Annotated in this window: 114 protein-coding genes and 1 tRNA gene (2 of these 115 only partly in view); 59 read left to right on the top strand and 56 right to left on the bottom strand. The window is 71.9% G+C overall.

The features are described 5' to 3' along the window. Positions 1-45, top strand: the final stretch of a protein-coding gene (locus tag C4T42_RS15515) for a DUF4142 domain-containing protein (protein ID WP_042669273.1). 681 nt of this gene lie to the left of the window's left edge; the window shows 45 of its 726 coding nt (coding positions 682-726); its start codon lies beyond the left edge, outside the window; the stop codon is at positions 43-45. 90 nt (positions 46-135) lie between these two features. Further along, entirely contained in the window at positions 136-588 is a 453-nt protein-coding gene (ybgC, locus tag C4T42_RS15510; protein ID WP_042669272.1) for a tol-pal system-associated acyl-CoA thioesterase, read from the top strand. 3 nt (positions 589-591) lie between these two features. Here ybgC and C4T42_RS15505 read toward each other — a convergent pair whose 3' ends face one another. Beyond that, positions 592-1,380, bottom strand: a complete 789-nt coding sequence (locus C4T42_RS15505; RefSeq protein WP_042669271.1) for an aldolase/citrate lyase family protein — start codon at positions 1,378-1,380, stop codon at positions 592-594. A gap of 308 nt (positions 1,381-1,688) precedes the next feature. Between C4T42_RS15505 and tolQ the strand changes: the two genes are divergently transcribed. The 4 genes from tolQ (at position 1,689) to tolB (ending at position 5,621) form a co-directional block, all read left to right on the top strand. Further along, positions 1,689-2,405, top strand: a complete 717-nt coding sequence (gene tolQ / locus C4T42_RS15500; RefSeq protein ID WP_012317751.1) for a protein TolQ — start codon at positions 1,689-1,691, stop codon at positions 2,403-2,405. 27 nt (positions 2,406-2,432) lie between these two features. Continuing rightward, entirely contained in the window at positions 2,433-2,879 is a 447-nt protein-coding gene (locus C4T42_RS15495; RefSeq protein WP_020093363.1) for an ExbD/TolR family protein, read from the top strand. 9 nt (positions 2,880-2,888) lie between these two features. Further along, a complete protein-coding gene (gene tolA, locus C4T42_RS15490; protein WP_103985367.1) occupies positions 2,889-4,217 on the top strand; it encodes a cell envelope integrity protein TolA in 1,329 nt (442 codons plus the stop codon). Positions 4,218-4,283: 66 nt separating this feature from the next. Then, positions 4,284-5,621, top strand: a complete 1,338-nt coding sequence (gene tolB / locus C4T42_RS15485; protein WP_103985366.1) for a Tol-Pal system beta propeller repeat protein TolB — start codon at positions 4,284-4,286, stop codon at positions 5,619-5,621. Positions 5,622-5,840: 219 nt separating this feature from the next. Here tolB and C4T42_RS15480 read toward each other — a convergent pair whose 3' ends face one another. The 7 genes from C4T42_RS15480 to secA all read right to left on the bottom strand — a co-directional run bounded on the left by C4T42_RS15480 (position 5,841) and on the right by secA (position 18,003). Beyond that, the gene (locus C4T42_RS15480; protein WP_042673822.1) at positions 5,841-7,073 is read right to left on the bottom strand and encodes an MFS transporter; all 1,233 of its coding nucleotides are present in this window, start codon (positions 7,071-7,073) and stop codon (positions 5,841-5,843) included. 37 nt (positions 7,074-7,110) lie between these two features. After that, positions 7,111-9,732 carry a PAS domain-containing sensor histidine kinase gene (locus tag C4T42_RS15475; RefSeq protein ID WP_042673821.1) on the bottom strand — a complete coding sequence of 874 codons (2,622 nt, stop codon included), beginning with the start codon at positions 9,730-9,732 and terminating at the stop codon, positions 7,111-7,113. 371 nt (positions 9,733-10,103) lie between these two features. Then, positions 10,104-11,504, bottom strand: a complete 1,401-nt coding sequence (gene ahcY / locus C4T42_RS15470) for an adenosylhomocysteinase (protein ID WP_012317745.1) — start codon at positions 11,502-11,504, stop codon at positions 10,104-10,106. A 158-nt stretch (positions 11,505-11,662) separates the two neighbouring features. Beyond that, positions 11,663-12,067 carry a hypothetical protein gene (locus C4T42_RS15465; protein WP_020093368.1) on the bottom strand — a complete coding sequence of 135 codons (405 nt, stop codon included), beginning with the start codon at positions 12,065-12,067 and terminating at the stop codon, positions 11,663-11,665. Positions 12,068-12,374: 307 nt separating this feature from the next. Continuing rightward, positions 12,375-14,318, bottom strand: coding sequence for a KUP/HAK/KT family potassium transporter (locus tag C4T42_RS15460; RefSeq protein ID WP_103985365.1), 1,944 nt, complete (start codon positions 14,316-14,318; stop codon positions 12,375-12,377). Between the two features lie 114 nt (positions 14,319-14,432). Further along, entirely contained in the window at positions 14,433-15,104 is a 672-nt protein-coding gene (bioD, locus tag C4T42_RS15455; protein ID WP_103985364.1) for a dethiobiotin synthase, read from the bottom strand. Between the two features lie 7 nt (positions 15,105-15,111). After that, complete coding sequence (gene secA, locus C4T42_RS15450; RefSeq protein ID WP_026604963.1) at positions 15,112-18,003, bottom strand: preprotein translocase subunit SecA; 2,892 nt, start codon at positions 18,001-18,003, stop codon at positions 15,112-15,114. A gap of 261 nt (positions 18,004-18,264) precedes the next feature. On the opposite strand from secA, the gene C4T42_RS15445 reads away from it, so the two are divergent. Continuing rightward, entirely contained in the window at positions 18,265-19,188 is a 924-nt protein-coding gene (locus C4T42_RS15445) for a peptidylprolyl isomerase (protein ID WP_042673808.1), read from the top strand. A 46-nt stretch (positions 19,189-19,234) separates the two neighbouring features. Here the strand turns inward: C4T42_RS15445 and C4T42_RS31965 are convergent, their stop codons facing one another. Beyond that, entirely contained in the window at positions 19,235-19,393 is a 159-nt protein-coding gene (locus C4T42_RS31965; RefSeq protein ID WP_020093373.1) for a hypothetical protein, read from the bottom strand. Between the two features lie 93 nt (positions 19,394-19,486). Beyond that, positions 19,487-20,569 (bottom strand): ferrochelatase, encoded by a 1,083-nt coding sequence (gene hemH / locus C4T42_RS15440; protein ID WP_042673806.1) that lies wholly within the window; start codon positions 20,567-20,569, stop codon positions 19,487-19,489. A 292-nt stretch (positions 20,570-20,861) separates the two neighbouring features. Here hemH and C4T42_RS15435 point away from each other — a divergent pair, with 292 nt between their 5' ends. Beyond that, a complete protein-coding gene (locus C4T42_RS15435) occupies positions 20,862-21,551 on the top strand; it encodes a uracil-DNA glycosylase (protein ID WP_042673803.1) in 690 nt (229 codons plus the stop codon). Positions 21,552-21,576: 25 nt separating this feature from the next. Here the strand turns inward: C4T42_RS15435 and C4T42_RS15430 are convergent, their stop codons facing one another. Next, positions 21,577-21,990 (bottom strand): hypothetical protein, encoded by a 414-nt coding sequence (locus C4T42_RS15430; RefSeq protein WP_020093376.1) that lies wholly within the window; start codon positions 21,988-21,990, stop codon positions 21,577-21,579. A gap of 285 nt (positions 21,991-22,275) precedes the next feature. Here C4T42_RS15430 and C4T42_RS15425 point away from each other — a divergent pair, with 285 nt between their 5' ends. From C4T42_RS15425 to C4T42_RS15410, 4 genes are all read left to right on the top strand, one after another. Continuing rightward, positions 22,276-22,746, top strand: a complete 471-nt coding sequence (locus C4T42_RS15425; RefSeq protein WP_042673801.1) for an AMP-dependent synthetase — start codon at positions 22,276-22,278, stop codon at positions 22,744-22,746. 125 nt (positions 22,747-22,871) lie between these two features. Beyond that, positions 22,872-23,684, top strand: a complete 813-nt coding sequence (locus tag C4T42_RS15420; RefSeq protein ID WP_103985363.1) for an enoyl-CoA hydratase — start codon at positions 22,872-22,874, stop codon at positions 23,682-23,684. A gap of 140 nt (positions 23,685-23,824) precedes the next feature. Further along, a complete protein-coding gene (locus C4T42_RS15415) occupies positions 23,825-24,145 on the top strand; it encodes a hypothetical protein (RefSeq protein WP_020093379.1) in 321 nt (106 codons plus the stop codon). A gap of 65 nt (positions 24,146-24,210) precedes the next feature. Continuing rightward, positions 24,211-25,647, top strand: a complete 1,437-nt coding sequence (locus C4T42_RS15410; protein WP_103985362.1) for a phospholipase D-like domain-containing protein — start codon at positions 24,211-24,213, stop codon at positions 25,645-25,647. Here C4T42_RS15410 and C4T42_RS15405 read toward each other — a convergent pair. After that, positions 25,565-26,350: an endonuclease/exonuclease/phosphatase family protein gene (locus tag C4T42_RS15405; protein ID WP_170862974.1), complete on the bottom strand. Its 786-nt coding sequence runs from the start codon at positions 26,348-26,350 to the stop codon at positions 25,565-25,567. The genes C4T42_RS15410 and C4T42_RS15405 overlap by 83 nt on opposite strands. A gap of 263 nt (positions 26,351-26,613) precedes the next feature. On the opposite strand from C4T42_RS15405, the gene C4T42_RS15400 reads away from it, so the two are divergent. Then, positions 26,614-27,852: a DNA repair exonuclease gene (locus C4T42_RS15400; RefSeq protein ID WP_042673791.1), complete on the top strand. Its 1,239-nt coding sequence runs from the start codon at positions 26,614-26,616 to the stop codon at positions 27,850-27,852. Between the two features lie 22 nt (positions 27,853-27,874). Then, positions 27,875-31,351: a YhaN family protein gene (locus C4T42_RS15395; RefSeq protein WP_103985361.1), complete on the top strand. Its 3,477-nt coding sequence runs from the start codon at positions 27,875-27,877 to the stop codon at positions 31,349-31,351. Between the two features lie 47 nt (positions 31,352-31,398). Here C4T42_RS15395 and C4T42_RS15390 read toward each other — a convergent pair whose 3' ends face one another. From C4T42_RS15390 to C4T42_RS15370, 5 genes are all read right to left on the bottom strand, one after another. Next, the gene (locus C4T42_RS15390; RefSeq protein WP_020093384.1) at positions 31,399-32,898 is read right to left on the bottom strand and encodes a carboxypeptidase M32; all 1,500 of its coding nucleotides are present in this window, start codon (positions 32,896-32,898) and stop codon (positions 31,399-31,401) included. A 44-nt stretch (positions 32,899-32,942) separates the two neighbouring features. Beyond that, a complete protein-coding gene (locus tag C4T42_RS15385) occupies positions 32,943-34,745 on the bottom strand; it encodes an ATP-binding cassette domain-containing protein (protein WP_056525268.1) in 1,803 nt (600 codons plus the stop codon). Between the two features lie 66 nt (positions 34,746-34,811). Further along, positions 34,812-35,048, bottom strand: coding sequence for a hypothetical protein (locus C4T42_RS15380; RefSeq protein WP_026604965.1), 237 nt, complete (start codon positions 35,046-35,048; stop codon positions 34,812-34,814). 80 nt (positions 35,049-35,128) lie between these two features. Further along, a complete protein-coding gene (locus tag C4T42_RS15375; RefSeq protein ID WP_020093387.1) occupies positions 35,129-35,443 on the bottom strand; it encodes a polyhydroxyalkanoic acid system family protein in 315 nt (104 codons plus the stop codon). A 124-nt stretch (positions 35,444-35,567) separates the two neighbouring features. Beyond that, a complete protein-coding gene (locus C4T42_RS15370) occupies positions 35,568-35,918 on the bottom strand; it encodes a septal ring lytic transglycosylase RlpA family protein (RefSeq protein WP_020093388.1) in 351 nt (116 codons plus the stop codon). A 586-nt stretch (positions 35,919-36,504) separates the two neighbouring features. On the opposite strand from C4T42_RS15370, the gene C4T42_RS15365 reads away from it, so the two are divergent. Continuing rightward, positions 36,505-37,695 carry a site-specific DNA-methyltransferase gene (locus C4T42_RS15365; RefSeq protein WP_280177390.1) on the top strand — a complete coding sequence of 397 codons (1,191 nt, stop codon included), beginning with the start codon at positions 36,505-36,507 and terminating at the stop codon, positions 37,693-37,695. A 105-nt stretch (positions 37,696-37,800) separates the two neighbouring features. Here the strand turns inward: C4T42_RS15365 and mutY are convergent, their stop codons facing one another. Continuing rightward, positions 37,801-39,144: an A/G-specific adenine glycosylase gene (gene mutY, locus C4T42_RS15360; RefSeq protein WP_042673787.1), complete on the bottom strand. Its 1,344-nt coding sequence runs from the start codon at positions 39,142-39,144 to the stop codon at positions 37,801-37,803. A gap of 133 nt (positions 39,145-39,277) precedes the next feature. Here mutY and C4T42_RS15355 point away from each other — a divergent pair, with 133 nt between their 5' ends. The 8 genes from C4T42_RS15355 (at position 39,278) to C4T42_RS15320 (ending at position 44,910) form a co-directional block, all read left to right on the top strand. Further along, positions 39,278-39,760 carry a DciA family protein gene (locus C4T42_RS15355; RefSeq protein ID WP_103985359.1) on the top strand — a complete coding sequence of 161 codons (483 nt, stop codon included), beginning with the start codon at positions 39,278-39,280 and terminating at the stop codon, positions 39,758-39,760. 89 nt (positions 39,761-39,849) lie between these two features. Further along, the gene (locus tag C4T42_RS15350) at positions 39,850-40,494 is read left to right on the top strand and encodes a DsbA family protein (protein WP_020093392.1); all 645 of its coding nucleotides are present in this window, start codon (positions 39,850-39,852) and stop codon (positions 40,492-40,494) included. Positions 40,495-40,685: 191 nt separating this feature from the next. Next, positions 40,686-41,060, top strand: coding sequence for an AtpZ/AtpI family protein (locus C4T42_RS15345; RefSeq protein WP_042673780.1), 375 nt, complete (start codon positions 40,686-40,688; stop codon positions 41,058-41,060). Positions 41,061-41,134: 74 nt separating this feature from the next. Next, complete coding sequence (locus C4T42_RS15340) at positions 41,135-41,890, top strand: F0F1 ATP synthase subunit A (RefSeq protein WP_020093394.1); 756 nt, start codon at positions 41,135-41,137, stop codon at positions 41,888-41,890. 66 nt (positions 41,891-41,956) lie between these two features. After that, entirely contained in the window at positions 41,957-42,184 is a 228-nt protein-coding gene (locus C4T42_RS15335) for a F0F1 ATP synthase subunit C (RefSeq protein WP_007566773.1), read from the top strand. Positions 42,185-42,328: 144 nt separating this feature from the next. Then, entirely contained in the window at positions 42,329-42,907 is a 579-nt protein-coding gene (locus C4T42_RS15330) for an ATP synthase subunit b 2 (protein ID WP_020093395.1), read from the top strand. 15 nt (positions 42,908-42,922) lie between these two features. Further along, positions 42,923-43,408, top strand: coding sequence for an ATP F0F1 synthase subunit B (locus C4T42_RS15325; RefSeq protein WP_170855147.1), 486 nt, complete (start codon positions 42,923-42,925; stop codon positions 43,406-43,408). 221 nt (positions 43,409-43,629) lie between these two features. Beyond that, positions 43,630-44,910, top strand: a complete 1,281-nt coding sequence (locus tag C4T42_RS15320; RefSeq protein WP_042673778.1) for an NAD(P)/FAD-dependent oxidoreductase — start codon at positions 43,630-43,632, stop codon at positions 44,908-44,910. A gap of 79 nt (positions 44,911-44,989) precedes the next feature. Here the strand turns inward: C4T42_RS15320 and C4T42_RS15315 are convergent, their stop codons facing one another. Then, positions 44,990-45,859: a formate/nitrite transporter family protein gene (locus tag C4T42_RS15315; protein WP_103985358.1), complete on the bottom strand. Its 870-nt coding sequence runs from the start codon at positions 45,857-45,859 to the stop codon at positions 44,990-44,992. 43 nt (positions 45,860-45,902) lie between these two features. Continuing rightward, complete coding sequence (locus C4T42_RS15310) at positions 45,903-46,643, bottom strand: molybdopterin-binding protein (RefSeq protein ID WP_042673776.1); 741 nt, start codon at positions 46,641-46,643, stop codon at positions 45,903-45,905. A 77-nt stretch (positions 46,644-46,720) separates the two neighbouring features. Between C4T42_RS15310 and sfsA the strand changes: the two genes are divergently transcribed. Beyond that, entirely contained in the window at positions 46,721-47,434 is a 714-nt protein-coding gene (gene sfsA, locus C4T42_RS15305; protein ID WP_103985357.1) for a DNA/RNA nuclease SfsA, read from the top strand. Here sfsA and C4T42_RS15300 read toward each other — a convergent pair. Further along, positions 47,421-48,263, bottom strand: coding sequence for an FkbM family methyltransferase (locus C4T42_RS15300; RefSeq protein WP_103985356.1), 843 nt, complete (start codon positions 48,261-48,263; stop codon positions 47,421-47,423). The genes sfsA and C4T42_RS15300 overlap by 14 nt on opposite strands. A 116-nt stretch (positions 48,264-48,379) precedes the next feature. Here C4T42_RS15300 and C4T42_RS15295 point away from each other — a divergent pair, with 116 nt between their 5' ends. Then, on the top strand, positions 48,380-49,144 hold the full coding sequence (locus tag C4T42_RS15295; RefSeq protein WP_042673772.1) for an alpha/beta hydrolase: 765 nt from the start codon (positions 48,380-48,382) through the stop codon (positions 49,142-49,144). A gap of 4 nt (positions 49,145-49,148) precedes the next feature. On the opposite strand, the gene C4T42_RS15290 is transcribed toward C4T42_RS15295, so the two are convergent. From C4T42_RS15290 to C4T42_RS15235, 12 genes are all read right to left on the bottom strand, one after another. Then, on the bottom strand, positions 49,149-49,910 hold the full coding sequence (locus C4T42_RS15290) for an ABC transporter permease (protein ID WP_103985374.1): 762 nt from the start codon (positions 49,908-49,910) through the stop codon (positions 49,149-49,151). 14 nt (positions 49,911-49,924) lie between these two features. Further along, on the bottom strand, positions 49,925-50,860 hold the full coding sequence (locus C4T42_RS15285; protein WP_042673784.1) for an ABC transporter ATP-binding protein: 936 nt from the start codon (positions 50,858-50,860) through the stop codon (positions 49,925-49,927). Between the two features lie 171 nt (positions 50,861-51,031). Then, positions 51,032-51,283 (bottom strand): hypothetical protein, encoded by a 252-nt coding sequence (locus tag C4T42_RS15280; protein WP_020093405.1) that lies wholly within the window; start codon positions 51,281-51,283, stop codon positions 51,032-51,034. Positions 51,284-51,556: 273 nt separating this feature from the next. Further along, positions 51,557-51,883 carry a hypothetical protein gene (locus C4T42_RS15275; protein ID WP_042673770.1) on the bottom strand — a complete coding sequence of 109 codons (327 nt, stop codon included), beginning with the start codon at positions 51,881-51,883 and terminating at the stop codon, positions 51,557-51,559. Between the two features lie 300 nt (positions 51,884-52,183). After that, complete coding sequence (locus C4T42_RS15270; protein ID WP_244603208.1) at positions 52,184-52,501, bottom strand: hypothetical protein; 318 nt, start codon at positions 52,499-52,501, stop codon at positions 52,184-52,186. A gap of 261 nt (positions 52,502-52,762) precedes the next feature. Further along, positions 52,763-53,146 carry an SUF system Fe-S cluster assembly protein gene (locus C4T42_RS15265; RefSeq protein ID WP_020093409.1) on the bottom strand — a complete coding sequence of 128 codons (384 nt, stop codon included), beginning with the start codon at positions 53,144-53,146 and terminating at the stop codon, positions 52,763-52,765. A gap of 50 nt (positions 53,147-53,196) precedes the next feature. Further along, a complete protein-coding gene (locus C4T42_RS15260) occupies positions 53,197-54,441 on the bottom strand; it encodes a cysteine desulfurase (RefSeq protein ID WP_103985355.1) in 1,245 nt (414 codons plus the stop codon). 199 nt (positions 54,442-54,640) lie between these two features. Then, entirely contained in the window at positions 54,641-55,963 is a 1,323-nt protein-coding gene (locus C4T42_RS15255; RefSeq protein ID WP_103985354.1) for a SufD family Fe-S cluster assembly protein, read from the bottom strand. Positions 55,964-55,966: 3 nt separating this feature from the next. After that, complete coding sequence (gene sufC, locus C4T42_RS15250; RefSeq protein ID WP_020093412.1) at positions 55,967-56,719, bottom strand: Fe-S cluster assembly ATPase SufC; 753 nt, start codon at positions 56,717-56,719, stop codon at positions 55,967-55,969. A 15-nt stretch (positions 56,720-56,734) separates the two neighbouring features. Then, the gene (locus C4T42_RS15245; protein WP_020093413.1) at positions 56,735-56,974 is read right to left on the bottom strand and encodes a hypothetical protein; all 240 of its coding nucleotides are present in this window, start codon (positions 56,972-56,974) and stop codon (positions 56,735-56,737) included. Between the two features lie 25 nt (positions 56,975-56,999). Then, the gene (gene sufB, locus C4T42_RS15240; RefSeq protein WP_103985353.1) at positions 57,000-58,469 is read right to left on the bottom strand and encodes a Fe-S cluster assembly protein SufB; all 1,470 of its coding nucleotides are present in this window, start codon (positions 58,467-58,469) and stop codon (positions 57,000-57,002) included. 68 nt (positions 58,470-58,537) lie between these two features. Then, complete coding sequence (locus C4T42_RS15235; protein WP_103985352.1) at positions 58,538-59,707, bottom strand: cysteine desulfurase family protein; 1,170 nt, start codon at positions 59,705-59,707, stop codon at positions 58,538-58,540. Positions 59,708-59,980: 273 nt separating this feature from the next. Here C4T42_RS15235 and C4T42_RS15230 point away from each other — a divergent pair, with 273 nt between their 5' ends. The 3 genes from C4T42_RS15230 to C4T42_RS15220 all read left to right on the top strand — a co-directional run bounded on the left by C4T42_RS15230 (position 59,981) and on the right by C4T42_RS15220 (position 62,460). Next, positions 59,981-60,637: an alpha/beta hydrolase gene (locus C4T42_RS15230; protein ID WP_010686946.1), complete on the top strand. Its 657-nt coding sequence runs from the start codon at positions 59,981-59,983 to the stop codon at positions 60,635-60,637. A gap of 85 nt (positions 60,638-60,722) precedes the next feature. Beyond that, positions 60,723-61,109 carry a response regulator gene (locus tag C4T42_RS15225; protein WP_026604970.1) on the top strand — a complete coding sequence of 129 codons (387 nt, stop codon included), beginning with the start codon at positions 60,723-60,725 and terminating at the stop codon, positions 61,107-61,109. Between the two features lie 58 nt (positions 61,110-61,167). Next, entirely contained in the window at positions 61,168-62,460 is a 1,293-nt protein-coding gene (locus C4T42_RS15220; RefSeq protein WP_103985351.1) for an O-acetylhomoserine aminocarboxypropyltransferase/cysteine synthase family protein, read from the top strand. Between the two features lie 130 nt (positions 62,461-62,590). On the opposite strand, the gene C4T42_RS15215 is transcribed toward C4T42_RS15220, so the two are convergent. Beyond that, on the bottom strand, positions 62,591-63,760 hold the full coding sequence (locus C4T42_RS15215; RefSeq protein WP_103985350.1) for an acetyl-CoA acetyltransferase: 1,170 nt from the start codon (positions 63,758-63,760) through the stop codon (positions 62,591-62,593). 198 nt (positions 63,761-63,958) lie between these two features. Further along, positions 63,959-64,528, bottom strand: coding sequence for an NUDIX hydrolase (locus tag C4T42_RS15210; RefSeq protein WP_103985349.1), 570 nt, complete (start codon positions 64,526-64,528; stop codon positions 63,959-63,961). A gap of 144 nt (positions 64,529-64,672) precedes the next feature. Between C4T42_RS15210 and C4T42_RS15205 the strand changes: the two genes are divergently transcribed. The 7 genes from C4T42_RS15205 to C4T42_RS15175 are packed head-to-tail and all read left to right on the top strand — an operon-like array spanning position 64,673 to position 68,875. Further along, positions 64,673-65,158, top strand: a complete 486-nt coding sequence (locus C4T42_RS15205; RefSeq protein WP_181049172.1) for a hypothetical protein — start codon at positions 64,673-64,675, stop codon at positions 65,156-65,158. Next, positions 65,155-65,406, top strand: a complete 252-nt coding sequence (locus C4T42_RS15200) for a monovalent cation/H+ antiporter complex subunit F (RefSeq protein WP_020093421.1) — start codon at positions 65,155-65,157, stop codon at positions 65,404-65,406. The genes C4T42_RS15205 and C4T42_RS15200 overlap by 4 nt, the downstream gene beginning before the upstream one ends. Next, positions 65,403-65,687, top strand: a complete 285-nt coding sequence (locus C4T42_RS15195; protein ID WP_103985347.1) for a monovalent cation/H(+) antiporter subunit G — start codon at positions 65,403-65,405, stop codon at positions 65,685-65,687. The genes C4T42_RS15200 and C4T42_RS15195 overlap by 4 nt, the downstream gene beginning before the upstream one ends. Beyond that, entirely contained in the window at positions 65,684-65,935 is a 252-nt protein-coding gene (locus C4T42_RS15190) for a DUF4040 domain-containing protein (protein WP_020093423.1), read from the top strand. The genes C4T42_RS15195 and C4T42_RS15190 overlap by 4 nt, the downstream gene beginning before the upstream one ends. Then, positions 65,932-66,708, top strand: a complete 777-nt coding sequence (locus tag C4T42_RS15185) for an MnhB domain-containing protein (RefSeq protein WP_042673142.1) — start codon at positions 65,932-65,934, stop codon at positions 66,706-66,708. Before C4T42_RS15190 ends, C4T42_RS15185 begins: the two co-directional genes overlap by 4 nt. Beyond that, the gene (locus tag C4T42_RS15180) at positions 66,705-67,124 is read left to right on the top strand and encodes a cation:proton antiporter subunit C (protein ID WP_042673141.1); all 420 of its coding nucleotides are present in this window, start codon (positions 66,705-66,707) and stop codon (positions 67,122-67,124) included. Before C4T42_RS15185 ends, C4T42_RS15180 begins: the two co-directional genes overlap by 4 nt. Beyond that, positions 67,121-68,875: a proton-conducting transporter membrane subunit gene (locus C4T42_RS15175; protein WP_103985346.1), complete on the top strand. Its 1,755-nt coding sequence runs from the start codon at positions 67,121-67,123 to the stop codon at positions 68,873-68,875. The genes C4T42_RS15180 and C4T42_RS15175 overlap by 4 nt, the downstream gene beginning before the upstream one ends. Before the next feature lie 111 nt (positions 68,876-68,986). Here C4T42_RS15175 and C4T42_RS15170 read toward each other — a convergent pair. The 3 genes from C4T42_RS15170 to C4T42_RS15160 all read right to left on the bottom strand — a co-directional run bounded on the left by C4T42_RS15170 (position 68,987) and on the right by C4T42_RS15160 (position 70,954). Further along, positions 68,987-69,062, bottom strand: a tRNA-Thr gene (locus C4T42_RS15170). A gap of 109 nt (positions 69,063-69,171) precedes the next feature. Beyond that, complete coding sequence (aroB, locus tag C4T42_RS15165) at positions 69,172-70,311, bottom strand: 3-dehydroquinate synthase (RefSeq protein ID WP_042673139.1); 1,140 nt, start codon at positions 70,309-70,311, stop codon at positions 69,172-69,174. A 19-nt stretch (positions 70,312-70,330) separates the two neighbouring features. Continuing rightward, positions 70,331-70,954 carry a shikimate kinase gene (locus tag C4T42_RS15160; RefSeq protein WP_020093428.1) on the bottom strand — a complete coding sequence of 208 codons (624 nt, stop codon included), beginning with the start codon at positions 70,952-70,954 and terminating at the stop codon, positions 70,331-70,333. Between the two features lie 244 nt (positions 70,955-71,198). Here C4T42_RS15160 and C4T42_RS15155 point away from each other — a divergent pair, with 244 nt between their 5' ends. The 3 genes from C4T42_RS15155 to C4T42_RS15145 all read left to right on the top strand — a co-directional run bounded on the left by C4T42_RS15155 (position 71,199) and on the right by C4T42_RS15145 (position 72,940). After that, positions 71,199-71,351 (top strand): hypothetical protein, encoded by a 153-nt coding sequence (locus C4T42_RS15155; protein WP_012317685.1) that lies wholly within the window; start codon positions 71,199-71,201, stop codon positions 71,349-71,351. Further along, the gene (locus tag C4T42_RS15150; RefSeq protein WP_042673137.1) at positions 71,348-72,292 is read left to right on the top strand and encodes a site-specific tyrosine recombinase XerD; all 945 of its coding nucleotides are present in this window, start codon (positions 71,348-71,350) and stop codon (positions 72,290-72,292) included. The genes C4T42_RS15155 and C4T42_RS15150 overlap by 4 nt, the downstream gene beginning before the upstream one ends. A 129-nt stretch (positions 72,293-72,421) precedes the next feature. Beyond that, positions 72,422-72,940: a MarR family transcriptional regulator gene (locus C4T42_RS15145; RefSeq protein WP_170862975.1), complete on the top strand. Its 519-nt coding sequence runs from the start codon at positions 72,422-72,424 to the stop codon at positions 72,938-72,940. 63 nt (positions 72,941-73,003) lie between these two features. On the opposite strand, the gene C4T42_RS15140 is transcribed toward C4T42_RS15145, so the two are convergent. Both C4T42_RS15140 and C4T42_RS15135 read right to left on the bottom strand, forming a co-directional pair. Continuing rightward, positions 73,004-73,369 carry a cytochrome c family protein gene (locus C4T42_RS15140; protein ID WP_042673136.1) on the bottom strand — a complete coding sequence of 122 codons (366 nt, stop codon included), beginning with the start codon at positions 73,367-73,369 and terminating at the stop codon, positions 73,004-73,006. Positions 73,370-73,579: 210 nt separating this feature from the next. After that, positions 73,580-74,596 (bottom strand): NAD-dependent epimerase, encoded by a 1,017-nt coding sequence (locus C4T42_RS15135; RefSeq protein ID WP_103985345.1) that lies wholly within the window; start codon positions 74,594-74,596, stop codon positions 73,580-73,582. Positions 74,597-74,762: 166 nt separating this feature from the next. Here C4T42_RS15135 and C4T42_RS15130 point away from each other — a divergent pair, with 166 nt between their 5' ends. The 7 genes from C4T42_RS15130 to xseA all read left to right on the top strand — a co-directional run bounded on the left by C4T42_RS15130 (position 74,763) and on the right by xseA (position 80,833). Beyond that, the gene (locus tag C4T42_RS15130) at positions 74,763-75,002 is read left to right on the top strand and encodes a hypothetical protein (protein ID WP_244603207.1); all 240 of its coding nucleotides are present in this window, start codon (positions 74,763-74,765) and stop codon (positions 75,000-75,002) included. 148 nt (positions 75,003-75,150) lie between these two features. Next, entirely contained in the window at positions 75,151-75,414 is a 264-nt protein-coding gene (locus C4T42_RS15125; protein ID WP_042673132.1) for a hypothetical protein, read from the top strand. Between the two features lie 104 nt (positions 75,415-75,518). Then, positions 75,519-75,776 (top strand): catalase, encoded by a 258-nt coding sequence (locus C4T42_RS15120; RefSeq protein ID WP_020093435.1) that lies wholly within the window; start codon positions 75,519-75,521, stop codon positions 75,774-75,776. Positions 75,777-75,843: 67 nt separating this feature from the next. Beyond that, positions 75,844-76,050 (top strand): Rmf/CrpP family protein, encoded by a 207-nt coding sequence (locus tag C4T42_RS15115; protein ID WP_103985344.1) that lies wholly within the window; start codon positions 75,844-75,846, stop codon positions 76,048-76,050. Beyond that, positions 76,050-77,366 carry an MFS transporter gene (locus C4T42_RS15110; RefSeq protein ID WP_103985343.1) on the top strand — a complete coding sequence of 439 codons (1,317 nt, stop codon included), beginning with the start codon at positions 76,050-76,052 and terminating at the stop codon, positions 77,364-77,366. The genes C4T42_RS15115 and C4T42_RS15110 overlap by 1 nt, the downstream gene beginning before the upstream one ends. Positions 77,367-77,548: 182 nt before the next feature. Continuing rightward, positions 77,549-79,021: an MDR family MFS transporter gene (locus C4T42_RS15105; protein ID WP_020093438.1), complete on the top strand. Its 1,473-nt coding sequence runs from the start codon at positions 77,549-77,551 to the stop codon at positions 79,019-79,021. 111 nt (positions 79,022-79,132) lie between these two features. After that, entirely contained in the window at positions 79,133-80,833 is a 1,701-nt protein-coding gene (xseA, locus tag C4T42_RS15100; RefSeq protein ID WP_103985342.1) for an exodeoxyribonuclease VII large subunit, read from the top strand. Between the two features lie 49 nt (positions 80,834-80,882). Here the strand turns inward: xseA and C4T42_RS15095 are convergent, their stop codons facing one another. Then, entirely contained in the window at positions 80,883-81,635 is a 753-nt protein-coding gene (locus tag C4T42_RS15095) for a GNAT family N-acetyltransferase (protein ID WP_103985341.1), read from the bottom strand. A gap of 125 nt (positions 81,636-81,760) precedes the next feature. Between C4T42_RS15095 and C4T42_RS15090 the strand changes: the two genes are divergently transcribed. Both C4T42_RS15090 and C4T42_RS15085 read left to right on the top strand, forming a co-directional pair. Then, positions 81,761-83,188, top strand: a complete 1,428-nt coding sequence (locus tag C4T42_RS15090) for an alpha/beta hydrolase (protein ID WP_103985340.1) — start codon at positions 81,761-81,763, stop codon at positions 83,186-83,188. Beyond that, a complete protein-coding gene (locus C4T42_RS15085) occupies positions 83,185-84,732 on the top strand; it encodes a GMC family oxidoreductase (RefSeq protein ID WP_103985339.1) in 1,548 nt (515 codons plus the stop codon). The genes C4T42_RS15090 and C4T42_RS15085 overlap by 4 nt, the downstream gene beginning before the upstream one ends. A 6-nt stretch (positions 84,733-84,738) precedes the next feature. Here the strand turns inward: C4T42_RS15085 and C4T42_RS15080 are convergent, their stop codons facing one another. Further along, a complete protein-coding gene (locus C4T42_RS15080; protein WP_103985338.1) occupies positions 84,739-85,455 on the bottom strand; it encodes a GNAT family protein in 717 nt (238 codons plus the stop codon). Further along, positions 85,452-86,078: an FMN-binding negative transcriptional regulator gene (locus C4T42_RS15075; protein WP_103985337.1), complete on the bottom strand. Its 627-nt coding sequence runs from the start codon at positions 86,076-86,078 to the stop codon at positions 85,452-85,454. The genes C4T42_RS15080 and C4T42_RS15075 overlap by 4 nt, the downstream gene beginning before the upstream one ends. 98 nt (positions 86,079-86,176) lie before the next feature. On the opposite strand from C4T42_RS15075, the gene C4T42_RS15070 reads away from it, so the two are divergent. After that, positions 86,177-87,682, top strand: coding sequence for a PLP-dependent aminotransferase family protein (locus C4T42_RS15070; RefSeq protein ID WP_103985336.1), 1,506 nt, complete (start codon positions 86,177-86,179; stop codon positions 87,680-87,682). On the opposite strand, the gene C4T42_RS31495 is transcribed toward C4T42_RS15070, so the two are convergent. The 9 genes from C4T42_RS31495 to C4T42_RS15020 all read right to left on the bottom strand — a co-directional run bounded on the left by C4T42_RS31495 (position 87,654) and on the right by C4T42_RS15020 (position 96,868). After that, positions 87,654-88,928 carry a hypothetical protein gene (locus C4T42_RS31495; protein ID WP_146074002.1) on the bottom strand — a complete coding sequence of 425 codons (1,275 nt, stop codon included), beginning with the start codon at positions 88,926-88,928 and terminating at the stop codon, positions 87,654-87,656. The two genes, C4T42_RS15070 and C4T42_RS31495, sit on opposite strands and share 29 nt — an antisense overlap. Positions 88,929-89,016: 88 nt before the next feature. Continuing rightward, a complete protein-coding gene (locus tag C4T42_RS15060; RefSeq protein ID WP_091679999.1) occupies positions 89,017-90,042 on the bottom strand; it encodes an ABC transporter ATP-binding protein in 1,026 nt (341 codons plus the stop codon). 8 nt (positions 90,043-90,050) lie between these two features. Then, positions 90,051-91,106 carry an ABC transporter ATP-binding protein gene (locus C4T42_RS15055; protein WP_103985335.1) on the bottom strand — a complete coding sequence of 352 codons (1,056 nt, stop codon included), beginning with the start codon at positions 91,104-91,106 and terminating at the stop codon, positions 90,051-90,053. Continuing rightward, positions 91,103-92,038 carry an ABC transporter permease gene (locus C4T42_RS15050; RefSeq protein ID WP_020093449.1) on the bottom strand — a complete coding sequence of 312 codons (936 nt, stop codon included), beginning with the start codon at positions 92,036-92,038 and terminating at the stop codon, positions 91,103-91,105. The genes C4T42_RS15055 and C4T42_RS15050 overlap by 4 nt, the downstream gene beginning before the upstream one ends. A gap of 14 nt (positions 92,039-92,052) precedes the next feature. Beyond that, positions 92,053-93,006 carry an ABC transporter permease gene (locus tag C4T42_RS15045; protein ID WP_020093450.1) on the bottom strand — a complete coding sequence of 318 codons (954 nt, stop codon included), beginning with the start codon at positions 93,004-93,006 and terminating at the stop codon, positions 92,053-92,055. A 160-nt stretch (positions 93,007-93,166) separates the two neighbouring features. Beyond that, positions 93,167-94,789 (bottom strand): ABC transporter substrate-binding protein, encoded by a 1,623-nt coding sequence (locus tag C4T42_RS15035; RefSeq protein WP_103985334.1) that lies wholly within the window; start codon positions 94,787-94,789, stop codon positions 93,167-93,169. Between the two features lie 107 nt (positions 94,790-94,896). Further along, entirely contained in the window at positions 94,897-95,280 is a 384-nt protein-coding gene (hpxZ, locus tag C4T42_RS15030) for an oxalurate catabolism protein HpxZ (protein ID WP_056522594.1), read from the bottom strand. Next, positions 95,277-96,677, bottom strand: a complete 1,401-nt coding sequence (locus tag C4T42_RS15025; RefSeq protein WP_103985333.1) for an AtzE family amidohydrolase — start codon at positions 96,675-96,677, stop codon at positions 95,277-95,279. The genes hpxZ and C4T42_RS15025 overlap by 4 nt, the downstream gene beginning before the upstream one ends. Further along, positions 96,674-96,868, bottom strand: a complete 195-nt coding sequence (locus C4T42_RS15020; RefSeq protein WP_103985332.1) for an AtzG-like protein — start codon at positions 96,866-96,868, stop codon at positions 96,674-96,676. The genes C4T42_RS15025 and C4T42_RS15020 overlap by 4 nt, the downstream gene beginning before the upstream one ends. A 767-nt stretch (positions 96,869-97,635) precedes the next feature. Between C4T42_RS15020 and C4T42_RS15015 the strand changes: the two genes are divergently transcribed. The 3 genes from C4T42_RS15015 to C4T42_RS15005 all read left to right on the top strand — a co-directional run bounded on the left by C4T42_RS15015 (position 97,636) and on the right by C4T42_RS15005 (position 98,885). Then, positions 97,636-98,016, top strand: coding sequence for a DUF6481 family protein (locus C4T42_RS15015; protein ID WP_020093455.1), 381 nt, complete (start codon positions 97,636-97,638; stop codon positions 98,014-98,016). A gap of 171 nt (positions 98,017-98,187) precedes the next feature. Further along, the gene (locus C4T42_RS15010) at positions 98,188-98,493 is read left to right on the top strand and encodes a hypothetical protein (protein WP_103985331.1); all 306 of its coding nucleotides are present in this window, start codon (positions 98,188-98,190) and stop codon (positions 98,491-98,493) included. A 104-nt stretch (positions 98,494-98,597) separates the two neighbouring features. Continuing rightward, positions 98,598-98,885, top strand: a complete 288-nt coding sequence (locus C4T42_RS15005; protein WP_020093457.1) for a hypothetical protein — start codon at positions 98,598-98,600, stop codon at positions 98,883-98,885. A 15-nt stretch (positions 98,886-98,900) separates the two neighbouring features. Here the strand turns inward: C4T42_RS15005 and C4T42_RS15000 are convergent, their stop codons facing one another. The 4 genes from C4T42_RS15000 to C4T42_RS14985 form a co-directional block, all read right to left on the bottom strand. Continuing rightward, positions 98,901-99,107: a hypothetical protein gene (locus C4T42_RS15000; RefSeq protein WP_103985330.1), complete on the bottom strand. Its 207-nt coding sequence runs from the start codon at positions 99,105-99,107 to the stop codon at positions 98,901-98,903. Positions 99,108-99,296: 189 nt separating this feature from the next. Continuing rightward, a complete protein-coding gene (locus C4T42_RS14995) occupies positions 99,297-99,962 on the bottom strand; it encodes an HAD family hydrolase (RefSeq protein WP_103985329.1) in 666 nt (221 codons plus the stop codon). 154 nt (positions 99,963-100,116) lie between these two features. Next, a complete protein-coding gene (locus C4T42_RS14990; protein WP_103985328.1) occupies positions 100,117-100,542 on the bottom strand; it encodes a DUF2934 domain-containing protein in 426 nt (141 codons plus the stop codon). 109 nt (positions 100,543-100,651) lie between these two features. Continuing rightward, positions 100,652-101,119 carry an atp-dependent helicase gene (locus C4T42_RS14985; protein ID WP_091680183.1) on the bottom strand — a complete coding sequence of 156 codons (468 nt, stop codon included), beginning with the start codon at positions 101,117-101,119 and terminating at the stop codon, positions 100,652-100,654. A gap of 190 nt (positions 101,120-101,309) precedes the next feature. Here C4T42_RS14985 and C4T42_RS14980 point away from each other — a divergent pair, with 190 nt between their 5' ends. The 8 genes from C4T42_RS14980 to ybeY form a co-directional block, all read left to right on the top strand. Then, positions 101,310-101,876, top strand: a complete 567-nt coding sequence (locus tag C4T42_RS14980) for a NifU family protein (RefSeq protein WP_103985327.1) — start codon at positions 101,310-101,312, stop codon at positions 101,874-101,876. A gap of 289 nt (positions 101,877-102,165) precedes the next feature. After that, positions 102,166-102,840, top strand: a complete 675-nt coding sequence (gene tsaB / locus C4T42_RS14975; protein ID WP_103985372.1) for a tRNA (adenosine(37)-N6)-threonylcarbamoyltransferase complex dimerization subunit type 1 TsaB — start codon at positions 102,166-102,168, stop codon at positions 102,838-102,840. Further along, positions 102,837-103,352, top strand: a complete 516-nt coding sequence (locus tag C4T42_RS14970) for a GNAT family N-acetyltransferase (RefSeq protein ID WP_012317649.1) — start codon at positions 102,837-102,839, stop codon at positions 103,350-103,352. Before tsaB ends, C4T42_RS14970 begins: the two co-directional genes overlap by 4 nt. A 4-nt stretch (positions 103,353-103,356) precedes the next feature. Continuing rightward, complete coding sequence (locus tag C4T42_RS14965; RefSeq protein WP_091977043.1) at positions 103,357-104,223, top strand: lysophospholipid acyltransferase family protein; 867 nt, start codon at positions 103,357-103,359, stop codon at positions 104,221-104,223. Positions 104,224-104,566: 343 nt separating this feature from the next. Further along, a complete protein-coding gene (locus tag C4T42_RS14960) occupies positions 104,567-106,303 on the top strand; it encodes an L-lactate permease (RefSeq protein ID WP_056522564.1) in 1,737 nt (578 codons plus the stop codon). A 155-nt stretch (positions 106,304-106,458) separates the two neighbouring features. Further along, on the top strand, positions 106,459-107,796 hold the full coding sequence (gene miaB, locus C4T42_RS14955; RefSeq protein WP_020093466.1) for a tRNA (N6-isopentenyl adenosine(37)-C2)-methylthiotransferase MiaB: 1,338 nt from the start codon (positions 106,459-106,461) through the stop codon (positions 107,794-107,796). Positions 107,797-107,923: 127 nt separating this feature from the next. Further along, entirely contained in the window at positions 107,924-108,940 is a 1,017-nt protein-coding gene (locus tag C4T42_RS14950; protein WP_244603212.1) for a PhoH family protein, read from the top strand. 2 nt (positions 108,941-108,942) lie between these two features. Next, positions 108,943-109,151 carry the beginning of an rRNA maturation RNase YbeY gene (ybeY, locus tag C4T42_RS14945; protein WP_026604977.1) on the top strand. It continues 271 nt past the right edge of the window, so 209 of the gene's 480 nt are visible here — the first part of the coding sequence; it begins with the start codon at positions 108,943-108,945; its stop codon lies off the right edge, out of view.

The raw sequence follows: 109,151 nt of genomic DNA, 5'->3' as shown, positions 1-109,151 counted from the left end.
GAGCACGCCCACTCGGCGAGCCTCGCGGCCCGCATCGGCGGCTGAGCGCCGCGCATGGCGTGATCTGCGCGAGGGCCGCCCCAGGGCGGCCCTCGTCGTGTTGCGCCGTCGCACCGCCCGTCGCTAAAGGGGCGCATGAGCGCGATCGAGCCCGCCAGTGACGGACCCGCGGAGGACGGTGCCCCGCCCCACCGGATGGGCGTGCGCGTCTACTACGAGGACACAGACTTCTCCGGCTTCGTCTACCACGCCAGCTACCTGCGCTTCCTCGAGCGCGGCCGCACCGAATTGCTGCGGGAACTCGCCGGCGACCAGTCGGACCTGCACCGCGACGCACGCGGCCTCGTCTTCGTGGTGCGGCGCATGAGCCTCGATTTCCTCCGGCCGGCCCGGATGGACGACCTGCTCACCGTCGTGACCCGCACGCGCGCCCTGCGCGGCGCGTCGATGCAGCTCGCCCAGGACGTCCGACGGGGCGACGAAGTGCTGGTCTCCGCGGAGGTCACGGTTGCCTGCGTGCGGGACGGCCGCGCCGTCCGCCTCCCGGACGCGCTGCGGCGGCGGCTCGCGCCCGGCGAGGCCGCCTAGACCTCAGCCGGCCCGCGCCGGGTCAGCCTCGCAGAGCACCCGCGCGAAGGCGTTGACGATGGTCAGCGCGTCGTACTCGACCGAGACCAGCTGGTAGCCCATCCCGACCATCTCCTGGGCGCGCGCCGGCGACGGCGCGAAGGCGCAGGGAATCTTGCCCGCCGCCCGGGTCTTGCGCGCGATCTCCCCGAGGGCCGCCGTGACCGCCGATCCCAGCGGGTCGATGGCCGCCCCCTTGGACAGGGCGATCGACAGGTCGGCGGGGCCGACCAGGACGCCGTCGATGCCCGGCACGGCGAGGATCGCCTCCAGGTCGGCGATCCCCGCCTCGGTCTCGCACATGGCGATCGTGAGCGCCCGATCGTTGGCGCCCGCGAGGTAGTCCGCGCCGTTCCGGAGCCCCGAGAGCCACATGGCCCGGTCCGGTCCCCAGCTCCGCTGCCCGACCGGCGGGAATTTCGCGGCCGCGGCCAGGGCCTCGGCATCCGCGACGGTGTTGATCATCGGCGCCACGACGCCGGCGGCGCCCGCGTCGAGCATCCGCGAGACCATGGCGAAGTCGCCCACCGGCACGCGCACCAGGGTCGATTTGCCGGCCAGGGCGACCTCGGTGATCGCCGCACACGACGTCTTGTAGTCGTAGGTGCCGTGCTGCTGATCCAGCAGGACGGCGTCGAATCCGGCGCGCGCCAGGAAGCCGGCCAACATCGGGTCGGCGATCATGGACCAGCCCAGGAACCGGGCCGGGCCGGTGGGCAGCAGATCGGGCAGGCTGGGAACGGGGAGGGTCATGCGCGTCCTGCGTATCTCAGGGCTGTCGACTCGGCGCCGTGGGCCGCGACCATACGGGAGGCGCTTTCGGCAGGTCCAGCCCGGACGGCCCGTCGGACGGCGGCACATGCCTCAGGATCGCCCGGATCGAAACCGATCCTTAACCCTGCCGCGCCCTTAACGGAGGCGATGCCACGGCGTGGCGCGGGGGCCGTCGACGGCCCTTACTTTCGACAGATTCGCGGGCGACAGCGTTGATATCGCTCACGGATCCGGCGGACGCGGGCCTCGCCCGGCGCATCGCGATCCGGAGCAGGAGACCTCGACGGATGAACCCAGCCGACGCGATGCAGGCCGCGCCTGTCGCCGACATGACGCTGCTCGGCCTGTTCCTGCAGGCCCACTTCGTCGTGAAGATCGTGATGATCGGGCTGCTCAGCGCCTCCATCTGGTGCTGGTCGATCATCGTCGACAAGACGCTGCTGTTCCGCCGGACCAAGGCCGAGATGGACGCGTTCGAGGACGCGTTCTGGTCCGGCCGCTCCCTGGAGGAGCTGTTCCGCTCGTTCAACGACCGGCCGGCCACGGGCCTCGCCGCCGTCTTCGTCGCCGCCATGCGCGAGTGGAAGCGCAGCTTCGAGGGCTCCGGTCGGCAGATCCAGTCGCTGTCGCAGCGCATCGAGAAGCAGCTCGACGTCACCATCCACCGCGAGGTCGAGCGGCTCGAGTCGCGCCTGCTGTTCCTCGCCTCGATCGGCTCGGCCGGCCCGTATATCGGCCTGTTCGGCACCGTTTGGGGCATCATGACCGCGTTCACCTCGATCGCGGCCTCGAAGAACACCTCGCTCGCGGTCGTCGCCCCCGGCATCGCCGAGGCGCTGTTCGCCACCGCGATCGGCCTGTTCGCCGCGATCCCGGCGGTGCTCGCCTACAACAAGCTCCAGGCCGAGGTTTCCAAGGCGCAGTCGCGGCTGGAGAGCTTCGCCGACGAGTTCTCCGCCATCCTCTCCCGCCAGATCGACGAGCGCCTGCCGCTCGCCGCCTGAACCGGCTGATCCAGAGGAGACCGATCCATGGGCATGGCAGCGGGCGCATCGCAGGGCGGCAAGCGCCGCCGGCGCCGGGGCCGCCGCGGCGGACCCATCAACGAGATCAACATGACGCCGTTCATCGACGTCGTGCTCGTGCTCCTGATCATCTTCATGGTCGCGGCGCCGATGATGACCGTGGGCGTGCCTCTCGACCTGCCGCAATCCAAGGCCTCGCCGCTCAATTCCGACGTGAAGCCGATCACCCTGTCGATCCGCCAGACCGGCCAGGTCTTCCTCGGCGAGGACGAGCTCACAGACGACTCGATCGTGCCGAAGCTCATGGAGACCGCCAAGACCGGGACCGAGGAGCGCGTCTTCGTGCGCGGCGACAAGCGGGTCGATTACGGCCGCGTGGCGCAGGTGATGGCGATCGTGACCGGCGGCGGCTTCAAGAAGGTCGCCCTCGTCACCGAGCCTGAGCATCAGTAGGGCCGTCCCGTGGAGTTCCGCTTCGACCGCAAGGAACCGGGTGTCTGGATCTCCGCCGGCACCCACGTCGCGCTCCTCGCGCTGGCGCTGGTCAGCGTCGCGGCCCCGGCCCTGCCGGAGGCGCAGGAGGGCGTGCCCGTTGAGGTGATCACCGAGAACCAGTTCTCCGAGATCACCAAGGGCGAGCGTCAGGCCGACAAGCCGATGCCGAACGCCACCTCGCGGGCCGACCGCAAGGCCGAGAAGTTCGAGGACCGCGAGCCCGAGAATTCCAAGCAGGACGCGCCGACCGCGCCGACCCGCACGGCCGAGATGAAGCTCGCCAACGCGGACGAGATGCCGCTGCGCGCCGAGCCCGATCCGCAGGAGGCGGCCCAGGCCGCCAAGGCGGCGGAGAAGGCGGCGCAGGAGAAGCGCGACGCCGAGAAGGCTGCCGCCAAGGCGGCCGAGAAAGCGGCCGAGAAGGCCGCCGCGGAGAAGGCTGCCGCCGCCAAGGCCGAGGCGAAGGCCAAGGCCGAGGCGGTCGCGAAGGCCGAGGCCGAGAAGCGCGAGCAGCTCGAGAAGCTGATCGAGAAGCAGGAAGCCGAGGCCGCGGCGGCCGCCCAGAAGGCCGCCGCCGCGAAGAAGGCCGAAGCGGCCAAGGAAGCGGCCAAGAAGGCCGCTGACGCGAAGGCCAAGGCCGAAGCGGAAGCCGAGCGCCAGAAGGAGATCGCGGAGGCCAAGGCCGAAGCCGAGCGCGAGAAGGCCGAGGCCGCCGCCAAGGCGAGAGCCGAGGCCGCGAAGGCGGAGGCCGCCGCCAAAGCCGAGGCCGCCGCGAAGGCCAAGGCCAAGGCCATGGCGGACGCGAAGGCCAAGGCCGACGCCGAGGCCAAGGCGCGCAAGCAGGCCGAACTCGCCGACAAGTTCAACGCCGGCGACATCCGCTCGATGCTCGCCTCGAAGGCGCCGTCACAGTCGACCGGCGCCACCGGCCACGCGGTGCAGAAGGTGGCGGCGCTCGGCGCGGCGACCGGCAACGCGCAGCGCCTCTCGCCGTCGCTGCGCGACGCCCTGGTCGGCCTGCTCCAGCAGCAGATCGAGCGCTGCTACTCGGCGCCGCCCGGCGCGGCCCAGGGCGTGGTCCTGCCGGTGCTCGACATCCGCCTGAACCCGAACGGCTCGCTCAGCACGGAGCCGCGGATCATGCGCGGCGGATCCAGCTCGGTCGACCAGTCGATCGCGCAGGCCGCGCTCCGGGCGGTCCGCCGCTGCGCGCCGTACAACATTCCGGCCACCTACGCGCCGTACTACAACGACTGGAAGGCCATCAACGCGGAGTTCGAGTTCACGGCGACCTGAGGTCTTCCAGCCAGTGTCCCGCCGTCCCCGCGTTCCCGTCTGATCGTCACTCGGATCCGACCCACCATGCTGCACCTCCCCTCCGTCGGGCGCCTCCCGACGTCCTTCGCCGCGCGCCTGATCGCGGTCTTCACCCTGCTGACGGCCGTCCTGGCGGGGCCGGCCCAGGCGCAGCTGCAGCTGCGCATCGGCGGCGGCAACTTCCAGCCGATGCCCATCGCCATCGCGGATTTCGGCGGCGACCCGAGCCTCGCGGGCCTCGTCTCCGGCGTGGTCACCAACGACCTGCGCCGCTCCGGCTACTTCACGCCGCTCGACCACGCCCGCTTCCCCGAGCAGCCGAACTTCGACGCCGCGCCGAACTTCGAGAAGTGGCGCGCCACCGGCGTGCAGGGCCTCGTCACCGGCCGGGTCGTCCGCGAGGGCGGCCGGGTCAAGGTCGAGTTCCGGCTCTGGGACGTGACCAACGGGCAGCAGATGACCGGCCAGCAATACGGCACCGACGCCGCCAACGTCCGGCGCACCGGCCACCTGATCGCCGACGGGGTCTACACCAAGATCACCGGCCTCGGACCCTGGTTCGACAGCCGCATCGCCTTCGTGGACGAGACCGGCCCCAAGGAGAACCGCCGCAAGCGCCTGATGGTCATGGACCAGGACGGCGCCAATGTCCGGGCGATCACCACCGGCGAGATGTCGATCGTGGCGCCGCGCTACTCGCCGGCCACGCAGGACATCGCCTTCATGGCCCAGGCCACCGGCCACCAGCCGCGGGTGCAGATGATCAACCTGGAGACCGGCTCCCGCCAGGCGCTCGGCAACGTCGATTCGATGAGCGCGAGCCCGCGCTTCTCGCCGGACGGCCGCAAGATCGTGATGAGCGTCCAGCAGGGCGGCAACGCCGACATCGTCACGATGGACCTCGCCTCGAAGGCCCAGCGCTCGATCACCAACGGCATGGCGATCGACACCTCGCCGACCTACTCGCCGGACGGGTCGCAGATCGCCTTCGAGTCCGACCGCGGCGGCTCCCAGCAGGTCTACGTGATGGGGGCGGACGGCTCGAACCCGCACCGGATCACCTTCGGCCCTGGCTCGGCCTCGCAGCCGGCCTTCTCGCCCCGGGGCGACCTGATCGCCTACACCCGCCAGCGCAACGGCGGCTTCGCCATCTGCGTCTCGAAGCCCGACGGCTCCGGCGAGCGCGTGCTCACCGAGGGCTTCCACAACGAGGGCCCGACCTTCGCGCCGAACGGCCAGTACGTGCTGTTCTTCCGCGATCCGGGCGGCCAGGGCGGCGGCAAGCTGTTCATGGTCGACATCACCGGCAAGGTGGAGCAGCCGGTCCCGACGCCCGCCTACGCGTCCGACCCGACCTGGTCGCCGCTGCTGTCGGGCCGCTGAGCCCGTCGCGGAGCCCGGCTCACGGGGCGGGCTCCGGGGCCGTTCCCGATTCTGGTGCAACGGTTCGGCAGGACGGCAGGTCCGGTCGAGAGAGCTGCGCCTTACCCCTCCCCCACACGGGAGAGGGGACCCGCGTTTCGTGCGGCGTCGGCTCGCGGAGCCACGATCGCCACGGCCGTCATCCGGGACGCGTCGCGTCCCGAGCCGCGCGACGGCGCGCTAGCCCTGCACCATCAGCCGGTCGCGGGCCCTCAGCGCCGGGAAGAGCCTGCCCCAGAGCAGCGCGACCCCGACCGTCGCGGCGCCGCCGACCACCACCGCCGGGACCGCGCCGATCGCGGCGGCGAGCAGCCCTGATTCGAACTCGCCGAGCTCGTTCGAGGCGCCGATGAACACCGTGTTCACCGCCGAGACGCGGCCGCGCATCGCGTCCGGCGTCTCGCCCTGCACGAAGGTCTGGCGCACGTAGACCGAGATCATGTCGGCGGCGCCCGTGACGAACAGGCAGGCCATCGACAGCGGCAGCGACGTTGACAGCCCGAACGCGACCGTGGCGGCCCCGAACACGGCGGCGGCGCGGAGCATGCGCACGCCCGCGTGGCGCCGCAGGGGGTAGTTCGCCAGCAGCACCGCCATGGCGACAGCCCCGAAGGCCGGCATGCTCCGGAGCGCGCCGAGGCCGAGCGGGCCGACGTGCAAGACCTCCGCGGCGTAGATCGGCAGCAGCGCCGTGGCGCCGCCGAGCAGCACCGTGAACAGGTCGAGGCTGATCGCCCCGAGCACCACCGGCTGGGAGCGGATGTAGTCGATCCCGGCCGAGAGCGCCGCCCAGGTGATCGGCGGCCGCTCGCTCACCGCCGCCGGCCGGTAGCGGATCAGCAGGGTCAGGACGCTGGCCAGGGCGAAGCTGCCCCCTGCCCCACCGAACACGACGGCGGGTCCGAGGGCGTAGAGGAAGCCGCCGAGCGCCGGCCCCATCACCGACGCGCTCTGCCAGAGGGACGCGTTCCACGCGATCGCCGAGCCGAAAAGCGGCCCGGGCACCAGGGTCGGGAGCAGCGCCTGCAGGGCCGGGTTGGCGAAGGCCCGGGCCGTGCCGACGACGATGACCAGGGCGTAGATCGGCCAGACGGAGTGCACGCCCGCGAGGGCGCAGGCGAGGAGGCCGAGGCTCGCCGCGCTCTGGAGCGCGAAGGCGGCGGCGCCGACGAGGCGCCGGTCGTAGGCGTCGGCGACGTGGCCGGTGATCAGCGCGCACAGCACCGCCGGCAGGAAGCCCGCGAGGCCCACGAGTCCCAGCGCCAGGGCGGAATGGGTCAGGTCGTAGACGTACCAGCCGATCGCCACCGCCTGCATCTGGTAGGCGAGGCCCGTGAGGAACCGGGCCGAGCCGAACAGGCGGAAGTCGCCGATGCCGAAGACGGCCCAGCCGGAACGATCATGAGCGGACATGCCTCCTGCTGCGCGGGACCGGCCGCGGAATCAAGCGCTACGGTGACGTTCGCCGGTCGGATGTCGGCGGCTCCGGCCTGCTCGACTGCAGCGTCAGGGTCGGCTTGCGCGGCGGCGGCGGCGGCGGCGGAGGAGGAGGCGGAGGCGGCGACAGGACGGGGGGCTCGGGTTCGAGCGGCGGCGCGCGCCGGCCCTCGCCCGCGAGGTCGGTGGGAAACGTGCAGGTGACGCGGGTGCCGCTGCCCGGCGCGGTCTCCAGCTGCACCCGTCCCCCGTGCAGCTCGACGAAGGAGCGCACGATCGACAGGCCGAGGCCGACGCCCCGGTGGCGGGTTCCGAGGGTGTGGCTCTCGAAGCGGTTGAACACCGAATCGGCGATCTCGGGGGGCATGCCTCGACCGTGGTCGCGCACGCTGAGGAGAAGCTCCTGAGCGGTCCGGCGGGCATGGACCTCCACGCGCTGGCCGGCATCCGAGAAGCCGACGGCGTTCGAGAGCAGGTTGAACAGGATCTGGCGCACCCGCTTCCCGTCGGCGTGGACGCTGCCGATATCCTCCGGCACGTCGAGGGCGAGGGTGATGTGCGATTCGGCGAGCCGGTCCTCGATGCCGCGGACGGCGGCCTCGACGGTGGCCTGGACGTCGACCTCCTCCCGCTGCAGCTCCAGCGAGCCGGCGTCGATCGAGGCGAGGTCGAGGATGTCGTTGATGATGACGAGCAGCGCCGCCGAGGAGCGCATGATGTGGTCGGAATACTCGCGCTGGCGCTCGTTGAGCGCGCCGACGGTCTCGTCGCCGAGAAGCTGGGTGAAGCCGATGATGTTGGTGAGCGGGGAGCGCAGCTCGTAGGAGACGTGGTGCACGAAGGTGTCGCGCAGCTGCGCGGCCTTCTCCAGGGCATCGTTCTTCTCGGTGAGCGCCCGCTCGACGTTCACACTCGCCGTGACGTCGATCAGGGTCAGGAGCGTCGCGCCCTCCGGAAGCGGCTGCGCGGCGCAGTCGAGGACGGTGCCGTCGACCACCTCGAGGCGGCACGTCCGGGCGGTGCGCGATTCGAGGCCGACCACCGCGTCGCGGATGTCGAGCCACGGCTCCTCGACGGGGGCGAGCGCCCGGCAGGCGGCGATCACCGCGTCCACGTGCGGGCGCTCCTCGATCATCTCCGGGTCGAGCCGCCACACGGTGAAGAAGGCGCGGTTGGCAAGGGACAGGCGCCCGTCCGCGCCGAACACGGCCACCGGCTCGGCCAGCGTGTCCAGGGTCTCGGCCTGCAGGCGGCGCAGGGCGTTGTAGCGGGACTCGGCGTTCAGGCGGTCGGAGACGTCGTCGAACAGGTAGGTCAGGCCGCCCTGCGGGTTCGGGTCCGCGACCACGCGCAGGGTCCGGCCGTCGGGCAGGTACCACCAGGTCTGGTTCGCCTCCGCGGCCCGGTAGGCGGACAGCACGCCCTGCTTCCAGCCGCGGAAATCCGCGTGCTCCTCGAGCTTCCGCTCCGCCCGCAGGTGGTCGAGGATCTCGCCGTCGGAGGGCCGGCCGTCGAGGAAGGCCTGATCGAGGTCCCAGAGCTGCCGGTAGGCGGCGTTGTGGAAGATCAGCCGCTGCGACACGTCGAACATCGCGACCGCGGTCGGCAGCTGGTCCAGGGTCCGCACGTTGGCGTTCATCTGCCGCTGCAGGTCGGCGCGGACGCTCTCGAGTTCCGACACGTCGATGGCGATGCCGACGCGGCCGGTCTCCAGCCCGGTCTCGAATACGTCGAGCATCCGCCGGTTCCCGGCCACGATGGCCGAGAGGCGCGGGACGCTCCGGGTCAGGCCGGCGAACCGGGCCGCCTCCTCGCGGGCGATCGTCTCGCGGGCCGGCCGGTCGAACAGCTCCAGTCCGGCATCGAGGGCGGCCTCGCGGCTCTCCGCCTCGACCGCCGCCACGTAGGCGGCGTTGACCCAGCTCAGACCACCGTCGCGGTTGCGCCGCCAGACCGGCTGGGGGATCGCGTCGAGGAGCCCCGACAGGGCCGACAGTCCGCGGCGGGTCTCGTCCAGGGTCGCGCGCAGGTCGGCGATCTCGCAGCGCTCCTGGCTGGTCTCGCGCAGGCGTAGGAGCGCCCGCCCCGCCACGGCCTGCCCGTGGGCCTCGATGTTGCGGCCGGTCTGGGTCCGCAGGCTCAGCGCGAAGCTGGTGCCGCGCGCCCGCAGGGTCTCCACGGCGGTCTCGACGGCGGCCGCGTCCGCGGCGACGAGCCACGTGCCGAAGGCCAGGACGCGGCGGGCGTAGCCGGAGGTCGGCCGCTCGCCGTGGATCGCGAGGCTGATGTCGCCCTCGACCACCGGCTCGCTGCGATGATCCCAGGTGACGATGATCTGCCGCTCGGCGTTGAGGAGCATCTCGGCCCGGTCATGGGCGCCGCGCAGGACGTCGAGGGTCGCGGCGAGCTCGCGCTCGCGGCGGGTCCACCGGCCGCGCTCGTAGAGGTGGAGGAGCGACAGGATCACCGCGAAGGCGACGAGGCCGCCGAAGATCGCCAGGGCGGCCACGCTGTGGATCTCCCGCGCGGGATGCGCGGCGGCGGCCTCCGGCAGCTCGGCGAAGGCCGCGCTCGCCGTCGTCAGCGCGAGCGCGCCCACGCCGATCCGAACGTGTGTCGCACGACCGACACCCATGGTTTGCCCCGCCCCCGTACCCGATGGCTGTCCGACCGGCGCGCGTCGCCGCGCGGCGCAGAAGGCACCGTTCCCGCGGCGATTCTCCCGAACCGCCGCAGCCCCATCGATCTAAGATTCGCCCGCACTCTAGGTGCGGCGGAATCGCCCCGGAAGGGGAACGAAGCGTGGCTTTGGGCAAAGTCGGCATAATCAGCCGTTAACGACACACAGAAGACACAGTTCGATTCGGCCGTCTGCGCTTGACAAACGAGAAGGCCCGGCGCAGCGCGCCGGGCCTCCAAATCTCTCCACCGCGCCGCGTCGCCGGATCGCGGCGGTGCGGTGCCGGCCCCGGAGACGAGGCCGCCCGCGCCACCGGCGATGCGGGCTCAGTAGCGGTAGTGCTCGGGCTTGAACGGGCCGCTCTCGGAGACGCCGATATAGGCGGCCTGATCGGGGCGGAGCTTCGAGAGCTTCACACCGATCTTCTCCAGATGCAGGGCGGCGACCTTCTCGTCGAGGGTCTTCGGCAGGGTGTAGACCTGCTTCTGGTACTTGCCCGGGTTGGACCAGAGCTCGATCTGGGCCAGCGTCTGGTTGGTGAACGAGGCCGACATCACGAAGGACGGGTGACCGGTGGCGTTGCCGAGGTTCACCAGGCGGCCCTCCGACAGGAGGATGATGCGGTGGCCGTCCGCGAAGGTGATCTCGTCCACCTGCGGCTTGATGTTCGACCACTTGAGGTTCTTCAGGCCGGCGACCTGAATCTCGTTGTCGAAGTGGCCGATGTTGCAGACGATCGCCCGGTCCTTCATCGCCCGCATGTGGTCGATGGTGATGATGTCCTTGTTGCCGGTGGCGGTGACGAAGATGTCGGCGCGCGGGGCCGCATCCTCCATGGTCACGACCTCGTAGCCCTCCATCGCGGCCTGGAGCGCGCAGATCGGGTCGATCTCCGACACGAGCACGCGGCAGCCGGCGTTGCGCAGGGACGCGGCCGAACCCTTGCCCACGTCGCCGAAGCCCGCGACCATCGCGACCTTGCCGGCCATCATCACGTCGGTGCCGCGGCGGATGCCGTCGACCAGCGACTCCTTGCAGCCGTACAGGTTGTCGAACTTCGACTTGGTGACCGAGTCGTTCACGTTGATCGCCGGGAAGAGCAGCTTGCCCTCCTTGGCCAGCACGTAGAGGCGGTGGACGCCCGTGGTGGTCTCCTCGGAGACGCCCTTGATGCTGTCGGCGAGGCCGGCGAACCAGCCCTTCGGCTTCTCGGCGAGCTTGCGCTTGAGGAGCGCGAAGAAGACCTCCTCCTCCTCGCTGGCCGGCTTGTCGAGGAACGCGGTGTCGCCGTTCTCGGCGCGCAGGCCGAGATGGACGAACATGGTCGCGTCGCCGCCGTCGTCGAGGATCATGTTCGGCATGCCGCCGTCGTGCCAGTCGAACAGGCGCGAGGTGTAGTCCCAGTACTCCTCCAGGGTCTCGCCCTTCACGGCGAAGACCGGGATGCCGGCGGCCGCGATGGCGGCGGCGGCGTGGTCCTGGGTCGAGTAGATGTTGCACGAGACCCAGCGGATGTCGGCGCCGAGCGCCTTCAGGGTCTCGATCAGCACGGCGGTCTGGATCGTCATGTGCAGCGAGCCGGCGATCTTCGCGCCCTTCAGGGGCTGCGCGGCGCCGTACTCCTCGCGGACCGCCATCAGGCCCGGCATCTCCGTCTCGGCGATCGAGATCTCCTTCCGGCCGTAATCGGCCAGCCCGATATCCTTGACGATGTAATCCTTGGCCATGAGTCGATGGCTCCGTGTTCGCGTTGCGGGTCGGGGCAACCCCCTACCACCGCGCGGCCTACGAAGCAATCAAGACATAAAGATGTCTTTATGCGTTCTGATCGGCGGGGCGGCCGCGCGAACGCCCGCCCCGCTCCGGATCAGGTCCCGTCCGCCGCTCAGCGGGTCGGCCGCGCCAGCCACCCGAGGCCGAACGCGACGGCGGCCACCAGGGCGAGGGTCGTGCCGCGGTTCTCGTCCGCGCGCGCCGCGAGGGTGCGCCCGTGGCGCACGGCGCGGTCGCGGTAGTGCTGGCCGCGCTCGAGCGCCTCGTCCGCCAGGGCGTGCCCGCGCTCGCTGGCGTCGCGGAACCGGGCGCGCCCCTCCTCGACGAGGTGCTCGCCGCCGTGGCGCAGGTCGCGGACCGTATCCCGGGCTTCGCCGTAGGCGTACTGGGCGGCGCCGGCGGCCTGATCGTAGGCGCCGTCGAGCTGGTCGACGGCCCGGCCGCGCACCGCGCCCGCCGCCGTCTTGATCCGGCCGCGCAGATGGCGAACGCCGCCCTCGAGATGATCCCTGTTCATGCTGTCTCTCCATTCCGGCGCGCGCCCCGGGGGCGCGACGCCTGCGTCGGGGCGGAACGACGGCGGAAGGCTACGGTTCCCTGAGGGGCGGCGGAGCGGCCTCAAGTTTCCGTGCATCGGCGAGCCGGCGCTGGAAACAGGTCCGGACCGGCGCAGCGTCCAGGGACGCCGCGGCGTCAATCGCCGGGATCAGATCGAGGCACATCGCGGCCGGGCGGGTGGTCCGATCTCTGCGCACGACTCGGCCTGTTCTGGACCGCGCCGCCGCGGTGACTTGCCGGGCGGCGGGAATGTCTCGGGCCGGGGCCTAGATCTCGATCTCGGTGCCGACCTCGACGACCTGTCGGGTCGGCACGCCGAAGAAGGCGCCGGTGCGCTCGGCGTTGCGCTGCATGAAGGCGAACAGGTTCTCCCGCCAGGGCGCCATGCCGCGCTTGTCCCGTCGCGGGATGATCGTCTCGTGCCCGACGAAGACGGTCATGTCGTCGAGGACGTTCGGCGGCAGGTGGCGCGATTCCACCGCGCAGGCCAGCCCCTCGGGGATCGAGGCCTCCTCCATGAAGCCGTAGCGGAGGATCACCCGGTAGAAATCCGGCGCCAGGATCGTCACGTGGGCGCGCCGGTCCCGCGGGACGGTGGGCGTCTCCTCGTAGAGCGCCGTGATGATCAGGATGCGCTCCATCAGGGCGTGGTTGCGCTCGACGAAGCGCGAGAGATGCAGCGGGATGCCGTGCTCGGCCGCCGAGAGGAACGCGGCCGTGCCCGGCAGCCGCAGCAGGTCACGGTGCTGGAGACCGCCGAGGAAGACGTCCTCCGGCAGGCGCAGGGCGGCCCTCGCCTCCTCGACCAGCTCGTTTCCCTTCTTCCAGGTCAGCATCATCGCGGCGACGAGCCCGGCGAGCACCAGGGGAAACCAGCCGCCCTCGAGGATCTTCACGCTGTTGGCGGCGAAGAATACGAGGTCGATGGCGAGGAAGAAGCCGTTGACCGCGAAGACCAGGATCGGGTTGTAGCCCCAGCGGAGCGCGATCAGCGCGGCGAGCAGCGTGGTGATGCCCATCAGCATCGAGACCGCGATGCCGTAGGCGCCGGCCAGGGCGTCGGAGGAGCCGAAGACCACCACGGCCGTCAGGGTCGCCACGGCGAGCAGCCAGTTCACCGCCGGCACGTAGATCTGGCCGCGCTCCTCGTGCGCCGTCTGGACGATGCGCATGGCCGGCAGGAAGCCGAGCTGGACCGATTGCTGGGTCAGGGAGAACACGCCCGAGATGATCGCCTGCGAGGCGATGATGGTCGCCATCGTGGCGAGCGCGACCAGGGGCAGATGGCCCCAGTCGGGGCTGAGGCGGAAGAACGGGTTCTCCAGGGCGTCGGGCGCGGCGATCAGCAGGGCGCCCTGGCCGAAATAGTTGAGCACCAGCGCCGGCAGGACCAGCGCGAACCACGCGATGCGGATCGGCAGGGCGCCGAAATGGCCGAGATCGGCGTACATCGCCTCGCCGCCGGTCACTGCCAGGAAGGCCGCGCCGAGCATCGCGAAGCTGACGTGCCAGCCGGCATGGAGCATGAAATCGACGGCCCGGAACGGGTTGGCCGCCGCCAGGATCTCGGGCTTGGCGACGATCCCGGCGATCCCGAGGAGCCCGAGGACGACGAACCAGACGAGCATGACCGGTCCGAACACCCGGCCGATGGCGGCCACGCCCTTGTGCTGGACCAGGAACAGACCGACCAGGATCACCAGCGTGATCGGCACGACGTACGGCCCGAGTGACGGCGCGTCGACCTTCAGGCCCTCGATCGCCGAGAGCACCGAGATCGCCGGCGTGATCGCGCCGTCGCCGTAGAGCAGCGCCGCGCCGACCAGCCCGACCACCAGGAGCAGCGCCTTCCACGTGCCCGGCCTGGCCTGACGGGCGCCGAGCAGCGCCAGCATGGCGACGATGCCGCCCTCACCGCGGTTGTCGGCGCGCAGGATCAGCACCGCGTATTTCAGCGACACGATCAGGATCAGCGACCACAGGATCAGCGACACCGCGCCGGTGGCCGCCGCCGGCACCGAGGCGCCGCCGGCGGTCGCCGCCTTCACCGCCTCCTTGAACGCGTAGAGCGGGCTCGTCCCGATGTCGCCGTACACGACGCCCAGCGCGCCGAAGACGAGGGCCGGCCGGAGCCTGTCGCGCGCCGCTCCCGCGTCGACCGCGCCGGTCTCGGATCGGGGACTCGCCGCCGGGGCAAGGGTCTGGCTCACCGCAGGATTCCCCCACGGCGCCACCCGGCCTCGACCATCCGGGCGCCGGGCGCGACGCCGTGGCGGTAAAGCTAGGGGCCACGGCCGCGCCGTCCAGCGACGCTGTCGCGGCATTCAGATCGAGCCGGTCAGCTCCTCCGGGCAGGCGTCGCCACGGCGCAGACAGAACACGGGCGCGCCGGCATGACGGGCGATGGCCGCGGCCACGGTCGCGGCGGGCGCCGGCGCGCCCAGGCTCTCGCTGACCACCACCGCGCGCAGCGGCACATCGTGGAGCCGCAGGGTCTCGCAGGCCGTGAGCGCGTGGCTGATCGCCCCGAGATAGCTCCCCGAGACGAGGAGCGCCGGGACGCCGAGCGCGCGGAGCCAGTCCAGGCCGGTGGCGGCCTCGGTGGCCGGGCTCATGAGCCCGCCGACACCCTCGATCAGCAGCGTGTCCTGGGTGCGGGCGATCTCAGCCCGGCACCAGCCGACGAGGTCGGCGAGGTCCAGGGTGCGCCCCTCCAGCACGGCGGCCTGATCCGGCGAGAGCGGTGCCGCGAACCGCCAGGGCGAGCAGGCCTCCACGGCCTCCTCGTCCAGGGCGAGCCCCTGCGCGTCCAGCAGCCGGGCGGTGTCGCTCTCGACGAAGCCGGGATCGCTGAGCGGCGGGACACCGCTGGCGAGGGGCTTCACCGTCCGGACCGCCCGACCCTGCGCCCGCAGGCGGCGCGTCAGGGCGGCGGTGACGTAGGTCTTGCCGATCTCGGTCCCGGCCCCGGCGATGAACAGCGCCCGCGCGGGCATCCCCGCCTCAGGCCTGGAGGCTGCCGTGGCAGTGCTTGTACTTCTTGCCCGAGCCGCACGGGCACGGCTCGTTGCGGCCGACGCGGCCCCAGGTGGCGGCGTCGGTCGGGTCGCGCTCCAGCACGGCGCCGTCCGCCGCGAGGCCCTGGGCGGCGAAGCCGTAGGCCGGCCCCCCGCCGCCGTCGCTGCCCGAGCCGAGGCCGGCGTAGTCCATCTCGTTCTCGCCGGTGACCGGGTCGAGATGCTGGGCGAACATCGGCGGCAGCGCCGGACCGCCGGGCGGGTACTCCTCCTGCGGCTCCTGCATCATGATCTCGACCCGCGAGAGCTGCGCGGTCACCTGCTCGCGCAGGGCGGTCACGAGACCGTTGAACAGGTCGAAGGCCTCGGACTTGTACTCGTTCAGCGGGTCCCGCTGGGCGAAGCCGCGCCAGCCGATCACCTGCCGGAGGTGGTCCAGCGTCACGAGGTGCTCGCGCCAGAGATGGTCGAGCGTCTGCAGGAGGACCTGCTTCTCGATATAGGCCGTGACCTCGGCGCCGTTCTTCTCGGTCCGCTCGGCGTAGGCGGTCTCGGCCGCCTTGAGCAGGCGCTCGCGCATCTCCTCGTCGGCGATGCCCTCCTCCTTGGCCCAGTCCTCGACCGGCACGTCGAGGTTTAGGATCTCCTTCACCTGCTCGCGCAGGCCGGCGACGTCCCACTGCTCGGCGTAGGCGTTCTCCGGGATATGGCGGGCGACGAGGTCGTCGATCACGCCCTCGCGCATCTCGTCCACGGTCTCGCGGACGCTGTCCTGGCCCATGAAGTCGCGGCGCTGCTCGAACACGACCTTGCGCTGGTCGTTCATGACGTTGTCATACTTGAGCACGTTCTTGCGCATGTCGAAGTTGCGCGCCTCGACCTTCTGCTGCGCCTTCTCGATGGCCTTGTTGATCCAGGGGTGGATGATCGCCTCGCCCTGCTCCAGGCCGAGCTTCTGCAGCATCCCGTCCATGCGGTCGGAGCCGAAGATGCGCATCAGGTCGTCCTGAAGCGACAGGTAGAACTTCGAGCGGCCGGGATCGCCCTGGCGCCCGGAGCGGCCGCGGAGCTGGTTGTCGATGCGCCGCGATTCGTGACGCTCGGTGCCGATGATGTAGAGGCCGCCGGGCAGCGCCTTCTTGCGGCCCGCCTCCGGATCGGCCGGCTCGCCCGAGGCCAGCACCTTGGTGCGGTTCTCGGCGATCTCCGCCTTGATCGCCGCGATGGCGGCGTCGCGCTCCGGACCGTCGGCGAGGTGGCCCAGCTCCTTCTCGATCCGCATCTCGAGGTTGCCGCCGAGTTTGATGTCGGTGCCGCGGCCGGCCATGTTGGTGGCGATGGTGATCGCGCCCGGCACGCCGGCCTCGGCCACGATGTAGGCCTCCTGCTCGTGGAAGCGGGCGTTGAGCACGGCGAAGCGCTTGGTCACCCGGCCCTCGCGGGCGGCGGCGTAGACGTCGGTCAGCGCGTTCGGGTCGGAGTAGTCGAGCAGGCTGTAGCCGGCCTTCTTGAGCATCTCGGCGAGGTGCTCCGACTTCTCGATCGAGCCGGTGCCGACCAGGATCGGCTGGTGGCGCGCATGCGCCTTGTCGATCTCGGCGATGATGCCCTCGTACTTCTCGCCGACGGTCCGGTAGACCTCGTCGTCCTCGTCGACGCGCTCGACTTCCTTGTTGGTCGGGATGTCGACCACATCGAGTTTGTAGATCTCGGCGAACTCGTCGGCCTCGGTCGAGGCGGTTCCGGTCATGCCGGCGAGCTTCTTGTAGAGGCGGAAGTAGTTCTGGAAGGTGATCGAGGCGAGCGTCTGGTTCTCGGGCTGAATCGTGACCCGCTCCTTGGCCTCCAGCGCCTGGTGCAGGCCTTCCGAGTAGCGTCGGCCCTGCATCATGCGGCCCGTGAACTCGTCGATGATCACCACTTCGTCGTTCTTGACGATGTAGTCCTTGTCGCGGGTGAACAGCGTGTGGGCGCGCAGGGCCTGGTTCACGTGGTGGACCAGCGTGACGTTGTGGGCGTCGTAGAGGTCGCCCTCCTTCAGGAGGCCGGCCTCGCGCATCGCCTCCTCGATGAACTCGTTGCCCTCCTCGGTCAGCGAGACCGTGCGCTGCTTCTCGTCGAGGTCGTAGAACTCCTTGCGCAGGCGCGGCATCAGCGCGTCGACCGCCACGTAGAGTTCCGACCGGTCATCCACCGGCCCTGAGATGATCAGCGGCGTGCGTGCCTCGTCGATCAGGATCGAATCGACCTCGTCGACGATCGCGAAGTTGTGCCCGCGCTGTGCCAGCTGGGACAGCTCGTACTTCATGTTGTCGCGCAGGTAGTCGAAGCCGTACTCGTTGTTGGTGCCGTAGGTGATGTCGCAGGCGTAGGCCTCCTTGCGCTGCGCATCGTCGAGCCCGTGCACGATCGTGCCGACGGAGAGGCCCAGGAACCGGTAGACCTGACCCATCCACTCGGCGTCGCGCGAGGCGAGGTAGTCGTTCACGGTGACGACGTGGACGCCCTTGCCCTCCAGGGCGTTGAGGTAGACCGGCAGCGTCGCCACCAGGGTCTTGCCCTCGCCGGTCTTCATCTCGGCGATGCCGCCCTCGTGGAGCACCATGCCGCCGATGAGCTGCACGTCGAAGTGGCGCTGGCCGAAGACGCGCTTGGCCGCCTCGCGCACCGTAGCGAAGGCCGGCACGAGGATGTCGTCGAGGCTCTTGCCGTTGGCGAGTTCGGCCTTCAGCATGTCGGTGCGGGCGCGCAGGGCCTCGTCCGAGAGGGCCTGGATCTCCGGTTCCAGCGCATTGATCTGCGCGACGCGCGGGCGGTAGCCCTTGACGCGGCGGTCGTTCGAGGAGCCGAAAATCTTCTTGGCGATGGAGCCGAGCATCATAGACCTGCGGACGCGCGAGCCCGCCCACGGGTAAGCGTGGCGGGCCGGCCTGGACGGAGTTGGCCGGGCTTATAGAGGTAAACATCGCCCGGCGCACCTGGAAGGGGCAGCCCTCAACGCATGCCGGTACGGTCACGGTTCCGGCACCGGTGAAATGGCCGCGCTTGCCTTCTCGCCCGACGCGGGCCACCTGTGCCGCGGCGCGACGCCCGGCCGATCCGGCGCGGCGCCGAGACGTGAGCCGAGGACTTCGCCCGTATGCCGAACACCGCCCTTCTCCGGCGCGTCAGCGCGCTCGCCGTCATGGTCGCGATGCCGGGACTGGCGCTGGCCCAGGCACCCCAGAAGGCCCCCACGCCGGCCGCCAACACGCCGGCCGCCGCCTCGCCCGCCGCGCCGGCCGCGGCGCCGAGCGCCGACGCGGTCGTGGCGAGCGTGAACGGCAAGCCGATCACGCAGGGCGACCTCGCCATCGCGGCCGACGACCCGGCCCTGTCACTGCCCGGCGTCGACGAGGCCCAGAAGAAGAGCCTGCTCGTCGACTACATGGTCGACCTCCGCGTCGGCGCGCAGGCCGCCGAGGCCGCCAAGGTCGGCGACACGCCCGAGTTCAAGCGCAAGCTCGCCTACTTCCGCGACAAGCTCCTGCTCGACGACTACCTGGAGCAGGAGGCCAAGCGCGCGGTCACGCCCGAGGCGGAGCACGCGATCTTCGATCAGACCGTCAAGCTGATGAAGCCCGAGGAAGAGGTGCACGCGCGCCACATCCTGGTCGACAACGAGGCCGAGGCGAAGAAGATCGCCGCGCGCATCAAGGGCGGCGAGGACTTCGCCAAGGTCGCCGCCGAGGCGTCCAAGGACCCGGGCTCGAAGGCCGAGGGCGGCGATCTCGGCTGGTTCACCAAGGAGCGGATGGTGCCCGACTTCGCCAACGCCGCCTTCGCGATGAAGCCCGGCCAGGTCTCCGACCCGATCAAGACCCAGTTCGGCTGGCACGTGATCAAGGTCGAGGAGAAGCGGACCAAGCCGCAGCCGACCTTCGACGAGCTCAAGGAGCAGATCGACCAGCACCTGATCCGCAAGGCGCAGCAGGACATGATCCTGAAGCTCCGCTCGGAGGCCAAGATCGACCGCGCCGACGCGCCGCCGGCGGCTCAGACCGCGCCCGAACCGAAGAAGTGACGGTTCAAGGCTGACAGGCGCGGCCCCGCGGGGCCGCGCCCCGTCGTCAGTACGGCCGATCCGGGACGAGGTAGCTGGATCGCGCCGGGGCCGGCTGGGGCGTGATGCCGAGGGCCGAGAGTTCGGCGCCGCGGCGCCCCTCGGCGATCCTGTCGAGCACCGCGATCAGCAGCCACGGACACGCGATGCCGATGAAGAACGCCATGTGATCCTCCCGCGCCGAACCGATGGGCCCGTTCGGCTTAGGAAAATAATAGGCGGGCCGGGCCGCGCCGCAAGCGGCATCCCGGCCGGGATCTCAGATCCAGCCCTGGAGCTCGCGGCGCACGACGTGCTCGATCACCCGCATGCCGAGGTCGCTGTCGTTCAGGCAGGGGATGTAGGCGAAGCGCTCGCCGCCGTTCTCCTCGAAATAGTGCCGGTTCTCACCGTCGAGTTCCTCGAGGGTTTCCAGGCAGTCCGCCGTGAAGCCCGGGGCGACGATCGCCATCCGCTTCACGCCCGACTTCGCGAGTTCCATCACCGTCTCGTCGGTGTAGGGCTTCAGCCACTCCTCGTTGCCGAAGCGCGACTGGAAGGTGACCCGCATCTTCTCCGGAGACAGGCCGAGCGCCTCGCGGATCAGGCGCCCGGTCTTGTGGCACTGACAATGGTACGGGTCGCCCTTGAGCAGGTAGCTCCGCGGCACGCCGTGGAACGAGGTGAGGATCACCTCCGGCTCGAAGTCGAGCTTGGCCAGGCCCTCGCGGATCGAATCGGCCATGGCGGCGATGTAGACCGGGTCGTCGTGATAGGGCGGCGAGACCCGCACCGTGGGCTGCCAGCGCATGTCCATCAGCGCCCGGAAGGCCTGATCGCAGGCCGTGGCCGAGGTCGCGGCGGCGTATTGCGGGTAGAGCGGCACCAGCAAGATCCGGTCGCAGCCCTGGTCGAGCAGCGCCTGGATCCGGCCGGCGACCTCGGGCTTGCCGTAGCGCATCGCCCAGTCGACGACCACCGACTCGCCCATGGCCGCCTGGAGGCGCTCGCTCTGGCCGCGGGTGATCGTCTTCAGCGGCCCCTCGTTGAGCGCGTTGTTCCAGACGCTGGCGTAGTCGCGGCCCTTCGGCCCGGGGCGCTTCGTCAGGATGATCAGGTTGAGGAGCGGCCACCAGATCAGCCGCGGCACCTCGATCACCCGGCGGTCCGACAGGAACTCCTTGAGATACCGGCGCATCGGCCAGTAGGACGTGCCCTCGGGCGTCCCGAGATTCATCAGGAGCACGCCGACGCGGCCCCAGGCCACTTTCGGGTGGTCGGCCGGAAGGGTGCTCGCCGCGGGCTGCAGCGGTGCGAGGGGCCGGCCATTCGCCAGCGCGGCGGGTTCGACGCGTTCGTTCATGGCAGCGTTCCGGCGCCGCGCGCCGAGATCCTTCCTCTGGCTTCCGATATCCGGCGGCCGGCGCGTACGCCCTGGTACGCCTCGGCTTGGCCGGCGCTTAAACCCCGTCGGGTGCGCTTCCATGTAGGGTGCGAAGCCGCCCGGCGAAGGGCGGACGCGACATGCCGCACCGCGACAGGCCGCGCGCTCGACCCCCGTCCCTAAACACGAGCGGCTCCCGGCCGCAACCGCCGCGCCGATGACGGTGCGCGTCCGCCTCCTATCTCGGCGTGGAAACCGATCGCGAGAGACCATGGCCGCCACACCCGTCGCCGACGCCCTCACGGCCTTCCGCGCCTCCGGTTCGCCCTGGCTGAGCCTGCCGTTCTTCGCCGGCGGGGAGGCCGACGCCGTGGCGGCGCGGGTCGATGCCCAAATCGCCGCGGGCGCCCGCGTCCTGCCGGCACCGGACCGGATCTTCCGCGCCCTGACCGAGACCCCGCTGCAGGACGTGCGGGCCGTGATCCTCGGGCAGGACCCCTACCCGACACCGGGCGACGCCAACGGCCTCGCCTTCTCATTCGTCGGCTCCGGTCGCCTGCCCGCCTCGCTGAAGGTGATCCTGGCGGAGGCGGGATCCGACCGCGCCGCCGGCGGCGACCTGACGCCCTGGGCGCGGCAGGGCGTGCTCCTGCTCAACAGCGCGCTCACCGTCGAGGCCGGCAAGGCCGGGGCGCACCTGCGCTACGGCTGGGCCGCGCTGACCGATCAGGCCGTGAGCGCCGTCTCGGCCCGCGCGGAGCCCGCCGTGTTCCTGCTCTGGGGCGCCCAGGCGCGGGCCAGGGCCGCGCTCATCGACGCGACCCGCCACGGCGTGTTCGAGAGCGGACACCCCTCGCCGCTCAACCGGGCGCGGGATTTCCCCGGCTCCGACCCGTTCGGCCGGGCCAACCGGTGGCTCGCCGCGCACGGGCGCCCGCCGATCGACTGGCGCCTCGGCTGAGGCCGGCGGCGATCCCGCGAATGGGCTATTGCGGCTTGGCGGGCTCGGCGGGCTTCGCCGGCGCGGCGGGGTCCTGGCCGGCGGGCAGGAGCACGTTCTTGGCCACCGTGCCCTCGGGCCCGTACTCGCCGGCCACCGCGAGGCAGGCCTGGTCGCGGTTCTGCGCCATCTGGTTCGACATCAGCGTGAACATGGTCTGCACCCGGTTGCCGAACGGTCCGCGCGGCTGGACGTCGCCGATCTGCACGTTCTGCTTCGCCAGCAGGGCCTCGAACTGGTCGCTGCCGATCCGGTAGCCGCAGACGTTCGAGGCCGCGAAGATGTAGGCGGCGAATTCCAGGGCCCGCGGCGACGGGGCGTTCCGGATCTGCGCCTGCGCCGGCAGGGCCGCGAGCGTGACGGCGGCGAGGAGTGTGATCCGGGTCGTAGTGGGGCGCATGCGCGGCGGTTCCTCGATCGGGGGCGGCCTCTCGCGGGCCGCCTCTGGCGGGCGGGACATAGGCCGGACCCGCGCGCGCGCCAATGCGACCGAAGATGCGACCCGAGATGTCGGCAATTCACCCGTCCCGGTTCACGGCCCGTTCGCCATAGGTCCAGTCGCCGGCCCGCGCGTCGACGAAAAGACGGTCGTTCTTCGACGGAACGCCCGGGTGAGAGAGAGTGTTAACCTGCTCGCGTCACGCCAGGACCTGCAGTGTGTCCAGATTCAGGCGGTCCGCATCGCATGTACGGCGTCCATCACCCGGCGGCCTCCATCCCACTCCCGGCTCGCGACGCCGACCGGCGCACCCGGCCGGGTGCGCAAGGAGCCGCCAGCGCGGAGCGGCGCGGCGCGCCGGCGGTGCCGGTCGCGGCGGTCTGTCCGCACCGCGTCTCGCGCTGGGCCTGGGGCGAGGGCCTGCGGGCCGGGCAGGCCGTGGCGCTCCTGGTGCAGGATCTCGGGCAGGTCGAGGCCATGCGCCTCGGCCTCACCCGTCTCGGGCTCCGCGTCGTTTGCCTCGACTGCGCCGGCCGCGACGCGGCGCTGGCGGAAAGCCTCGCGCAGTCGGGCGCCGTGCTGGTCGTCGTCGATACCGCGCTCGCCGACGCCTATGCCGGCGTGATGGGCCGGCTCACCGCCTATCCGGCGGTGTGGTGGAACGGTCCGGGCGCCGACTACGCGAGCCTCGACCTCGCCCTGGCCGAGCACGCCTGACAACCGCCGCATCGCGGATCGCGGATCGCGGGCCGCGGCACCGTCGCGGACCTGAACCCTGCGTGCTACCGTCCGGCGACGCGACCGGCTCCGTGCCAGGGAGGCCGGCGCCGGGAGACGCCGCCATGACCGCAGCCCTTGCCACGGCCCACGCCGCCAGCCCGGAGGCGCCGGTGCTGTTGCGCAGCGATGCCGACGGGGTCGCGACGCTGACGCTGAACCGGCCGCAGGCCCGCAACGCCCTGTCGATGGCCCTGATGGGCGCGCTCCAGGAGCAGCTCGACGCGATCCGCGCGGATCCGTCCGTGCGGGTGGTGATTCTGCAGGGGGCCGGCCCCGCCTTCTGCGCCGGGCACGATCTCAAGGAGATGCGCGCCGATCCGTCCCGCGAGGCGACCGAGGCGGTGTTCCGCACCTGCGCCCGGCTGATGCTGAGCCTCACGCGCCTTCCGCAGCCGGTGATCGCCCGCGTCCACGGGATCGCCACCGCCGCCGGGTGCCAACTCGTGGCCACCTGCGATCTCGCCGTGTGCGCCGAGACCGCCCGCTTCGCCACGCCGGGGGTGCAGATCGGCCTGTTCTGCTCGACCCCGATGGTCGCCCTGTCACGCGCCGTATCGCGCAAGGCCGCCCTGGAGATGCTGCTGGTCGGCGAGCCGATCGACGCCGGGGAGGCGCTGCGGATCGGGCTGGTCAACCGCGTCGTGCCGGAGGCGGAGCTCGACGCGGCGGTGGGCGCCCTGGCGGCCCGGATCGCCGGGAAGGCCCGGCGCGTCCTGGCGATCGGCAAGGAGGCGTTCGGCCGGCAGATCGAGATGGGCCTGGAGGACGCCTACGGTTACACCGCCGAGGTCATGACCCGGAACATGATGATGGCCGACGCGCAGGAGGGGATCGACGCCTTCCTGGACAAGCGTCCGCCCCGCTGGGAGCCGTGAGCCGGCGTCCCGGTCCGCGCACTGGCGCGATACGACGCAGGCCCTCCGGCGCGACGCGCATAGGTGATGGCGCCGCCCTGCCCTAGGATGAGGGGCCTGTCCGACCCTGCCGGGCTCGGCGCCGCCACGCGGAACGGCTGATGAGCACCCTCGACCTGCTCGGTCTGACGCTGTCCTTCTACGGCACGATGCCGCCGCCGCGGCCCCCGCGGCCGAACCGCAACGGCGCCACCTGGGCCGCCGCCGTGATCTTCGGCGGCGTCTGCCTCGCGACGATCGGGCCGATGATCACCATCTGGAGCTTCCACCGGCCCTATGCCGAGGCCAAGGCGCGCTGCATCGCCTCCGGCGGCCGGGTCCTGTACGGGGCCCTCGACGGCAGCGGACCCTATCGCTGCGAGCGGCCCGCGGCCGCCGCGGCCGCCGCGCCCATTGCGCATCCGGCCAAGCCGGCGGATTAATCCGCCCGCCGCATGCGCTTCAGGTCGATCCGGCGCCTCCCGACGCGAACCCGGATAGCCTCACCTTGGAAAACGCGATCACCCGCTGGGTCCAGTCGACCGCCCTGATGCGGTCGGATGTCGAGGCCCTGATCGGCTTCGCGCTGGCGATCGGCGTCACCCTGCACGCCCTGCTGCGCAAGCGCCGGGTCAGCGTGGCGGTGGGCTGGATCGGGCTCGCGTGGCTGTCGCCGATCTTCGGCACCGCCCTGTACCTGACCTTCGGCATCAACCGGGTCTCGCGCCGCGCGCGGCGGCTGCGGACCAAGCCGTCCGACGCGACGCAGCTGCCCGACACCGACGACGCCGTGGTGCCGGAGGCGCTCTGGCCCCTCGACCGGGCGATCCGGCGGATCACGAGCCTGCCGGCCTTCGCGGGCAACACCGTGCAGATGTTCCGCAACGGCGACGCCGGCTATCCGCAGATGCTGGCGGCGATCCGCGCGGCGCGGTCCAGCATCGGCCTGTCGAGCTACATCTTCCGGGACGACGCCACCGGCCGCGAATTCTGCGACGCCCTCGTGGAGGCGAAGGCCCGGGGCGTGCAGGTCCGCGTCATCATCGACGGGATCGGCGGCGGCTATTTCCGGGCTCCGGTCTACCACCGCCTGACGGCCGCCGGGGTGCCGGCCGCCCTGTTCATGCACTCCGCCCTCCCCTGGCGGATGCCGTTCCTCAATCTGCGCTCGCACAAGAAGCTGCTGATCGTCGACGGCCGGATCGCCTTCACGGGCGGCCTCAACATCTCGCACCCGAACCGCGTCGCCCTGAAGCCCGAGCACCCGATCCGGGACACGCATTTCCGCCTGACCGGCCCCGTGGTCGAGCAGCTCGCCGCCGCGTTCGCGGCCGACTGGGCCTTCGTGGACGGCGAGATCCTCGACGGCCCCCCGTGGTTCGTCGACCTCGAGCCCTGCGGACCGAGCGTCGCCCGGGCCGTGACCTCCGGCCCGGACGCGGACGTCGAGAAGATCGAGCAGGTCATTCTCCAGGCGCTCGCCTGCGCGCGCCGGTCGGTGCGCTTCGTAACGCCCTACTTCCTTCCCGACGAGCTGGTGACCGGCGCGCTGGCCCAGGCCGCGACCCGGGGCATCACCGTCGACGTGATCATCCCGCGGGTCAGCGACCATCCCTACATCGACTGGGCGACCCGGGCGCATCTCGACCCGCTGCTGCGGGCCGGCGTGAACGTCTGGCTCGACGAGCCGCCTTTCGACCATTCCAAGGCGATGGTGGTCGACGACATCTGGTGCTTCGTCGGCAGCGCCAACTGGGACATGCGCAGCTTCCGGCTCAATTTCGAGCTGAACGTCGAGATCATCGACGCCGACCTCGCCGCCGACCTCGACCGGTTCATACGCGGCAAGATGGAGGCGCGGCTCAGCCGGGAGGATCTCGCCGCGCGCGGCCTGCCGATCCGTCTGCGCGACGCAGGCGTGCGACTGCTGCTGCCATACCTTTGAACCGGGCGGGGGCGTGCGCCTCCGGCGCCGGGCCGAGATGGACGACGATCGGCCGGTGATCGGAGCGTCCCCGCGGCAGCACCGCGTGCGCGTGGCAGACGAGCCCGCGGGCGAGGCAGCGGTCGAGCCGCAGCGGCAGCACCTCGACCATCGCGTGGGTCGATTGCCGCGGTCCGACGTCGCGGAAGCCCGGGATCAGCGCCGGGCCGACGATATTGTAGTCGCCGAGCACGGCCGCCCGCGGCGGCAGCTCGCTGACGATGCGGCGCAGCTGGCGCCGGTTCAGCATCTGTCCGTGCGACAGGTGGACGTTGGCCACGCCGAACTCGCCGAGATCGAGGATCTGGCAGACCCGGTGCACGAGGGCGCCGGAGGGGAGCGCGATGACCCGGGGCGGCGCCGCCCAGGGCTTCGGGCTCCACATGGCGAGCCCGTGGATCCGGCCCGGCAGGGGCGCCCAGGCGTAGTGGCCGCCGATCCGGTCCAGCAGGAAGCCGATGGCGCGGGTCGCCTCCTGCATCAGCAGCAGGTCGGGCTTCTCCTGCGCCACGAGGGCGGCGACGTCGTCCACCGCCGCGCCGGTGCGCCGCAGCAGGTTCCAGCTCACGATCTTGAAGGGCTGGTGCGGCCGCTCGGCGGGGCGGATCGGCGTGACGGGCGACGGTGCGGGGGTGGAGCGGGCCGGGCGTGCAGCAGGATTCATCGGGCCGGTCTCGTACCTCAACGCGCGGCGCTCCCGCCACCGCCACGCTCTAACGCGCCCGGAGCCGGGACGTTCGACCGCTTTCGCGCCGGGCCCGGGCGCGCCGCGGTCGGCGCCTGCGCGGTCCGACCTGGGCGCCCCACAGCCCATCGCCGGGCGACGCTTGAGGCCGACCCGGTCGGCGGCCTAAGAGCCGGCATGGCGACGCCGGCCGCTCCGCGGATTGCCGCGCGCCGCCCTCCCACCGATCCCGTCCGGAGGCCATGACGGCGTTCAGCTTCATCCATGCCGCCGACCTGCATCTCGGCAGCCCGCTGTCGGGCCTCGCCGCGCGCGACGCGGAACTGGCCCGGCGCCTCGCCGCGGCGAGCCGGCAGGCCTTCGAGGATCTGGTGACCCAGGCGATCGAGCGGTCGGTCGCCTTCGTCGTTGTCGCGGGTGACGTCTACGACGGCGACTGGGCCGACACCACGATCGGCCTGTTCTTCGCCCGGCAGGTCGCGCGCCTAGACCGCGCCGGCATCCCGACGATCCTCGTGCGCGGCAACCACGACGCCGAGAGCGTCATCACGCGCTCGATCACGCTGCCGGCCTCAGTCCACGTCTTCCCGACCGCCCGCGCCGGCACCCTGCGCCTCGACGCGCTCCGCGTCGCGGTCCACGGCCGCAGCTTCCAGGGCCGGGCCGTGGAGGAGAACCTCGCGCTCACCTACCCGGCCGCCGTGCCGGGCTGGTTCAACCTCGGGGTCCTGCACACCTCCTGCACCGGCCACGCCGCCCACGAGACCTATGCCCCCTGCTCGGTCGCCGACCTCGCGGCCCGGGGCTACGAGTACTGGGCGCTGGGCCACATCCACGAGTACGCGGAGCTGTCCCGGGATCCCTGGATCGTGTTCCCCGGCAATCTCCAGGGCCGGAGCGTGCGCGAGTGCGGCGAGAAGGGCGCCGTCGTGGTCGACGTCGCCGACGGGCGGGTGACCGGCGTCAGCCGCCTGCCCCTCGACCGGGCGCGATTCGAGCAGATCACGGTCGACCTCGCGGCGGTGGCCGACGCGCGCGGCGCCGTCGAGGCCGTCGAGGCGGCGCTGAGGCCCCTGGCCGGGATCGCGGCGCGCCGGCTGCTCCTGGTCCGCGTCCACCTCGCCGGGACGACCCGGGCCCACGACGCCCTCGCGGCCGATCGCGAGTCCCTGACGGCCGAGATCCAGGCGGCCGCGCACCGGCTGCACGAGGACATCTGGCTGGAACGCCTGAAGATCGAGACCCGCCGCCCGCGCGCCGCGGCGGAGCCGACCGGCGCCGCCATCGACCCCGCGGCCCTGCTCGCCGACCTCGACCGCGACCCCGAGTTCCGCGCCCGGGCGAAGGCGGCGCTGGCCGAGATCGGCGGCCGGATGCCCGGGACGGCCGCCGCCGAGGCCGACCTCGACGCGGAATTCGACGCGCTCTGCGCCGAGGCCGAGGCCCTCGTCCTCGGGCGCCTCGGCGGCCGGCACTGCTGAGGCGCGCGCCCATGGACCCCCGATGCGCCTGATCCGCCTCGCCTTGGAGCGCTACGGCGCCTTCACGGACCGCACCGTCGCGTTCCGGCCCGACGCGCGCCTGCACGTCGTGCTGGGCGCCAACGAGGCCGGCAAGAGCACCGCGCTGGCGGCGGTCACCGACCTGCTGTTCGGCTTCGGGAAGACCACGCCCTACGCCTTCCTGCACGACATGCCGCAGCTGCGCCTCGGCGCGGAGATCGCCGCCGCCGACGGACGCCGGCTGTCCTTCCGCCGCCGGAAGGGCAACAGCCGTACCCTCATCGACGCCGCCGACGCGCCGCTCGCCGACGACGCGCTGGCCCCGTTCCTCGGCGGCCTGTCCCGGACGGTGTTCTGCCGGGCCTTCGGACTCGACGCGGCGAGCCTCCGGGCCGGGGGCCGCGAGATGGTCGACGTGGAGGGCGAGGTCGGCGCGAGCCTGTTCGCGGCGGGCTCGGGCCTGCGCGGCCTCACGGAGCTGCAGACGACGCTCGATGCGGAGGCCGACGCCATCTTCGCCCCGCGCCAGGCCAAGCACCGGACCTTCTACCAGGCGCTGGAGCGCCACGAGACGGCCCGGCGAGCGATCCGCGAGCGGGGCCTGCGCGCCGGCGACTGGCGCGCCCTGAACGACGAGATCGCCGCGGCGGCCGCGCAGCTCGAGGCGCTCCGGTCCGAGCAGAAGGCCGGCGCGGTCGCGCGCGCCCGGCTGGAGCGGTTCAAGCGCGTCCGCCCGATCATCGCCGAGATCGACGCGCTGGAGCGGCGCATCGCCGCCGAGACCGACCTCGTCGACGCGGATCCCGCCTGGATCGCCCGCCTGGGGGCGGCCCTGGACGCGTGCCGCGCCGCGGACGCCGAGGCGGAGCGGGCCGAGACCGCGCGCGACCGGGCCCGCGGCGAGGCCGAATCGGTGCCGGTCGAGCCGGGGCTGACCCATCGGGCGGACGAGATCCTGGCGGCGTTCAGCGGCACCCGGGAGTTCGAGAAGGGCGGCGCCGACCTACCCCGCATCGAGGGCGACGCCCACAAGGTCGGGCTGGATCTGGAGCGGCTGCGCGCCCGGATCGGCGTGCCCGACCTCGCCGCGCTCGAGGCCCGCCAGCCCCCGGACGCCGCGCGGGCGCGGACCGAGCGGCTGATCCGCGACGGCCGGACCCTGGCGGCCGCCGAGGAGCAGATCGCCCGCGACCTCGCCGCCGCCCGCGCCGAGCGGGAACGCCTCGCCCGCGAGGTGGAGGCGGCCGACGCGGCCCGGGATCCGACCCCGCTCCGGGAGGCGCTGAAGCCCCTCGCCCGACTGCACGAGTGGATCGCCGCCCGGGACACCCTCGACGGCGCGATCCGCCGGGAGGCGGCGCTGCTGCGCAACCAGGCCGAGCGGCTGTCGCCGCCGGTGCCCGACCTCGCCGCCCTCGTGCGGACGCCCCTGCCCGCCCCCGACACGGTCGCGCGCTACCGTCAGGGCCTCGAGGCGAAGACCCGCGAGCACGAACGGGCCGCCGACCGGTGCGACGCGGCCCGCCGGCAGGTCGCGGTCACCCGGGCACGGCTGCGCGAGCGCGAGGCCGGCCGGCCCGTCGCCACCCGGGAGCGGCTCGACGCCCTGCGGTCAACCCGCGACGCGGCGTTCGCGCCGCTGCGCGACGCCCTCGCGGCCGGCCGGGCGGCCGCCGTCGCCGAGGTTGCGGCCTTCGAGCGCGCGCTCCTCGAGGCCGACCGCGTCGCGGACGAGCGCGCCTCCGACGCCGCCCGGGTCGCCGCCCACGCGGCCGACCTGGAACGGCTCGCCGCCGAGGAGGCGGAGGCCGCGCGAGCCGACGACGTCCTCGCCGGTCTCGCCGCGGAGATCGCGGCGGGCGAGGCGGCGTGGCGCGAGGCGTGGCGGCCCGCCGGGCTCGTGCCCGGTCCTCCGGCCGAGATGGCGGCCTGGCTCGCCGAGGTGGAGAGCCTGATCGAGGCCGAGCAGCGCCTCGCCGCGCAGCGGATCGAGGCCGACCGGCTCCTGGCACGGATCGAGGCCGCGCGGGGGCCCCTGGCCGACCTGCGCAGCCGCGCCGGCCTCGACGCCGCGCCGGACCTCGAGATCGCCGCCGCGCTGGACGGTCTCGAAGTGCGGATCGCCGCCCTGGCGAGCCGCTGGGAGGCCAACCTGCAGACCGCCGGCCTGCTGCGCGCGGCCGGACTGTCCGTCGCGCGGCTGGAGGCGAGCCTCGCGGAGACCGCCGCCCGCCGGGCCGCCTGGCGGGCCGACTGGGAGGCGGCGCTGCTGCCCCTCGGCCTCGACGGCACGGCCGGTCCGGAGGAGGCCGAGGGCGCGCTGGAGGCGTGGCGCAGCGTGCCCGACCGGCTGGCGGAGCGGGCCGCCCTACAGCGCCGCTCGGCGGGGATCCGCCGGGACATGGAGGCGTTCCGAGCCAACGCCGCCGCCCTGGTCGAGGCCCTGGCGCCCGACCTCGCGGAGGTGTCGCCCGCCGGCGCGGTCCGATCGCTCCACGGCCGCCTCGTCGCCGCGCAGGCCCGCGAGGCGCGCCGCGCCGAGCTCGACCGCCGCCGCGACGAGGCCGAGGCCGCCCATCGCGGCGCCTGCGACTCGCGCGACGCGGCGCGGGCGACGCTCGCCCGGCAGGTGGCCGAGGTGATGCCGGACCTCGCTGCGGCACCGACGCCGGAGATCGACCGGCTGTTCGGCCGCCTCAGCGCGCGGGAGGCGCTGCGCGCCGAGCGCCTGCGGCTCCGCGGCACGCTCGCGGGCGCGGCCGACGGGCTTCCGGAGGCCGAGCTGCGCGCCGGCCTGGAGACCGTGTCGCCGGAGGCGATCGAGGCGGAGCTGGCGCGGCTGTCGCTCGAGGCCGACGAGCAGGCCGAGCGCGGGCAGGTCATCTTCGCGGACCGCGACCGGGCGGAGCGGCGGCGGGCGGAGCTCGAGGGCGGCACCGGCGCCGAGCTGGCCCTCGCGGAGCGCAAGGCCGCTGAGGCGGATCTCCAGGCGGCTTCCCGCTCCTGGGCCGTCTTGCGGCTCGCCGGGCTGATGCTCGGGCAGGCGGTCGCCCGCCACCGCGCGGGGCAGCAGGACCCGCTCGTCACCCGGGCGGGCGCGCTGTTCCAGGCTCTCACCGGCGGCGCGTTCTCCGGTCTGGCGCAGATCTACGACGAGGCCGACACGCCGAAGCTCGCCGGGCAGCGCGCCGGCGGCGGCACGGTCGCCATCGAGGGCATGAGCGAGGGCACCCGCGACCAGCTCTATCTCGCCCTGCGGCTGGCCTATCTGGAGGATTACGCCGGCCGCGCCGAGCCGGCCCCGTTCATCGGCGACGACCTGTTCTCGACCTTCGACGAGACCCGGACCGGCTACGGCCTCGATGCGCTGGCGGCGATCGGCGCCCGGGTCCAGCCGATCCTGTTCACGCACCACCGCCACGTCGCGGACATCGCTCGCGACCGGCTCGGCGACGCCGTCGACGTGGTGACGCTCTAGGCGTCGCCGGCGGAGGGGTCGTTCGTCCCCTCCCCGGCCACCGCGTCTCAGCCGCCCGCGCCCCCGAGGTAGCGCGCCTCCAGATGGGCCCGGAACGCCGCCGTGCCCAGCCTCGTCCCGGTGGCGCGGGTGAGGAGGTCGTCGGTGTCGAGCAGGCTCCCCACCGCGTGGACATGCGTGCGGAGCCAGTCCCGCAGGGGCCCGAAATCGCCCTGCGCGAGGCAGCCCGGCAGCGCCGGCTCGGCCGCGCGGGCCGCCCGGAACAGCTGCGCGGCCGCCAGGGCGCCGAGCGTGTAGGTCGGGAAATACCCGAAGGCCCCGCTCGGCCAGTGGATGTCCTGGAGGCAGCCGACCCGGTCGTCGGGCACCGTGAGCCCGAGGAGATCGCGCAGGCCGTCGTTGAATGCCCCCGGCAGGTCGCGCACCGCGAGGTCGCCCGCGATCATCGCGGTCTCCAGCCGGTAGCGCAGGAGGATGTGGGCCGGATAGGTCGCCTCGTCGGCATCCACGCGGATGAAGCCCGGCGCGACCCGGGTGTTGAGCGCGTGCAGGTTCTCCGGCGACCATTCCGGCCCGGACCGCCCGAACGCCGCCTGCAGGAGCGGCGCCAGGAAGCTGAAGAACTCCCGGCTCCGGCAGGCCTGCATCTCCACGATGAGCGACTGGCTCTCGTGCAGGCTCATCCCCCGCGCCGCGCCGACCGGCTGGTTGCGCCACGCCGCCGGCCGGCCCTGCTCGTAGAGGGCGTGCCCGGTCTCGTGGAGAACGCCCATCAGCGCCCGGCCGAAATCGGCCGCGTCGTAGCGCGTCGTGATCCGCACGTCGTCGGTGGCGCCGCCGCAGAACGGGTGCAGGCTGATGTCGAGCCGGCCGCGGGTGAAGTCGAAGCCGACCGCCTCCATCAGCTTCAGGCCGAGGTCCCGCTGCACCGCCACGTCGAACGGGCCGGCGAGCGGGAGCGGCGCCGGCCGGGACGCCTGGATCTCCCGGGCACGGGCGATCAGGGCCGGCAGCCAGCCGGTCAGGTCCGCGAAGAGCGGGTCGATCGTCGCCCGGCGCATGCCGGGATCGTAGCTGTCGAGGAGCGCGTCGTAGGGATCGAGGCCGAGGGCCGCGCCCTTCGCCTGGCCGATCTCCCGCTGGAGCCGCAGCACCTCGGCGAGGTGGGGTTCGAGGCGGGCGAAATCGGCGTCGCGCCGCGCCTCGCGCCAGACCATCTCCGAGCGGGACACGGCGCGGGAGCTGGCCTCGACGAGGTCGCGGGGGACCGCCGTGGCGTGGGCCTGTGCGCGGCGCATCTCCCGCAGGTTGGCGGCGGGCCAGGGCTCGAGGCCCCCGCCCTGCTCGGCCGCCGCGAGCTCCTCGGCGGCCTCGGGGGCGGTGAGCATCCCGTGGGCGAGCCCGCGCAGGATCGCGAGCTGGTCCCCGCGGGCCTCGGCGGCGCCGTCCGGCATCAGGGTCTGCGCGTCCCATCCGAGGATCCCGGCCGCGCCCTCCAGGGCGGCGAGCCGGGCGAAGCGCTGCTCGAGGGTCTGATAGGCGGTCATGCGGTCTCCGATGCGGTACGTCTCGCGGCGCGGTGCTGCGGCTCTCACCCCGCCTGAAGCATCTCCAGTTCCAGCCAGCGGTCCTCCGCCTGCGACAGCTCCGTCTCGGCCTGGGCCAGCATGGTCGAGGCCTTGTCGAACCGGGCCGGGTCGCGGGCGTAGAGCTCGGGATCGGCGAGGATCGTGCGCAGCTGGGCGATCGCCGCCTCCAGCTTCTCGATGCGGGCCGGCAGCGTCTTCAATTCGTGCTGGTCCTTGAAGCCGAGCTTGGGCTTGCCCGACGGCTGGGCGGCCGGCGCGGCGGCGCGCTCGCGCGACTCCTTCGCCTTCGGCGCGACGGTCCGCGCCTCGACGCCCTGGCCGCGCTGGACCAGCATGTCGCTGTAGCCGCCGGCATACTCGACCCAGCGGCCGGCGCCCTCCGAGACCAGCACGCTGCCGGCCACGCGGTCGAGGAAGTCGCGGTCGTGGCTCACCAGGATCAGCGTGCCCTGGTAGTCGCCCAGCATCTCCTGGAGCAGGTCGAGGGTCTCGAGGTCGAGGTCGTTGGTGGGCTCGTCGAGGACGAGGAGGTTGGCCGGCTGGGCCAGGGCGCGGGCGATCAGCAGCCGGTTGCGCTCGCCGCCGGACAGCACCGAGACCGGCGTGCGCGCCTGCTCGGGCGTGAACAGGAAGTCCTTGAGATAGCCGATCACGTGGCGGCTCTGGCCGTTCACCGTGACGCTGTCGCCGCGGCCGCCGGTCAGCACGTCGGTGACGGTCATCCCGGGCTCCAGCACGGCGCGGGCCTGATCGAGCACCACCGGCAGCAGGTTGGTGCCGAGCACCACCTGCCCGGCATCCGGCGCGAGCCGGCCCATCAGCAGGTTGATCAGGGTACTCTTGCCCGCGCCGTTCGCCCCGACGATGCCGAGCCGGTCGCCCCGCATCACCCGCAGGGACAGCCCGTCGACGATCCTGCGCTCGCCGTAGCTCTTCGCGATGTCGCGGGCCTCGACGACGAGGCTCCCGGAAGATTCGGCGTCCGAGGCCTGCATGCTGACGCTGCCCACCGGGCGACGCACCTCGCGGCGGTTCTGCCGGAGTTCGTGCAGGTTGCCGAGGCGGCGGACGTTGCGCTTGCGCCGCGCGGTGACGCCGTAGCGCAGCCAGTGCTCCTCGGCGGCGATCTTGCGGTCGAGCTTGTGCTGGTCCCGCTCCTCTTCCTCGAAGAAGGCGTCGCGCCACGCCTCGAAGCTGGAGAAGCCCTGGTCGATCCGGCGGGTCTCGCCGCGGTCGAGCCAGATCGTGGCCCGCGACAGGGCCGAGAGGAAGCGCCGGTCGTGGCTGATCAGCACGAGGGCCGCGCGGGTGCCCTTCAGCTCGGTCTCGAGCCACTCGATCGCCGGCAGGTCGAGATGGTTGGTGGGCTCGTCGAGGAGCAGCACGTCGGGCTCGGGGGCGAGCGCCTGCGCCAGCGCGGTGCGGCGCCCCTCGCCGCCGGAGAGCTTGCTCGGATCCTCCGCGCCGGTCAGGCCGAGGCTCTCCAGCAGGTAGCGGGCGCGGTGGGTCGATTCGCCCGGCGGCAGGCCGGCCTCGACGAAATCCAGGGTGGTGGCGAAGCCCGTGAAATCGGGCTCCTGCGCGAGGTAGCGGATCGTCGTGCCGGGCTGGACGAAGCGCCGGCCCCGGTCGGGCTCCGTGAGTCCCGCGGCGATCTTCATGAGCGTCGACTTCCCCGACCCGTTCCGGCCGACGAGGCAGGTGCGCTCGCCCGGCGCGATGGCGAGGCTCGCGCCCGTGATCAGCGGCGTGCCGCCGAAGGTGAGCGCGACGTCCTGGAGGGTGAGGAGCGGGGGAGCAGCCATGGGCCGGCTTATGGCAGCGCGGGGCGGCCTGTTCAAACAGTGCCGCCCCCGTCGGTCGGCGCCCGGTCAGGCGATCGGGTTGGCCGGTCCCGTCGGCGGGCTGATCTCGGGCACGCCCGGATCGTTGACGGGGATCTCGGGCGGCTGGATGCCCGGCGCCTCCGCCGGGGTGTTCCCGGGGATCTCCGGCCCGGGCGGCTGGGTCGGCGCCTGCGGCGGATCGTAGGGGCGGTCCGGCACCGGCGTCGGCTGCGGCGGCACCTCGGGGACCTGCCCCGGGTCGGCGAGCGTGAAATCGGGCACCGTCATCCTCCGCGAGACCGGTGGTGCACAGCGGCACCGGTCCGGCGGAAACAGAGTGCGGCGGATCCGGTTCCGGAGGGCTACTTCTTCGTCAGCAGGAGGTTGCCCTCCTTGCTCGCCACCTTCTGGATCTTCTCGGCGAACAGGGCGAGGAGGAACGGCAGCTTCACCTCGAGGCGCACGCTCTCCGCGCCCACGTCGATCGTGCCGGCGATCTTCTGCGCCACCGCGGACACGCCGAAATCGAGCCGGTCGCCCGTCCAGGCGAGCTGGTCCACCGTGATTCCGCTCTTGGCCAGGAGGGCCCGCGCCTGATCCGTGCCGTGCTCCAGGCGCCGCTTGGCCTCGTCGCGGCCGAGGTCGTGCGGGATGTCGACGATGAGGGGCTTGGGCATGGGCGGGTGATCCGAGCTGAACCCGGCAGCAGATGGTGCGTCCGGGTCCGGCAGACAACGCCCCGGAGGCCGCCCCGCCCGCGCGGGGCGGAGGCGCGCCGGGGCGCTCGATGCCCGTGAAGGGTCAGTGCACGACCTGCAGCGACACGTAGCTGACGCCGCCCATGCCGAGGGCGCGGGCGGAGCCGCGCGACAGGTCGATGATGCGGCCGCGCACGAACGGACCGCGGTCGTTGATGCGCACGACGATCGAGCGGCCGGTCCGCTTGTTCTCGACGCGGACCCGGGTGCCGAACGGCAGGCTGCGATGGGCGGCGGTCAGTCCGTTGGGGTTGAAACGCTCGCCGTTGGCGGTGCGATGGCCGCTCCCGTACCAGGAGGCCGCTCCGCTCTGGGCGGCGGCCGGGAGGCTGGTTCCGACGACGGTGGACAGCATTCCAAGCGAGACAACGAGCTTACCGAAACCGAACGACATTCTCGACGCATTCCCATTGTTTTTGTCGGGGCGGCGCCAGTCGTGCCCGAAACGGGCCGGAATATGGCAGGCTTTTTCTGCCTGTCGGGGTCACATTTTGGCCGATTTCGCGCTGGTCATCCCCATTACATGGCGGCTTATTTCAGTTTATTTCCGCTCTTGTTGCGGGTGATGCATTGGCGTGTGGTTCTGCGTATTCAGCAAGAACTGCTCGCCTCCGTCGGGGAGGATGCAAAATAGGACATCATTCTTAAGCCTTGCGCGGAGCGTGACCCTGCGTCCCGCTGAGGTGGAAGCGCGACCCGCCCGGCGCCCCTGGCACGACGATGATTGTCGTGCGCGGCTGTTTCCCAAGCACAGGCTGCCGCGGCCGCGCGTGACCCGCAGGGATAGAGTGTTGTCGCCCGATCCCGGCGGCGCGGCGCAGGCGGGTAACGGTTGCTTAATCTGTCGGAGGATTGTCCGGGCGCCCGGTCGGCAAAATCTGCAGCCCCAGAACGGGACGCGCCGGACGCGAAATCGACAACGTGACCTTTACCGTACCCGGCGCATGGTCTGCCGGTCAGTCGCGTAACCGGTGTTTGCCATGGCTTCCCCGCGTACCGTGGCTGCCGACGCCGTCGCCCGGAAACAGGTCTCGCGTGCCGGGCGGCCCGCGTCGGCGCCACGGATGGGTCTCGTACCCGCCCAGCGTTCTCTGCCCCTCGACCAGGTACTCGTCGGGGACTGCATCGCGGCCATGAACGCCTTGCCGGCGTCGAGCGTCGACTGCGTGTTCGCCGACCCGCCCTACAACCTTCAGCTCGGCGACGCCGGCCTCCTGCGCCCGGACCAGAGCCGCGTCGACGCGGTCGACGACGACTGGGACAAGTTCGCGACCTTCGAGGCCTACGACACCTTCACCCGGGACTGGCTCGCCGCCTGCCGCCGCGTGATGAAGCCGAACGCGACCCTCTGGGTGATCGGGTCGTACCACAACATCTTCCGGGTCGGGAGCGCGTTGCAGGATCTCGGTTACTGGATCCTCAACGACATCGTCTGGCGCAAGGCCAACCCGATGCCGAACTTCCGCGGCAAGCGCTTCACCAACGCCCACGAGACCCTGATCTGGGCCTCGCGTTCGGCGGAGTCGAAGGGCTACACCTTCCATTACGAGGCGCTCAAAGGAGGCAACGAGGACCTCCAGATGCGCTCCGACTGGTTCATCCCCCTCTGCACCGGCGAGGAGCGGCTGAAGGACGGGGAAGGCCGCAAGGTCCACCCGACCCAGAAGCCCGAGGCCCTGCTCGCCCGGACGCTGCTCGCGGCGACCAATCCCGGCGACGTGGTGCTCGACCCGTTCTTCGGCACCGGCACGACCGGCGCCGTCGCCAAGCGCCTCGGCCGCCGCTTCATCGGCATCGAGCGCGAGGCGACCTACGCCGAGGCGGCCCGGGAGCGGATCGCCGCCGTGGAGACCCTGTCGAGGGCCGCCCTCATGGTGGCGCCGACCAAGCGCGCCGAGCCGCGGGTCCCGTTCCTGTCGGTGATCGAGGCGGGCCACATCCGCCCCGGCGAGACCGTGACCGACGAGCGCCGCCGGTTCCGCGCCACGGTGCGCCCGGACGGCCAGCTCGACAACGGCCTCGTCATCGGCTCGATCCACAAGATCGGCGCGCTGGTGCAGGGCCTGCCGGCCTGCAACGGCTGGACGTTCTGGCACGTGGAGCGCGGCGGCAAGCCGGTGGTGATCGACAGCTACCGGGCCGGTCTCCGGCAGGCGATGGCCAACGGCTGAGCCAGCACACCGTCTTTGCGAGCGGAGCGAAGCAATCCAGCAGCGCCACGCAGACAGATGTCGCGCTGCCCTGGGTCGCTTCGCTGCGCTCGCGATGACGGTCGGCTACCGCTTCCGGGCCGGCCCCGGCCGCCGCGGCGATGACCGGGCCCGCGCCGGTGCGGGCGATGGCTCGACCTCCCCGTCGAACAGTTCGTCCGTCTCCTGCGGCGGCACCGGCGCCGCCTTCGGCTGCGGCTTCGGGACGGCGCGCACGCGCGGGCGCGGGTCCGGATCCGGCATCGAGACCGGTGGCTCCATCGCCGCCAGCAGCGGCATCGGCGGCGGTTCCTTCCTCGGGCGCCCGCGCGGCTTCTTCTCGGGCTCCGGCTTCGGGTCGAAGGCGTGTGCCAGGACCTTGCGCATGAGGCCGGGCAGCGGCTCGTCGTCGAGGGCGCTGCGCGGGGTGAAGCGCATGTCGGACGGGGCCGCCGTCGCGAGCGCGACGCGGGCGACGAACACCGTCAGCTCCAGCGGGAAATGCGTGAAGCCGTGGCGGACGAGGCCCGGGAGCCGCTTCCACCGCGCGTCGAGGGGCGCGTCCAGCAGGGCGGCGGCCACGTCGTAATCCGGCTCCCAGGCGCTGCCCGGCGGCTCGGCCATGTTGCCGAGCAGCCCCTCGGGGGCGCGGGTCCGCAGCAGCACCGCCTCGTCGCCGCTGCGGATCGCCACGAAGGCGGCGCCGCGGCGGAGCGCCCCCTTGGCGACCCTGATCTTGCGCGGGAAGGTCTCCTGCGTGCCCAGCGACCGCGCCCGGCAGGGCCGCATCCACGGGCAGAGCGCGCAGGCGGGGCGCTTCGGCGTGCAGATCGTCGCGCCGAGGTCCATGAGCGCCTGGGCGAAGTCGCCCGGCCGCTCCTGCGGGACGAGCGCCTGCGTCAGGCGGCGGATCTCCGGCCGGCTGCCCGGGAGCGGCGCCTCCACCGCGTAGGCCCGGCTCAGGACCCGCTCGACATTGCCGTCGACGGCGGCCTCCGGCCGGTCGAACGCGATCGCGGCGATCGCGCCGGCCGTGTAGGCGCCGATTCCCGGGAGCTTGCGCAGGCCCTCGGCGGTGTCGGGGAAGCGCCCCCCGGCCGCCGCGACCGCCTTCGCGCAGGCGTGCAGATTGCGCGCGCGGGAGTAGTAGCCGAGGCCGGCCCAGGCCGACATCACCGCCTCCTCGGGGGCCTCGGCCAGGGCGAAGATGTCGGGGAAGCGCGTCAGGAAGCGCTCGAAATACGGCCGCACCGCCGCGATGGTGGTCTGCTGCAGCATCACCTCGGACAGCCAGACCCGGTAGGGATCGGGGACCGCGCCGGCGAGCGCCCGCCAGGGCAGCACCCGCCGATGCCGGTCGTACCAGGCGAGCAGGTCGTCGGCGCGCGGTCCGGGACCGGCTTCAGGATCCGTGGCTGTGCGAGGCGGCATGGGCGGGTCGACAGGGGTCGCGCTGCATAGCCGGAGCGCCGCGGCGATCATAGGGCGGCGAAAGCGCCGGCGCGTGCTCCCTTCGTCAACCATCCTGCGCTAACCTTCTCGGATCCACGGGGCCGGAACCACCATGGCGCGCGTCAAACCGCTGGCCGAACTGATCGAGAGTTGCATCGGGCCGGCCTTCGCGGCGCAGGGTTTCGCCTCGACCGACATCCTGGCCGCGTGGCCGGAGATCGTCGGCGAGCGGCTGGCGCGCTACTGCCGCCCGTCCAAGCTGGAATGGCCGAAGCGCCGCCGGAGCGAGTCCGCCGCGCCCGAATCCGGCACGCTGGTCGTGCGCGTCGAGGGCGTCTTCGCGCTCGAGTTGCAGCATCTCGCGCCGGTGGTGATCCAGCGGATCAACGCCCATTACGGCTGGGCCTGCGTCTCCCGGATCGTGCTGCAGCAGGACCGGGTCGGGCGCGCCGGCCGGGCGCCCGCCCGCGCGCGGGTCGATCCGGCCGCCGCCGTCGAGGTCCAGCGCGCCTTGGCGGGGATCGCCGATGACGGCCTGCGCGCGGCCCTCGACCGCCTCGGCACCGCCGCCGTGGCGACGCGCCCGGAGCGGTGAACGGTCGGCTCGGTCACCTTGCCAGGACGGTCGCGCCCGAGTACCGGCATCCGGACGCCACGACTGATCAATCCGGCGGAGCCTGCCCGATGACGACGCGACGCGACGCTCTCAAATTCTCCGGCCTCGCCCTCGGCGCCGGCCTCGCCCTGCCGTATCTCGGACGTCCCGCCCGGGCGCAGAATTCCGAGATGGCGGCCCTGCTGCAGCCGGGCCCCCTCGGCGATGTCTGGCTCGGCCCGGCGGACGCCAAGTGCACGATCATCGAGTACGCCTCGATGACCTGCTCGCACTGTGCGGCCTTCCACCGGACCACGTGGCCGACCCTGAAGGAGCGCTACATCGACACCGGCAAGGTGCGGTTCACGCTGCGCGAATTCCCCCTCGACCCGCTGGCCACCGCGGCCTTCATGCTGGCGCGCTGCCAGGGCGATGCCAAGTACTACCCGATCACCGACCTGCTGTTCGATCAGCAGGCGGCCTGGGCCTTCACGCCGAAGCCCGTGGACGCGCTGGAGCAGATGCTCCGGCAGGCGGGCTACAACAAGCAGACCTTCGAGGCCTGCCTGAAGGACCAGAAGATCTACAGCGCGGTCAACGCCGTGAAGCAGCGCGGCCTCGACGTCTTCAAGGTGGATTCGACCCCGACCTTCTTCATCAACGGCGAGCGCTACACCGGCGAGATGACCGTCGAGGGGATGGAGAAGGTGATCAAGCCGATCATCGGCGCCTGATCGACCGGCCGGAGCCTCGCGCGCGACGCGGCTCCGGCGCATCGCACAAAGTTGGAATACCAAACTAAAATCAATTACTTACGGTGTATGGGGTTCGCCTTGACACTCAAGATAGGCGAAACTATGGTGCGCCCCGCTTGCTGGGGGTGTCCAGCCGGTTCCACAGCCTCCCGCCCGATGAGTTTTGAGCCGTGAACGGCGACGATCCGAGGGACGGGAGAGGGACCGAGCAGACACCGACGGACAGCGAACTCACCGCGAGGCTCAGACGTCTCGAGACGCAGATCGAACGGAAGCGGCCGCAGGCTGCTCCCGGTCATTCCACGCGCCCTCGGGACGGCGGGCCATCCTCGCTGGGCCAGGCCATGACGCTCTCCACGGAGTTCGTCGCGGGCGTGATCGCGGGGGGCATACTCGGCTGGATCGTCGATCATGTCTTCGGGACGAAGCCCTGGGGCCTGATCGTCCTCCTGATGCTGGGGTTCGTCGCGGGGGTCTACAACGTGATGCGGGCGTCGGGTTTCGCCGGCGCGCGTCCGGGACGTCGCGATCGGCAGGAGCCATAAGGCGCGCCGGTCAGTGGGGAATGTGGGGCGGCCGACACCCGTCGGCGCGCCGGACAAGAAGGGCGGAAGCGGGAATGGCGGTCACGATCGACCCGATCCATCAGTTCGAGCTGAAGCCGCTCGTGTCGCTGGGCCATATCGGCCACCAGCAGCTCGCGTTCACGCAGTCGGCCCTCTACATGTTCGCCGCCGTCGGCGTGATCGCGCTCATCACCATCGTCGCGACCGCGTCCCGCTCGGTCGTTCCGGGCCGCATGCAGTCGCTGGCCGAGATCTTCTACGAATTCATCGCCGACACCGTGCACCAGGCGACGGGCGACGGCGGCAAGCGGTTCATGCCGCTCGTGTTCTCGCTGTTCATGTTCGTGCTCGTCCTGAACCTGTTCGGGATGATCCCCTACGCCTTCGCGGTGACCAGCCACCTGATCATCACCTTCGGCCTCGCCGCGCTGGTGATCTCCACCGTGGTGATCTTCGGCGTGATGAAGCACGGCACCCACTTCTTCGGCCTGTTCGTGCCGTCGGGCGTGCCGAAGCCGCTCCTCGCGATCCTGGTCCCGATCGAGGTGATCTCGTTCATCTCGCGCCCGATCAGCCTGTCGGTCCGTCTGTTCGCCAACATGCTGGCCGGCCACATCGCGATGAAGATCTTCGCGTTCTTCGTGGTCCAGCTCCTTCTCGCGGGCGCCTGGAGCGTGCTATCGCCGCTCCCGCTGTTCCTGACGATCGCGCTGACCGCTCTCGAGTTCCTCGTTGCGGCGCTTCAGGCCTACGTCTTCGCGACGCTGACGGCGATCTACCTCAACGACGCCCTTCACCCCGGCCACTGATCGGCCGGCTCCACCCGCCGCAAACGTCACCGCACGTTTCGATCTGAAGAGACCTCAGGAGTTACCATGGATCCCGTCGCTGCGAAGTACATCGGCGCCGGCCTCGCCTGCCTCGGCATGGCGGGTGCGGGCATCGGCCTCGGCAACCTGTTCGGTCAGTTCCTCGCCGGCGCCCTTCGCAACCCGTCCGCGGCCGACGGCCAGCGCGCCACCCTGCTCCTGGGCTTCGCCCTCACCGAGGCGCTCGGCATCTTCTCGCTGCTGATCGCGCTGCTGCTGCTCTTCGCCGTCTGATCGGCGCCGGAGGCCGCGGTCCCCGCGGTCTCCTCCCGGGCCCCGGCCCGATGAACGGGTGGACGCTCCCGCGACGGGGCGTCCGCCTTCGTCCGTCACCGCGCCGGCGGTGGCCTCAGCGAACGGTGTCAGTGTAGCGGTCTCATGGCGCAGCCCAATCCCCTCACCACGCCGCCCCCGGGCGCCGACACGCAGGTCGTGCCGGGCCATGTCGAGCATACGGAAGCGCATTCCGGCGCCTTCCCGCCCTTCGAGACCTCGGGCTTCCTGGCGCAGCTGATCTGGCTCGCCCTGGCCTTCGGCCTCCTCTACTACCTGATGGACAAGATCGCGCTGCCGCGGATCCAGTCGATCCTGCACGCCCGCGCCGAGCGCCTGCGTGCCGACCTGGACCAGGCGCAGGCGATGAAGGCCGAGGCGGATGCCGCCGGCGTGGCCTTCGAGACCGCCCTCCGGGACGCCCAGGGCAAGGCGCGCGACATCGCGCAGACCACCCGGAACGAACTGGCCGCGGAGGCCGAGACCAAGCGCAAGGCGCTGGAGGACGAGCTGAACGCCAAGCTCTCCGCCTCCGAGGCGACGATCCGCACGCGGACCGAGGCCGCCATGGGCAACGTCCGCTCGATCGCGGGTGAGGCCGCGTCGGCCATCGTCGAGCGTCTGACCGGGCAGGCCCCGGACCGGACGAGCCTCGACCGCGCCCTCGACGCCACCGCACACTGACGGGATCCCACGATGCTGCTCGAAGCCGAATTCTGGGTCGCCGTCGCGTTCGTCATCTTCATGGGCATCGCCTGGAAGGCCGGCGCCTTCTCGACGATGCTCAAGGGCCTGGACGGGCGCGCCAACCGCGTTCGCCACGAGCTCGACGAGGCCAAGCGCCTGCGCGAGGAGGCCGCCGCCGTGCTGGCCGACTACAAGCGCCGCCGCGCCGAGGCCGAGAAGGAGGCCGAGTCGATCGTCGCCGGTGCCCGCGAGGAGGCCCAGCGCGCCGCCGAGGAAGGTCACCGCAAGCTGGACGATTTCCTGGCCCGCCGCACCAAGGCCGCCGAGACGAAGATCGCCCAGGCGGAAGCCCAGGCCGAGGCTCAGGTCCGCGCCGCCGCCGCGGAGGCCGCCGTGAAGGTCTCGGAGACGATCCTGCGCGAGCGGATGCAGGGCGACGCCGCCCAGAACCTGATCCGCGCGAGCCTCGGCGAGGTGCGGACCCGCATGCGCTCCTGATCCGGACGCAGCAAGCAGCGCGACGTTCACGAAAGCCGCCTCCGGGCGGCTTTTTTCATGGTCGACGGCCCCTGCCGGCCCGTCCCCCGATCCCGCCCGGCGCGGGATCGGGGGACGGGCCGCGCAGGACGCGCTTCCGACGCCGGGCGGAATCGGCGCGCGCCGCGGCGAACATCGAGGCCGTGACCGGCGTTCCCGACCCGTGAGGATGCGGAGACGTCATGGCGGAGAGTCCACGGATCGTGATCGTCGGCGGCGGCGTCGCCGGGATCGAGGTGGCGACCAGCCTCGGACGCGGCGGCCGAGCCGACGTCACCCTCGCCGATCGCAGCCTCTCGCACGTCTGGAAGCCGATGCTGCACACCTTCGCGGCGGGTACGGCCCGGGCCGACCGGCAGAAGGTGGATCTCTTCGCCCAGGCGCGCCGCAACGGCTTCCGGTTCCAGCCCGGCGCCCTCGTGGGCATCGACCGGGCGGCCAGGCGCGTCCGGCTCGCGGTCGAGGCCGCGGAGGGGGTTCCGGAGGTGGAGCGCGCCTACGACCTGCTGGTGCTCGCCATCGGCAGCCGCGCCAACGATTTCGGCACGCCGGGCGTGGCCGAGCATTGCCTGACCATCGACGACCTGACCGAGGCCGAGCACTTCCACGAACAGCTGCGGTGCCATCTCCTGGCCCGGCTGGATGGCGGCGGCCTGCTGGAAATCGCCATCGTGGGCGGCGGTGCGACCGGCGTCGAGCTGGCCGCCGAGCTCAAGCACGCCATCAACCTCTTCGCGGCCTACGGCTCGCCCGACCTGCCGGGGCGCCTGCGCCTGACGCTGATCGAGAGCGGGCCGCGCCTGTTGCCGGCCTTCCCCGAGAAGGTGTCGCGCGCCGCCGCCCGCACCCTGTCGGATCTCGACGTCGAGGTCCGGACCGGCGCGACGGTGACGGCCGCGGACGCGGACGGGTTCATCCTGAAGGACGGCCGCCGCATCCCGGCCGGGCTGAAGGTCTGGGCCGCCGGCGTCAAGGCGCCGGACGTGCTCGCCGGCCTCGACGGCCTGGAGCGCTCGCGGGCCGGGCAACTCGTCGTCCGCCCGGACCTGCGCACGACCCGGGATCCGGCCATCATCGCCCTCGGCGACTGCGCCAGCCTCACCGACTCCCGGACCGGCCACCCCGTTCCGGCAACCGCGCAGGCCGCACGCCAGCAGGCGCAGCATCTCGCGCGCCATCTCGGCCGCGCGCTGGCCCGCGGGGATGCGCCCGACGCGGACCTGCCTCCGTTCCGCTATGCCGAGAAGGGCGCGATCGTCTCGCTCGCGGATTTCAACGGCTGGGGCACGCTCGGCCGCTACACGTTCGGCGGCGGGCGCCTGAACGGGCTCTCGGCGCGGCTGACGCACGACCTCCTCTACCGGCAGCACCAGATCGGGCTCTACGGGCCGCTGCGCGGGACGATGACCTGGGTCCTCGACGATCTCGACCACCTGATCAGCCCGCCGGTGCGGCTCGACTGAGGCGGTCGGCGCGGATCCGGCGTCGCGGGCGACGCGCGGTGCCGCCGGCGGCCCGAGTCCTCGGTCCGAGTCCTCGGTCTCAGTCCGGACGCTCGCCCTCGACCGCCTTGGTCTCCTCGACCTCGGGGGCGACCTGCCCGTAGTTCAGCACCGCCACCAGCGCCACGCCGCCGAACGTGTTGCCGAGCAGCGTCGGCAGGAAGAACTTCACCGTGTAATCGTGCAGCGACGCGGCGCCCGTGACCACGAGGTAGAAGGCCTCGACGGAGCCGGCCACGATGTGGGCGAGGCTGCAGAGCGCGACCAGCCACGTCATCAGGAGGATCACGAACGGCGCCGCGCTGGCGGTGGCCGGCAGGAACCAGACCATCAGGGCGATCATCCATCCGGCGAAGACGGCCTTAACGAAGGTCGCCCAGAACCCGTGCGCGATGGCGTCGTGGCTGATCTCCGCGAAGGCCCTGAGGACCGGCGGCTCGAAGGCGCCCGAATAGGCCAGCACCGTCGCGATCGCGAGCGTGCCCAGGATGTTGCCCGACAGCACGATCATCCAGAGCCTGACGACGCGGAGCGCCGTCTTCACGGAGCGGTCGTGCAGGAGCGGCAGGATCGGCGTGATGGTGTTCTCGGTGAAGAGCTGCTGGCGCCCCAGGACGACGACCAGGAACCCGACCGCGTAGCCCATCGAGCCGACGATCTTGGCCCAGTCGGTTTCCGGCAGGTGGCTCCGCAGGACGCCCGGCACGATCAGCGACAGGGCGATGCTGAGCCCGGCCGCGAATGCCGAGAGGAACAGCGCGAGGCCGTGGCGCCGCAGCTCCTCGTCGCCCTCGAGCCGGATGACCTCGTGCAGGACGTAGGCGTCGGGCCGGCCGATCTCGGAGACTTCCTTCAGCAGCTCGTCCCGGCGCATCTCGGGGTCGGCCCGCTGGTCCCTATCCCGCACCATCCGACAGCTCCGCTACGCAACACGATCGATCGGACGGGACGAGTCAGGCCGAGAGCCGCGCCAGCAGGGCCTCGACGGCGCCGCGCGCCTCGGCGAGGGCCTCCGGGTCCCGGCTGCGCACGACGATCCGGTTGCGGAAGCCCTCAGGCGTGATCGCTGGGTACGAGCCGATGGAGACGGCTTGCCGCGCCCTCGCGATCTCGCCGAGGCCGCCCGCGTAGCTGCCCTCCGGGAGGCCGGCCGCCTCGATCGTCTCGGACAGCATCGCGGCGCCGCCCGTCAGCGTCGGGGCGATCGAGTCCAGCATCGCCTGCATGATGCTGGGCACGCCGGCCATCACGTGGACGTTGCCGATGCGGAAGCCCGGCGCCTTCGAGACGGGATTGGCGATCAGGTCGGCCCCGAACGGGATCCGCGCCATGCGCAGGCGGGCCTCGTTGAGATCCTCGGGTTTGTGCCGCTCCAGCAGCATCGCCCGGGCGCGCTCGTCCACGTCGATGCCGACCCCGAAGGCCTCGGCCACGCAGTCTGCGGTGATGTCGTCGTGGGTCGGGCCGATCCCGCCGGTGGTGAACAGGTAGGTGTAGCGGGCGCGCAGGGCGTTGACCGCCTCGACGATCATGGCCGCCTCGTCGGGCACGATCCGCACCTCGCGCAGGTCGATCCCGGCGGCGGTGAGGAAGTCGGCGATGGTGCCGATGTTCTTGTCCTTGGTGCGACCCGAGAGGATCTCGTCGCCGATGACGAGGATCGCGGCGGTGACGGATTCGGAAGGCTGGTTCATGGAACTCTGGCGTCGGGCGGGTCCTGCAGGCAGATAGCGCGACCGCGGCCCGCGACTACGTGAACCCCGAGGATCCCATGCAGTTCGCCGCGTCGCTGGTGCCGGGACGGCTCGTGCAGCGCTACAAGCGCTTCCTCGCCGATATCGACACCGATGACGGCCGCGTCACCGTTCACTGCCCCAATCCCGGAGCCATGCTCGGGCTCAACACGCCGGGCGCGCGCGTGCTGCTGTCGCGCTCGAGCAACCCCGCGCGCAAGCTGCCGCTCACCTGGGAGCTGGTGAAGGCCGACCTCCCCGGCGGTGCGCAGTGGGTCGGCATCAACACGATGCGGCCGAACGCGCTCGTGGCCGAGGCCTTCCGGGCCGGCGCGATCGCGGCGCTCGACGGCCACGACGCGCTGAGGCCCGAGGTGCGCTACGCCGCGGCCAGCCGGGTCGACTTCCTCGCGAGCGGCGCGGCTACAGGGCCATGCCACGTCGAGGTCAAGAACTGCCACCTGATGCGGCGGGCGGGCCTGGCCGAGTTCCCGGACTGCAAGGCGGCCCGCAGCGCCCGGCACATGCGCGACCTAGCCCAGGTCGTGGCCGAGGGCGGTCGCGCGCTGGTGGTCATCGTCGTGCAGATGCGGGCCGAGGCCTTCGACGTCGCCCGGGACATCGATCCCGCCTTCGACCGGGCGTTCCGCGAGGCGCGCGCGGCGGGCGTGGCGGTCCGCGCCTATCGCTGCGCCGTCGCGCCGGAGGGCGTCGCCATCGCCGAGGAGATCCCGGTGATCACGCCGGCCTGATGGCGCCGCGCTCGAACATCAGGTTGAGACGCGAGCGCGCGATCTCGCGGTAGCCGTAGCGCCCCAGATGCCGCAGCAGGTCGAGCTGCCACTGGCCGGTGCCGTTCTCGACCAGCAGGATCCGCGGCAGGAGCGCGTCCGGCGCCTCGCGGAGGAACGGCTCGAGGATCAGGTCCTCGGCGCCCTCGACGTCGAGCTTGATGGCGTCGACGCGGTCGAGGCCCTCGCTGCGCAGCAGGTCGAGGAGCGTCACCGCCGGCACGGTGATCCGCGCGCCCTCGTTGGTGCCGACGATGCGCAGGCTCGACTCGCCGCGGTTGCGCGGATCGATGAACAGGGTCAGCTCACCGGCCTTGTCGGCCACCGCGCAGGCGACCGCCTTGACGGTGTGGAACGGGTTCTGGGCGATGTTGTAGGTCAGGCGGTCGAACACGTCCGGCTGCGGCTCGACGGCGACGATCCGCGCCCCCGGCCCCGAGAAGGCGGCCACGCACAGCGCGTAGGCGCCGACATTGGCGCCGATGTCGAGGAACACGCAGTCCCACGGCAGGCGCTCCTGCAGCAGCGCCCGCTCCTCCGGGTCGAAGAACTGCGGGGTGAAGAGCACCTTCTTCTCGCAGTTGTTGTTGTACGGGTGCAGCCGCATCCGCGCGCCGTAGCGGGTCACGTCGAGGGGCTTGCCCCCGAGGCGCGCGATCGCGATCCGGCGCAGGAACAGCGCGAGGCGCCGCCCGTACCAGGACTCGGCCGGGATCCGGTTCGTGCGGCGGGTGATCGCCGCCACGAGGCCGGACGGTTCGTAGGTGCCGTAGGGCTGCGTGTCCGTCATGACCGGGGCGGTTTGCCAGCCGGCGCTCCGACCCGCAAGCGGATCGATCCGCGTTGCTCCCGCGCGCCCGGGTGGTCTAAGCCGTGGCCGAGCTTGATGAACACAGGTTGCGCGGCATGGAGACCTTCAATTCCGACGGCGTGCGGATCGCCTATATCGACGTCCCGCCGGCGGACGGTCCGGGCAAGCCGATCCTGCTGATCCACGGATTCGCGTCGAACCACGCGGTCAACTGGGTCAACACCCAGTGGGTGAAGGCCCTGACCCAGGCCGGCTACCGCGCGATCGCGCTGGACAACCGCGGCCACGGCGAGAGCGAGAAGCTCTACGATCCGGCCGCCTACAGCTCCGAGGCCATGGCCGGCGACGCGGTCCGGCTCCTCGACCATCTCGGGATCGGGCGCGCCCACGTCATGGGCTACTCGATGGGCGGGCGGATCACCGCGCATCTGGCGCTCGACCACGCGGACCGGGTGCGCTCGGCCCTGATCGGCGGCCTCGGGATGCACCTGATCGAGGGCAAGGGCCTGCCCTCCGGCATCGCCGAGGCCCTGGAGGCGCCCGCCGGGACGCCCGCGCCCAACCCCACGGCGGCGGCCTTCCGGATGTTCGCCGAGCAGACCCGGAGCGACCTGCGGGCGCTCGCCGCCTGCATGCGCGGCTCGCGCCAGACGCTCAGCCGGAGCGAGCTCGCGCAGATCGAGGTGCCGGTCCTGGTCTCGGTCGGGACCCTCGACACGGTCGCGGGCTCGGGACCGGCCCTCGCCGCCCTGATCCCGGACGCTCGGGCCCTCGAGATCGAGGGCAAGGACCACTCCACGGCGGTCGGCGCCAAGCCGCACCGGGACGGGGTGCTGGCCTTCCTGGCCGCGCAGCCCTGAGGCCTCAGCTCTTCAGCCGGTAGCCCGTGCGGAAGATGTAGGTCACGAGGCCGAGGCAGATCACCAGGAACAGCGCGGTCATGCCGAGGCTGACCGCGATGTTCACGTCCGCCTTGCCGAAGAACGCCCAGCGGAACCCGCTGATCAGGTACACGACCGGGTTCAGCAGGCTCACCGCGTGCCAGAACGGCGGCAGCATGCTGATCGCGTAGAAGCTGCCGCCCAGGAAGGTGAGCGGGGTCACGACGAGGAGCGGGACCAGCTGCAGCTTCTCGAACCCGTCCGCCCACAGGCCGATGACGAAGCCGAACAGGCTGAACGTCACAGCGGTGAGCAGCAGGAACCCGATCATCCAGAGCGGGTGGTCGATCCGCAGCGGCACGAACAGGGCCGAGGTAGCCAGGATGATCAGCCCGATCAGGACCGACTTCGAGGCCGCGGCGCCGACGAAGCCCAGCACCACCTCCAGCGGCGAGATCGGCGCCGACAGGATCTCGTAGATCGTGCCGGCGAAGCGCGGGAAGTAGATGCCGAACGAGGCGTTGGAGATGCTCTGCGTCAGCAGCGAGAGCATGATCAGGCCGGGCACGATGAACAGCCCGTAGGGCACATCGTCGACCGCCGAGACCCGGGAGCCGATCGCCGCGCCGAACACCACGAAGTACAGGGTCGTCGAGATGACCGGGGCCAGGATGCTCTGCCCGGCGGTGCGCCAGAAGCGTCCCATCTCGAACAGGTAGATGGCCCGGATCGCCGGCCAGTTCATGCTGAACGCCGCGCTCATGGCTGTGCCCTCTCCTCGCGCACGAGGCCGACGAAGATGTCCTCCAGCGAGCTCTGCTCGGTGTGGAGGTCGTTGAAGCGGATGCCCGCCGCCGCGAGGCCGGTCAGGAGCCCGGTGATGCCGGTGCGCTCGGCGCGGGTGTCGTAGGTGTAGACCAGCTCGGTCCCCTCCCCGCCGAGCGCCAGGCCGTAATCGGCGAGTTCCGGCGGTACCGCGGCGATCGGCTGCTGGAGGTGGAGCGTCAGCTGCTTGCGCCCGAGCTTGCGCATCAGCGCGGCCTTCTCCTCCACGAGGATGATCTCGCCCCGGCGGATCACGCCGATGCGGTCGGCCATCTCCTCGGCCTCCTCGATGTAGTGGGTGGTGAGGATGACGGTGACGCCCTGCTGGCGCAGGTCGCGCACGAGGCGCCACATGTCCTGGCGCAGCTCCACGTCGACACCCGCCGTGGGCTCGTCGAGGAACAGCACCCGGGGCTCGTGCGACAGCGCCTTGGCGATGAGCACCCGCCGCTTCATGCCGCCCGACAGGGTCATCAGCCGGCTGTCGCGCTTGTCCCAGAGGGACAGCGCCCGGAGGATCCGCTCGATATGCCCGGGATCCGGCCGCAGCCCGAACAGGCCGCGGGAGAAGCTCACGGTGTTCAGCACCGTCTCGAAGGCGTCGGTGGTGAGTTCCTGCGGGACGAGCCCGATGGCCCGGCGCGCGGCGCGGTAATCCGCCGCGATATCGTGGCCGTCGACCAGGACAGTCCCCGCACTCGCGGTGACGATCCCGCAGACGATGTTGATGAGCGTGGATTTGCCCGCTCCGTTCGGACCGAGCAGCGCGAAGATCTCGCCGCGCTCGATGGCGAGGTCGATGTCGCGCAGGGCTGTGAAGCCGGACGTGTAGGTCTTCGACAGCTTCGAGATGGAGATGATCGGCATCAGAGCCTGGTGCGAGCGGGAGCGTGCACGGGTCCGGCAGCCATGCTCAGGCACCGGACACGCGAGGGGCCGGCCGAGCGGGACGCCTCCGGCGGCGGGCGCCCCTATAGCATGGTGAATGACCGGCGCTGACCGAGCCCGTGTGCGCCACCGCACCGCGAGGGCGCCCGCGGCTCACCGGCGGCCGAGGCGCTCCGCCAGCGCGAGGCACTCCTTGCGGAGATCCGGATCCTCGATGCGCGAGAACGCGGTCAGCAAGGCGGCGCATTCCGCGGCGCTCGGGCCGCCGGCTGCCGGGGACCCCGGCGGCCCGCGGAAGATCGAGACCGGGACGTTCAGCGCGTGGGCGATCTGGCGAAGCAGCACTTCCCGCTCGTGAGCGGAGTTCGCCGTGCCGTCGAGATCGAATCCGCCCGCGTCCGTCATGATCTCTTCGAAACCAGTCCTTCGGCCGAGCTCGGATGCACGGGATGCCCACAGACGCTGCTCACGCGGCGCGCGGCACGACCATCCACACTTTCTCGGCGGGTGCAACCTACCGTTATGGTATCAGCTTGGCAGGGCCGCATTGTCCAGAACGCGCGGACAGCCACCCCGGACCGAGATCTTGTGCCGCTCATCTGTAATCGGCGAAGTCGGTTCAGCCTCCGTTCCGAATCAACATCCAGAAATACAATTGCCGGTAGCATGGTTCCGGCACTAGGCCGCTCGCCGAAGCGTGATCAGCGCGGCCAGGCCGATCAGGGTCGCTGCACCGAGGATCCGGCGCCAGGGATTCACGCCGCGCAGGAGCTCGTCGATCGCCCACCATGTCAGCGCGATATCGGCCCCGAAGGACAGAGAGGAGGCCGGCAGCCAGGGGGCCAGCTCTCCCCTGTCCCGGGCCAGCCAGGCCGCGAGGCTCAGGCCCGCGAAGAGCCAGAGCGGCAGGTTCGGCCACTGCGCCACGGTGATCGCGCCGGTGGTCCTGTCGCGAAACATCCAGTCGACGGCCCGCCCGAAGGTCGTGCGCGGACGTGGAGACATGGCTCGAACCTTCGTGAGTTCCGGCCGGCGCAGATCGTGCCGCCCCGCCGGACCAGAATGAGCCGACGGCTCCGGAAGGCGCCTTAACACATCGGTAACGTTAGCAAAGGGAAACCGTCGGTAAATCCCTAACGGATCCTGAAAGGACTCGCGAAAAATTCGTTAATCTGGTGATCATCGGTCATCGGAACGGCGGCCAACCAGCCGAACATCGAGGATCGATCATGAGCGCCCGTCTCGAAGACCTGAAGTTCATGCTGACGCTCAGCGCCGTGGTCCTGCTCGGCAGCGGCCTCGACGTCATCCTGCGCTGATCGCGCCAATCAACCCGGCGCGCGGCACCGCGCCGCCGGACGTGAAGGCGCGTCCGAGCGCCGCGCGGGCGGCCGACGGCCGAGCCTCCGGACCACCGCCCCGGCCGGTCGTGTACGGGACGGCGATCAGCCGCGCGGCAGCGTCCGCGGGACGGCGCGTCCCTCCGATCTCGACAATCGGGATCTGTCCGGAGCGAAGGAAGCTCCGCAAGTCCGCGGCCCGCGCCCGCCGCTCCGTCCGCATCTTGAGCACGGCGATCACGAGGCCGGCCAGCCCGGCCGCCTCCAAGAACGCCGCGACCACGTAGCCCGCAGCCATCCGCTTCCACCAACTGTATCGAGGAGAGGCCGCCCTCGCGGCGGCCGCCACCGATCTGCGGGGTCATGGTTAGCGGGGCCTTAACGGCTGCGTAGAAGTCCGCAGATCGCGCCGGCGTCGACACTCGCCGCCCGCGACCGGGGCGCGGTGCGAGCCTTTCCCGTGCAACGACAATCGGGCGCCGCGCAGGGTCCGCGCGTCGCGCCCGGGAGTCCCTTCGGGAAGCCGTGACGCTCCGCGGGGGCGCTACCACATGTCGAGGGCGACGCGGGCCTCGTCCGACATGCGGCTCTGGTCCCACGGCGGGTCGAAGACCATGGTCACCGCGCAGGACTGGACCCCCGGCACGGCGGACACCGCGTTCTCGACCCAGCCGGGCATCTCGCCCGCGACCGGGCAGCCGGGCGCCGTGAGGGTCATGTCGATCGCGACGACGCGATCGTCGCCGATATCGACCTTGTAGATCAGGCCGAGCTCGTAGATGTCGGCCGGAATCTCGGGATCGTAGACCGTCTTCAGCGCCGCGACGATGTCGTCGGTCAGGCGGTCCAGTTCCGCCTGCGGGATCGTCGAGTCGCCGGCGACGTCGGGGGCGTTCTTGCCGCCCGTGATGGTGGCGTCGGTGCTCATCGCTTCACTCTCCCCGGGCCCGCGCGGACGGGACCAGCCTCATCCCAGTATCAGGTGAACAGCATTTCTGCTCTGCCGAGCGCCTCGGCAAGGGCATCGATCTCGGCGGTCGTGTTGTAAAGCCCGAACGAGGCGCGGCAGGTCGAGGTGACGCCGAAGCGATTGAGCAGCGGCATCGCGCAGTGGGTCCCGGCCCGCACCGCCACGCCCTGCCGGTCGATCACCGTGGCGATGTCGTGGGCGTGCGCACCCTTCATCTCGAAGGCGATCACGCCGCCCTTGCCCGGTGCGGTGCCGATGAGGCGCAGGGAATTCATCGCGCCGAGGCGCTCCTGCGCGTAGGCCGTGAGCTTCGCCTCGTGGGCGGCGATCGCGTCGCGCCCGAGATTCATCATGTACTCGAGCGCGGCGCCGAGACCGACCGCCTCGATGATGGCCGGGGTGCCGGCCTCGAACCGGTGGGGCGGATCGTTGTAGGTGATCGCGTCCTCGCTGACCGTCCGGATCATCTCGCCGCCGCCCTGGTAGGGCGGCAGGCGCTCCAGCCATTCCTTCTTGCCGTAGAGCACGCCGATCCCGGTCGGGCCGTAGACCTTGTGGCCGGTGAAGACGAAGAAGTCGCAATCGAGCGCCCGCACGTCGACCGGCTGGTGCACCGCGCTCTGCGCACCGTCGAGCAGGACCGGCACGCCGTGGGCGTGGGCGATGCGCACGATCTCGGCGGCGGGCGTCACCGTGCCGAGCACGTTCGACATGTGGGTGATCGCCACCATCTTGGTGCGGGGCGAGAACAGCTTCTCGTACTCCTCGACCAGGAAATTGCCCTGGTCGTCCACCGGCGCCCACTTGATCACGGCACCCCGGCGCTCGCGCAGGAAGTGCCAGGGCACGATGTTGGAGTGGTGCTCCATGATCGAGAGGATGATCTCGTCCCCCTCCCCGATCAGGCCGGCCCAGCCCATCGACGAGGCCACGAGGTTGTAGGCCTCGGTGGCGTTGCGGGTGAAGATGATCTCGTCCGTCGAGGCGGCGTTGAGGAACTGGCGCGTGGTCTCGCGCGCGCCCTCGAAGCCCTCGGTGGCGGCGTTGGCCATGTAGTGCAGGCCGCGATGGACGTTGGCGTAGCCGGTCTCCATGCAGGAGACCATCGCGTCGATCACCTGCCGGGGCTTCTGCGCCGAGGCGGCGTTGTCGAGGTAGACGAGCGGCTTGCCGTAGACCTGCTGGCCCAGGATCGGGAAATCCTTCCGGATCGCCGCGACGTCGTAGGCGGGGGTGAGGACGGGTGCGTTCATGGTCGCGACCTTCCGAAGACTTCGCCGATCCCGGGAACAGCCCTCATCCTGAGGTGCCGGAGCGAAGCGGAGGCCTCGGAGGCCTCCGGCTGGCGTTGCGATTCCTGGACCCAGCCCCGAGGCGCGCTGCCGCGGTGGCCTCGGGATGGGATCAGGCATCGAGAAGGGCCGGTCCGCGGAGCGGACCGGCCGGGTCCGATCAGCCGCGCGCCTGGAGCCAGGCCTCGATCTCGCCGATGAGCGCCGCGCGGGCGCCCTCGTGCGTGACCGCCTCGACGGCCTCGCCAACGAAGGCCTGGACGAGCAGGCTCTCGGCGGTCGCGCGCGGCAGGCCGCGGGCCATCAGGTAGAACAGCAGATCCTCGTCCGGCGCACCGCAGGTGGCCCCGTGGCCGCAGGCGACGTCGTCGGCGAAGATCTCCAGCTCCGGCTTGTTCATCATCTGCCCCTCGTCGGTGAGGAGGAGGCAGTCGGACTTCATCTTGCCGTCGGTCTGCTGGGCAGCCTGACGGACGATGATCTTGCCCTGGAACACGCCGGTGGCGTCGCCGTCGATGATCCACTTGAACTGCTCGCGGCCGACGCCGCCGACAGCGGCGTGATCGGCGAGCAGCGTCGAGTCGGCGAGCTGACCTTTGCGCAGCATGGCGGCGCCGTTGACCACGACGTTGGTGTCGTCGCCCGCGACGTGGACGAAGATCTGGTGGCGCGACAGGACCGCTCCGGTCACGAGGTTCACGGTCTCGACCTGACCCTCGGCCTCGACCTTGAGCGACAGGGTCGAGAGCGCGATGGCGGCGTCGCCCTGCTTGTTCAGGCGGGTGTGCCGGAAGGCAGCCTTGGGGCCGACCACCACGTCGAGGGCGTCGTTCGGCTGGCAGGTGAGCCCGTCCGGACCCTCGTGGCTCTCCAGGAGACCGAACTCCGCGCCCTCGCCGATCTGGACGAGCACGCGGGTCGCCGTCGAGAACGGCGTGTTCTCGGCGCCCACGAAGCGCAAGTGCAGCGGCCGCGCCGGCTTCGCGCCGGGCGCCACCGTGATCAGCGCGCCGTCCGCCAGGAAGGCGGTGTTGAGCTGGTAGACCGGATTCTCCCGGGCCTGCGCCACCGGCGCGAGCTGCTTCAGGTCGACATGCGCCTTCGTCAGCGCCTCGGACATCGGGACGACCGTGACCCCCTCGGGGATCCGATCGAGATCCGACAGCTCGCGGACGAGATGGCCGTTCACGAAGGTCAGGCGCGCGGCCTCGATGCCGGCGAAGCCCTTCGCCCCGGCGACGGCCGCCTGGGCGACGTCGAGGCTCGGCGCCTCGGCCGGGGGCGCGGCCTCCGTGATGGCGGCGCGCAGGTCCGTGTACTTGAAGGCCTCGACCCGCCGGCTCGGCAGGCCGGTCGCCTCGAAGAAGCGGAAGGCCTCCTCGCGGGCGATCGCCTTCTCGCTGGCGAAGCTCTGGCGGGCCGACTCGAACAGCTTCGACAGGCCGGCCTCGGCGGGGGAGCGGAGGTTCGTGACGTCGGCCATGGCTCAGGCCGCCTCCCCGGTGCGGTACTCGGCGTAGCCGGAGGCCTCGAGCTCGAGGGCGAGCTCCTTGCCGCCGGTCTTCACGATCTGACCCTTCGACATGACGTGCACGGTGTCGGGCACGATGTGGTTGAGCAGGCGCTGGTAGTGGGTGATCACCAGGAACGAGCGGCCCTGGTCGCGGAGCGCGTTCACGCCCTCGGAGACGATGCGCAGGGCGTCGATGTCGAGGCCGGAATCGGTCTCGTCGAGCACGCAGAACTTCGGCTGCAGCAGCGCCATCTGGAGGATCTCCATGCGCTTCTTCTCGCCGCCGGAGAAGCCGACGTTGAGGGCGCGCTTGAGCATTTCCTTGTTGATCTCGAGCTTGTCGGCCGCGCCGTTCACCGCGCGGATGAAGTCTGGGGTCGACAGCTCGGCCTCGCCGCGCGCCTTGCGCTGCGCGTTCAGGCAGGCCTTGAGGAAGGTCATGGTGCCGACGCCGGGGATCTCCAGCGGGTACTGGAAGGCCAGGAAGATGCCGGCCGCGGCGCGCTCGTCGGCGGCCATCTCCAGAACGTTCTGCCCGTCGAGCAGGATCTCGCCGTCGAGAACCTCGTAATCCTCCTTGCCGGCGATGACGTAGGAGAGGGTCGACTTGCCCGAGCCGTTCGGGCCCATGATCGCCGCGACCTCGCCGTCGTTCACGGTCAGGTTGAGGCCGTTCAGGATGCGGTTGTCCTCGATCTGCACGACGAGGTTCTTGATTTCCAGCATGTCAGTCCAAGTCCTTCAAAACCATTCGTCCCGCATCGCCCGCAGGAACGCGGCGCTCCCGGCCGGGTAGCCGGAGAGGTCGCCGATCACCGCGTCGATGCCGCACCGGGGACAGAGGGCGGTGCCCTCATCGGCGATCCAGCCCGCGATCTCGTCCGGCGCGAAAACCTCGAGGCAGAAGAAGCACCCGCACAGGACGCTGCTCCGGACCTCGTCGGCGTGCCGCGCGCTGTGCCGATGGGCCGCGCGCAGCACGTCGTCGTCGTATCCGCCCAGGCGGTCAGCCCACCGAGCCTTCCAGGCTGATCGAGATCAGCTTCTGGGCCTCGACGGCGAACTCCATCGGCAGCTGCTGCAGCACGTCCCGCACGAAGCCGTTGACGATGAGCGCGGTCGCCTCCTCCTCGGAGAGGCCGCGCTGCTGGCAGTAGAACTTCTGCTCCTCGGAAATCTTCGAGGTCGTCGCCTCGTGCTCGAAGACGGCCGAGGCGTTCTTCGACTCGATGTAGGGCACGGTGTGCGCGCCGCACTGATCGCCGATCAGCAGGGAGTCGCAGTTCGTGAAGTTGCGCGCGCCCTTGGCCTTCCGGTGCGCCGAGACGAGGCCCCGGTAGGTGTTCTGCGACCGGCCGGCCGAGATGCCCTTCGAGATGATCCGGCTCGTCGTATTCTTGCCGAGATGGATCATCTTGGTGCCGGAATCGACCTGTTGCATGCCGTTCGACACCGCGATCGAGTAGAACTCGCCGCGGGAATCGTCGCCGCGCAGGATGCAGGACGGGTACTTCCAGGTGATCGCCGAGCCGGTCTCGACCTGGGTCCACGAGATCTTCGAGCGGGCGCCGCGGCAATCGCCGCGCTTCGTCACGAAGTTGTAGATACCGCCCTTGCCCTCGTTGTCGCCCGGGTACCAGTTCTGGACCGTCGAGTACTTGATCTCGGCATCGTCCAGGGCGACGAGCTCGACCACGGCGGCGTGGAGCTGGTTGTCGTCGCGCTTCGGGGCGGTGCAGCCCTCGAGATACGAGACGTAGGAGCCCTTGTCGGCGATGATCAGCGTGCGCTCGAACTGGCCGGTGTCGCGCTCGTTGATGCGGAAGTAGGTCGACAGCTCCATCGGGCAGCGCACGCCCGGCGGGATGTAGACGAACGACCCGTCGGAGAAGACGGCCGAGTTCAGCGTCGCGAAGAAGTTGTCGGTCGCCGGCACCACCGAACCCAGGTACTTCTGCACCAGCTCGGGATATTCCTGCACGGCCTCGGAGATCGGCATGAAGATCACGCCGGCCTTCGACAGCTCCTTCTTGAAGGTGGTGGCCACCGAGACCGAATCGAACACGGCGTCGACCGCGACCCGGCGCTCCGGCGCGATGCCCTCCAGCACCTCGACCTCGCGCAGCGGGATGCCGAGCTTCTCGTAGGTCTTCAGGATCTCGGGATCGATCTCATCGAGCGACAGCGCCGCCGGGCGCTTGGGCGCCGCGTAGTAGTAGATGTCGTTGTAGTCGACCTTGTCGTAGGAGACGCGGGCCCACTCCGGCTCCTTCATGGTCAGCCAGCGCCGGTAGGCGTCGAGGCGCCACTCCAGCAGCCACGCGGGCTCGTTCTTCTTGGCCGAGATGAAGCGGACGACGTCCTCGGAGATGCCCTTCTCGGACTTCTCCATCTCGATCGTGGTCTCGAACCCGTACTTGTACTGGTCGAGGTCGATCGAGCGGACCCGATCAATGGTTTCCTGCACAGCAGGCATCAGCGTCTCCTAGGCATCTCCGGCGTCAAGGACCGGGAAGCGTCTGTCGGAAAGCGGGGGGGCGGCGCTCAGGCCGCCTGGCCTCGCCGTCTATATAGGGTCTCCACGACCCGTTCGAAGGCGTCGAGGAAGCATGCCACCTCCTCGTCCACCGTGTTCCAGCCGAGGCTGACGCGCAGCGCCCCCCCGGCGAGGTCGGAACCGACGCCCATCGCGGCGAGCGTCGCCGAGCGGGCGACCTTGCCCGACGAGCAGGCCGAGCCCGACGACACCGCCACGCCGGCGAGGTCGAGGGCGATCAGGGCCGAGGGCGCGTCGAGCCCCGGGACCGAGAAACTCAGGGTGTTGGGCAGGCGCGGCGCTCCGGCGGCGAACACCACCGCGTCGGGCGCCATGGTGCGCACGCCAGCCTCGATCCGGTCCCGAAGGGCGGAGAGGCGCGCGGCCTCCGCGTCGAGCGCCGCGCGGGCGATCCGGGCAGCCTCGCCCATGCCGACGATGGCCGGCAGGCACTCGGTGCCGCAGCGCAGCCGCCGCTCCTGGCCGCCCCCGCGCAGGAAGGCGCTCTCCAGGCTGACGCCCTCGGCCAGGACCAGCGCGCCGACCCCCTTGGGCGCCGCGAACTTGTGGCCCGAGAGGGTCAGCGCGTCGAGGCCGAGCGCCGCCATGTCGAGTGGGATCTTGCCGACGGCCTGCACGGCGTCGCTGTGGACCAGGGTCCGGCCGTGCGCCCGCGCCAGGCCGACGATCTCGGCCAGCGGCTGCACCGCGCCGGTCTCGTTGTTGGCGGCATGGACCGAGAGGAGCAGGGTCTCGTCGGCGAGAGCACCCAGGCGCGCCTCCAGGGCGGCGAGATCGACCACGCCGTCGGCGGTGACCGGGACTTCCTCGACGGCCGCGTCCGGGAACCGGTGACCGGCGGCGACGCAGGGATGCTCCGTGGCGGAGTGGAGCAGCCGCCTCGGGGCCGCCGCGCCGCCGCGACGGAGGGCGCCCGACAGGACCGCGTTCGCCGCCTCGGTCCCGCCGCTGGTGAAGACGACCTGCTCGGGCCGGGCGTTCACGAGCGCCGCCACCTGGGTGCGGGCCGCTTCGAGGGCGGCCCGGGCCGCCCGTCCCTCCGCGTGGATCGAGGACGGGTTCCCGGGGAGCGTGAGCGCGCGCGCGACCGCCTCCGCGACGTCGGGGCGGACCGGCGCGGTGGCGTTGTAGTCGAGATAGGCGCGTGCCCGGCTCATCCGCGTTCCGTTAAGCCCTCTGCTGCGGCGCGTCACAATTCCTTGCCCGCGCGCCGGCTCGACGTGCTAAGGCGCGCCGAGACAATGAGATCCCGCCGACCCGGCACGGTCGGCGTGGCAGCCAACGCGGTGCTTCGGACGAGTTGTTTGGAACAGTTCTAATCGCCTAGAACTGTTCTAAGACTGCTTTTATGGTGCGCGCGCGACGAGTCAAGGCTGCTGCGCCGCCGCGCCGATCGCCCGGCGGGCGATCTCCGGAGCGAGAGACGAGCGATGCCCGAAGTGATCTTCACCGGCCCGGCCGGCCGCCTGGAAGGCCGTTACCAAGCCCCCAAGAAGCGCGGCGCGCCGATCGCCATCATCCTGCACCCGCACCCCCAGTTCGGGGGTACGATGAACAATCAAATTGTGTACAACCTTTTCTACACCTTCGCCAATCGCGGATTCGCGGCCCTGCGTTTCAATTTCCGCGGGGTGGGACGCAGCCAGGGGTCGTTCGACCACGGCTCGGGCGAGCTGTCGGACGCCGCGGCCGCCCTCGACTGGGTTCAGTCGGTCAACCCGGAGGCGAAGTCCTGCTGGATCGCGGGCGTGTCCTTCGGCTCGTGGATCGGCATGCAGCTCCTGATGCGCCGCCCCGAGATCGAGGGATTCATCTCCATCGCCGCCATGGCGAACCGCTACGACTTCACCTTCCTGGCCCCCTGCCCCTCCTCCGGCCTGTTCGTGCACGGCTCCGAGGACCGGGTCGCGCCCGCCCGCGAGGTCATGCCGGTGATCGAGAAGGTGAAGACCCAGAAGGGCGTCATCATCGAGCACCAGATGGTCGAGGGCGCCAACCATTTCTTCGACGGCAAGGTCGAGGAACTGACCCAGACGGTCGACACCTACCTCGACAAGCGCCTCGGCAAGCGCGAGGAGGCGGCCTGACGGATCCGGCCCCGCGCCTTGACGGGGGGAGCCCCGGAGGAATAGGGCGCGGGTTTCGGAATTGAGACGCACCTTCGCAGGTCTGATGTCAGATAGCCCGTCCGACCACCCCGTCGTTCTCCTCGTGGAAGATGACGGCCTCCTTCTGATGGAGGCCTCGGACACCCTCGCGGATGCGGGCTTCACCGTCGTCGAGGCGACGCATGCCGACAAGGCGCTGAAGGTTCTGGAGAACCGCGACGACGTCGGGGTCCTGATGACCGACGTCGACATGCCGCAGGGGTCGATGGACGGCTTCGCCCTGGCGCGCCTCGTCGCGCATCGCTGGCCGTCGATTCCCGTGCTGGTGGTGTCGGGCATGGGCACGCCCGGTCCCAACGACATGCCGGAGGGCGCCCGGTTCATCCCGAAGCCCTACGAGCCGACCACCCTGGTCCGGACCCTGCAGGCCTTCATCCGCCGCGCGGCTTGACGCACGGATCCGCTCGGGCTGACACCCGGTCCGGGCCCTGAACACCCGACCGAGAGCCATGACGGACAAGAATCGACCGCACCGCTTCGCGACCCGGGCCATACACGCCGGCGCGGCGCCCGATCCCGCTACGGGTGCCCGGGTCCAGCCGATCTACTTCACCAACGGCTTCGTCTTCGACTCGACCGAGCAGGCCGCCGACATCTTCGCGGGCCGCCGGACCGGCTTCTCCTACTCGCGCGGATCCAACCCGACGGTCGCCGCGCTGGAGCGCCGGATCGCCGATCTGGAAGGCGCGAAGGCGGGTGTGGCGGTGTCCTCCGGACAGTCGGCCATGCAGCTCATTCTGATGACGCTGTTGAAGAGCGGCGACGCCTACGTCGCGTCGCCGCGCCTGTTCGGCGGGTCGCTCGGCCTGATGCGCCGGCTCGACGGGCGCTACGACCTGAAGCCGCGCTTCGCGCGCGGTATGGCCCCGGAGGATTTCGAGGCGGCGATCACCCCGGAGTGCCGGGCCATCTTCTGCGAATCAATCGTGAACCCCTGCGCGTCGGTGGTGGACCTCGACGGCATCGCCGCGGTGGCCCGCCGCCACAACCTGCCGCTCGTCGTCGACAACACCCTCGCCTCGCCGGCCCTGATCCGGCCGATCGAGCACGGCGCCGACATCGTCTGGCACTCCACTTCGAAGTTCCTGAGCGGCTCCGGCCAGACCATCGGCGGCGTGATCTGCGACGCCGGCCGCTTCGACTGGGCGAAGGCCGGTGGCTACAACCTGATCACCGAGCCCTGGCCGGACTACGACGGGCTGGTGCTCACCGAGGCCTTCCCGGCGACCCCCTTCGCGGCGGCGTGCCGGTTCTTCGGCCTGCGGGACCTCGGGCCCGGCCTGTCGCCGATGAACGCGTTCCTGACGCTCATGGGGATCGAGACCCTGCCGCTGCGCATGGAGCGGCACTGCGCCAACGCCCGGGCGGTGGCGGCCTTCCTGAAGGATCACCCGGCCGTGGCCTGGGTGAGCTACCCGATGTTGCCGGGCCAGATCGGCGAGGACCTCGCCCGCCGCTACACCCCGGACGGGCCGGGCTCGATCTTCACCTTCGCGCTGAAGGGCGGCGAGCCGGCGGCGCTGCGGTTCATCGCCGGCCTGGAGCTGATCTCTCACTTGGTGAACATCGGCGAGATCAAGTCGCTGGCGATCCACCCGTCCTCGACCACGCACCGGCAGCTGCCGGAGCACGAGAAGGCCGCCGCGCAGGTCGGGCCCGAGACCGTGCGGTTGTCGATCGGGCTGGAGAACGAGGCCGACCTCATCGCCGATCTCCAGCAGGCGCTGGATCGCCTCCTCTAGTCCGTCATCGCGAGCGCGGCGAAGCGACCCAGAGCCGCGCGATCTCGACGATCGTGAGGCCGCTGGATTGCTTCGCGCTGCCCGCGAGGACGGCCACGGCGGGCAGGGATTGGCCGCAACCGGGACGGCCTCAGCGCCGCCGCTCCAAGATCGACACGTAGTTGGCGACCGCCGCGCCGCCCATGTTGAAGATCCCGGCGAGCTCCGCCCCGGGCACCTGCATCTCACCGGCCTCGCCCATGAGCTGGAGGCAGGCCATGACGTGCATCGACACGCCGGTCGCCCCCACAGGATGACCCTTGGCCTTCAACCCGCCGGACGGGTTGATCGGCAGCCGGCCGCCCTTCTCGGCGAGTCCCTCGCGCACCACGCGAAAACCCTCGCCCGGGGCGGCGAGACCCATCGCCTCGTACTCGATCAGCTCGGCGATGGTGAAGCAGTCGTGGGTCTCCACGAAGGAGAGGTCCTCGTTGGCGATCCCGGCCTGGGCCCGCGCCCTCTCCCAGGCCATCCGCGCGCCCTTGAACTCCACCGGGTCGCGGCGGGACAGGGGCAGGATGTCATTGACGTGCGCCCGGGCGCGGAAGCCGATCGCCCGCTCCAGGCCCTCGGCGGTCTCGGCATCGGCCACCACAAGCGCCGCCGCCCCGTCCGAGATCAGCGAGCAGTCCGTGCGCCGCAGGGGGGCGGCCACGTAGGGGTTCTTCTCCGAGACCCGGTTGCAGAAGTCGAAGCCGAGATCCTTGCGCAGCTGCGCGTAGGGATTGCCGACGCCGTTGCGGTGGTTCTTGGCGGCGATCCGGGCCAGCTCCTCGCTGCGGTCGCCGTAGCGCTGGAAGTAGCCCGCCGCGATCCGCCCGAACACGCCCGCGAAGCCGCCCTCGATGTCGGCCTCCTCCTTCCGGTAGGAGGCGCCCAGCAGGATGTCGCCGGTCTCAGCGACGGTCTTGGCGGTCATCTTCTCGGCGCCGATCACCAGGGCCACGCGGCCGCGGCCGCTGTCGACGAAGTCGAGGGCCGCGTAGAGCGCCGCCGACCCGGTGGCGCAGGCGTTCTCCAGGTGGGTCGCCGGCGCGTGGGCGAGGCCCGGCCGGTTCACCGCCACCAGCGAGCCCTCGAAGCCCTGCTTCGAGAAGCCGGTGTTCATCGAGCCCACGTAGATGCCGTCGACCTGCGACTCCTCGACGCCGGCATGGGCTAGCGCCTCCCCCGAGACCCGGGCGATCAGCCCCTCGACATCGGGCTCCTCAAGCTTGCCGAAGGGGGTGTGGGCCCAGCCCACGATGCAGGCGCGCGTCATCCGGTGACCTCCCGTGTGTGGACAGGACGATGGGCCCGCCACGGCCGGCGATCAAGACAGGGCGCGAGTTCTTCGACGCGCCGGACGCGTCCGGAGGAGGGCCGCTCGGGCCCGCTCAGCGCAGGTGGAAGGCGACCCACGCGACGCCGACCAGCACCAGCGCGGTCAGCAGCGCGCGGCCGAGCGCGCGGCGGCCTCTCACGGGGCGAACAGCTCCGGATGGCGTGCACGGAGTGCCAGGATCAAGGCCAGTGTCTTGAGGTCAGTGATCTCGGCGCGGTCGGCGCGTGCGGCGAGCTCGGACAGCGGCATCTCAACCACCCGGATGTTCTCGTGCTCGCCCTCGGCCCCGCCGCCGGCCTCGGCGCGGTCCGCCCGGCCGTAGGGCGCGAGGTAGAGGTGGATCTTCTCGGTGGTCAGGCTGGCGCAGGAATAGGTGGCGCCGACGAACTCGAGCGCCCGCAGGCGCAGGCCCACCTCCTCCAGCGCCTCGCGGCGGGCATTCTCCTCCGGGCTGCCGGCGTCGATCAGCCCCGCCGGGGCCTCCATCTGGACCTGCTCGCCGGCCGCGAACAGCGGCGGAACCCGCAGCTCGCGCACGAGCGTCGCGACCTTCCGCTCCGGGTCGTAGGGCAGGATCCCGACCGAGTCGCCGTGGTCCTCGATCTCGCGCTCGACGACGGCCCCGTCGGCGAGGCGCACCCGCGCAATCCCGAAGCGGCTCCAGCCCTCGTGGACGAAACGGATAGTGAGGATCTCGGCTTTCATGGGCACTCCCACTCCTCATCGCCCTACACGGAACCGTGTCCCCGGGTTCCGGGAACGCCGACGACCGCGGCCACGTTTGGTCGGACACGCGCATGGTCACGCTTCCGCGGGGCGCGCCGGTCAGGATCGATGCGGGCAGGATCGATGCAGGCAGGACCGATCGGCGGGCTCGGGAAGCGTTCGCGGCGCGACGGCGCAGCGATCTGGGTCGTCCTCGCCCTCACCTACATGGTCTTCGCCGGCTCGGTGAGCCTGAACGAGGGGATGGCTGCCGCCGGCTGCGCCAGTCTCGGCACGCTCTGGTGGTGGGGCGTCGGACGGCGCGGCGGGCTGCGCTTCCGCTTCGACCGTGAGGCGCTCCGCCCGCTCGGCCCCGCCATCCGCGACATGCCGCGCCAGAGCGCCCGCGTCGGGCTGCGCCTCCTGCGCGCGGTCCTCGGTCGCGCCGGCGGCGCGACCCGGGAGCGGAGCGCCGCCGAGATCGCCTGGGCCACGCCGGAGGGCGAGGCGGCGCCGGCCGCTCGGGCGGTCGGGCTTCTGGCCGCGTCGCTCGCCCCCGACAGCTACGTGCTCACCCTCGACCGCGCGCACGGAACCGTGGTGACGCACGGCCTGGAGGAGGCGCGATGAGCGTCTGGACGGTCGCCATCCTGGCGCTGCTGCCGCCGCTCGCGGTGGCCGCGGTGCTCGCGTGGCGGGGCAGACCCGGTCAGCGTTTCGCCGCCTACCAACTCGCCGGCAGCGTCACGGTCCTGATCCTGACGCTGATGGCCTTCGCCACCGATCAGGCGTCGATCACCGATCTCGCCCTCACCCTGGTCCTGCTCAACCTGCCCGGCACGATGCTGCTCGCGGTCTTCCTGGAGCGCTGGATATGAGCGTCGCGATCGGCTCGGTCCTGGCTCTCGCCGTGGCGTCCGCGTGGCTCGCGGCGCTCGCCCTCTGGCGCCTGCCCCGGGCGCTCGACCGGATGCACGCCGTCGCGTTCCTGAACGTGGCAGCCGCGATCCTCGTGACGGTGGCGGCCTTCCTCGCGGACGGCGTCTCCGGGCGCTCGCTCAAGATCCTGGTGATGATGGTGGTGTTCCTCGCCTGGGCGGCGGTGCTGTCGCACGTCTCCGGCCGGGCCGTGCTGATGCGCGAGGGCCGCTCGGCATGACGGTCATCCTGCCGCTGCTCTTCCTGCTCACCGCGGTCTCCGGCACCGCCGTGGTCCTCGTGCGCGACCCCGCGCGGCAGGTCTTCGCCATCGCGGTCAACGGGCTCGTCCTGGCGATCCTGTTCGACGCCCTCCAGGCCCCCGACGTCGCGCTCTCGGAGCTGGCGGTCGGTTCGGCGGCGGTGCCGCTCCTCTTCCTCGTGGCCCTGATGGCCGTGCGGACGCAGCCGCCCGAGGAGGAATCGTGAGCCCGCGCGCCCGCGTCGCGCTCCTGGCCGTCGCGGGCCTCGTCCTCCTCCTGGGCGCGGCCGCGGTGATCGCCGGCTTGCCGCCCTTCGGATCGACGATCGCCCAGTACGGCGCGCGCATCAACGCGATTGTCCCGGAGGCCCGGCACGTCGCCAACATGGTGAGTGCCATCAACTTCGACCTGCGCGGCCTCGACACCCTCGGCGAGGAATTCATGCTGCTCGCCGCCATCACCGGGACGGTGGTGCTGCTGCGCGGGCGGCGCGGCGAGGGCAACTCCGAGCGCGCCATGCGCCGGCCCGGCCGGGCCGTGATCCCGCGCTCCGAGGCGGTGGTGCTGGCCTGCCGCGTCGCCGGCCCGCTCACCGCGCTGTTCGGCCTCTACGTCGTGCTGCACGCGACCGTCACGCCCGGCGGCGGCTTCCAGGGCGGCGTCATCCTCGCCTCCGGAACCCTGCTGATCTACCTCGGCGAGGGCTATGCCGGCTGGCGCGACGCCATCCGCAGCCACTGGCTCGACGCGCTGGAGGGGGGCGGCGCGCTGCTCTTCGCGCTGTGCGGGCTGGTGCCGATGCTCACCGGCGCCGCCTTCATGCAGAACATCCTGCCGCTCGGCACCTTCCGCGACCTGTTCTCGGGCGGCCTGATGCTGGTCGAGAATCTCGGCGTCGCCCTCGCGGTGACGGGCGGTTTCACACAGCTCTTCCTGGAGTTCATGGAGGAGACCCGCGAGGCCGACGCGCCCGAGGAGCCGGGGGAGGAATCCGCGTGAGTGCGGTCACCAGTGTCCTGCCCTACGCGGTCGCCGCGTGGCTGTTCGGAATCGGCCTCTACGGCATCGCCACGAGCCGCAACTTCATCCATCTCGTGGGCTGCCTCGGCGTGTGCCAATCGGCGACCTACGTGCTCCTGCTCGGCCTCGGCTATCGCTGGGGCAGCATCGCGCCGATCTTCTACGACCACCCGCCGGGGACGCCCGCCGTGGACCCGGTGATGCAGGCGCTGGTGCTCACCGACATCGTGGTCGGCGCGACGCTCACCGCCCTCCTCCTCGTCCTGACCATCCAGGCCTACAAGCGCGGCGGCAGCCTGGACCCGGAGAAACTCCGACCGATGCGCGCGGGCGGCAAGTCCGGGCGCGATGCTGGTTCCAGCCGCGTGCGCGACGCGGAGCGGGACGCCCCGTGACCGCCTTCCCGGCCGCCCTCCTGCCCCTGCCCGTCGCGATCCCGCTCGTGGTCTGCGCCGCGATGCTGGCGACCGCGCACGTCCTGCCCGGCCGCCTGCCCGACATCCTGGCGACGCTGGCGGCGCTCACCGTCGCGGTGCTCTGCGGCGTCATCGCCACCCGCGCCGCCGACGGGCCGCTGGTCTACTGGTTCGGCGGCTGGGAGCCGCGCGACGGCGTCCATCTCGGTATCGGTTTCTCGGTGGACGAGGCCAGCGGCTGGGTCGCGGCCTTCATCGGGCTGCTCTACGCCCTGACCTTCGTGTTCGCCTGGGGCTTCTTCGACCGCACCCACGGCCACTTCCACATCCTGATGCTGCTGTTCCTGGCCGCCATGGTCGGGTTCTGCTTCACCCGCGACATGTTCAACCTGTTCGTGTGGTTCGAGGTGATGAGCGTCGCGGCCTTCGCGCTCACGGCCTACCATCTGGCGGAATCGTCGCTGGCCGGCGCCATCAACTTCACGGTGGTGAACAGCCTCGCGGGCTTCCTGATGCTCGGCGGCATCGGCCTGATCTACGCCCAGACCGGCACGCTCGACTTCGAGGGCATCGCGGCCGCGGTGGCGCGGGGCGGCCGGGATCCGGTGGTGGCCGGGGCGTTCTGCCTCGTGGCCGCCGCCCTGATGATCAAGGGCGCGATCGTGCCGTTCCAGTTCTGGCTCGCGGACGCGCACGCGGTCGCGCCGAGCCCGGTCTCAGTGATCTTCTCCGGATCGATGGTCTCGCTCGGCCTGTTCGGCCTCGCGAAGGTGAGCGCCGTCGTGTTCGGCGGCTCCGATCAGGTCCAGCACGCCCTGCCGGGGCTGCTCATCGGCCTGGGCAGCTTCACCGCCCTCCTGGGCGGCTGGATGGCGCTGCTGCAGCGGCACCTCAAGCGGCTGCTCGCCTTCTCGACCATCTCGCACGCCGGCATCATGCTCACCGGCCTCGGCGCCCTCTCGGTTGACGGGACCGGCGGGATGCTCGTCTACGTGGTCGGGCACGGGCTGGTGAAGGGCGCCCTGTTCATGATCGCCGGCATCCTGCTCGCCACCCAGGCCAGCATCGACGAGATCGCCCTGCGCGGCCTCGGGCGGGGGATCTGGCCCGCCGGCGTCGCCATGGCTCTGGCCGGGCTGCTGCTCTGCGGCCTGCCCCTCGGTGTGCTCGACCAGGGCACGCGCCTCGTCCAGGGCGCGCTCTGGCAGCAGGGGCACGGGGTGGCGCTGGCGGCCGGTGCCATCGGCGCGGCGCTGACCGGGGCCGCGGTGCTTCGGGCCGCGGGCCGGATCTTCCTCGGGCTCGGGCCCGATCCCGGCGACGAAGCCGGCGCCCCGAGCGCGGACGAGCGCGAGAAGGCCAACCGGCCGCTCTGGCTGATGCTGGCGCCGTGCTGCCTTCTCCTCGCGCTCGATATCGGTCTGCCGGCGGCTCTCATCGAGCACGCCCTCCCGCGGGCGGCGTCGGCCTTCATGCACCGGCCGACCGTGCACGCGCTGGCGGAGGGGCCCGGCTGGCTCCCCTGGGCCTCGGTCGCCGCCGCTCTGGCCGGCGCGGGATACGGGCTGTTCCGCAGACACCTGCCCGTGTTCGTGGTCCGACCGGTCAGCGCGACGCAATCGGCGCCGACCCGCGCGCTGGAAATGCTCCATAGCGGCTTGATCGGCGATTACGCCGCCTGGCTCGCCGTGGGCGTGGCGGCGATCGCGGCCGTGCTGGCCATAGCCTGAGCGCGCCCGTCGCCGCGCGCCTCAGCCGACGAACTCACGCGGGCTCGAGCCGGCACAGGCCATCGGCCAGCGGCTCGCTCGTGTATGCTTTCGGGAAACGCCTGGGGGAAATGGTGCCGCAAGAGGGATTCGAACCCCCGACCCCCTCATTACGAATGAGGTGCTCTACCAGCTGAGCTATTGCGGCCCTGGCCCCGACGGGACCGTCAGCGGCGCGCGGTGACCGGCGCCGGACGTGGCAGGCTCATAGCGGCCCGGCCTGCGTTAGGCAAGGCCACAGCCGGCGCTCGCGGGCGTCAGGCGGCTTGGTCCGACGCCAATTCATCCTGCAGGAACGCCGCCACCTCCGCCCGGTCCACGCCGGGGGCGATGAAGCTCTGGCCGATCCCCCGCGCGAGGATGAAGGTCAGCGCGCCGTCGCGGACCTTCTTGTCCTGGGCCATCGCGTCGAGGAGCGCCTCGGCGTCGCCGCACCCGCCTGGAACGGCCTGCAGACGGGTCGGCAGGCCGGCGAGCGCGAGATGGTTGGCGACCCGGCCCGCATCCTGGCCGGCGCAGAGCCCGAGGCGTGCCGAGAAGCGGAAGGCGAGCGCCATCCCGATCGCGACGCCCTCGCCGTGGACCAGGCGGGCGGAATCGTAGCCGGTCAGGCGCTCCAGGGCGTGGCCGAAGGTGTGGCCGAGATTGAGCAGCGCCCGCTCGCCGTCCTCCCGCTCATCGCGGGTGACCACCGCGGCCTTGGCCCGGCAGCAGGCGGCGACCGCCTGCTCGCGCTCCGGGCCGCCGGCGAAGATCCCGCGCCAGTTCGCCTCGCACCAGTCGAAGAAGCCCGGATCGGCGATCAGCCCGTACTTGGCGACCTCGGCGTAGCCGGCGCGCATCTCGCGCTCGGACAGGGTGTCGAGGGCGGCCGTGTCGGCCAGGACGAGGCGCGGCTGGTGGAAGGCGCCGATCAGGTTCTTGCCCAGCGGCGCGTTGATGCCGGTCTTGCCGCCGACCGAGGAATCGACCTGCGCGAGCAGACTCGTCGGCACCTGCACGAAGCGCACGCCGCGCCGCAGGGTGGCGGCCGCGAAGCCCGCGAGGTCGCCGACCACGCCGCCGCCCAGCGCCACGACGAGGTCGCCGCGCTCGACCTTGAGGGCGAGCAGACCGTCGCAGACCTCCGCGTAGCCTGCGTAGGATTTGGAGGCCTCGCCCGGCGCCACCGTCACCACGCCCGCCTGGAGGCCGGCGCGCTCCAGGCTGGTCCGCAGCCGCGCGGCGTAGAGCGCGCCGACCGTCGCGTCCGTCACGATCGCCGCCCGGCGGGCCCCGAGCGCGGCGACCGCGGTGCCGGCGGTGTCGATCAGCCCGCGCCCGATCTGGATGTCGTAGGCGCGGCCGGCGTCGAGGGGCACGTGGACGGTCAGGAGGTCCGGACGGGGCTCGGTCATGGATCGGTTCGCTCGGGTCTCACTGGGCGGCCACGGGGATGGATCCTTCGCCGCTGAGATGGGCATCCAGCGCCTCCAGCACGTCCTGGACGACCCGGTCGTGCGAGACCTCCCGCGAGATGACCATCACGTCGGCTGCGGCGTAGACCGGGTGGCGCACGGCCATCAGGTCTCGCATCGTCGCCTCGGGATCCTCGGTCTGCAGCAGCGGGCGGTTGCCGCGCTTGCGCACGCGCCGCATCAGCACGTCCAGATCGGCCTTCAGCCAGACGGAGACCGCCGATTCCGCGATGCGCGCGCGGGTCGCCTCGCGCAGGTAGGCGCCGCCGCCCGTCGCCAGGACCAGCGGACCGGCCCGCAGCAGGCGCGAGATCACCCGCTCCTCGCCGTCGCGGAAGCTCGGCTCGCCGTAGATCGCGAAGATGTCGGGGATCGTCAGGCCGGCCGCGGCCTCGATCTCGATGTCGGCATCCTTGAAGATCAGGCCGAGGCGGCTCGCCAGACGGCGGCCGACGGTGCTCTTGCCCGCTCCCATGAGGCCCACGAGCACGATCGAGCGCAGGCCGAGCGCGCGGCGCAGACGCGCCTCGATCGGTTCCCCCGCCTCCTCCCCGCTCATGGCCTCCTGCATCGACTCCTGCATCGCATCCGTGCGGCGTCCCCGCCTCTCCACCGGCCCCCGCGCGCCTGTCGCCCGGGCAGCCTCACATCCTGCGGCAGGCTCTTAGCGCGATTCAAGCGGCCTGCGAAACGCATCCCTGTGTCGTCGTGGGCCTTGTCAGCGCCTCGTTCACGTGGTCGAACCCGGGCATCGGCGGCGGCTCGGAGAAGGCCTTCGCCCGCCCCCTCCCCGCCGCCAGCGCCCGTCTGCCCGAGGTTCGACCGACGTGCCGACCCTGTTCCGTTTCTTTGCCACCCTCGCGATCCTGGCGGGTCTGGTCTACGCGGCCATGTTCGCGCTCGCGCATTTCGTCCAGCCGACGCCGCGGGAGATGAGCGTGACCATCCCCGCCTCGAAGCTGCAGCCGGGCAACCGTTGAGCGGGCCGGAGGGCAGCGGCGACGCCGCCCGGGCGCCGCACCCCGAGGTCGCCGAGTACCTCGACATGCTGGCCGCCGAGCGCGGTGCCGGACTGAACACCCTGAGCGCCTACCGCCGGGACCTGGACGATTACCTCGACTATCTCGCGCGCTCGGGCACGGCGCTCGGCGACGTGGAGGCCGGCACGCTGCGGGCCTTCCTGATCGACCTCGAGACCCGGGGCCTGAAGGCGTCCTCGGCGGCGCGGCGCCTGTCCTGCGTGCGCGGTTTCCACAAGTTCCTCTATGCCGAGGGCGGCGCCGAGAGCGATCCGAGCGTCGCGGTGTCCGGTCCGCGCCGCGGGCGCGCGCTCCCCAAGGTGCTATCCATCGCGGAGGTCGACCGGCTGCTCGCCACGGCGCAGGCGGCCGCCGCCGCCGATCAGGCCCCCGGCCCGGCCCGGCGGGCACGCCGGATGGCGTGCCTGCTCGAGCTGCTCTACGCCACGGGCCTGCGCGTCTCGGAACTGGTCGCCCTGCCCCGCGCGGCGGGCGCGACGCGCGAGCGCTACCTCATCGTCAAGGGCAAGGGCGGCCGCGAGCGCCTCGTGCCCCTGACCGATGCGGCCCGCACCGCGATGGCGGTGCATCTTCCGGCCGTGCCGGAGGACAACCCGTGGCTGTTTCCCGCCGACAGCGACAGCGGCTATCTCACCCGGCAGGCCTTCGCCCGCGATCTCAAGGTGCTGGCCTCGGCGGCGGGGCTCCACCCGGATCGGGTGAGCCCGCACGTGCTCCGCCACGCCTTCGCGAGTCACCTCCTGCAGAACGGCGCCGACCTGCGCATCGTCCAGGAGCTGCTCGGCCACGCCGACATCTCGACGACGCAGATCTACACGCACGTCCTCGACGAGCGCCTGAAGGCGATGGTCCGCGATCTGCATCCGTTGATGGATGGCTGAGCGCTGCCGGGCGGATGGTGTGGCAACTCTCGGTCGGTCGCCCCAATTGTATACGTTTAGCGAACTGCCTAGAAGTAGCCCCTCGCCATACCGGTACGCGAGCCAGCCTTTACCAGAGAGAGTTTTCCTATGTCAGGCCCCACGGCCTCGCAGATCGGCATCGAGCCGGATCGAGCGGGGCACACGCGTGCCGACCAGCTTTCGCAGCGGGAGCGGCAGCGCCTCGACAATCAGCTGTGCTTCGCGGTCTACGCCGCCGCGCACGCATTCGGCCGCGCCTACCGCAACCTCCTGGGGCGCCACGAACTCACCTATCCGCAATACCTCGTCCTGCTGGTCTTGTGGGAGCAGGACGGATTGTCGGTCAAGGAGATCGGGAACCGCCTGTTCCTAGACTCGGGGACGCTGACGCCGCTCCTGAAGCGCCTGGAAGCGTCCGGGCGGGTGCGCCGCGCCCGCGACCGGGTCGACGAGCGTCAGGTCAGCATCTTCCTCACCGCCGCCGGCGAGGCCCTGCGCGAGGAACTCGCCTGCCTGCCCGACGAGGCGGGGGGCATGACCGGTCTCGATATCCAGGGCCGCAAGGACCTGCTTCACGATCTCGTCACGCTCAGGCTGAGCCTGCAGGCCGGCCTCACGACCGACTAGGGCGCGGCCGGAGCGCCGGGAGCGGCCGGGCGGCCGCTCCCGGTTCGTGCCGATCTTCGCGTCTCAGGACTGCGTCTTGAGGTAGGCGATGACGTCGTTGATCTTCTTGTCGTCGGGGTAGCCCTGGAAGATCATCTTGGTGCCGGGCACCTTCGCCTTCGGGTTCTTCAGCCACTCGTGCAGGTTGGCCTCGTCCCAGGTGATGCCGGAGTTCTTCAGGGCGGCGGAGTAGTTGTAGCCCTCGTAGGTGCCCGCCTTGCGGCCGACGACGCCCTTCAGGTCGGGACCCACGCCGTTCTTCTGGAAATTGTGGCACGCCTTGCAGGGGGCGAACGCCTTCTCGCCGGCCGCGGCGTCGCCGGCGTCCTGGGCCTGCGCGGCGAACGGCATCACGACGGCAAGGACGGCGCCGAAAACGAGTGAACGCATGGATTTCCTCCTGTTGGCCGCCGCTTGGGCAGCGATGCGGGCAGAGCTTGCCTGCCTGGAACAGCTCTAAATGAATGTGCCCGGCGCGCGCAACGGCCCAGTCTGGGATAGCCGTCATCCGGGGCCGGTTGGCGGCTGCTGCGGGCCGCCGCCCCACTCAACACCGCGTGAACGGATTGGCTCCGTGCGACGGCGCGCGGCGCCGTTCCCTCAGATCCCGTGATAGGTCCGATACCAGTCGACGAAGCGCCCGATCCCGGTCTTCAGCGGCGTGGCGGGCCGGAAGCCGGCGTGCCGCACGAGGTCGTCGATGTCGGCGTAGGTCGCCGGGACGTCGCCGGGCTGCATCGGCAGGAGGATCTTCTCCGCCTTGCGGCCCAGGGCGTCCTCGAGGAGCGCGATCATCTCCAGGAGCGCCACCGGCTCGTTATTGCCGATGTTGTAGATCCTGTAGGGGGCGGAGCTGGTCCCGGGATCCGGCGCCGCGCCGCTCCACTCGGGGTCGGGCGCGGCCGGCCGGTCGGCCAGGGCCCGGATCCCCGCGACGATGTCGTCGATGTAGGTGAAGTCCCGGAGCATCCGCCCTTCGTTGAACACGCGGATCGGTTCGCCCGCCAGGATCGCGCGGGTGAACAGGTACAGCGCCATGTCGGGCCGGCCCCAGGGGCCGTAGACGGTGAAGAAGCGCAGGCCCGTCGTCGGCAGGCCGTAGAGATGGCTGTAGCTGTGCGCCATCAGCTCGTTCGCCTTCTTGGTCGCGGCGTAGAGGCTGAGCGGATGGTCGACGTTCTGGTGCACCGAGAACGGCATCGCGGTGACGCCGCCGTAGACGGAGCTGGAGGACGCGTAGAGGAGGTGTCCCACGCCGCCGTGGCGGCAGGCCTCGAGGATGTTCAGGAAGCCGACGAGGTTGCTCGCCGCGTAGGCGTGCGGATCGGTGAGCGAGTAGCGCACGCCGGCCTGGGCCGCGAGGTGGATCACCGTGCGGAACGCGTGGCGGTGGAACAGCGCGTCGAGGCCGCCGCGGTCGGCGAGGTCGAGGCGCGCGAAGCTGTAGCCCGGGAAATCCGCGAGGCGTTGCAGCCGGGCTTCCTTGAGGCGCACGTCGTAATAGGCGTTGACGCTGTCCAGGCCGACGACCTGCCGGCCGTCCTCGAGGAGGCGCAGGGCGAGCTGGTTCCCGATGAAGCCGGCCACGCCGGTGATCAGAACAGGTGGCAGGGACATGCGCGCGGACCGACGGGCTGACTGGCCGCCCGGGGCTCGAGCTGTAGCATGGGGTATGGGCGCGACAAATCGGTGCCCGACATGAGCCTGCCGACACGAGCCTGCCGACATGAGCCTGCCGACGCTCCGAGCGGCCTGTCGCGCGGGCGCGTGACGCGCTAGGCTCGTGGCTGCCGTGCAGCCCGATCCGAGACCGCTCCCCGACAGCCTGACCCGCCTGCTCACCGTGCCGGAGCAGCGCCCGGTCCGGGCGCGTCCCGAGTCTTCGCGGAGGGAGCGGGCTTCGGAGCCGCGCTCCGCACACGCGGCGCTGGAAGCGGCGATCCTCCGCGGCTTCGTGTTCGGTCTCTCGGGGCTCGTCTGGCTCGTCGTGCTGGCGCTGTCGGTCCGGCATATCGCGCACTGATCGTGCCCCGAGTCCCCCGCAGTCCCGGCGTGACGCTGTGGATATCGGTGGTGCGCCTGTTCGCCCGCGTCCTCAATCAGTACGCGAACAGCCAAGTTCGCTATTGAGGCGGCCAGACCGGGGGCGGCTCGACGGCGAGGATGGGACGATGTCTCTGACAGGGCGTTTCTGGTTCCGGAAGACCTGGACAGGGCGGCTGGTGCTCCTGGTCGAGGAGGAGCGCCCCCGCTGGTTCGGCCGCGGCTCCGGCAAGCCGCGCTGGCGCAACGCCAAGCTCCTCGATTTCGCCGAGCCCGAGCTGCGGCCGCTCGTGGCGATGGAGAAGCAGCACCGCGCGGGCGGTTCCAGCGGCCAGGTGCGGGCGCTGCGCCCGGTCCCGTCCGCGCCGGCCGCGCGCGCCGCGCACGGCTGAGGGCCGAGACAGGGGGGCGCGCCGCATCTGGTCCGACGCGCGGCCATCACCACCTGTCGTGGGTCGCTCCGCCCGGGGCGGCACCCCTGCAATCGGTGAAGACCATGCCGCGCTACTTCTTCCACACGCAGATCGGCGAGGACGTCATCTCCGACCCGACCGGGATCGAGCTTCGGGATCCGGACGCTGCCTGGGAGGCGGCGCGGGAGACGATCCGCGCCGCCCTGCGCCAGCCGCAGGATCAGGCCCGGCTGATGACGGCGTGCCTCGTGGTCACGGACGACGACGGCGAGGTCGTGCTGGAATTCCCGTTCAGCGAGGCCGTGGCGCTGCCCGCCGACGCGGACCCGACGCGTCACTGAGATCGGCGACGCGCGCGCTCCGCGCCCTACATCGCGCCGCAGCCCACCGGAACGGAGCTGCGCCCGTATGGATACGCCACCGAACGACCTCGATGCCCGCGCCCTCGGCCGGGCCGCGCCCGCCAAAGGGCTCGCCCGGGAAGCCTGCCCCTACGCGGAGGGGACGGAGGCGCGCGCGCTCTGGCTGGCCGGTTACGACGCGGCCCTGGCGGAGGGCGAGACGCCCGTGACCGGCGGTCTCGCCAAGCACCCGGTCGGCGGGTCGGCCCGCTGATGGACGCCCGGACCGCACCGCATCCCGGCGCGCATCATTCGACTCTCGACCGCAAGTCGGTCGGGGCCGTCGTCCTGGGCAACGCCCTCGAATTCTACGACTTCACCGTCTACGCCTTCTTCGCCAAGCCGATCGGCGAGGCCTTCTTCCCGGCGAACGACCCGACCCACAGCCTGCTGGCATCGCTCGCCCTGTTCGGCATCGGCTACGTCATGCGGCCCATCGGCGGTGTGCTGATCGGCGCCTTCGCGGACCGGGCCGGCCGCAAGCCCGCGATGCTGATCACCATCGCGCTGATGGCCGTCGGCATGCTCATGCTGGCCGCCTGCCCCTCCTACGCGACGATCGGCGGCTGGGCGCAGGTCATCGTCATCGCCGGACGCCTCGTGCAGGGCCTCGCCCTCGGCGGCGAGGTCGGTCCCTCGACCGCCTTCCTGCTGGAGGCCGCGCCCCCGAACCGGCGCGGCTTCGTGACGAGCTGGCAGATCGCCAGCCAGGGCTGCGCCGCCCTGTTCGCCGGGATCATCGCGACCGCCCTGGCGCTCGCGGTCGGCGACCAAGCGATGGCGCAGTGGGGCTGGCGGCTGATGTTCGCCCTCGGCCTGTGCGTCGTACCGGTCGGCCTCATCATCCGCAGCCACCTGCCCGAGACCGCCGGCGCCGAGGAGGATCCGCACGCGGCGGCCTCGACGATGGCGGTGGTCGGCCGGCTCCTGCGCGAGCACGGCCGCCTGCTGGGCCTGACCTTCCTGGTCATCGCGGCCTCGACCGTGTCGAACGCGGTCGGCACCAACATGCCGGTCTTCGCGGGCGCGACCCTCGGCCTGAGCGAGACCGCCGCGACGGCGGTGCCGATCGCCCTCGGGCTCGCCTCGGTGATCTTCCCGCTGCTCGGCGGCTGGCTGGCCGACCGGTACGGGCGGCGACCGGTGATGATCTGGCCGCGGGCGCTGATCCTGATCCTGGCGGTCCCGGCCTTCGCCTGGGTGGTGCGGGCGCCGAGCGCTGCCAGCGTCTACGCGGTCACCTTCCTGCTCTCGGCGCTGTCGTCCATCAACGCGGCGGCCGTGATCGTCGGCATTCCCGAGGCCCTGCCGCGGGCGGTGCGCAGCGCCGGGTTGTCCATCGTCTACGCGGTCTCCGTCTCGGTGTTCGGCGGCAGCACGAACTACGTGGTGAACTGGCTGATCGCCGCGACCGGCGACCGGCTCGCGCCGGCCTACTACCTCGCCGCATTCAGCCTCGTCGGGACGATCGCCGCGTTCCTGCTGCCCGAGACCCGCGGAAGGGACCTCGACGCCGACGCGGAGGCCTGAGTCGGTCGCGCCGGGGCGTTCCGCATTATGTATGCACGCGCTGCATCGGGGCGCGTCGTCCATGCGCCCATCGCGGGGCCGACGCCGAGCGGATGTGCGCCCGCGCACGGATCTCGCCGCGGAAAGGCCGGTTGCCCGAGCCAACGCTAGGTGTGCAGGCGCGGTGGGCCTAGATCGGCCCGATGCCCAAGTCCCTCGAGACGCGCCGCCCGCTGGTCCTCGCCGCGGTGATGGCGTCGATGTTCATGATCGCCATCGAGGCGACGATCGTCTCGACGGCGATGCCGCAGATCGCCGGTCATCTCGGCGACCTTCACCTCTACGCCTGGGTGTTCGCGTCCTTCCTGCTGACGCAGACGGCCACCACGGTGGTGTTCGGCAAGCTCTCGGACCTCTACGGACGCCGGCCAGTCCTGCTGTTCGGCATCGCGGTGTTCCTGGCGGGCTCCCTCCTGTGCGGGCTCGCGTGGTCGATGCCCTCGCTGATCCTGTTCCGCCTCATCCAGGGCGTCGGCGCAGGGGCGATCCAGCCGGTGAGCCTGACCGTCATCGGCGACCTTTACGCGGTGCGGGAACGCGGCAAGGTCCAGGGCTACCTCGCGAGTGTCTGGGGGATCTCGTCGGTGGCCGGCCCGCTGGTCGGCGGCCTGATCATCGGCCACCTGAGCTGGCCCTGGATCTTCTGGATCAACCTGCCGATCGGCGTGATCGCGGCCGGCCTGTTCCTGTGCTTCCTCCACGAGGGTGTCGAGCGCCGCCCGCGCCAGATCGACGCGATCGGTGCGGCCCTGTTCACCGCCGCCATCGCGGCGCTGATGATCGCGCTGACCGAGGCGGGCGAGTCGGCCGAAGCGGCCCTGTGGCCGGCGGTGGCCTTCGTGGTGGCCGCGACCCTGTTCGTCGTCCAGGAGCGGCGCGCGCCGGACCCGATGCTCGACATCCGCCTGTGGTTGCAGCGCCCCATCGCGACCGCCAACACCGCGACGCTGCTCTCCGGCATGACGGTGATCGGGCTCACGGCGTTCCTGCCGATGTACGTGCAGGGCGTCATGCGGCAGTCGCCCCTGATCGCCGGCCTGACCCTGACCCTGATGGTGCTCGGCTGGCCGATCGGCGCCACGACGGCGGCGCGCAGCTTCGTGCGGTTCGGCCTGCGCCCGATCCTGCTGGTCGGCGCGACGCTCCTGCCCCTCGGCGCGGTCGCCTTCGTGGCTCTCGGGCCCGACACCTCGCCGGCGGTGGCGGCCTGCGGCTCGGTCGTGATGGGGCTCGGCATGGGCTTCCTGTCCACGGCCGCCATCGTGATCATCCAGGACAGCGTCGCCTGGGCGCAGCGCGGGGCGGCGACGGCCTCCAACATCTTCTCGCGCAACCTCGGCTCGACCCTCGGCGCGACCGTCCTCGGGGCGGTGCTGAATTACCGGCTCGCGAACCCGTCGAGCGGCCCGGCGGTGAACTCCGATCAGCTGCGGCGCCTGCTCGACGATCCGGCAAGCCTCGGGGCCGGCGGCGAGGCGATCCGGGCCGGCCTGGAGCACGCCCTGCACGGCACGTTCTGGACGGTGTTCGCCGTGGCGGGGCTGACCCTGCTCCTGTCGCTGCTCGTCCCGCCGGTGGCGATCTCCGACCGGCCGCGCGAGCTCGCCGTCGAATGAAGGGAGCGGCATTCGCCGAGGGAGAGGCGCCGCAGGCGCGGCGCCGGCCGAGCGATCCCGTCTCCACAGCGGGCCTTTGACTGTCCCGCCTGAGGCCCCTAGCGTCGGCTCATGCCCCTCGTGCCGCCCCCGCGCCCCGCAGCCCAGCAAGCGGCGGACATCCCGCCGACCAGCGTGCTCAACGCCAACCAGCCGGAATGGTCGGTCGGCGAGCTCGCGGGCGCCCTGAAGCGCACCCTCGAGGACGCCTTCGGGCACGTCCGGCTGCGCGGGGAGATCTCGGGGTATCGCGGCCAGCACGGCTCGGGTCACGCCTATTTCTCCCTGAAGGACGGGCAGGCGCGGATCGACGCGGTGGTCTGGAAGGGCGTGTTCGGACGCCTGCGCCAGCGGCCGCAGGAGGGATTGGAGGTCGTCGCCACCGGCCGCATCACGACCTTCGCGGGCAAGTCCTCGTACCAGATCGTCATCGAGAGCCTGGAGCCCGCGGGGCTCGGCGCCTGGATGGCGCTCCTGGAGGAGCGCAAGAAGCAGCTCGCGGCCGAGGGCCTCTTCGCACCGGACCACAAGCGGCCGATCCCCTACCTGCCGCGGGTCGTCGGCGTCGTCACCTCGCCGACCGGCGCGGTGATCCGCGACATCCTCCACCGGCTGGAGGACCGCTTCCCCCGTCCGGTCCTCGTCTGGCCGGTGCGGGTCCAGGGCGACGGCGCGGCCGAGGAGGTCGCGGCCGCGATCCGCGGCTTCAACGCCCTCCCGGCCGGGGGGCCGATCCCGCGCCCGGACGTGCTCATCGTGGCCCGCGGCGGCGGCTCGATCGAGGATCTCTGGGCCTTCAACGAGGAATGCGTCGTCCGCGCCGCCTTCGCGAGCGCGATCCCGCTGATCTCGGCGGTGGGGCACGAGACCGACACCACGCTGATCGACTACGTCTCGGACCGCCGCGCGCCGACCCCGACGGGCGCCGCCGAGATGGCGGTGCCGGTCCGCGCCGACCTGATCGCCACGGTGGCGGACCTGTCGGCCCGCGGCCGGGGGGCGGTCGGGCGCCGGATCGACCGCGACCGGTCGGACCTGCGCGCCCTCGGACGGGCCCTTCCGAGCGCCGACGCCCTGCTGGCGGCCAAGCGCCAGCGGCTCGACCTCGCCGAGGCGCGCCTCGCCCCGGCGCTGGCGGCGGGCGCGAGCCGCCACCGCGCGCGGCTCCAGCTGCTCCTCGACCGGATGGCTCGCCGCTCGCCCGACGTAGCCCTCGCCAACGCCCGCGCCCGGCTGGCGCGGATCGACCACCGGCCGCTCCACGCCCTGCGTAACGACGTCCAGCGCAAGGGCGAGGCCCTGGTCCAGCTCGGGCGCCGCCTCGTCGTCGCGCGCGAGGCCAGCCTGGAACGGGCCCGGGCGCTGCAGGCGCGCCGCACCGACCGGCTCCTCGCCTTGTCGGAGCGCCTCACCCAGGCGGGCGCGCGCGGGATCGAGCGTCGTCGCGACCGGCTCGACGGTCTAGCGGGCCTGCTCGGCTCACTCAGCTACCGTGCGGTGCTCGACCGGGGCTACGTGCTGGTGCGCGACGCCGCGGGGCTGCCCGTCCGCCGCGCCGCGGAGGCGGCGGCCGCCCAGCGCCTCAGCCTGCAATTCGCCGACGGGACCGTGACGGCCGTGCCCGACGGAACGTCCGATCCGTCCCTGTCGGCCGCGCCATCCCCGTCCGCGAAGCCCGCTCGGCGCGGCGGCGCGGCCGCGCCGGCGACGGCCGGCAAGCGGACCGGCGCGAGCCCCGCCCCGACGCGGCAGGGCTCGCTGTTCGACGCCTGAAACGGTCGCCGCGGCCGGATGTAAGGGCCGGCCCGCGACCCCCCGCGTCTCAGCCAGGCTCCGGTCCGACCCGGTAGTGATAGCGGTACAGTTCGCGCTCGAATCCGAGGGCGCTGTAGAGCGCCCGCGCCGGCGTGTTCGCGGCCACGACCTGCAGGCAGGCGGCCCGGGCGCCCTCCCCGCGGCCCCAGCGCAGCAGCGCGCCGACCGCGCGCCGGGCATGGCCGCGGCCGCGCAGGGGTTCGGGCGTCGCCACCGCCTCGATGACCATCAGCTCCCGGTCGAGCACCCCGAAGGCGATGGCGCCGATGCCCCCCTCGGCCGCTGCCGCCGCGAAGGCCCGCGGCAGGGCCAGGGCGGCGACGGTGTCGCGGAACACCCGCGCGGCCGCTCCATCCGCCCGATTCACCGCGTCGCGCAGGGCCAGCCAGTCCGGCCCGGGCGCCGCGGCGACCGCCACGGCCGGATCGGGCGCAATCGGCAGGTCGTCGAGACCGCGGATCAGCGTGCAGGTTTCGTCGACCACATCGTAATCGCCGCCGGCGAGGGGCGGCTCCATCTGCGGGGCGATGGCCGGCACGCGGAAGATCGGGCGCTGCCCCAGGCGGCCGTAGATCGCGCGCGCCGCCGCGATGGCCGGTCCGGGCGCGCCGCTCCCGCGCATGGGGTTCACGGAATTCTGCCGCTTCGAGCGGCCGCCGGCGGCGCGCAGCAGGTAGCCGTCGACCAGGAGCTCGCGCGGGCTCGGCCAGGCGTTGAGGCAGGCCTCCTCCACGCGCCAGGCCTGTTCGAGATCCGCCATCGCCGCCTCCTCCGATGCTCCTGATCGCACGCGGCCACGACTCGGCCAATGAGTCCGAGACAAGACTTCGGCCATGCGGCGTCGCGTACGCTTGAAGCATTCCGGCGCCGCGCGATGTCTCGCCGATGTCCGAGCCCGAAGTCCTGTTCTGCCTGCACTTTCTGGGCGGAAGTGCCCGAAGCTGGGAGCGTCTCGCGCGCGCCCTCGACGGGACGCCGTTGACTTGCGTGCCCGTAGACTTGCCGGGCTTCGGCGATGCTGCCGGCACGCCGGGCTACTCCGTCGCCGCTATGGCCGATCACGTGGCCGAGGCCATCCGCGCGCGGGCTCCGGCGCGCTACGCGATTGCCGGCCACAGCATGGGGGCCAAGGTGGCGCTGGCGCTCGCGCGCCGGGCCGAGGATGGCGAGGCGGGGCTGGCAGGGCTCACCGACCTCGTCCTGGTCTCCGGTTCGCCGCCGAGCCCGGAGCCGATCCCGGAGGACCGGCGCGCCGACATGCTCGCTTGGATCGACGCGGATCCCGAGACCCGGCGCCGCGAGGCCGAGGCCTTCGTGCGCGCCAACGTGGGCGACGGCCTGGATCCCGAGACCGAGGCGCGGGCGGTGGCCGACGTCCTGCGGGCCGAGCCGGCCGCCTGGAAAGCCTGGCTCGAGGAGGGCGCCAACGAGGATTGGTGCCGCCGGGTCGGCGTCCTGCGCACCCCGGCGCTGGTCCTCGCGGGGTCCGAGGATGCCGACCTCGGGCCTGACGCGCAGCGGGCCCTCACGGCGCCCCACCTCGCGCACCATCGTCTCGTCACCGTGGACGGCGTCGGCCACCTCCTGCCGCTGGAGCGGCCCGAGGCCCTGGCCGACCACCTGCGCGCCCATCTCGGTGACCGGCCCCGGCCGCCCGTCGAGGCCGGCCCGGCGGTACCGCCGGACTACGCGGCGCTGATCGCCTCCGAGCGCGTGAACAGCCGCCTCCGTGAGGCGCTCGCGGAGCGCGCCGCGCCGGGCGATCCCGCATATCGGCCGGCGGCCCTCGACCCGGTGGAACTCGCGATCCTGCGGGCCGCCCTCGCCCGCGTCGTGCCGGTGCCGCATCTCGATCTGGTCGCCCGCCTCGATCGGCGGCTTTCCCTCGGCGACGGGGACGGCTGGCGCTTCTCGGCCCTGCCGCCGGACGCGGAGGCCTACCGCGCCGCCCTTCGGACGCTCGACGCCGCCGCCCGCATCGCCCGCAACCGCCCGTTCGTGACCCTCGACGCGGCCGAGCAGGACGGGCTGCTCACCCTGTGCGCGCGCGCCGCGCTGAAGGTTCCGGAGAGCCTCGGCGGCCGCCTCGACGCCGACCGGATGCGGTTCTGGTTCGAGGATCTCCGCGCCGACGCGGTCCGCCTCTGGCTCGGCCACCCGGCGGCCCTGGCGCGGATCGGCTTCTCGGGCATCGGTGCCGGCGGCGACCGACCGGGCGAGATCGCGGACGGCCTGCCGGGCTTCCACGCCGTCGGACTCGACGCGCCGGAACCCTGGGAGCCGCTGGCGCTGCGGCCGGAGGCGGGACGATGAACCTCGCGGGGATGCGGACCTACCGCGCGGACGAGGCCGTCGACGCGGTCGTGGTGGGGACTGGTGCCGGCGGCGCGCCGCTCCTCGCGCGCCTCGCCGCGGCGGGGCTGAAGGTCGTGGCCCTGGAGGCCGGACCGAACTTCACTCCGGAGCGCTTCGCCTTCGACGAGACGCTGGCCGACGAGATCTACTGGACCGAGGAGCGGCTGAGCGGCGGCTCGACCCCGGAGGCCTTCGGCGCGAACAACAGCGGGACCGGCGTCGGCGGCTCGACGCTGCACTGGGGCGCCTTCGTGCCACGGGCCGACGCCCGCGACCTCCGACTGCACACGGAGAGCGGCGAAGGGGTCGACTGGCCACTGTCCTACGAGGACCTGCTCCCGTTCTACGAGCGGGTCGAGCGCTTCCTCGGCGTCTCCGGCGCGCAGAGCTATCCGTGGGATGCCGGCCGCCGTTATCCCCTGCCCCCGGTCCCGCGGAACGGGCCGGCGCAGATCATGGCGCGGGCCTGCGAGGCCCGCGGCATCCGGTGGGCGGACGCGCCCGCCGCCGTGGTCTCGCGGGACTTCCAGTCCGAGGACGGGCCCCGCCGCAACGCCTGCATCAATTGCGGCTACTGCCACCAGGGCTGCCGCACGGGCGCCAAGGCCAGCATGGACGTGACCTACCTGCCCTACGCGGTCGCCCACGGTGCCGAGATCCGGGCCGAGGCCTTCGTCCACGGCCTGGAGCGGGGCGCCGACGGCCGGATCACCGGCGTGGTCTACCGGCAGGACGGCGCGGAGCGGCGGCAGCGCTGCGGCGCCGTCTTCCTCTGCGCCGGGGCGGTCGAGACGCCGCGCCTGCTGCTCCATCTCGGCCTGGCCAATTCCAGCGGCCAGATCGGGCGCAACTATATGGGCCACGTGGCGACCCAGGTCTGGGGCACCTTCGACCACGAGGTGCGCATGAACCGGGGCTATCCGTCCTCGCTGATCACCGAGGACTTCATCCGCGCCGGTGCCGACTTCGCCGGCGGCTACCTGATCCAGAGCCTCGGCGTGGTGCCGTTGACCTTCGGCAACTCGGCGGCGCGGGGGCGCGGCCTGTGGGGGCAGCCGCTGCTCGACTACCTCGACCGCTACAACCACTTCGCCGGCATCGGCATCAACGGCGAGACGCTGCCCTGCGACGCCAACGTGCTGACCCTCGCCGACGAGACCGACGCGCACGGGATGCGCAAGGCCCATATCAGCTTCGGCTACAGCACCAACGAGAACCGCCTCAACGCGCACGCCACCAAGGTCATGCGCGGTCTCTGGGAGGAGGCTGGGGCCGACGACGTCTGGGTGCTGGAGCGCGTCGCCCACACGCTCGGGACCTGCCGGATGGGCCGCGACGGGACGAGCGCCGTCGTCGACCCGCACGGCCGCAGCTTCGACATCGACAACCTGTGGATCTGCGACGGCTCGACCTTCCCGAGCTCGCTCGCGGCGAACCCGGCCCTGACCATCATGGCGCTCAGCCTGCGCAGCGCGGAGGCGTTCCTGGCCGGCGGCCCCTGAGCCGGCTCAGCCCGCGGCGGCGCGCAGGTCCGCGAGCCCGCGCCGCTGGCGACCCGCCCCGTCGAAGTTCGACGGGTCGAGCCACGCCGCGAAGCCGGCGCGGACCCGCGGCCACTCGGTATCGGTGATGGAGAACCACGCCGTGTCGCGGGAGCGGCCCTTCACCACCACGGCGTTGCGGAAGATGCCCTCGAAGGTGAAGCCGAGCCGCAGCGCCGCCGCCCGGGACGGGGCGTTGAGGCTGTCGCATTTCCACTCGTAGCGCCGGTAGCCGAGTTCGTCGAAGGCTCGGGCCATCATCAGCGCCATGGCCTCCGTGGCGGCGGGCGCCCGCTGCAGCCGGGGGCCGAAGTGGAGGTGGCCGACCTCGATCACGCCGTTGGCGGGATCGATCCGGAGATACGAGGCGATCCCGAGGGCGTCGCCGCTCTCGGGATCCAGGATCGCGTGGAACAACGGGTCCTCGCTCGTCTGCTGCCGCGCGAGGCGCGCCTGGTAGGTCTCCGCGCTCTCCGGCATCTCGTCGCCGAGATAGGTCCAACCGCGCGTGTCGGGGGCGGCCCTGTAGGTGGCGTAGAGTGCGTCCGCGTGCGCCGCGGCGTCGAGCGGCACGAGCCGGCAGAAGCGGCCCTCCAGGGGCGTGCGCGGCGGCCGCGGGCGCGGGCTCCAGTCCGGCAGCGCCGGGCCGACGGGCTGGCCGAAGCCGTTGAGGCGCGCGCTCACAGCCCGCTCCGCTCGGCGACCAGCCCGGCGAGACCCGCCTCGCCCTCGGCGCGCAGCCCCGCGATGACCCCGTGCCGGTCGGCCTCCGGCCTGTTCTGGCTCATCTTCCACTTCCCCTCGATCCGCGTGATCGGAATCTCGATGCCGATGATGCCCCGAACCTGCGCGGCGACGAACGGCGCCGGCGCGTCCGCGACCGCCCACGGCTCGGCCCGGGACGCCTCGCGCAGCGCGGTGAGGTCGGCGATCTGGCGCCCGAGCCAGTCCGTATCCTCGATCATCCGCGGCCGGCCCCAGGCATGGACGGTGGCGTAGTTCCAGGTCGGGACCACCCGGCCGTGCTCGCGCTTGCTCGCGTACCAGCTCGGCGTGACGTAGCCCTGCGGCCCCTGGAACACGATCAGGCACTCCTCCGCCGCGGCGAGATCCTGACCCTGCGGGTTGGCGCGGGCGAGATGCGCCCGCAGCACCCCGTGGGGACCGTCGTCGTCCAGGAGGAACGGGATCGGGTTGGCGGTCAGGCCACCCGCGCCGGCGGTCACCAGCAGGCCGAGGGGGTTGGCGCGGATCAGCGCGTGCTGCGCGGCGCGTGAATCGTCCCGGAAATGGGGCGGCTGGTACATGGGCCTGTCCTGCGGCGATCTTGCGGATCCGGGCTTGACCGTTCGGCGGTCCAGGCGAAAGATCCAATTCTCGCACCGCGACTGGACCAGTTTGCCGCATGGCTCGGGCTCCCCTGCCCCTGACGCTCACCCTCGACACCGCGGCCGCGGCGCCGCTGCACGCGCAGCTCCGGGAGGGCCTGCGCGCGGCGATCCTCGAGCGCCGGCTGCCGCGCGGGGCCCGGCTCCCGGCCTCGCGGGTCCTGGCCGCCGACCTCGGCTGCGCGCGCGGGACCGTCGTCCTGGCGCTGGAGCAGCTGACCGCGGAGGGCTACCTGACGGCGCGGCCGGGCTCCGCGACGCGCGTCGCCGCGACCCTGCCGGACGACGCGCTGCCCGCGCCCGGCCCGCTCCGACGCCCGGGGGACGAGCCGGCCCCGACCCTGTCCCGTCGGGGCACCCGCCTCGTGTCCGCTTCGAGCCGGCGCTACATGGCGGGTCCGGGCGTGCCCGACGCCTTCGCGCTGGGCCGGCCGGCGCAGGACGCTTTCCCCTTCGAGGTCTGGGGTCGCCTGCTCCAGGCCGAGTGGCGCCACGGCCCGACCGAGCGGCCGGACCCGCGCGGCTCGCCGGCCCTGCGCGGCGCCATCGCCGCCTACCTGGCGCAGGCGCGCGGCGTCGCCTGCGAGGCCGACGACGTCATCGTCACCGCGGGTATCCGACAGAGCCTGCGCCTGCTCGCCGAGCTGCTCCTCGATCCCGGCGAGACCGCCCTGGTGGAGGAGCCCGGCTTCCCGGGCATCGCGCAGGCCCTCGCCGGCGCCGGCCTGAACCCCATCCCCGTCCCGGTCGGTCCCGGGGGCCTGTCGGTGGCCCTGGCCGCCGCGGGGGCGCCCGGCGCGCGGCTCGCGGTGGTGACGCCGGCCCACCATTACCCCCTCGGGCACGCCATGAGCCTGGAGAACCGCCTCGACCTGCTGGCCTGGGCCGAGGCGGTCTCGGGTTGGATCGTGGAGGACGATTACGACGGCGCCTACCGCTACGCCGGACGCCCGCTCGCGCCGCTGCGCGCCCTCGATCGCGGCGGCCGCGTGATCTACGTCGGCAGCTTCTCGAAGCTGCTGCTGCCCGCCCTCGGCTTGAGCTACCTCGTGCTGCCCCGCGGCCTCGTCGCGCCGGTCAATCAGGCGCTGGCCGAGACCGGTCCCGCCCCGCCCGGGATCGGCCAGTGGGCGCTGGCGCGCTTCATCGAGGACGGCCACCTCGCCGGCCATCTGCGCCGGACGCGCCGCCTCTACGCCCTGCGCCAGGAGGCGCTGATGGAGGCCGCGCGCCGCCACGCCGGGGACGTCGCGGCGATCGCCGCGATGGAGGGTGGGATGCACGTGATCGCCCGGCCGGGGCCGGCTTGGCGCCCGGCCCTCACCGACGTGGCCGCCGCGGCGGCGCTCGGCCGCGCGGGAATCTCGGCGGTCGCGCTCTCGGCCTACCACGCCGGTCCGGCGGAGCCGGGCCTGCTCCTCGGCTACGCCGCCGTGCCCGAGCGGGCGATCGAGCCGGCGGTGCGGCGCATGGCGGAGGTTCTGCGGGTGGCGTTCAGTGGAGGATCGCGCCCGTCTCCATGAACCGGTTCAGCCGCTCGATCAGCGGCGCGACCATCACCCGCTCGTACTGCGGCAGCAATCCGCGCCGCGCGTGGGCCACGTTGGCCTCGGCCTGCTCGCGGGCGAGGCGGTGCCAGCGCGCCCGGTCGTCCCGGCACGCGGCCCAGGCGCGCTCGATCGACCGGAACACGAGCGGCAGCCGCTCGGCCGGGTCGGACACGAGGTCGTAGTGGTGGTCGATCAGGCCGCCGAAGGTCTCGAAGCCCAGCTCGGACAGCCGCGCGACGGCGCGCGGCGCGCCCACCGTCACGAAGGGCAGGCCCGTCGCCGCTGCCTTGATCGCCTTCTCGGTGATCCGCTCGACGCCCGGCTCGAAGAAGTCGGTCTCCGAGATGACGGTCAGGTCGCACGCCGCGTAGGTCTGGGTGTCGAGGGTCATGACCATGTCGGTGCCCTGATCGGCATCGATCCGCCGCGCCTGGCGCGGGATCCAGCTGCCGACATCGGCGAGCAGCGGCCCGAAGGGCGCCTCGATCTCCGGCGGGGCGTGGAAGACGTCGATGCCGCCCGCCTTCGGGTTGTCCTCGCCGATGCCGTGGAAGGAGATCAGCCCGTCGCGGTCCAGCCCGCTGAGCTGGAACCAGCGGTAGAGCAGCACCCGGTGCCAGCGCAGGGCCGCGTTCTGGCAGAGGAACCGGGCCGGGCCGGCGGCGCGGGCGAAGGGCGCGTAGCCGGTGCGGTCGAGGGGGTGCTGGGGGAAGAGCCGCGGACCCTCGGCGTCGTCCAGCCAGAGGGCGACCTGGAGCGGGAAGAACTCGAAGGTCCAGAACCGCAGGCCCTCGCCGTAGAGGCGCTCGTAGTCGAGCCGCAGCAGCCGGTTCTGCGTGACCAGGATCACCCGCTCGCGCGGGATCCCGCGGTCTTCGAGGTTCCGGTGCAGAGCCTCGAAGGTCGGCGCGTGCAGGCCCGGCCCCTCGTTCGAGAGGTCGAGGAGCAGCGCGGCGCGCCCGGCGCGCAGGTTCTCGGCGTCCCCCGGTTCGAGGAGGTCGAGGCGCCCGTTCGCCTCCGGGAAGCCGAGGCGCACGAAATCGAGGACCGGCAGGCAGAGGACGTGGTTCGCCGGGCCGGGTTGGGCGGTGACGGTGACCCGCTTGCCCAGCCAGCCGAGGGCCGCCGGCAGGAAGTGCCCGGCCTCGCCCCGGGGGACGAGCAGGATCTCGGACGGGACTGGCCCGGATAGGACTGGCCCGGATTGGACTTGGCTCATCGTGACGCCCGCGCGGCCGGTTCGGACGCGGTCCGCCGCCGCGGGACCGCGCCGAGCCGGATAAAGCCTCGGCGCGGGTGCGTCGAGGTCAGGCCGGGACCGGCTCGGCGGCGCGCACCGGGGTCGGGCCGGCCCGGTAGGCCGCCGAGGCCTCCTCGGTCCGCCAGCAGGCGACGCGGTGGCCGGGGGCGATCTCGACGACCGGCGGCATCTCCCGGCGGCAGCTTTCCTCGGCCAGGAAGCAGCGCGGCGCGAACGGGCAGCCCGGCGGGCGGTTGGCGAGGTCGGGCGGGCTGCCGGGGATGGTCTGGAGCCGGGAGCCCTTGGCGAGCGCCCCCTCGGCCCGGCTGCGCAGCAGGCCGATCGTGTAGGGATGGTGCGGGTTCAGCACCACCTGATGCGCCGTGCCGGTCTCGACGATCTTGCCCGCGTACATCACGGCGATCCGGTCTGCGACCTCGACCGCCGCGCCGAGATCGTGGGTGACGATCACGATCGACAGGCCGAGGTCGCGCTGCAGCTCGCGGAGCAGCAGCAGGACCTGGATCTGCACCGTGGCGTCGAGCGCCGTGGTCGGCTCGTCGGCGAGCAGGACCTGCGGCCGGCAGGCCAGCGCCAGCGCGATCATGGCCCGCTGGCGCATGCCGCCCGACATCTCGTGCGGGTAGTTGTCGAGCCGCCGCTCCGGGCTCGGGATCCGCACCCGCTCGAACAGGGCGAGCGCCCGCTTCCGCGCCGCGTCCTTGGAGATCGTCTCGTGGCGCAGGATCGCCTCGGTGATCTGCCGGCCGACCGTGTAGACCGGGTCGAAGGCGAGCAGCGGCTCCTGGAAGATCATCGAGACGTCGCCGCCGCGGAAATCGGCGAGCTGGCGCCGGGTCAGCGCCTGCACGTCCTTGCCGGCGGCCCGGATGCCGCCCTCGATCCGGCTGCGCCCCTCCGGGAACAGCCGCAGGATCGCCCGCAGGGTCACGCTCTTGCCGGAGCCGGATTCGCCGATGAGCGCCAGCGCCTGACCGCGCTCCAGGCTCAGGTCGACGCCGTCGACGACCTGCACCTTGCCGAAGGCGACGCGCAGGTTCTCGAGGGCGACCGCGGGTTCTGAACCGGACATCGGGGTGCTCATGCTGCCAGCGCGCCCGCGGGCGCCGCGGAATGGCCGGAACCCGCCTGGCGGGCGAGGCAGGCGACGCGGTGCAGCGGCCGGATCGTGTCGAGCGGAGGCTCCGTCCGGCCGCAGACGTCCTCCGCCAGGGCGCAGCGCGGGTGGAAGCGACAGCCCGACGGCGGGTCGATCGGGTTCGGCGGGTCGCCCGCGAGCAGCGCCGCCTGGGTGCGGTTGTCGGGATCGAGCGACGGCATCGAGGCGAGCAGCGCCTCGGTGTAGGGGTGCGCCGGCGCGTCGAGCACCGTGTCGGACGGGCCGATCTCGGAGACCCGGCCGAGATACATCACCATCACCCGGTCGGAGATGAAGCGCACGACGTTCAGGTCGTGGCTGATGAAGATGTAGGTCAGGCCGAACTCGGCCTTGAGGTCGAGGAGCAGGTTCAGGACCTGCGCCTCCACCGACTTGTCCAGCGCCGAGACCGCCTCGTCGAGGAGCACCAGCCGCGGCTCCAGAGCGAGCGAGCGGGCGATGTTCACCCGCTGGCGCTGGCCGCCGGAGATCTCGTGCGGGTAGCGGCCGGCGAAGCGCTTCGGCTCCAGCCCGACCCGGGCGAGCAGCCCGCGGGCGCGCTCCACCGCCTCGCGGGCGGGCACGCCGTTGACCTTCGGGCCGAAGGCGATCGACTGCTCGACGGTCATGCGCGGGTTGAGGGACGCGTAGCTGTCCTGGAACACCATCTGGGCTTGGCGGCGGTAGGACCGCCAGGGCATGGCGCGCTCGCCGACCGGCTGGCCGTCGTACAGCATGGTGCCGGAATCGCGCTCGATCAGGCCCATGAGCAGCTTGGCGGTCGTCGACTTCCCGCAGCCGGATTCGCCGACGATGCCGAGCGTCTCGCCCTTCAGGACATCGAAGTCGACGCCGTCGACGGCGCGGACGACCTGCTTCTTGCCTCCGGCCTTGCGGACCGGGAAGTGCTTGACGAGGCCGGAGACCGACAGGAGCGGCTGGCCGGGTCCGCCGCGATCGCGGGCGAACGGGTCGGGGGCGTCCGGGATGACGCTCACTGGCGAATCTCCATGGCGGACCGGAGCCCGTCCGAGAACAGGTTGAAGGCGATCGAGACGATGAAGATGCAGACGCCCGGGAGGGCGGCCACGACCGGATTGACGTAGATCGCGGTGCGCAGGGTGTTGAGCATCAGGCCCCATTCGGGCTCGGGCGGGCGCACGCCGAGGCCGAGGAACGAGAGGCCGGAGGCCAGGATCATCGAGACCGAGATCAGGCTGGTCGCGTAGACGAAGATCGGCCCGACGACGTTGCCGAGCACCTGCACGCGCATGATCGTCAGGGCCGAGGCGCCCGACAGCTTGGCGGCGTCGATGTAGTCGCGCTTGCGGATGCCCGTGGTGACGCTCTCGGCGACGCGGGCGATCTGGGGCACGAACACGCAGGTCAGCGACACGATCGAGTTGAAGATGCCGGCGCCGAGTGCCCCGGACAGCGCGATCGCCAGCAGCACCGATGGGAAGGCGAAGAACACGTCGATGGTGCGCATCAGGATCGTGTTGGTCCAGCCGCCGACGTAGCCGGCGAGGATCCCGATCGCGGAGCCGATCACGAAGGCGATCAGCACCGGCGTGACGCCGATGAACAGCGACAGCCGCGAGCCCAGCATCAGCCGGCTGATCATGTCGCGGCCGAGCTCGTCGGATCCGAGCCAGTAGGTGGCGTCGCCGACGTGCCTGAGGCGGCGCAGCATGGAGCCCTTGTAGGGGTCCATCGGGGTGATCCAGGGCGAGAGGATCGCGATCAGCACGACGATCAGGATCACGGCGCCCGCGCCCATGGCGACGGGGTCGCGCACGAGCCGGTGGCCGACATGGCCCCAGAAGCCCCGCGACGGGGCGAAGGCGGCCTCGGGCCCGTGGGTCACGTCCTCGGCGGCGAGGACGCCGCCGTCGAGGGCCACGGAGGCCGCGGTGACGGGAACGGTCATCGTCGGGCTCCGGCTCAAGCGCGCTCGATGCGCGGGTCGAGGGCGGTCTGCATCACGTCCACCAGCAGGTTGAGGAGCACGAAGAACATCGCCAGCACGAGGATCGAGCCCTGGAGCAGGGGCAGGTCGCGCTGGAAGATCGCGGCGTTGAGAAGGAAGCCGGTGCCCGGCCACGCGAACACGGTCTCGACCAGGATCGAGCCGCCGAGCAGGTAGCCGAGCTGCAGGCCCATGATGGCGAGCGCGGTCGGGGCGGCGTTGCGCACGACGTGGCGGAACACGCCGCGCTCGTCCATGCCCTTGGCGCGCAGGGCCTCGACGAAGTCCTGGGACAGGATGTCGGCCACCAGCGCCCGGACCGTGCGGGCGATGATGCCCATCGGGATCACCGACATCGTGATGGCCGGCAGGATCAGGTAGCGCAGGTGCTCGAAGTCGGGCCGCCAGTTGCCGGAGCCGTCGGGCCCGGCCCCGGTGGGCGGCAGCCAGCCGAGATTGGCCGAGAACACGATCACCAGGACCATGCCGAGCCAGTAATGCGGCACGCTCACGCCGAAGACCGACACGGCCGAGGCGGCCCGGTCGGCCAGGGAGTTGCGGTGATAGCCCGCCACGAAGCCGAACAGGGTGCCGAAGGTGAAGCCGATCACGGTCGCCACCGAGGCGAGGATCAGGGAGTTCACCACGGCGCGGCTGACCTCGCCGAGCACCGGGCGGCCGGTGGCGATCGAGGTGCCGAGATCGCCGTGCAGCACGTGCCAGAGCCAGATCAGGTACTGGACCGGCAGGGGCTTATCGAAGCCGTAGGCCGACCGCATCTCGTCGATGGTGGCCTGGGTGGCGTCGGCGGGCAGGACCGCGCTCAGGGGATCGCCCGGCGCGAGGTGGACGAGGAGGAAGCAGACGACGCTGACCCCGAACGCCACGGGCGTCACGTAGACCAGACGTTTGAGGATGTAGAGCAGCATTCAAGGGCCTGTTGTCTACTCAGCCGAGACTATTCCCCTCCCCCTTGTGGGGAGGGGTCAGGGGTGGGGGTGGTTCAGGAGGCACCGCAACGCCCTATCCTGCACCATCCCCACCTCCGGCTCCTCCCCACAAGGGGGAGGAGAGAGGCGCCCCGTTACGCTACCGCCCCGCGGTCGCCATCGTAATCTTCGAGAAGTCCTGGAACCAGTTCTGCGCCTGGACGAAGCCCTTCACCTTGGGGCTCATCGCGCGCGGATTGACGTCGTGCGTGATCATAATGAACAGCGCGTCGTCGACGTACTTCTCGTGGACCTTCTCCAGGACCTTCGTCTGCTCGGCCTTGTCGAAGGTGTTGCGGACCTGATCGAACAGCTTGTCCATCGCCGGATCGCAGTAATAGCCCCAGTTCGTGCCGTTCGGTGGGGCGAAGTTGCACTGCAGGTGCCGGATGAAGCCGGTGAAGGGGTCCTGGATGAAGTACGAGTAGTTGATCGCCGAGACGCCGCGGGAGATGTCGGCCTTGGCCCCGGCCCGCCAGATGTTGATCAGCGTGTTCCACTCCACGACCTCGTAATCGACCTGGATGCCCACGTCGGCGAGGTTCTGCTGGACGAACTCGTTCATCGGCAGCGGCTGCATCTGGCCCGAGCCCGAGGCCGAGATCGCGACCTTGAGCTTCAGGGGCTTGGCCGGGCTGTAGCCCGCCTCGGCCAGCAGCTTCTTGGCGGCCTCCGGGTCGTACTTGATGTCGAAGGTCGGGTGGCCGAACCACTGGTGACCGGGCGGCATGAAGCCCTTGGCGGGGATCGCGAGGCCGCCGAGCAGCTCCTTCAGACCCTCGCGGTCGATGGCGAGGTTCGCGGCCTTGCGGACGCGGATGTCGTTCCAGGGCGAGCCCTCGACCCGCGACAGGTGCCACGTCCAGTTGTGCGGGTAGGCGTTGGTGACGATGGTAAAGCCGGCGCTCTTGAGCGAGGCCACGGCGTCAGGCGCCGGCGCCTCGATCCAGTCCACCTGTCCGGAGCGGAGGGCGGCGGTCCGGGCGTTGGCCTCCGGCAGCGGGATCAGCACGAGCTTGTCGAGCTTCGGCACGCGGTCCTTGTCCCAGTACTCCTTGAAGGGGACCATCTCGGCCCGCTCGCGCGGGGCGAACAGGGTCAGCTTCCACGGGCCGGTGCCCGAGGGCTGCTTGGCGAAGGCGTCCCAGGACTTGCCGAGCTTCTCCCACTGGGCCGGCGACGACATCATGATCCAGGCGATCTGGTAGGGCAGCGTCGCGTCGGGGGCCTTGGTGGTGATCTCGACGGTCAGCGGGTCGACCACCCGGTAGCTCGCGACAGCCGGGATGCGGGTCTTGCCCTGCGCGGACTGGCGCGGGTCGTACTGCGGCGCGTCGGCCTTCAGGAGCTTGTCGAGGTTCCAGACCACCGCGTCGGCGGTGAAGTCCGAGCCGTCGTGGAATTTCACGCCCGGCCGGAGCTTGAAGGTCCACTTGGTCTTGTCGGTGGCGTCGACGCCCCAGCTGGTGGCGAGCCCCGGCACGAGGTCGGAGGCCAGCTCGGCGCTCGACAGGTCCCAGTTGATGAGGCCGTCATAGACCGTGTAGCCCATGAACCGCATGCCCTCGCCGCCGTTGTCGGTCTGGCCGGTGGTCAGCGGGATGTCGGAGGCGGTCATGCCGATCCGCAGCGTCCCCTGCGCGAGGGCAGCGGTGCTCGCGGAGAGCGCCAGGGCACCGGCCAGCGCGGCACGGGCGCCGAGTTTTCTCAGACGGGACAGCATCTTGGGTCGGGTACTCGCGTTGGTCCGCGCCAGACGGCGCGGAATACGCTCGACCGTATGCAAGCCCGCGGCCACACGCCCCCGCCGGGGCGCGGGCCGCTCCGCGGCTAGTCCGCGTCGATCAGGCTCACGTGGGCTGCGACCACCCGCCAGCCCTCCGGAAAGCGCGCCCAGGTCTGGCTCTGGCGACCGATCTTCTCCGGCGCGCTGGCGCGCGTGAACAGCGTCATCGCGGTGGCGAAGTCGCGCCCGTAGGTGGTGATCTGCGTCCGCGCCAGGGTCCGCTCCAGGCCCACCGGGGAGCGGGCCCGGCGGAAGGCGCGGATCGCGTCCATGCCGTAGAGGTTCTCGCCGATCCCGTAGCGGATGGTCAGCGGATCGTCCCGGAACAGCGCCTCCAGGGTCGGGACGTCGTTGGTGGTGAGCGCCGTCTCGTAGGCCCGGAACGCGGCCTCGACCTCGGCCTTCACGGCGGGATCGTCGATGATCATCGGTCAAGCTCCGCGATGGGCGCCGCGCTGACGCCGGTCCGTTCGAGATGGCGCGCCGCGCGCAGGACGAGATCCTCGCGCCAGGGGGCGGCGATGATCTGGACCCCCAGCGGCAATCCGGCGTCCAGCCGAACCGGCGCCGCCACGACCGGGAGGCCGATGAAGGAGATCGGCTGCGTGAACACCCCGATATTGGCGCGCACCGGCAGCGTCACGCCGTCGAGGACGAAGTGGGTCTGGCCGCCCCTCGGCGCGCGGCAGGGCGTGGCCGGGGCCAGGATCACGTCGACGGTCTCGAACAGCTCCAGCACCCGCGCCCGGTACCAGCGGCGGAACCGCTGCGCCCGCTCCACGTGGGGCGCTGGGATCATCGCCCCGGCGATCAGCCGGTCGCGCACCGCCGGGTCGAAATCCTGCGGCCGGGTGCGGAGACGGTCGAGGTGGAGCGTGGCGCCCTCCGCGGCGGTGATCAGGTAGGCGGCCGCGCGGGCGCGGTGGGCCTCCGGCAGCTCGACGGTGCGTCGCGCGCCGAGCGCCTCGGCGGCGCGCGCCACCGCCGCGAAGGCTTCCGGATCGCCGTTGCGGGCGAAATGGCCGCCGGCCACCGCGACGCGCAGGCCGTCGATCCCCGCCTCGAGCCGCGGCAGGACCGGCTCCGCCGGGCGGAGCGTCGCCACCGGATCGTCCGGATCGGGGCCCTGCATGGCGTCGTAGGCGAGCGCGAGATCGGTCACGCTCCGGGCCATCGGGCCGAGATGGTCGAGGCTGCCCACGAAGGGGAAGCTCCCCGCGCGGGTCAGCCGGCCGTAGGTCGGCTTGAGGCCATAGCAGCCGCAGAACGCGGCGGGGACGCGGATCGAGCCGTTCGTGTCCGAGCCCAGCGTGAGCGGCACCATCCCGGCCGCGATGGCCGCGCCCGAGCCGCCCGACGAGCCGCCGGTCATGTGATCCAGGGCGTGCGGATTGTGGGCGTCGCCGTCGTGGATGTTCTCGCCGGTGAAGTCGTAGGCGTACTCGCCCATGTTGAGGGCGCCGACGAGGATCGCCCCCGCGGCCTCCAGGCGCCGGACCAGGGCGCCGTCCCGCTCCGCCGGCGGCCGCTCCCGGTTGATCTTCGATCCGGCGCGGGTCGGCAGGCCGTCGATGTCGATCAGGTTCTTCACCGCGAACGGCACGCCGGCCAGCGGGCCCGGCGACGCACCCTCGCGGCGCGCCGCGTCCTGCGCGTCGGCCCGGGCCAGGGCGCGGGCGGACAGCACGTCGGTGAAGGCGCCGACCTTGTCGTCGAGGCGCCCGATCCGGTCGAGCGCCGCCGTGACGGCCTGCCGCGCGGTGGTCCGGCCATCGGCGATCGCTGCGGCGATCGCCGTTGCCGTCGAGGGATCGCTCGCGCTCACGCTTCGAACCTCGGGGCCGCGTCGATCTCGTCGGCGAGCGGGAAGGCCTCCACCAGCTCGGCCGCCGCGGCCAGGACGCGCAGATTCGCGGTCACCGGGGCGATCCACGCGGGGTCGATGGTGAGGCCGAGGAGGGCCGCCGCGGTCGCGGCGTAGCTCTCGGGATCGTACGGGGGGCGGGTCTCGGACATGGAACTCCTCAGGCCGATCGCGCGGGACGCGATCGATCGCGGCAAGCAGGCCCTGTGCCGCGAGCCCGCGCGCAGTGCCGCGAACCGGCGCGCCTGCGTGCCTAGATCATAGGCAGGCAGGGACGTGCTGGCGATGGATTCGATGCGCTCCGATCCGCGTGCACAAGAATTAGGCGGCGACGGAGGAGCCGTTTCTGGGCATGGCCGCGCGCCGGAGCGGAATCGCGACCCCTCGCGGGATCGAAGGTCCGGCAACGATTACGCTGTCGATTTTGCAGGTCTGCTTTGTGATGGAAGTATAGGTCCGTCCAGTGGACAGCTGCGCGATGGGCGCCGGGCGAACACGAATCTTGTCTTCGCCCGGCGCGCGACCCATCTAGGACTGGCAGGCAAGTCCAGGGGATGGATGCGCGCCCACCTGTCGAGCACCGAAGCCTCTGCCGGCTGCCGGCCTGAGGTATTTCCGCACCGCGGCTCGAAACTCTTACAGAGTGGGCCGGGATTGTCGCTGGACCGGCCGCCTGCGCAGGTCTCGCCGATTGCATCTCGCGTGAAGCTCTGATTAAGGGCTCTGCGATCTTCGAACAATGGTCCGACCCGAGCGTTCAGACGCAGGCCGAACGCTCGGGTCGGACCATCGGTACAGCCGGTGGATCGGTGCGGTTCCGGGGCGCGGGGATGGCGTCGGAACCTGCAGACTCCGTACGTGCCCGGCCCCGCCGGATGTCCCCGCGACACGCGAGACGTACCCAACTGAGAAAGGTCAGATGAGCGCATTCGACTACAGGAATTTCGACGACCGTCGCCAGAACTCGCAGAACGCGAAGGCCGCCCTGCTGGCCAAGTTCAAGGCGCGCCCCCCATCCGACGACCCCGAGGTGATCGCCAAGGCGAAGGCCCGCGCGGAGGTCGCCAAGGCCCGCGAGGAGCGCTCCCGCGAGCGCGAGGCCGCCCGGATCGCCGCCGAGCGGAAGGCCGCCGAGGAGAAGCGTCAGCGGGAGGAGGCGGAACTCGCCGCCCAGATCGCCCGCGAGGCCGCCGAGCTGGCCGCCGCGCAGGAGCGCAAGTCGGCCGACCTGGCCGCCAAGAAGGCCCAGCGCGACGCGCGCTACGCGGCCCGCAAGGCGAAGGTCAAGACCAAGCGCTGAGCGCAGGCCGTCGGCTTACCCGAGCTTCGGACGCCCACGACGCCCGCCCGCAAGGCGGGCGTCGTCGCGTTCGGGGGGGCGTGTCCGCACGCGGCAACCAACGCGCGCGGCAACGCGTTGAGGGCGGCCGAACCGCGACGGGCCCGTCCGGCGCGGGCAGCCGAGGCCGCGATGCTTTCCCGATCCCGACAGGTTCTTCCCGCGGTCCTCGTCCTCGCCGCCCTGTCCGGCGCCGTCGCGCCCTGGACGGCCCGCGCGCAGGGGGCGGACTCGGTGATGGCTTGCGAGACGTTGATCGCCGCCCGGCGGATCGACGCGTCCTCGGGCAGCGGTGGCCCCACCCCCACGGAGTCCGGCTGTCGGCGGATCCCGCGCAGCGCGATCGGCACCGTGGAGCAGCGGGCCCTGATCGGCGGGGCGCCCTACGAGTGCCTGACCGTCGCCGGCGGGGGGCCGTGCCGCTGGATCGTGCCCTAACGCGAAGGCTGTCGATTATTGCCGGAGCCCGCACTCTGACCAAGCTTCACGGGTGATCGAGACGCTCTATCTGTGTCTCGAGCGAGTGAGGTCCGAACGTCAGTATGCCGAGTACCCTGGCAAGCACGCGCGTATCGATCGTGGCAGCGACCTGGATCGTCTCGGCCCTGGCCGGCGGGGCCGCCCGCGCGGAGCCGCCGATCCGGAGCCCGGAGGACGCGGCCTGCCGCAACGAGGCCCGCGCGAAGGTGTTCTCGGCGCCCAACCCGCAGGGTCTCGAACTCGAGGAGATCGGGCGCCGGATCTACTTCGCCTGCATGGACCGCGTCGCGAAGGCGGCCGCACCGGCGGCGAAGCGGGGTGGCCGGCGCCATCGGCACCGGCGGCATTGACCCGCGACGCGGGGGTCAGGCGTCGAGCGGCGCGCCGATCCGGGCGCGGAGCCGCAGCCGCAGGGCCTCGTGCCCGCCTTCGGCATCGAGGGCGGCCATCAGGCGGAGCAGCTGGCTGAGCGGGGTCGACCGGCTCTCGACCGCGTCGGCGATCTGCTCCGGCAGCGACTTGGCGGCCGGTACGAAGCGCGGTGCCGGGCCGGCCTGGTGAGTCTGGGGCATGCGAGGCGCTCGTCCTTCGAAGGAGTCCAGATTGGCGGGCGGGTCGCTACGCCTTTCGATCGACGGGCACCAGTCCTTTTCGCGTGAATACGTAGCCGGCATCGCTCCGCGTCACCGCGCTGCAACAGCGTGGCGGGAATGTGTGGACGACGCCGGACCCGCCGCGGAATCCGCTTGCCGGGCCGGCGCTCAGCCGCCCGCCAGCGGCGACTCCGCGAATCGGTCGAGCAGATCCTCGGGGTCCCGGTAGATCGCCGCGCAGCCGGCCGCCCTCAGGTCCGCCTCCGGAAAGCCGCCGCAGAGGAGGCCGACGGTGCGCAGGCCCGCCTTCGCGGCGGCTTCGGCGTCGTAGGGGGTGTCGCCGACGACGATGATCGCGTCGGGCGGGACGCCGTCGAGCTTCGCCAGGGCGGCCTCGAAGATGTCGGGGTGCGGCTTGGACCGGTCCGCGTCGTCCGAGCTCGTGGCGACGTCGACGAGGTCGCCGATCTCCAGGATCTCGGTGTAGTGCTCGACCTCGGAGCGCTTGCCCGACGAGGCGAGCGCGATCTTCAGCCCGGCGGAGCGGATGTGCTCGAACAGCGGCCGGACACCCGGGAACGGCCGGACCTCGGACAGGTAGCGCCGTTTGAACAGGTCGGAGCGGTAGGCCTCGATGGTCTCGCCCTCCCGCGCGATCCGCTCCTCCGACAGGAAGACCGGCATCAGCTCGTCGCCGCCCTTGCCGATCTGCCGGCGGACTTCGGCGAAGCCGGTTTCCACGCCGAAATGCGCGAAGGCCTCCACCCAGGCGCGGGCATGCAGGTCGACGCTGTCGAGCAGCGTCCCGTCGATGTCGAAGATCACCGCGCGCATCGCCGCCCCGTCGCGGAGCCCTGCGCCCGCATCAGGCCGGACAACCTGCCGGCGCCCGGCCTGTTCCGCGCCGGGCCCACGAACGGCAGAAGCCCGCCCCTGCGCGAGGGGCGGGCTTCGGGAGAGGCCGTGGTGGCGCCGCGGCGCCGACCCTTCAGTGCATCGAGGCCGGGGTCCGGGCGGGCTTCGCCTTGGCGGCGAGGCCGGCGGTCACCGCGGCCTTGGAGGCGCGGGCGGGCTTCGGGGCCGCCGGCTTCGCGGCGGCTTTCACGGCCGCGGGCTTGGCAGCGGCGGTCTTCGACGCGGCGGGCTTGGCAGCGGCGGGCTTGGCAATGGCGGTCTTGGTGGCAGCGGTCTTGGCGACCGGCTTGGCGGCGGTCTTCACCGGCGCGGCCTTCGCAGCGGCCTCGACGGGCTTGGCGGCCTCGACCGTCTCGTACGCGGCGGCCGCGAGCATCGCGTTCGCGCGCAGCTCGGACTCGGCGCGGATCCAGTGGGCCGCAGCGTGCCCGTGAATCCGGCCCTCGTTCTCCCAGATGTAGTAGGCGCACTCGCGCACGTGGTGCTCGCTGATCAGCATGCGGTCGATCTCCTGTCCGTCCCGGGGACGACGATGGGAGAGCCGGGTTAAGCGTCGGTTAACCCTGCCGCCGGCGACCGGTCGCGGTGCGCGCGCGCTTCGGGCCGCCCTACTGGGCGATCCCCAGCACCCGCCGCGCCTCGGTCAGCAGCACGGCGTGCCGGGCCGCGCCCGGACCCTGATCCGGCGCCTCGCGGCCGGCCCGGGCGATCAGGTCCTGGAAGCGCCGCCGGTCGAGGGCGCGGTGCCCGATGCTGGCGAGGACCGCGCCCAGGACGGTCCGGACCGCCTCGGTGCGCTCGTCGGCCATCGCGGCGGCTTCGGACGCGGCCGCGTTCGCCTGCGCGTCCACCTGCGTCTCGGCCCGCGCGGTCGTGGCCGCCTCCGCGCGGGTCTGCGCCTCCGCGAGCGCCGCGGCGAGGCGCTGCCCCTCCTGCCAGGCCTGGTCGTGCTGATGCGTGCGCAGCGCGAGCAGCACCTTGAGCGAGGCCGCTTCCGCGCGCGCCGCGTCCAGCTTGGCTTGGGCCTCGCGCAGATCCTTCAGCAAGTCCTGCGCGAGGGTCTGGTCCGCGGTCATGTCCACTGCCGGCTCCTCTGGCGTTCGACGGCGTTCGTCCTGTCGCGCCGTCGGCCGAATGTCCACTCTCGCGCGCCGGCGGGACCGGACGACAGGTTGAGAAAATCCGATCGCCGGTCCACATGGGAGGCGGCGCCTCGCGGCGCCTGTCCCGGCCGGCCTTGAACCGGCGCAGCGGAGTATCGCCACCATGTTCATCCAGACCGAAGCCACGCCGAACCCGGCCACCCTGAAGTTCCTGCCCGGCCGCGTCGTGCTGGCGGAATCGACCTTCGAGGCGCGGGACGCCGAGGCCGCCGCCCGCTCGCCCCTGGCCGCGGCTCTGTTCACCGTCCCGGGCGTGGCGGGCGTCTATTTCGGCCACGATTTCATCTCGGTGACCAAGGCCGAGGACAGCTCGGACTGGGCGCAGGTCAAGCCGGCGGTGCTCGGCGCGATCATGGAGCACTTCCAGTCCGGCGCGCCCGTGATGGCCGAGGGCGGCCACGGCGAGATCGAGCCGGGCGACGAGTTCTACGACGAGGCGGACCACGACACCGTCGTGACCATCAAGGACCTGCTCGAGACCCGGGTGCGCCCGGCGGTGGCGGGCGATGGCGGCGACATCACCTTCCGCGGCTACAAGGAGGGCGTGGTCTATCTGGAGATGAAGGGGGCCTGCTCGGGCTGCCCGTCCTCCACGGCGACCCTGCGGCACGGCGTGCAGAACCTGTTCCGGCACTTCCTGCCGGAGATCCGCGAGGTCCAGGCGATCTGAGGATTTGCGCCCGCGCCGCGGTGCGGGCGGCACGCCGGAGGGCCGGAACGGCACTCGGCTGCCCCCCGGCTCCCGCCTTCGCGGCGGAGCGGGGGGGCCGGTGCGCCGGACCCGTCCGAGGCCGCGGGCGCGCACCGGCGCAAGCCGGCAACACTCTACCGGTGATCCGCCCGGTGCGGGCGCCCCGCCGCTGACGAGGCGGCGGTTTTGCTCTAACGCTGGAGGCTCTTCGCGCCCGTCGCGGCGCAGGGAGGCAACCGTCGGCGCGGACCGGCCTGTGGGAGTGAGCGTGCGTATCCTGGCCATCGACACAGCGCTGGACACCTGCGCCGCCTGCGTCATGGCGGAGGAGTCCGAGGCGCCTCTCGCCGCCGAGTCGCTGCCCATGGCGCGCGGCCACGCGGAATCCCTGCTGCCGCTGATCGAGCGGGTGATCGCCCGGGTCGAGGGCGGATTTGAGGCGATCGACCGGGTCGCCGTGACGGTCGGGCCCGGCAGCTACACCGGGCTGCGGGTCGGCCTGTCGGCGGCCCGCGCCATCGGCCTCTCGACCGGCAAGCCCGTCGTTGGCGTCGGCACCCTCTCGGCGCTCCTCGCGCCGCTCCTGGCCGACACCGTCGCGGGCACGATCGCCGCGGTGATCGACGCCCGCCACGGCGCCGTCTACGTGCAGGCCCTCGGACCGGGCGACGGCCTCGCGCCCGCGCATCTCGCCGTCGAGGCGGCGGCCGAGCAGCTGGGCGACGGCCCGGTGGTGCTGACCGGCTCCGGCGCGCCGATGCTGGCTGCCGCGCTCGCCGCGCGCGGCGTCGCGGCGCGCGTCGCCCATGTCGGCGGTCCCGATATCGCGGCGGTGGCCTCCCTCGGCCTCGTCGCCGACCCGGCGCAGGCCCTGGCGCGGCCCCTCTACCTGCGGGGGCCGGATGCCCGGCCGCAGGACCACGCGCGGATCGCATGGCGATGACGCGCCCGCTGCCCTTCTGGCCCTTCGACTGGTGGTTCGCGTGGTGGGACGCGCTGACCCCGGAGCCCTACGTCGCGCCGCTCCGCGACGCCGCGCAGGCCCCTGCCCTCGCCCGCCTCCACGCGACCGCCTTCGCGCGGCCCTGGGACGCGCACGAGTTCGAGCGGATGCTCTGCGAGCGCTCGACCCACGCGCACGCCCTCTGGCGCGCGGGCGTGCTCCAGGGCTTCGTGCTCTCGCGCCGGGCCGCCGACGAGGCCGAGATCCTGACGGTCGTGCTGTCCCCGGCTCTGCGCGGCGGCGGCCACAGCCGCAAGCTGCTCCGCGAGCACCTGGCGAGCCTCGCCCTCGACGGCGTCGCCCGGGTGCATCTGGAGGTCGACGAGGGCAACGCTCCCGCGCTGCGGCTCTACGCCCGGCACGGCTTCCGGCAGGTCGGTTCGCGCACCGGCTACTATCTCAAGGCCGACGGCAGCCGGGCGACCGCGCTGACGATGAGCGCCGACCTGTGACGCCGTGAGCCGCCTCGGCATCGCCTGGCGCGTCGCGGCCCTCGCCCTCGCCTTCGCTGTGCTGGGACCGCCCCACTGGATCGCCCTGCGGCTCCTCGGCCGCCGCGCGACCCTGGCGCCGATCCTGTTCCACCGCGTCTTCCTGTGGCTGTTCGGGGTGCGGGTCACGCAGAGCGGGACGCCCCCGGCCCCCGGCGAGGCGGCGCTGGTGCTCGCCAACCACGTCTCGTGGCTCGACATCATCGCGGTGGGCTCGCTGCGGCCGCTCTCCTTCGTGGCGAAGTCCGAGATCGCCGGCTGGCCGCTGATCGGCGTCCTCGCGGGGCTCCAGCGGACGATCTACATCGACCGGCAGCGCCGCGGCGCGACCGCGAGCGTCAGCACCGCCATGGGCCACCGCCTGGCCGAGGGGGAGCTGGTCGTCCTGTTCGCGGAGGGGACCACCGGCGACGGGACCCGCCTCCTGCCGTTCCGCTCCTCCCTCGTCGGCGCCGCCCGCGCGGCGCTGCAGGCCGAGGCCGGGCGCGGACGGGTGCGCCTCCAGCCGCTCGCCATCGCCTATCCACGGCGCAACGGCCTGCCGGTCACGCGCGCCGAGCGCGCGGAGATCGCGTGGTACGGCGACATGGAGCTGGTGCCGCACCTCGCGACCTTCGTGCAGGGCGGCCCCATCGACGTGCACGTGGTCTGGGGCGCGCCGATCCCCTTCGAGGCGACCACCGACCGGAAGGTCGCCACCGCGGCCGCCGAAGCCGAGGTGCGCGCGGCCCTGCGGGGCGCCGGCACGGGCGCCGGCACCGCCCCGGCACCCGACGCGCGGCCGGCCGCCCCGGAGATCGGTCTCCAGGGGCCGGAGATCGCGCCGGTCTGAACCCTCGGCGCTGCGCCGGACGCTGCTCCCGCGTCGGGATCCGTGACGGGCGCGCCCGCGATCCGGGCACCGAGGAAGGTACGCGCCGCCTGCTTCTCCACGCCTAAGCTCTTGGATGCGAACGGAATCCTGTCTCAGCTCCAGACTTTACGCCTGTTCCGGACGGGTCTGATCCTTTCGAGACCAGCTCGTCGCTGTTCGACCGGGCGGATCCGCCGATCCGCGCGAGAGAAAGCCGGTGGAATCACCGTCAGAATACATGATTCAACGCATTGAGCGGCCGGAACACGTCTGCTAGCTAGGCCGCAATCCGGAACAGACGGAAATTATTGGAGGACGCCCGGTGCAAACCTGGAACCAGGTTTACGACCCGTTCGGGAGCCCGTGGCTCTCGACGCTCGCCGCTTCAGTGCCGGTCATCGCACTGCTCGCCATGATCGCCAGCGGGCGCGTGAAGGCCCATATCGCGGCCGTCATCGCCCTCGGCCTCGCCATGCTGGTGGCCATCGTCGGCTTCGGCATGCCGACCGATCTCGCCACCCGCGCCGCCATCCTCGGGATGGTCACGGGCTTCTTCCCGATCGGCTGGATCATCCTCAACGTCATCTTCCTCTACCGGCTCACGGTGGAGAAGGGCTGGTTCGCGATTCTGCAGCAGTCCGTGGCCGGCATCACGGCCGACCGGCGGTTGCAGCTGCTCCTGGTGGCCTTCGCGTTCGGCGCCTTCTTCGAGGGCGCGGGCGGCTTCGGCACGCCGGTCGCCGTCACGGGCGCGATCCTGATCGGCCTCGGCTTCTCGCCGCTCGCCGCGTCCGGCCTGTCGCTGATCGCCAACACCGCGCCGGTGGCCTTCGGGGCGCTCGGCGCGCCGATCCAGGGCCTCGCCTCGGTCACCGGCTACCCGCCCGAGATCCTCGGCGCGATGATCGGCCGGCAGCTGCCGCTGTTCTCGCTGATCGTGCCGTTCTGGCTGATCTGGGTGTTCGCGGGCTTCCGCGGCATGATCCGGGTGTGGCCGCCGATCCTGGTCTGCGGCGCCTCCTTCGCGGTCGCGCAGTTCCTGATCTCGAACTACGTCAACCCGTGGATCGTCGATATCGGCGCCTCGCTCGCCTCGATGCTCGCGCTCGTGCTGTTCCTGAAGGTCTGGCAGCCCAAGGAGATCTGGTCGTCGCCGGCTCTGCGCGGCCACGATCCGTCGCTCGCCGTCGCCGGTCCGCGGCCCGTGGCGCTCGGCGCCGGCGTGCCCGGCACGCCCCCGGTCCATACCGGCGCCCGCACCGCCTCGCAGGGCGAGATCCTGATGGCCTGGGTGCCGTGGATCATCCTGTCGATCGTCGTGGCCATCTGGGGGACCGGCTGGTTCAAGGGCATCGTCAACCCGCTCTTCACCTGGAAATACGAGGTGCCGGGCCTGCACAACGTGATCATGAAGGTGCCGCCGGTGGTGGCCAAGCCGGTGCCGGAGGGCGCGGTCTTCCTGTTCACCTACATGTCGTACACCGGCACCGGCGTGCTGATCGCGGCGATCATCTCCGGCCTGATCATGCGGTTCTCGCCGCTACGCCTCGTCACCGCCTACTTCGAGACCATCTGGGCCCTGCGCTACTCGCTGATCACCATCGCGGCGATGCTCGCGCTCGGCGTCCTCACCCGCTACGCGGGCGTCGACGCCACGCTCGGGCTGGCCTTCGCGGGCACCGGCATCCTCTACCCGTTCTTCGGGACGCTGCTCGGCTGGCTGGGCGTGGCGCTCACGGGTTCGGACACGGCCTCGAACGTGCTGTTCGGCGGCCTCCAGAGGATCACCTCCGAGCAGCTCGGCCTCTCGGGCGTGCTGATGGCGGCGGCGAACTCGTCGGGCGGCGTGATGGGCAAGATGGTCGACGCCCAGTCGATCGTGGTCGCCTCCACGGCCACCGGCTATTTCGGCCAGGAAGGCAAGATCCTGCGCTTCGTGTTCTGGCACTCGATCGCGCTGGCCTGCCTCGTCGGGCTGTTCGTGATGCTGCAGGCCTACGTGCCGTTCTTCCAGCAGATGGTCATCGACCTGCCCGCGGCGGCGCCGGCCGCCCACTGAGGCCGGTTCGACCGCGACAGCCTCTGACCGGCCGCCCTCGGGCGGCCGGTCGCGTTTCGGGCGCCGCGACGGCCCCCGCGATCCGTGCTACAGGCCGCGTGCCGGGCCCCGCGGGGCGGGTGCAAGGATCATCGGACGGTTCGGGACGGCGCGCGTTGAAGAAGGCTTTCGTCAAATCCTACGGTTGCCAGATGAACGCCTACGACGCGGCCCGCATGGCCGACGTCCTCGGCGCCGAGGGCTACACGGCGACCGACACGGTCGAGGACGCGGACGTCGTCGTCCTCAACACCTGCCACATCCGCGAGAAGGCCGCCGAGAAGGTCTATTCCGAACTCGGCCGCCTGCGCGTGCTCAAGGGTGAGCGGAAGGCGCAGGGCCTCGACACGCGCATCGTGGTCGCGGGCTGCGTCGCCCAGGCCGAGGGCGCCGAGATCCAGGCGCGCCAGCCCGCCGTCGACGTGGTCGTCGGCCCGCAGAGCTATCACCGGCTGCCGGACCTGCTGGCGCGCTCCCGCGAGCGCCGCGTCGTCGACACCGAGTTCCCGGTCGAGGACAAGTTCGACCACCTGCCCCGCCGGCGGACGTTGGGTTCGTCGGCCTTCCTCACCGTTCAGGAGGGCTGCGACAAGTTCTGCGCCTTCTGCGTGGTGCCCTACACGCGGGGCGCGGAGGTCTCGCGCTCCGTGGCGGCGGTGCTCGCCGAGGCCGAGAAGCTCGCCGACGGGGGCGTCCGCGAGATCACGTTGATCGGCCAGAACGTCAACGCCTATCACGGCGACGGCCCCGACGGTGCGCCCGCGGGCCTCGCCGACCTGGTGCGCGCGGTGGCGAAGATCCCCGGCATCGCGCGGATCCGCTACACGACGAGCCACCCGAACGATTTCGACGACGCCCTGATCCGGGCGCACGCCGAGGTGCCGGCCCTGATGCCCTACCTGCACCTCCCGGTGCAGTCGGGCTCCGACCGGATCCTCGCCGCGATGAACCGCAAGCATACCGGCGACCAGTACCGCCGGCTGATGGACCGGATCCGCGCGGCGCGGCCCGATATCGCCCTGTCCTCCGACTTCATCGTCGGCTTCCCCGGCGAGACCGACGCGGACTTCGCCGAGACCCTGCGGCTCGTGCGCGACGTCGGCTTCGAAAGCGCCTTCTCGTTCAAGTACAGCCCGCGCCCCGGAACGCCGGCCGCCGACCGCACCGATCAGGTGCCGGAGGCCGTGATGGCGGCCCGGCTCGCCGAGCTGCAGGCGCTCCTCGACGGCCAGCGCCACGCCTATCAGCGGGCGGCCGTCGGCCGGGTCTTCGACGTTCTGGTCGAGAAACCCGGGCGGCATCCCGGTCAGGTCGCGGGCAAGACGCCGCACCTGCTGGCCGTCCAGTTCGACGCCGCGCCTCACCATATCGGACAGGTCGTGCCCGTGCGGATCACCGAGGCGGGGTCCAACAGTCTGTTCGGGGAACTCGTCTCCGCGGCTGCGGCGGCGTGAGGAGCGGAGCGGTCGGGATGATGGCGAGGATGGCGGCTTGAGCGCGTCGGACGGTGCGGGCGCGCGCGGCGCGCTCAAGGGGCGCGGCCCGGCGGCGCGGCCGGCCGGATCGGACGAGGCGGTCGAGGTGCCGCTGACCTTCGACGACAACCGCCTCGCGAGCCTCGTCTTCGGCCAGTACGACCAGAACGTCGCCCATATCGAGCGCCGGCTGGAGGTCACCGCCACCGCGCTCGGCAACCACCTCGTCATCAAGGGGCCGGCCGACGCCGCCGAGACGGCGCGGCGGGTGTTCCAGAAGCTCCACGCCCGGGTGCGGACCGGCGGCAGCACGCTGACCCTCGGCGACGTGGACGGCGCAATCCGCGAGGCCACGGCGCAAGCGACCCTGTTCCCGGCCGAGGTCATCGCGGCCGAGGCCGACAGGCCGCATTTCGAGCAGATCGCCACCCGCAAGCGCGGGGCCGTGCGGGCGCGCAACCCGGCGCAGGACGCCTACATCAAGCTCCTGCGCACCAACGAGCTGGTCTTCGCCGAGGGCCCGGCCGGGACCGGCAAGACCTGGCTCGCCGTCGGCCACGCCGTGTCGCTCCTGGAGCAGGGCCATGCCGAGCGGCTGATCCTGTCCAGGCCCGCGGTCGAGGCCGGCGAGCGCCTGGGCTTCCTGCCGGGCGACATGCGCGAGAAGGTCGACCCCTACCTCCGCCCGATCTACGACGCCCTGTACGACTTCATGGAGGCCCGCCACGTTGATCGCGGCCTCCAGACCGGCCAGATCGAGATCGCGCCGCTCGCCTTCATGCGCGGCCGAACCCTCACCAACGCGGTGGTGCTGCTCGACGAGGCGCAGAACACCACCTCCATGCAGATGAAGATGTTCCTCACCCGCCTGGGCGAGGGCTCGCGCATGATCATCACCGGCGATCCGAGCCAGATCGACCTGCCGCCGGGCCAGAAATCCGGCCTCGTGGAAGCGGTCAGTGTGCTGGAGGGCGTCGAGGGGATCGGGCACGTGCGGTTCAAGGACGTCGACGTGGTCCGCCACGACCTCGTCCGCCGGATCGTGACCGCCTACGAGCGCGCCGCCCACGGCAGCGCGGAGGCCGACCGCAACCCGAATCCCCGCCGCCGGCCCCTGGCGTGACCATGCCCCACGAGATCGACCTCGCCGTCGAGGACGCGCGCTGGGAGACGGCGGTTCCGGACCTCGAGGCCCTCGTCACCCGCGCCGTCGAGGCCGGGCTCGCCGTCGCCCCCGAGAGGCCGGACGGTCCCGTCGAGGTCAGCGTCCTGCTGACCGACGACGCCGCCGTCCGGGAACTCAACAGGACCTGGCGCGGCAAGGACAAGCCCAC

The organism is Methylobacterium sp. 190mf (genome assembly GCF_900107945.1).
Classification (GTDB): Bacteria; Pseudomonadota; Alphaproteobacteria; order Rhizobiales; family Beijerinckiaceae; genus Methylobacterium.
The sequence above is the reverse complement of the archived record's forward strand: the minus strand, read 5'-3'. Positions and strand labels throughout refer to the sequence as shown.

What these genes read in the sequence shown, in the direction of transcription:
- C4T42_RS15190 (WP_020093423.1), top strand. Translation starts at nt 65,684, where the DNA reads ATGACGGTCATCCTGCCGCTGCTCTTCCTGCTCACCGCGGTCTCCGGC.
- C4T42_RS15465 (WP_020093368.1), bottom strand. Translation starts at nt 12,067, where the DNA reads ATGAACAGGGATCATCTCGAGGGCGGCGTTCGCCATCTGCGCGGCCGG.
- C4T42_RS15050 (WP_020093449.1), bottom strand. Translation starts at nt 92,038, where the DNA reads ATGACCGTTCCCGTCACCGCGGCCTCCGTGGCCCTCGACGGCGGCGTC.
- secA (WP_026604963.1), bottom strand. Translation starts at nt 18,003, where the DNA reads ATGCTCGGCTCCATCGCCAAGAAGATTTTCGGCTCCTCGAACGACCGC.
- C4T42_RS14995 (WP_103985329.1), bottom strand. Translation starts at nt 99,962, where the DNA reads ATGCGCGCGGTGATCTTCGACATCGACGGGACGCTGCTCGACAGCGTC.
- C4T42_RS15320 (WP_042673778.1), top strand. Translation starts at nt 43,630, where the DNA reads ATGGCGGAGAGTCCACGGATCGTGATCGTCGGCGGCGGCGTCGCCGGG.
- C4T42_RS15010 (WP_103985331.1), top strand. Translation starts at nt 98,188, where the DNA reads ATGCTTTCCCGATCCCGACAGGTTCTTCCCGCGGTCCTCGTCCTCGCC.
- C4T42_RS15035 (WP_103985334.1), bottom strand. Translation starts at nt 94,789, where the DNA reads ATGCTGTCCCGTCTGAGAAAACTCGGCGCCCGTGCCGCGCTGGCCGGT.
- C4T42_RS15445 (WP_042673808.1), top strand. Translation starts at nt 18,265, where the DNA reads ATGCCGAACACCGCCCTTCTCCGGCGCGTCAGCGCGCTCGCCGTCATG.
- C4T42_RS15385 (WP_056525268.1), bottom strand. Translation starts at nt 34,745, where the DNA reads ATGGCTGCTCCCCCGCTCCTCACCCTCCAGGACGTCGCGCTCACCTTC.
- C4T42_RS15355 (WP_103985359.1), top strand. Translation starts at nt 39,278, where the DNA reads ATGGCGCGCGTCAAACCGCTGGCCGAACTGATCGAGAGTTGCATCGGG.
- mutY (WP_042673787.1), bottom strand. Translation starts at nt 39,144, where the DNA reads ATGCCGCCTCGCACAGCCACGGATCCTGAAGCCGGTCCCGGACCGCGC.
- C4T42_RS31965 (WP_020093373.1), bottom strand. Translation starts at nt 19,393, where the DNA reads ATGGCGTTCTTCATCGGCATCGCGTGTCCGTGGCTGCTGATCGCGGTG.
- C4T42_RS15195 (WP_103985347.1), top strand. Translation starts at nt 65,403, where the DNA reads ATGAGCGTCGCGATCGGCTCGGTCCTGGCTCTCGCCGTGGCGTCCGCG.
- C4T42_RS15200 (WP_020093421.1), top strand. Translation starts at nt 65,155, where the DNA reads ATGAGCGTCTGGACGGTCGCCATCCTGGCGCTGCTGCCGCCGCTCGCG.
- C4T42_RS15400 (WP_042673791.1), top strand. Translation starts at nt 26,614, where the DNA reads ATGACGGCGTTCAGCTTCATCCATGCCGCCGACCTGCATCTCGGCAGC.
- C4T42_RS15420 (WP_103985363.1), top strand. Translation starts at nt 22,872, where the DNA reads ATGACCGCAGCCCTTGCCACGGCCCACGCCGCCAGCCCGGAGGCGCCG.
- C4T42_RS15000 (WP_103985330.1), bottom strand. Translation starts at nt 99,107, where the DNA reads ATGCCCCAGACTCACCAGGCCGGCCCGGCACCGCGCTTCGTACCGGCC.
- C4T42_RS15280 (WP_020093405.1), bottom strand. Translation starts at nt 51,283, where the DNA reads ATGACGGACGCGGGCGGATTCGATCTCGACGGCACGGCGAACTCCGCT.
- C4T42_RS15495 (WP_020093363.1), top strand. Translation starts at nt 2,433, where the DNA reads ATGGGCATGGCAGCGGGCGCATCGCAGGGCGGCAAGCGCCGCCGGCGC.
- C4T42_RS15390 (WP_020093384.1), bottom strand. Translation starts at nt 32,898, where the DNA reads ATGACCGCCTATCAGACCCTCGAGCAGCGCTTCGCCCGGCTCGCCGCC.
- C4T42_RS15260 (WP_103985355.1), bottom strand. Translation starts at nt 54,441, where the DNA reads ATGAACGCACCCGTCCTCACCCCCGCCTACGACGTCGCGGCGATCCGG.
- C4T42_RS15230 (WP_010686946.1), top strand. Translation starts at nt 59,981, where the DNA reads ATGCCCGAAGTGATCTTCACCGGCCCGGCCGGCCGCCTGGAAGGCCGT.
- C4T42_RS15295 (WP_042673772.1), top strand. Translation starts at nt 48,380, where the DNA reads ATGGAGACCTTCAATTCCGACGGCGTGCGGATCGCCTATATCGACGTC.
- C4T42_RS15475 (WP_042673821.1), bottom strand. Translation starts at nt 9,732, where the DNA reads ATGGGTGTCGGTCGTGCGACACACGTTCGGATCGGCGTGGGCGCGCTC.
- bioD (WP_103985364.1), bottom strand. Translation starts at nt 15,104, where the DNA reads ATGCCCGCGCGGGCGCTGTTCATCGCCGGGGCCGGGACCGAGATCGGC.
- C4T42_RS15085 (WP_103985339.1), top strand. Translation starts at nt 83,185, where the DNA reads ATGAACCTCGCGGGGATGCGGACCTACCGCGCGGACGAGGCCGTCGAC.
- C4T42_RS15290 (WP_103985374.1), bottom strand. Translation starts at nt 49,910, where the DNA reads ATGAACTGGCCGGCGATCCGGGCCATCTACCTGTTCGAGATGGGACGC.
- C4T42_RS15370 (WP_020093388.1), bottom strand. Translation starts at nt 35,918, where the DNA reads ATGTCGTTCGGTTTCGGTAAGCTCGTTGTCTCGCTTGGAATGCTGTCC.
- C4T42_RS15140 (WP_042673136.1), bottom strand. Translation starts at nt 73,369, where the DNA reads ATGCGTTCACTCGTTTTCGGCGCCGTCCTTGCCGTCGTGATGCCGTTC.
- C4T42_RS15095 (WP_103985341.1), bottom strand. Translation starts at nt 81,635, where the DNA reads ATGGCGGATCTCGAACAGGCCTGGCGCGTGGAGGAGGCCTGCCTCAAC.
- C4T42_RS15480 (WP_042673822.1), bottom strand. Translation starts at nt 7,073, where the DNA reads ATGTCCGCTCATGATCGTTCCGGCTGGGCCGTCTTCGGCATCGGCGAC.
- C4T42_RS15265 (WP_020093409.1), bottom strand. Translation starts at nt 53,146, where the DNA reads ATGAGCACCGACGCCACCATCACGGGCGGCAAGAACGCCCCCGACGTC.
- C4T42_RS15415 (WP_020093379.1), top strand. Translation starts at nt 23,825, where the DNA reads ATGAGCACCCTCGACCTGCTCGGTCTGACGCTGTCCTTCTACGGCACG.
- C4T42_RS15115 (WP_103985344.1), top strand. Translation starts at nt 75,844, where the DNA reads ATGGATACGCCACCGAACGACCTCGATGCCCGCGCCCTCGGCCGGGCC.
- C4T42_RS15235 (WP_103985352.1), bottom strand. Translation starts at nt 59,707, where the DNA reads ATGAGCCGGGCACGCGCCTATCTCGACTACAACGCCACCGCGCCGGTC.
- C4T42_RS15075 (WP_103985337.1), bottom strand. Translation starts at nt 86,078, where the DNA reads ATGTACCAGCCGCCCCATTTCCGGGACGATTCACGCGCCGCGCAGCAC.
- C4T42_RS15435 (WP_042673803.1), top strand. Translation starts at nt 20,862, where the DNA reads ATGGCCGCCACACCCGTCGCCGACGCCCTCACGGCCTTCCGCGCCTCC.
- C4T42_RS15310 (WP_042673776.1), bottom strand. Translation starts at nt 46,643, where the DNA reads ATGAACCAGCCTTCCGAATCCGTCACCGCCGCGATCCTCGTCATCGGC.
- C4T42_RS15045 (WP_020093450.1), bottom strand. Translation starts at nt 93,006, where the DNA reads ATGCTGCTCTACATCCTCAAACGTCTGGTCTACGTGACGCCCGTGGCG.
- C4T42_RS15105 (WP_020093438.1), top strand. Translation starts at nt 77,549, where the DNA reads ATGCCCAAGTCCCTCGAGACGCGCCGCCCGCTGGTCCTCGCCGCGGTG.
- C4T42_RS15135 (WP_103985345.1), bottom strand. Translation starts at nt 74,596, where the DNA reads ATGTCCCTGCCACCTGTTCTGATCACCGGCGTGGCCGGCTTCATCGGG.
- C4T42_RS14980 (WP_103985327.1), top strand. Translation starts at nt 101,310, where the DNA reads ATGTTCATCCAGACCGAAGCCACGCCGAACCCGGCCACCCTGAAGTTC.
- C4T42_RS15005 (WP_020093457.1), top strand. Translation starts at nt 98,598, where the DNA reads ATGCCGAGTACCCTGGCAAGCACGCGCGTATCGATCGTGGCAGCGACC.
- C4T42_RS15340 (WP_020093394.1), top strand. Translation starts at nt 41,135, where the DNA reads ATGGCGGTCACGATCGACCCGATCCATCAGTTCGAGCTGAAGCCGCTC.
- hemH (WP_042673806.1), bottom strand. Translation starts at nt 20,569, where the DNA reads ATGAACGAACGCGTCGAACCCGCCGCGCTGGCGAATGGCCGGCCCCTC.
- C4T42_RS15300 (WP_103985356.1), bottom strand. Translation starts at nt 48,263, where the DNA reads ATGACGGACACGCAGCCCTACGGCACCTACGAACCGTCCGGCCTCGTG.
- C4T42_RS15275 (WP_042673770.1), bottom strand. Translation starts at nt 51,883, where the DNA reads ATGTCTCCACGTCCGCGCACGACCTTCGGGCGGGCCGTCGACTGGATG.
- C4T42_RS15395 (WP_103985361.1), top strand. Translation starts at nt 27,875, where the DNA reads ATGCGCCTGATCCGCCTCGCCTTGGAGCGCTACGGCGCCTTCACGGAC.
- C4T42_RS15110 (WP_103985343.1), top strand. Translation starts at nt 76,050, where the DNA reads ATGGACGCCCGGACCGCACCGCATCCCGGCGCGCATCATTCGACTCTC.
- C4T42_RS15335 (WP_007566773.1), top strand. Translation starts at nt 41,957, where the DNA reads ATGGATCCCGTCGCTGCGAAGTACATCGGCGCCGGCCTCGCCTGCCTC.
- C4T42_RS15425 (WP_042673801.1), top strand. Translation starts at nt 22,276, where the DNA reads ATGTACGGCGTCCATCACCCGGCGGCCTCCATCCCACTCCCGGCTCGC.
- C4T42_RS15350 (WP_020093392.1), top strand. Translation starts at nt 39,850, where the DNA reads ATGACGACGCGACGCGACGCTCTCAAATTCTCCGGCCTCGCCCTCGGC.
- C4T42_RS15255 (WP_103985354.1), bottom strand. Translation starts at nt 55,963, where the DNA reads ATGGCCGACGTCACGAACCTCCGCTCCCCCGCCGAGGCCGGCCTGTCG.
- C4T42_RS14985 (WP_091680183.1), bottom strand. Translation starts at nt 101,119, where the DNA reads ATGACCGCGGACCAGACCCTCGCGCAGGACTTGCTGAAGGATCTGCGC.
- C4T42_RS15090 (WP_103985340.1), top strand. Translation starts at nt 81,761, where the DNA reads ATGTCCGAGCCCGAAGTCCTGTTCTGCCTGCACTTTCTGGGCGGAAGT.
- C4T42_RS15015 (WP_020093455.1), top strand. Translation starts at nt 97,636, where the DNA reads ATGAGCGCATTCGACTACAGGAATTTCGACGACCGTCGCCAGAACTCG.
- C4T42_RS15125 (WP_042673132.1), top strand. Translation starts at nt 75,151, where the DNA reads ATGTCTCTGACAGGGCGTTTCTGGTTCCGGAAGACCTGGACAGGGCGG.
- C4T42_RS15330 (WP_020093395.1), top strand. Translation starts at nt 42,329, where the DNA reads ATGGCGCAGCCCAATCCCCTCACCACGCCGCCCCCGGGCGCCGACACG.
- ybgC (WP_042669272.1), top strand. Translation starts at nt 136, where the DNA reads ATGAGCGCGATCGAGCCCGCCAGTGACGGACCCGCGGAGGACGGTGCC.
- hpxZ (WP_056522594.1), bottom strand. Translation starts at nt 95,280, where the DNA reads ATGATCATCGACGATCCCGCCGTGAAGGCCGAGGTCGAGGCCGCGTTC.
- sufC (WP_020093412.1), bottom strand. Translation starts at nt 56,719, where the DNA reads ATGCTGGAAATCAAGAACCTCGTCGTGCAGATCGAGGACAACCGCATC.
- C4T42_RS15070 (WP_103985336.1), top strand. Translation starts at nt 86,177, where the DNA reads ATGGCTCGGGCTCCCCTGCCCCTGACGCTCACCCTCGACACCGCGGCC.
- C4T42_RS15405 (WP_170862974.1), bottom strand. Translation starts at nt 26,350, where the DNA reads ATGAATCCTGCTGCACGCCCGGCCCGCTCCACCCCCGCACCGTCGCCC.
- C4T42_RS15020 (WP_103985332.1), bottom strand. Translation starts at nt 96,868, where the DNA reads ATGTCCGAGACCCGCCCCCCGTACGATCCCGAGAGCTACGCCGCGACC.
- C4T42_RS15225 (WP_026604970.1), top strand. Translation starts at nt 60,723, where the DNA reads ATGTCAGATAGCCCGTCCGACCACCCCGTCGTTCTCCTCGTGGAAGAT.
- C4T42_RS15205 (WP_181049172.1), top strand. Translation starts at nt 64,673, where the DNA reads ATGCAGGCAGGACCGATCGGCGGGCTCGGGAAGCGTTCGCGGCGCGAC.
- C4T42_RS15060 (WP_091679999.1), bottom strand. Translation starts at nt 90,042, where the DNA reads ATGTCCGGTTCAGAACCCGCGGTCGCCCTCGAGAACCTGCGCGTCGCC.
- C4T42_RS15365 (WP_280177390.1), top strand. Translation starts at nt 36,505, where the DNA reads ATGGCTTCCCCGCGTACCGTGGCTGCCGACGCCGTCGCCCGGAAACAG.
- C4T42_RS14970 (WP_012317649.1), top strand. Translation starts at nt 102,837, where the DNA reads ATGACGCGCCCGCTGCCCTTCTGGCCCTTCGACTGGTGGTTCGCGTGG.
- C4T42_RS14990 (WP_103985328.1), bottom strand. Translation starts at nt 100,542, where the DNA reads ATGCTGATCAGCGAGCACCACGTGCGCGAGTGCGCCTACTACATCTGG.
- sfsA (WP_103985357.1), top strand. Translation starts at nt 46,721, where the DNA reads ATGCAGTTCGCCGCGTCGCTGGTGCCGGGACGGCTCGTGCAGCGCTAC.
- C4T42_RS15120 (WP_020093435.1), top strand. Translation starts at nt 75,519, where the DNA reads ATGCCGCGCTACTTCTTCCACACGCAGATCGGCGAGGACGTCATCTCC.
- C4T42_RS15210 (WP_103985349.1), bottom strand. Translation starts at nt 64,528, where the DNA reads ATGAAAGCCGAGATCCTCACTATCCGTTTCGTCCACGAGGGCTGGAGC.
- C4T42_RS15315 (WP_103985358.1), bottom strand. Translation starts at nt 45,859, where the DNA reads ATGGTGCGGGATAGGGACCAGCGGGCCGACCCCGAGATGCGCCGGGAC.
- C4T42_RS15430 (WP_020093376.1), bottom strand. Translation starts at nt 21,990, where the DNA reads ATGCGCCCCACTACGACCCGGATCACACTCCTCGCCGCCGTCACGCTC.
- C4T42_RS15215 (WP_103985350.1), bottom strand. Translation starts at nt 63,760, where the DNA reads ATGACGCGCGCCTGCATCGTGGGCTGGGCCCACACCCCCTTCGGCAAG.
- C4T42_RS15220 (WP_103985351.1), top strand. Translation starts at nt 61,168, where the DNA reads ATGACGGACAAGAATCGACCGCACCGCTTCGCGACCCGGGCCATACAC.
- xseA (WP_103985342.1), top strand. Translation starts at nt 79,133, where the DNA reads ATGCCCCTCGTGCCGCCCCCGCGCCCCGCAGCCCAGCAAGCGGCGGAC.
- C4T42_RS15160 (WP_020093428.1), bottom strand. Translation starts at nt 70,954, where the DNA reads ATGCAGGAGTCGATGCAGGAGGCCATGAGCGGGGAGGAGGCGGGGGAA.
- ahcY (WP_012317745.1), bottom strand. Translation starts at nt 11,504, where the DNA reads ATGGCCAAGGATTACATCGTCAAGGATATCGGGCTGGCCGATTACGGC.
- tolQ (WP_012317751.1), top strand. Translation starts at nt 1,689, where the DNA reads ATGAACCCAGCCGACGCGATGCAGGCCGCGCCTGTCGCCGACATGACG.
- aroB (WP_042673139.1), bottom strand. Translation starts at nt 70,311, where the DNA reads ATGACCGAGCCCCGTCCGGACCTCCTGACCGTCCACGTGCCCCTCGAC.
- sufB (WP_103985353.1), bottom strand. Translation starts at nt 58,469, where the DNA reads ATGCCTGCTGTGCAGGAAACCATTGATCGGGTCCGCTCGATCGACCTC.
- tolB (WP_103985366.1), top strand. Translation starts at nt 4,284, where the DNA reads ATGCTGCACCTCCCCTCCGTCGGGCGCCTCCCGACGTCCTTCGCCGCG.
- C4T42_RS15145 (WP_170862975.1), top strand. Translation starts at nt 72,422, where the DNA reads ATGTCAGGCCCCACGGCCTCGCAGATCGGCATCGAGCCGGATCGAGCG.
- C4T42_RS31495 (WP_146074002.1), bottom strand. Translation starts at nt 88,928, where the DNA reads ATGAGCCAAGTCCAATCCGGGCCAGTCCTATCCGGGCCAGTCCCGTCC.
- C4T42_RS15505 (WP_042669271.1), bottom strand. Translation starts at nt 1,380, where the DNA reads ATGACCCTCCCCGTTCCCAGCCTGCCCGATCTGCTGCCCACCGGCCCG.
- C4T42_RS15375 (WP_020093387.1), bottom strand. Translation starts at nt 35,443, where the DNA reads ATGCCCAAGCCCCTCATCGTCGACATCCCGCACGACCTCGGCCGCGAC.